At 36.9% G+C, this 108,392-nt stretch carries 88 protein-coding genes and 2 pseudogenes; 73 read left to right on the top strand and 17 right to left on the bottom strand.

Going from position 1 to position 108,392, the window contains the following annotated elements:
- Positions 1-368: 368 nt before the first annotated feature.
- Genes SAY88_RS11340 through SAY88_RS11330 form a run of 3 tightly spaced genes read right to left on the bottom strand, consistent with a single transcriptional unit; the run spans position 369 to position 2,944 of the window.
- Positions 369-1,154 carry an ABC transporter permease gene (locus tag SAY88_RS11340; protein WP_332631900.1) on the bottom strand — a complete coding sequence of 262 codons (786 nt, stop codon included), beginning with the start codon at positions 1,152-1,154 and terminating at the stop codon, positions 369-371.
- A 3-nt stretch (positions 1,155-1,157) separates the two neighbouring features.
- The gene (locus SAY88_RS11335) at positions 1,158-1,949 is read right to left on the bottom strand and encodes an ABC transporter permease (protein WP_332631898.1); all 792 of its coding nucleotides are present in this window, start codon (positions 1,947-1,949) and stop codon (positions 1,158-1,160) included.
- The gene (locus SAY88_RS11330) at positions 1,946-2,944 is read right to left on the bottom strand and encodes an ABC transporter ATP-binding protein (protein WP_332631896.1); all 999 of its coding nucleotides are present in this window, start codon (positions 2,942-2,944) and stop codon (positions 1,946-1,948) included. Before SAY88_RS11330 ends, SAY88_RS11335 begins: the two co-directional genes overlap by 4 nt.
- Before the next feature lie 295 nt (positions 2,945-3,239).
- On the opposite strand from SAY88_RS11330, the gene SAY88_RS11325 reads away from it, so the two are divergent.
- The 5 genes from SAY88_RS11325 to SAY88_RS11305 all read left to right on the top strand — a co-directional run bounded on the left by SAY88_RS11325 (position 3,240) and on the right by SAY88_RS11305 (position 9,347).
- On the top strand, positions 3,240-4,427 hold the full coding sequence (locus SAY88_RS11325) for a sulfite reductase subunit alpha (RefSeq protein ID WP_332631894.1): 1,188 nt from the start codon (positions 3,240-3,242) through the stop codon (positions 4,425-4,427).
- Between the two features lie 156 nt (positions 4,428-4,583).
- Positions 4,584-4,943 carry a putative zinc-binding protein gene (locus tag SAY88_RS11320; RefSeq protein WP_332631891.1) on the top strand — a complete coding sequence of 120 codons (360 nt, stop codon included), beginning with the start codon at positions 4,584-4,586 and terminating at the stop codon, positions 4,941-4,943.
- 141 nt (positions 4,944-5,084) lie between these two features.
- Positions 5,085-5,939 carry an HAD family hydrolase gene (locus SAY88_RS11315; RefSeq protein WP_332631889.1) on the top strand — a complete coding sequence of 285 codons (855 nt, stop codon included), beginning with the start codon at positions 5,085-5,087 and terminating at the stop codon, positions 5,937-5,939.
- An 80-nt stretch (positions 5,940-6,019) separates the two neighbouring features.
- Positions 6,020-7,183 (top strand): iron-containing alcohol dehydrogenase, encoded by a 1,164-nt coding sequence (locus SAY88_RS11310; RefSeq protein WP_332631887.1) that lies wholly within the window; start codon positions 6,020-6,022, stop codon positions 7,181-7,183.
- Positions 7,184-7,640: 457 nt separating this feature from the next.
- Complete coding sequence (locus SAY88_RS11305) at positions 7,641-9,347, top strand: SulP family inorganic anion transporter (RefSeq protein WP_332631885.1); 1,707 nt, start codon at positions 7,641-7,643, stop codon at positions 9,345-9,347.
- Between the two features lie 119 nt (positions 9,348-9,466).
- Here the strand turns inward: SAY88_RS11305 and SAY88_RS11300 are convergent, their stop codons facing one another.
- The 4 genes from SAY88_RS11300 to SAY88_RS11285 all read right to left on the bottom strand — a co-directional run bounded on the left by SAY88_RS11300 (position 9,467) and on the right by SAY88_RS11285 (position 12,289).
- A complete protein-coding gene (locus SAY88_RS11300) occupies positions 9,467-10,678 on the bottom strand; it encodes an MFS transporter (RefSeq protein WP_332631883.1) in 1,212 nt (403 codons plus the stop codon).
- The gene (locus tag SAY88_RS11295) at positions 10,665-11,096 is read right to left on the bottom strand and encodes a MarR family winged helix-turn-helix transcriptional regulator (protein WP_332631881.1); all 432 of its coding nucleotides are present in this window, start codon (positions 11,094-11,096) and stop codon (positions 10,665-10,667) included. Before SAY88_RS11295 ends, SAY88_RS11300 begins: the two co-directional genes overlap by 14 nt.
- A 124-nt stretch (positions 11,097-11,220) precedes the next feature.
- Positions 11,221-11,661 (bottom strand): hypothetical protein, encoded by a 441-nt coding sequence (locus tag SAY88_RS11290; RefSeq protein WP_332631880.1) that lies wholly within the window; start codon positions 11,659-11,661, stop codon positions 11,221-11,223.
- Between the two features lie 157 nt (positions 11,662-11,818).
- Positions 11,819-12,289 (bottom strand): hypothetical protein, encoded by a 471-nt coding sequence (locus SAY88_RS11285; protein WP_332631879.1) that lies wholly within the window; start codon positions 12,287-12,289, stop codon positions 11,819-11,821.
- 649 nt (positions 12,290-12,938) lie between these two features.
- Here SAY88_RS11285 and SAY88_RS11280 point away from each other — a divergent pair.
- The 5 genes from SAY88_RS11280 to SAY88_RS11260 all read left to right on the top strand — a co-directional run bounded on the left by SAY88_RS11280 (position 12,939) and on the right by SAY88_RS11260 (position 19,997).
- Positions 12,939-14,747 (top strand): bacterial Ig-like domain-containing protein, encoded by a 1,809-nt coding sequence (locus SAY88_RS11280; protein ID WP_332631878.1) that lies wholly within the window; start codon positions 12,939-12,941, stop codon positions 14,745-14,747.
- Positions 14,672-17,155 carry a right-handed parallel beta-helix repeat-containing protein gene (locus tag SAY88_RS11275; RefSeq protein ID WP_332631877.1) on the top strand — a complete coding sequence of 828 codons (2,484 nt, stop codon included), beginning with the start codon at positions 14,672-14,674 and terminating at the stop codon, positions 17,153-17,155. The genes SAY88_RS11280 and SAY88_RS11275 overlap by 76 nt, the downstream gene beginning before the upstream one ends.
- 99 nt (positions 17,156-17,254) lie before the next feature.
- Complete coding sequence (locus SAY88_RS11270) at positions 17,255-17,623, top strand: hypothetical protein (RefSeq protein WP_332631875.1); 369 nt, start codon at positions 17,255-17,257, stop codon at positions 17,621-17,623.
- Between the two features lie 159 nt (positions 17,624-17,782).
- A complete protein-coding gene (locus tag SAY88_RS11265; protein WP_332631873.1) occupies positions 17,783-19,495 on the top strand; it encodes a DUF2207 domain-containing protein in 1,713 nt (570 codons plus the stop codon).
- Positions 19,496-19,604: 109 nt separating this feature from the next.
- Complete coding sequence (locus tag SAY88_RS11260; RefSeq protein ID WP_332631871.1) at positions 19,605-19,997, top strand: cytochrome-c oxidase; 393 nt, start codon at positions 19,605-19,607, stop codon at positions 19,995-19,997.
- A gap of 74 nt (positions 19,998-20,071) precedes the next feature.
- Here SAY88_RS11260 and phaC read toward each other — a convergent pair whose 3' ends face one another.
- From phaC to SAY88_RS11245, 3 genes are all read right to left on the bottom strand, one after another.
- The gene (gene phaC, locus SAY88_RS11255) at positions 20,072-21,160 is read right to left on the bottom strand and encodes a class III poly(R)-hydroxyalkanoic acid synthase subunit PhaC (RefSeq protein ID WP_332631869.1); all 1,089 of its coding nucleotides are present in this window, start codon (positions 21,158-21,160) and stop codon (positions 20,072-20,074) included.
- A gap of 37 nt (positions 21,161-21,197) precedes the next feature.
- Entirely contained in the window at positions 21,198-21,980 is a 783-nt protein-coding gene (fabG, locus tag SAY88_RS11250) for a 3-oxoacyl-[acyl-carrier-protein] reductase (RefSeq protein WP_332631867.1), read from the bottom strand.
- Positions 21,981-22,041: 61 nt separating this feature from the next.
- Entirely contained in the window at positions 22,042-22,581 is a 540-nt protein-coding gene (locus SAY88_RS11245; RefSeq protein ID WP_332631866.1) for a poly(R)-hydroxyalkanoic acid synthase subunit PhaE, read from the bottom strand.
- A gap of 261 nt (positions 22,582-22,842) precedes the next feature.
- Between SAY88_RS11245 and phaQ the strand changes: the two genes are divergently transcribed.
- The 9 genes from phaQ to SAY88_RS11200 all read left to right on the top strand — a co-directional run bounded on the left by phaQ (position 22,843) and on the right by SAY88_RS11200 (position 33,484).
- Entirely contained in the window at positions 22,843-23,223 is a 381-nt protein-coding gene (gene phaQ, locus SAY88_RS11240; RefSeq protein ID WP_332631864.1) for a poly-beta-hydroxybutyrate-responsive repressor, read from the top strand.
- Between the two features lie 163 nt (positions 23,224-23,386).
- Entirely contained in the window at positions 23,387-23,893 is a 507-nt protein-coding gene (locus SAY88_RS11235; RefSeq protein ID WP_332631863.1) for a hypothetical protein, read from the top strand.
- Positions 23,894-24,093: 200 nt separating this feature from the next.
- Complete coding sequence (gene fabG, locus SAY88_RS11230; RefSeq protein WP_332631862.1) at positions 24,094-24,834, top strand: 3-oxoacyl-[acyl-carrier-protein] reductase; 741 nt, start codon at positions 24,094-24,096, stop codon at positions 24,832-24,834.
- Between the two features lie 188 nt (positions 24,835-25,022).
- Positions 25,023-25,580: an RNA polymerase sigma factor gene (locus SAY88_RS11225; protein ID WP_332631861.1), complete on the top strand. Its 558-nt coding sequence runs from the start codon at positions 25,023-25,025 to the stop codon at positions 25,578-25,580.
- Positions 25,573-26,991 (top strand): hypothetical protein, encoded by a 1,419-nt coding sequence (locus tag SAY88_RS11220; protein WP_332631860.1) that lies wholly within the window; start codon positions 25,573-25,575, stop codon positions 26,989-26,991. Before SAY88_RS11225 ends, SAY88_RS11220 begins: the two co-directional genes overlap by 8 nt.
- A gap of 305 nt (positions 26,992-27,296) precedes the next feature.
- Positions 27,297-29,525, top strand: a complete 2,229-nt coding sequence (locus SAY88_RS11215) for an RNA degradosome polyphosphate kinase (RefSeq protein WP_332631858.1) — start codon at positions 27,297-27,299, stop codon at positions 29,523-29,525.
- Between the two features lie 415 nt (positions 29,526-29,940).
- Positions 29,941-30,900, top strand: coding sequence for an aldolase catalytic domain-containing protein (locus tag SAY88_RS11210; RefSeq protein WP_332631857.1), 960 nt, complete (start codon positions 29,941-29,943; stop codon positions 30,898-30,900).
- A 378-nt stretch (positions 30,901-31,278) separates the two neighbouring features.
- Positions 31,279-32,625, top strand: coding sequence for a branched-chain amino acid transport system II carrier protein (gene brnQ / locus SAY88_RS11205; protein WP_332631856.1), 1,347 nt, complete (start codon positions 31,279-31,281; stop codon positions 32,623-32,625).
- 235 nt (positions 32,626-32,860) lie between these two features.
- Entirely contained in the window at positions 32,861-33,484 is a 624-nt protein-coding gene (locus SAY88_RS11200) for an SGNH/GDSL hydrolase family protein (protein WP_332631854.1), read from the top strand.
- 85 nt (positions 33,485-33,569) lie between these two features.
- Here SAY88_RS11200 and SAY88_RS11195 read toward each other — a convergent pair whose 3' ends face one another.
- A complete protein-coding gene (locus SAY88_RS11195) occupies positions 33,570-34,943 on the bottom strand; it encodes an MATE family efflux transporter (protein WP_332631853.1) in 1,374 nt (457 codons plus the stop codon).
- 351 nt (positions 34,944-35,294) lie between these two features.
- Here SAY88_RS11195 and SAY88_RS11190 point away from each other — a divergent pair, with 351 nt between their 5' ends.
- The 7 genes and pseudogenes from SAY88_RS11190 to SAY88_RS11160 all read left to right on the top strand — a co-directional run bounded on the left by SAY88_RS11190 (position 35,295) and on the right by SAY88_RS11160 (position 40,774).
- Positions 35,295-35,423: a hypothetical protein gene (locus SAY88_RS11190; protein WP_332631852.1), complete on the top strand. Its 129-nt coding sequence runs from the start codon at positions 35,295-35,297 to the stop codon at positions 35,421-35,423.
- 12 nt (positions 35,424-35,435) lie between these two features.
- Positions 35,436-36,131, top strand: a pseudogene (locus tag SAY88_RS11185) (sugar kinase); the annotation flags it as partial.
- Positions 36,119-36,857: pseudogene (locus SAY88_RS11180) on the top strand (SDR family oxidoreductase); the annotation flags it as partial. The pseudogenes SAY88_RS11185 and SAY88_RS11180, both read left to right, overlap by 13 nt.
- 391 nt (positions 36,858-37,248) lie before the next feature.
- Positions 37,249-37,638: a GntR family transcriptional regulator gene (locus tag SAY88_RS11175; RefSeq protein WP_332631850.1), complete on the top strand. Its 390-nt coding sequence runs from the start codon at positions 37,249-37,251 to the stop codon at positions 37,636-37,638.
- A complete protein-coding gene (locus SAY88_RS11170; RefSeq protein WP_332631848.1) occupies positions 37,631-38,530 on the top strand; it encodes an ABC transporter ATP-binding protein in 900 nt (299 codons plus the stop codon). The genes SAY88_RS11175 and SAY88_RS11170 overlap by 8 nt, the downstream gene beginning before the upstream one ends.
- Positions 38,505-40,502 carry a DUF6449 domain-containing protein gene (locus tag SAY88_RS11165; RefSeq protein ID WP_332631847.1) on the top strand — a complete coding sequence of 666 codons (1,998 nt, stop codon included), beginning with the start codon at positions 38,505-38,507 and terminating at the stop codon, positions 40,500-40,502. Before SAY88_RS11170 ends, SAY88_RS11165 begins: the two co-directional genes overlap by 26 nt.
- A gap of 14 nt (positions 40,503-40,516) precedes the next feature.
- Positions 40,517-40,774 (top strand): hypothetical protein, encoded by a 258-nt coding sequence (locus tag SAY88_RS11160; RefSeq protein ID WP_332631845.1) that lies wholly within the window; start codon positions 40,517-40,519, stop codon positions 40,772-40,774.
- A 72-nt stretch (positions 40,775-40,846) separates the two neighbouring features.
- On the opposite strand, the gene SAY88_RS11155 is transcribed toward SAY88_RS11160, so the two are convergent.
- Together SAY88_RS11155 and SAY88_RS11150 are read right to left on the bottom strand one after the other, a co-directional pair.
- Positions 40,847-41,380, bottom strand: coding sequence for a CueP family metal-binding protein (locus SAY88_RS11155; protein ID WP_332631844.1), 534 nt, complete (start codon positions 41,378-41,380; stop codon positions 40,847-40,849).
- 237 nt (positions 41,381-41,617) lie between these two features.
- Complete coding sequence (locus tag SAY88_RS11150; protein ID WP_332631842.1) at positions 41,618-42,781, bottom strand: dicarboxylate/amino acid:cation symporter; 1,164 nt, start codon at positions 42,779-42,781, stop codon at positions 41,618-41,620.
- A 308-nt stretch (positions 42,782-43,089) separates the two neighbouring features.
- On the opposite strand from SAY88_RS11150, the gene SAY88_RS11145 reads away from it, so the two are divergent.
- From SAY88_RS11145 to SAY88_RS11020, 27 genes are all read left to right on the top strand, one after another.
- Positions 43,090-44,091, top strand: coding sequence for a LacI family DNA-binding transcriptional regulator (locus SAY88_RS11145; RefSeq protein ID WP_332631840.1), 1,002 nt, complete (start codon positions 43,090-43,092; stop codon positions 44,089-44,091).
- 181 nt (positions 44,092-44,272) lie between these two features.
- Positions 44,273-45,760 (top strand): glycoside hydrolase family 32 protein, encoded by a 1,488-nt coding sequence (locus SAY88_RS11140; RefSeq protein ID WP_332631838.1) that lies wholly within the window; start codon positions 44,273-44,275, stop codon positions 45,758-45,760.
- 28 nt (positions 45,761-45,788) lie between these two features.
- Complete coding sequence (gene sda, locus SAY88_RS25965; RefSeq protein WP_431308860.1) at positions 45,789-46,052, top strand: sporulation histidine kinase inhibitor Sda; 264 nt, start codon at positions 45,789-45,791, stop codon at positions 46,050-46,052.
- Positions 46,053-46,302: 250 nt separating this feature from the next.
- Complete coding sequence (locus SAY88_RS11135) at positions 46,303-47,298, top strand: ABC transporter permease (protein ID WP_332631836.1); 996 nt, start codon at positions 46,303-46,305, stop codon at positions 47,296-47,298.
- A gap of 15 nt (positions 47,299-47,313) precedes the next feature.
- Positions 47,314-48,210: a carbohydrate ABC transporter permease gene (locus SAY88_RS11130; protein WP_332631835.1), complete on the top strand. Its 897-nt coding sequence runs from the start codon at positions 47,314-47,316 to the stop codon at positions 48,208-48,210.
- A 51-nt stretch (positions 48,211-48,261) separates the two neighbouring features.
- Positions 48,262-48,858 (top strand): YesL family protein, encoded by a 597-nt coding sequence (locus tag SAY88_RS11125; RefSeq protein ID WP_332631833.1) that lies wholly within the window; start codon positions 48,262-48,264, stop codon positions 48,856-48,858.
- A gap of 197 nt (positions 48,859-49,055) precedes the next feature.
- Positions 49,056-50,666, top strand: coding sequence for an ABC transporter substrate-binding protein (locus SAY88_RS11120; RefSeq protein WP_332631832.1), 1,611 nt, complete (start codon positions 49,056-49,058; stop codon positions 50,664-50,666).
- A gap of 77 nt (positions 50,667-50,743) precedes the next feature.
- Positions 50,744-53,008, top strand: a complete 2,265-nt coding sequence (locus tag SAY88_RS11115) for a GH32 C-terminal domain-containing protein (RefSeq protein ID WP_332631830.1) — start codon at positions 50,744-50,746, stop codon at positions 53,006-53,008.
- 173 nt (positions 53,009-53,181) lie between these two features.
- Positions 53,182-59,283, top strand: coding sequence for a GH32 C-terminal domain-containing protein (locus tag SAY88_RS11110; protein ID WP_332631828.1), 6,102 nt, complete (start codon positions 53,182-53,184; stop codon positions 59,281-59,283).
- Positions 59,284-59,618: 335 nt separating this feature from the next.
- Positions 59,619-60,470 carry a patatin-like phospholipase family protein gene (locus SAY88_RS11105; RefSeq protein ID WP_332631826.1) on the top strand — a complete coding sequence of 284 codons (852 nt, stop codon included), beginning with the start codon at positions 59,619-59,621 and terminating at the stop codon, positions 60,468-60,470.
- Positions 60,471-60,872: 402 nt separating this feature from the next.
- Positions 60,873-61,868: a LacI family DNA-binding transcriptional regulator gene (locus SAY88_RS11100; protein WP_332631825.1), complete on the top strand. Its 996-nt coding sequence runs from the start codon at positions 60,873-60,875 to the stop codon at positions 61,866-61,868.
- Positions 61,865-62,794 carry a ribokinase gene (rbsK, locus tag SAY88_RS11095; protein ID WP_332631824.1) on the top strand — a complete coding sequence of 310 codons (930 nt, stop codon included), beginning with the start codon at positions 61,865-61,867 and terminating at the stop codon, positions 62,792-62,794. Before SAY88_RS11100 ends, rbsK begins: the two co-directional genes overlap by 4 nt.
- 18 nt (positions 62,795-62,812) lie before the next feature.
- Positions 62,813-63,832, top strand: coding sequence for a TRAP transporter substrate-binding protein (locus tag SAY88_RS11090; RefSeq protein ID WP_332631822.1), 1,020 nt, complete (start codon positions 62,813-62,815; stop codon positions 63,830-63,832).
- 37 nt (positions 63,833-63,869) lie between these two features.
- A complete protein-coding gene (locus tag SAY88_RS11085; RefSeq protein WP_332631820.1) occupies positions 63,870-64,367 on the top strand; it encodes a TRAP transporter small permease in 498 nt (165 codons plus the stop codon).
- A 35-nt stretch (positions 64,368-64,402) separates the two neighbouring features.
- On the top strand, positions 64,403-65,680 hold the full coding sequence (locus tag SAY88_RS11080) for a TRAP transporter large permease (protein WP_332631818.1): 1,278 nt from the start codon (positions 64,403-64,405) through the stop codon (positions 65,678-65,680).
- A gap of 22 nt (positions 65,681-65,702) precedes the next feature.
- A complete protein-coding gene (rpiB, locus tag SAY88_RS11075) occupies positions 65,703-66,155 on the top strand; it encodes a ribose 5-phosphate isomerase B (protein WP_250094634.1) in 453 nt (150 codons plus the stop codon).
- A gap of 449 nt (positions 66,156-66,604) precedes the next feature.
- Positions 66,605-67,378, top strand: a complete 774-nt coding sequence (locus SAY88_RS11070) for a 3-hydroxybutyrate dehydrogenase (RefSeq protein WP_332631814.1) — start codon at positions 66,605-66,607, stop codon at positions 67,376-67,378.
- Between the two features lie 101 nt (positions 67,379-67,479).
- Positions 67,480-68,763 (top strand): GntP family permease, encoded by a 1,284-nt coding sequence (locus SAY88_RS11065; protein WP_332631908.1) that lies wholly within the window; start codon positions 67,480-67,482, stop codon positions 68,761-68,763.
- Positions 68,764-68,851: 88 nt separating this feature from the next.
- Positions 68,852-70,264, top strand: coding sequence for a sigma-54 interaction domain-containing protein (locus SAY88_RS11060; protein ID WP_332631812.1), 1,413 nt, complete (start codon positions 68,852-68,854; stop codon positions 70,262-70,264).
- A 281-nt stretch (positions 70,265-70,545) separates the two neighbouring features.
- Positions 70,546-72,303 carry a cache domain-containing sensor histidine kinase gene (locus tag SAY88_RS11055; RefSeq protein ID WP_332631810.1) on the top strand — a complete coding sequence of 586 codons (1,758 nt, stop codon included), beginning with the start codon at positions 70,546-70,548 and terminating at the stop codon, positions 72,301-72,303.
- Complete coding sequence (locus SAY88_RS11050; RefSeq protein ID WP_332631808.1) at positions 72,293-73,462, top strand: response regulator transcription factor; 1,170 nt, start codon at positions 72,293-72,295, stop codon at positions 73,460-73,462. The genes SAY88_RS11055 and SAY88_RS11050 overlap by 11 nt, the downstream gene beginning before the upstream one ends.
- A 26-nt stretch (positions 73,463-73,488) precedes the next feature.
- Positions 73,489-74,739 carry an ABC transporter substrate-binding protein gene (locus SAY88_RS11045; protein ID WP_332631806.1) on the top strand — a complete coding sequence of 417 codons (1,251 nt, stop codon included), beginning with the start codon at positions 73,489-73,491 and terminating at the stop codon, positions 74,737-74,739.
- Between the two features lie 279 nt (positions 74,740-75,018).
- A complete protein-coding gene (locus SAY88_RS11040) occupies positions 75,019-76,329 on the top strand; it encodes a sugar ABC transporter substrate-binding protein (protein ID WP_332631805.1) in 1,311 nt (436 codons plus the stop codon).
- Between the two features lie 91 nt (positions 76,330-76,420).
- The gene (locus SAY88_RS11035) at positions 76,421-77,371 is read left to right on the top strand and encodes a carbohydrate ABC transporter permease (protein ID WP_332631803.1); all 951 of its coding nucleotides are present in this window, start codon (positions 76,421-76,423) and stop codon (positions 77,369-77,371) included.
- Positions 77,372-77,388: 17 nt separating this feature from the next.
- Complete coding sequence (locus SAY88_RS11030; protein ID WP_332631801.1) at positions 77,389-78,240, top strand: carbohydrate ABC transporter permease; 852 nt, start codon at positions 77,389-77,391, stop codon at positions 78,238-78,240.
- A 66-nt stretch (positions 78,241-78,306) separates the two neighbouring features.
- A complete protein-coding gene (locus SAY88_RS11025) occupies positions 78,307-79,755 on the top strand; it encodes a glycoside hydrolase family 32 protein (RefSeq protein ID WP_332631800.1) in 1,449 nt (482 codons plus the stop codon).
- Between the two features lie 4 nt (positions 79,756-79,759).
- Entirely contained in the window at positions 79,760-80,395 is a 636-nt protein-coding gene (locus SAY88_RS11020; protein ID WP_332631799.1) for a YesL family protein, read from the top strand.
- A gap of 32 nt (positions 80,396-80,427) precedes the next feature.
- On the opposite strand, the gene guaC is transcribed toward SAY88_RS11020, so the two are convergent.
- Complete coding sequence (gene guaC / locus SAY88_RS11015; protein WP_332631798.1) at positions 80,428-81,411, bottom strand: GMP reductase; 984 nt, start codon at positions 81,409-81,411, stop codon at positions 80,428-80,430.
- 388 nt (positions 81,412-81,799) lie between these two features.
- On the opposite strand from guaC, the gene SAY88_RS11010 reads away from it, so the two are divergent.
- The 5 genes from SAY88_RS11010 to pruA all read left to right on the top strand — a co-directional run bounded on the left by SAY88_RS11010 (position 81,800) and on the right by pruA (position 89,622).
- Entirely contained in the window at positions 81,800-84,871 is a 3,072-nt protein-coding gene (locus SAY88_RS11010) for an efflux RND transporter permease subunit (protein WP_332631796.1), read from the top strand.
- Between the two features lie 176 nt (positions 84,872-85,047).
- The gene (locus SAY88_RS11005; RefSeq protein WP_332631794.1) at positions 85,048-85,296 is read left to right on the top strand and encodes a hypothetical protein; all 249 of its coding nucleotides are present in this window, start codon (positions 85,048-85,050) and stop codon (positions 85,294-85,296) included.
- Between the two features lie 104 nt (positions 85,297-85,400).
- Entirely contained in the window at positions 85,401-85,610 is a 210-nt protein-coding gene (locus SAY88_RS11000) for a glycine betaine ABC transporter substrate-binding protein (protein ID WP_332631906.1), read from the top strand.
- A gap of 418 nt (positions 85,611-86,028) precedes the next feature.
- Positions 86,029-87,597, top strand: a complete 1,569-nt coding sequence (locus SAY88_RS10995; protein WP_332631793.1) for a sigma-54 interaction domain-containing protein — start codon at positions 86,029-86,031, stop codon at positions 87,595-87,597.
- 393 nt (positions 87,598-87,990) lie between these two features.
- Complete coding sequence (gene pruA / locus SAY88_RS10990; RefSeq protein ID WP_332631791.1) at positions 87,991-89,622, top strand: L-glutamate gamma-semialdehyde dehydrogenase; 1,632 nt, start codon at positions 87,991-87,993, stop codon at positions 89,620-89,622.
- Between the two features lie 49 nt (positions 89,623-89,671).
- Here pruA and SAY88_RS25960 read toward each other — a convergent pair whose 3' ends face one another.
- Together SAY88_RS25960 and putP are read right to left on the bottom strand one after the other, a co-directional pair.
- On the bottom strand, positions 89,672-89,752 hold the full coding sequence (locus SAY88_RS25960) for an IS3 family transposase (protein ID WP_431308861.1): 81 nt from the start codon (positions 89,750-89,752) through the stop codon (positions 89,672-89,674).
- Between the two features lie 208 nt (positions 89,753-89,960).
- Positions 89,961-91,487 carry a sodium/proline symporter PutP gene (gene putP / locus SAY88_RS10985; RefSeq protein WP_332631790.1) on the bottom strand — a complete coding sequence of 509 codons (1,527 nt, stop codon included), beginning with the start codon at positions 91,485-91,487 and terminating at the stop codon, positions 89,961-89,963.
- 499 nt (positions 91,488-91,986) lie between these two features.
- On the opposite strand from putP, the gene SAY88_RS10980 reads away from it, so the two are divergent.
- From SAY88_RS10980 to SAY88_RS10915, 14 genes are all read left to right on the top strand, one after another.
- Positions 91,987-92,904 carry a proline dehydrogenase gene (locus SAY88_RS10980; protein ID WP_332631789.1) on the top strand — a complete coding sequence of 306 codons (918 nt, stop codon included), beginning with the start codon at positions 91,987-91,989 and terminating at the stop codon, positions 92,902-92,904.
- A 77-nt stretch (positions 92,905-92,981) separates the two neighbouring features.
- Complete coding sequence (locus SAY88_RS10975) at positions 92,982-93,233, top strand: biotin/lipoyl attachment domain-containing protein (RefSeq protein ID WP_332631788.1); 252 nt, start codon at positions 92,982-92,984, stop codon at positions 93,231-93,233.
- 400 nt (positions 93,234-93,633) lie between these two features.
- A complete protein-coding gene (locus SAY88_RS10970) occupies positions 93,634-94,716 on the top strand; it encodes an acyltransferase family protein (RefSeq protein ID WP_332631787.1) in 1,083 nt (360 codons plus the stop codon).
- Positions 94,717-94,969: 253 nt separating this feature from the next.
- Positions 94,970-95,146, top strand: coding sequence for a hypothetical protein (locus tag SAY88_RS10965; RefSeq protein WP_332631785.1), 177 nt, complete (start codon positions 94,970-94,972; stop codon positions 95,144-95,146).
- A gap of 6 nt (positions 95,147-95,152) precedes the next feature.
- Positions 95,153-96,115 carry an ATP-binding protein gene (locus SAY88_RS10960; RefSeq protein ID WP_332631904.1) on the top strand — a complete coding sequence of 321 codons (963 nt, stop codon included), beginning with the start codon at positions 95,153-95,155 and terminating at the stop codon, positions 96,113-96,115.
- A 430-nt stretch (positions 96,116-96,545) separates the two neighbouring features.
- Entirely contained in the window at positions 96,546-97,637 is a 1,092-nt protein-coding gene (locus SAY88_RS10955; RefSeq protein ID WP_431308859.1) for an MDR/zinc-dependent alcohol dehydrogenase-like family protein, read from the top strand.
- Positions 97,638-97,716: 79 nt separating this feature from the next.
- Positions 97,717-98,985 carry an MFS transporter gene (locus tag SAY88_RS10950; RefSeq protein WP_332631783.1) on the top strand — a complete coding sequence of 423 codons (1,269 nt, stop codon included), beginning with the start codon at positions 97,717-97,719 and terminating at the stop codon, positions 98,983-98,985.
- 214 nt (positions 98,986-99,199) lie between these two features.
- On the top strand, positions 99,200-99,664 hold the full coding sequence (gene rpiB, locus SAY88_RS10945; RefSeq protein WP_332631782.1) for a ribose 5-phosphate isomerase B: 465 nt from the start codon (positions 99,200-99,202) through the stop codon (positions 99,662-99,664).
- 1 nt (position 99,665) lies between these two features.
- Positions 99,666-100,670, top strand: coding sequence for a dihydroxyacetone kinase subunit DhaK (locus SAY88_RS10940; RefSeq protein WP_332631781.1), 1,005 nt, complete (start codon positions 99,666-99,668; stop codon positions 100,668-100,670).
- Between the two features lie 20 nt (positions 100,671-100,690).
- The gene (gene dhaL, locus SAY88_RS10935) at positions 100,691-101,338 is read left to right on the top strand and encodes a dihydroxyacetone kinase subunit DhaL (RefSeq protein ID WP_332631779.1); all 648 of its coding nucleotides are present in this window, start codon (positions 100,691-100,693) and stop codon (positions 101,336-101,338) included.
- 182 nt (positions 101,339-101,520) lie between these two features.
- Complete coding sequence (gene glpX / locus SAY88_RS10930; RefSeq protein ID WP_332631777.1) at positions 101,521-102,489, top strand: class II fructose-bisphosphatase; 969 nt, start codon at positions 101,521-101,523, stop codon at positions 102,487-102,489.
- Between the two features lie 76 nt (positions 102,490-102,565).
- A complete protein-coding gene (tkt, locus tag SAY88_RS10925) occupies positions 102,566-104,569 on the top strand; it encodes a transketolase (RefSeq protein WP_332631776.1) in 2,004 nt (667 codons plus the stop codon).
- Between the two features lie 84 nt (positions 104,570-104,653).
- The gene (locus tag SAY88_RS10920; RefSeq protein ID WP_332631775.1) at positions 104,654-105,430 is read left to right on the top strand and encodes an SDR family NAD(P)-dependent oxidoreductase; all 777 of its coding nucleotides are present in this window, start codon (positions 104,654-104,656) and stop codon (positions 105,428-105,430) included.
- Between the two features lie 155 nt (positions 105,431-105,585).
- Positions 105,586-106,374 carry a DeoR/GlpR family DNA-binding transcription regulator gene (locus SAY88_RS10915; RefSeq protein WP_332631774.1) on the top strand — a complete coding sequence of 263 codons (789 nt, stop codon included), beginning with the start codon at positions 105,586-105,588 and terminating at the stop codon, positions 106,372-106,374.
- A gap of 232 nt (positions 106,375-106,606) precedes the next feature.
- Here the strand turns inward: SAY88_RS10915 and SAY88_RS10910 are convergent, their stop codons facing one another.
- A complete protein-coding gene (locus SAY88_RS10910; RefSeq protein WP_332631772.1) occupies positions 106,607-106,969 on the bottom strand; it encodes a hypothetical protein in 363 nt (120 codons plus the stop codon).
- A gap of 319 nt (positions 106,970-107,288) precedes the next feature.
- Here SAY88_RS10910 and SAY88_RS10905 point away from each other — a divergent pair, with 319 nt between their 5' ends.
- Positions 107,289-108,329 (top strand): ring-opening amidohydrolase, encoded by a 1,041-nt coding sequence (locus tag SAY88_RS10905; protein WP_332631770.1) that lies wholly within the window; start codon positions 107,289-107,291, stop codon positions 108,327-108,329.
- Positions 108,330-108,392 lie beyond the last annotated feature (63 nt).

Here is a 108,392-nt window from a genome sequence, read left to right as displayed (position 1 = left end):
CTTCAGTCTTAAGAAACGACTTTAGTCGTAGACATTTTATGTCCAAATCCACCTGCTTTAGCAGGTGGTCGTTTAAGTTATTATAAGGGTGTACTGTTTAAGAGAGATTGTCCTTACCAGTAAGGGCAAGCTTTTTTAGTTGGATTAGTTTTGTGAAGAAAGTAGAAAAACAAAGGTTGAAGAAGTGCCTTTTTTACAGGCACTTCGTTTGTTTACATAGAGTCCCTAACACCATTCTTAGACGAATGTCATACATTATTAACATGTTAATGGAACGTCTAGTCAAATATCGCAAAGAGAGAATAAAAGTTGATGTAGTGTTAGTCGGCAAGTTACGGCGAGTAAATCTATAAATTCTCATCAGATAATTAGTTCCCAGCACCACGATACTTCTTCACTCCCGCATTCCACAACATAACCGCGATTGCTAAAAATACGATACCCATCACCGGTGTTAAAAATGCATACACATACCATTCTTCTCTTTGAAGGAAATAAGCAGCGGGATATACACCGACAAAAGCAAACGGCAAGATCCATGTTAAAACAAAGCGAATCACGTTATGGTAAATGTCGACTGGGTATCTGCCGTAGTTTCCAATGTTATACATCATCGGCATAATGTCCGTACGACTATCCGACCAGAAGCCAATGCTAGCAAGAGAAATAAAAATGCCAGCATAAATAAAGGCCCCGCCTAAAACCATGGCGATAAAAATGAAGATATCATACCAAGCAAACGTTAATCCTAAGGTTGAGCCTGCATAGTACATAATTGCTAGACCTGTAACAACGCCGAATAATGACTCTAGCTCCATTCGCTCCATTATAATTTGAAATAGGCTATGAATCGGTCTAGTTAAGACACGGTCCATTTCCCCTTTCACGATATAGCGCTCATTAAAATCCCAGATGTTAAAGAAGGATGAAAAGATCGCGTAAGGAATTAGGAAAAACCCATAGATAAAGATAATTTCTTCACGGTTCCATCCGCTAAGCAGTGTCGTATGTCCGAACACTACTAAAATAAAAACTAGATTTACTGCTTGGAATAATAAGTCAGACATAATTTCAACTACCGTATCTACACGATACGTTAATCTTGTTTTTAAATATTGAGAGGCATATTGAAAGAATATAGAGATGTAAAACATTTATTAGCCTCCTTGAACAATCAACTGTTTTTTTGCTAGTGCCCATAACAGTTGAATTGGAATGAAAAGAATAAGTGCCCAAAATACTTGTAACAAAACAGCTGTATAAATCTCACTTCCTATGAATCCTTCTGTGAAAATCATACTAGGAATATAGCTGATCGCTTGAAAAGGCAAATACATCATGACAGATTGCGCCCAAAGCGGGTAAAAAGAGATTGGTAACAATAGGCCTGAAAACAAATCAATGACGACTCGCTTGGCTCGAATTAACCCTGAGTTATTAAATAAGAAAAATGTCATAATTCCTGTAAGTAAGTTAATTTGTGTATTTACAATGAAACTAAAGATTAGTGAGATAAAGAAAAATACCCATGTTGAAAAACTAGCAGAAAAACTAATCGGGAAGACGAGAGCAACGATAACCATACCCGGCACGGAAAAGAACAAGAGTCTAAATAAGCCTTCCCCGAGTCCTTGCATTGTTTTCATACCCAAATAATTATAAGGGCGAATCATCTCAATCGCTACTTTTCCATCTTTAATCTCATTGGCAATTTCCCGGTCAATATTATTAAAGTAGAAGGCTCTAGCCATCCACGCAACAGCGACATACGTTGTCATTTGCAGAACCGATAACCCTTGAATTTCTTCTTGTCCTCCATAAATTGCTGACCATAAAAAGTAATAGGCACCAATGTTAATGCTGTAAATTAATATTCCGCTATAATAGTTCGTTCGATAAGCGAGCATCATTAGAAAACGAACTCGAATCATTTCTAAATATTGACTCATGAGATAGCCATTCCTTCTTCATAAATCTTTCGAATAATCTCTTCTGTTGAGATTTCATTAATGCGAACATTTTTGATCGGGTTGTTTTGCACGACTTTACTAATTAGTTCAGAGACCGTTTGCTCATCTCCATTTACAGTAGCAAGCCAAGTCGTTGCATCTTTTTGTTGCCAATGTACCTGTGGTGAAGAAGGGAGTGTCGCAGAAAGAACCTCTGTTAAAAATTCAAACTCAACTTGTTTTCCTTCTACTGCATTTGTTTGGAGTTGATTCAGTTTTCCATCATAAACGATTTTTCCTTCATCTAATAAGACGACCCGTTCGCAAAGAGCTTCGATATCTGTAATATCGTGTGTTGTAAGGATGATGGTTGTTTTATACTGTTCATTAATCTCTTTTAAGAACTTTCTAATTTTTAATTTTACTAACACATCTAGGCCAATTGTTGGCTCGTCCAAAAAGAGGAGAGGAGGATTATGAATAAGAGCTGCCGCTAATTCACAACGCATACGCTGACCTAATGAAAGCTTTCGTACCGGTTTATCTAATAAAGGGCCGATTTCTAAAGTCTCAATTACGTGGCCCATATGAGTGTTATAATCTTCATCTGACACTCGGTACACTTTCTTTAATAATCTAAATGACTCCTGTACGGCGATGTCCCACCATAGTTGTGATCGTTGCCCGAAAACAACACCAATTGTGCGAACGAATTGTTCACGTTCTTTATGCGGGTTCATCCCATTTACGACAATCGATCCGTCAGTTGGCGTTAAGATCCCTGTTAACATTTTGATTGTCGTCGATTTGCCAGCTCCATTCTCGCCGATGTAGCCGACCATTTCCCCTTGTTTCACCGTCAACGAAATATTATCAACAGCCGCAAGTACTTTATAATTTCTCGTGAACAGGTCACGGAACGCTCCAGATAAACCAGAACGGCTAGAATAAGATTTAAATTCTTTTCGTAAATTTGATACTTCAATCACGTTCATCGTTCTTCATGCCCCCTTTGGCAATAAAATTGTGTCGTACTTTTTAAAAGCAAAATATAGTTTAACTTGTAGACGCCATTCCAGCAAGTATGAGATTTTAAAGAGGGGAAAGATTTTGAGCAAATTACTTGAGGGTTTTGCTTGATTCGCATTACAGTTAGGATGAAAGGCTCTAAAATATTCATGAAAATTAAAAACTGTTTATTATAGAGGAAATATTGTATTTATAAAGAAGTACTTACATAATAAAATGAATTGTAAGAGGTCAAACTACTTACTTAGTGAGGTGTAAATTGTGCAAAACAATAACGTGAAAAGTACAGAACAGCCTAAAGTGCAGAAAGCGGTTACAGTTACATATTCGAGAATGAATCCGTTTCAAGCGGAAATTCTTAAAACGTATAATTTGAATAAACCTGGCTCTAAAAAAGAAACACGGCACATTGAATTATCTTTAAAAGATTCAGGTCTTTCTTATGTTCCTGGGGATTGCCTTGGTGTTTTCCCAGAGAACGACCCTGAATTGGTGAAAACACTACTTACTGAAATGAATTGGGATGCAAAGGAAAGTGTAACGATTAATAAAAAGGGTGAGACACTACCTCTAGGTGAGGCGTTGAGCACTTATTTTGAAATTACATTATTAAACAAGAAGATTGTGCAGCAAGCAGCACAATTCACAGAAAATGAGGACATTCAAAAGTTAATTCTGCCGGAGAATAAAGATCAACTAAAAGAATATATGGATGGACGTGACTTGATCGACCTATTACGTGAATTTGGACCATGGGATGCGTCAGCTCAAGATATTGTTTCCCTTTTAAGAAAAATGCCCCCACGTCTGTATTCAATTGCTAGTAGCTTAACAGCTCATCCAGATGAAGTTCATTTAACAATTGGTGCAGTTCGATACGAAGCTCACGGACGCGAACGAAAAGGAGTTTGTTCTGTCCAGTGTGCAGAACGTGTTGGCGAAGGAGATACACTTCCAGTATTTATTCAGCAAAACAAACATTTCTACTTACCAGAATCAACAGACACAGATATTATTATGGTTGGTCCAGGAACAGGAATTGCCCCATTCCGCTCTTTCATCGAAGAGCGTGCAGTAGCGGGGGGAGACGGTAAGACTTGGTTATTTTTCGGTGACCAACACGAGGCGACTGATTTCCTATACCAAGATGAACTTGAAAAATATAAACAAGATGGAGCACTAACCAAGCTAGATGCCGCGTTCTCCCGTGATACCGATAAGAAGGTGTATGTCCAGCATAAAATGCTTGAAAATAGCAAAGAGTTGTTTGAATGGTTAGAGGCAGGTGCATTCTTTTATGTGTGTGGAGATAAGCAGTACATGGCCAAAGACGTTCATAACGCACTAATTGATATTGTTGAAAAAGAGGGCGGCATGAGCCGTGAAGCAGCGGAAGAATATGTGACTGAGATGCAAAAAGAAAAACGTTATCAGCGTGATGTATATTAATTGAAATTTTGGAGGCAGGAATTTTTCCTGTCTCTTTATTCTTTTTTTATATCCAATGTGACATTACTCATAGATGAAAAAAAGCAAATAAATTAAAGTGAGGGATAACTTATGAAATTTGAATTTTTTGAAAATGGTTGTTAGGAGGAGTCAATAATGAAAAAAACAAATTTACCAATTGTCTACTCATGCTCAGGTTGTTCTTCAGCCGCACAAACAGCAAACATGATTGCGGTAAAAATGGATCGTGAAAAAGTAGCGGAAATGTCTTGCATTGCTGGTGTTGGCGGCGATGTTAAGCCACTTGTAAAAACGGCAAAGTCAGGACGAGAAATAATCGCCATTGATGGATGTCCCCTATCTTGTTGCAAAAGTTCGCTAGCTAGACATGATGTTGCGCCAAAGCGTTATTTTGTATTATCTGACTTTAACGTCCCAAAAAGAAAAGGAGAAGACCCGAATCTGACGCTATTTATGGATACATATGATCAGATTTTAGAGCTTGTTAAAAAGTAGGGTCAAACAGTTTTGGTTTCCTCCCCAAGCCACACACAGGTCTGGGGATTTTTTTTTACTAATGTACATCAATTGAAGCTCCATATATCAAAGTGTATACTTACTCAATAATCTTATTTTTACAAAACTGGGGGGAATATTGTGAATCCAAAACCTAAAGCTATTTTCTTAGACATGGATGGTACTATATTAAATCATTATAATAAGGTAAGTATACATACAAAAGAAATCATTGATCGCATGCGGAGTAAAGGATTTTTCGTTTTTATTGCAACTGGGCGAGCTTTCGATGAAATTGAAGGAGTTGTCCCAGAAGGTTTTGAAGTCGATGGGTACATTACTTCAAATGGGATGGCGGGTTATGTAGGGGAGGAAGCAGTCTTTGAGCATTCCCTTTCACGTGAGCTAGTGGAGAAGATTATTGAAAAAGCTAGAGCAAACAAGGTGTATTATGAACTTTTTCCTTATGGAATGGATCGAATTACATTAAAGCAAGATCAAAAATATGTGGAACATGAAATTAGAGAACCGAAGCCTGAGGATGTGGGTATTAATGAATGGCTCTCGAGGAAGCAAGCCATCAAAGAAGAAATTGTTTGGGCGGATGAAATCAAAGGAGAGAAATTTTCAAAGTTTTATTTCTTTGCTAGAACGAAAGAACATATCAATGAATGGAAGAAAGAGCTAGATCAAGTAAAGGAAGAAATTGATTTTACAACATCAATATCGTCTCTTCACAATGTGGAAGTAATGGTGGCCAATGTAAATAAAGCAACAGGAATAAAGGAAATGTTGGAGCACTTTGAATTAGTTGGTGCTGACATTATGGCGATTGGGGATAGCAATAACGACATACCAATGCTTAAGTTTGTCAATCATGCTGTGGCAATGAAGAACGCACCTGATCAAATTAAAGAAATGGTTGATGACGTAACCGAATTTACTTGTGATGAAGATGGTGTGTATCATTATCTTAAAAAGAAATTTGAACTGTAAACAGGTTTTAAGCACAGCCACACAGAAAATAATTGAGGATCTCTATTAGAAAAAGTAATAGAGAAAATGGAGGGGATCGCATGCAAGACTTTACTTTTCAAAATGGTACGAAGATTATTTTTGGTAAAGATCAAGAGAAAGTAGTTGGACAAGAAACGGTTTTTTACGGTAAAAAAGTACTTTTGCATTATGGTGGCGGTAGTATTAAAGAGAGCGGTTTGTATGATAGAGTTGTTCAATCCTTACAAGAGCAAGGCGTTGAAATTTTTGAGCTAGGTGGTGTCAAGCCAAATCCAAGAGTAAGACTTGTTCGAGAAGGGGTAAATCTTTGTAAGGAGAATCACATCGACTTAATTCTAGCTGTAGGTGGAGGAAGCGTCATTGACTCGGCTAAGGCAATTGCCATTGGCGTGAATTATGACGGAGATGTTTGGGATTTCTTTACGGGTAATGCACCTGTCACTGATTGTTTACCGATTGGAGTGGTGTTGACGATTCCAGCTGCTGGTAGTGAAAGCAGTGCAGGAAGTGTCATCACAAACGAAGAGGGCGCTTATAAACGGGCAGTAGGTCATGAAACAATGAGGCCTAAGTTTGCGATTTTAAATCCCGTTCTTACATATACATTGCCAACCTATCAAACGGCTTGCGGAATTACAGATATGATGGCACATATTTTAGAGAGATATTTCACGAATGAAAAGCATGTAGACTTAACAGACCGCTTATGTGAAGCGACATTAAAAACGATCATTAACAATGCGCATACCGTTCTTGAAGACCCGACGAACTATCATGCGAGAGCAGAAATTATGTGGGCAGGAACATTAGCACATAATGATTTATTAAGTACAGGCAGAATCGGTGATTGGGGAAGTCATGACATTGAACATGAGATCAGTGGGATCTATGATTTAGCGCACGGTGCAGGGCTTGCAATTATCTTCCCAGCATGGATGAAATATGTATATAAACATGATGTGAAACGCTTTGCACAGTTTGCGAATCGTGTGTGGGATGTTGAAATTAATTTAAATGATTTAGAAAAAACAGCTCTAGCAGGGATTAAGAAAACGGAAGAATTTTTTAGCTCGATTGGAATGCCAGTTACACTTAAAGAAGCCAACATCGATGACGAGCATTTTGAGGAGATGGCGAGAAAGGGTACGGAAAGAGGACCACTTGGTAACTTTGTGAAGTTGCAAGAGGCGGATGTTTATAATATTTATCAGTTAGCGAAGTAAGAGATGAGGCCTCGTTTAAAACGAGGTCTTATTTTGAGTTTTTCTCATAACCTGATATTTTCCAATAATAAAGTGAGATCCAATAAACGTGTATAAAAACTATTAAAATACTGATAAAATAAGAAGAAGGAATGTAGCCAGGCTTGAATGATATTATTCTGTTTTAAGGTCATACATTTTTAACTTCTATATTCATCGTGGAAAATAAGAAGCATGTTGTTCGGCTTAAAGAAATCTAATTAGTAGTCAAATGCTTAAAAAAGATTCAATTGATGTTAGGAAATCTCTTTGATGAGCCATGAAACGAAGAAAACCCCGATAATTCAACTGGAAATATTGGTCCTAGATGTGCTGTTGACTTGTAATAGGAAAAGATAAATGAATAGTATATAAAAAGGTCTGTAAGATAGAGGATACTGAGCTTTTTTAAGTGTCGTCTACAAAGGAGGGATGTCTATTGTTTAAGGATAAGTTAGGAAATATGATCCCCCATTATAATCAAAAGCTGTTCATGAGAGACTTATTAGCTGGAATAACACTTTTTGTTATGCTTATTCCTCAAGGGATGGCCTATGCGATGCTAGCTGGGCTTCCACCAGTGATGGGGTTGTATGCGGCTACGGTTCCTTTGTTTATTTACGCACTATTTGCTTCTTCTAAGCATTTATCCATTGGGCCAGTAGCGATCACATCTTTACTTGTTTTTTCAGGAGTCTCTATTTTGGCAGAACCAGGTTCCCAAGAGTATATTTCTCTCGTTTTACTCCTCGCAATTATGGTGGGGGCTATACAGCTTTTATTAGGGATAAGTAAGCTGGGGTTTATTGTGAAATTTATTCCCCACTCGGTGATGAACGGATATACATCTGCAGCTGCGATTGTGATTGGGCTTAGTCAGATCAAACATGTATTAGGAATTGATTTAGGGAATCACTTACAAGTTCACTATATCCTAATTGGTGCATTAGAAAAAATAATGGATATTAACCTGATTACGGTGTTGATCGGAATCACTAGTATTATCCTTCTTATTATGTTGAAAAAAATTGCTCCGAGTCTTCCAGGTGCATTATTGGTCGTTGTTTTATCAATCCTTTTTGTATTTTTATTTAACTTAGAAAAAAGTGGTGTACAAATTGTAGGGAATGTCCCTCAAGGGTTTCCGCAGTTTGTGGTCCCTTCGTTTACACTCGAAACTATTCAGCTCCTCATTCCGATGGCGCTGACAATTGCTCTTCTCGGTTTTATGGAGTCTTTAGCTATAGGAAAAGCGATTGCGAAGAAAGAGAAGTATAAACTGAATCCTGATAAAGAGCTAAAGGCTTTAGGCTTATCTAATATGATTGGTGCTTTCTTTCAATCGTTTCCGGTCAATGGTAGTTTCTCTAGAACAGCGGTTAATCATCAATCAGGCGGTGCCACTCAAATGACATCCGTCATAACAGGTGTGTTTATTATCATTACGTTATTGTTTTTTACTTCTTTCTTTTATTACTTACCAAATGCCGTGCTAGCTTCGATTATTTTAGTTGCGGTTTATAAGCTAATCGATATAAAGGAGATGAAGCACCTTTTTGAAGTGAAGCCGTTTGAAGGATGGGTTTGGGTTATTACGTTTATTGTTACGCTATTTGTAGGTATTCAATGGGGAATTATCATTGGGGCCATCTTTACGTTAGTATTATTGCTAAATCGAAGTTCTAAACCATCAATTGTAGAGATGGGGTATGTAAAGAGAGAGAAGACGTTTCGTAATATTAAACGTTATACAGAAGCAGTGACTTCAGATGAAGCTGTTATTCTAAGAATTGATTCAAATCTCCATTTTGCGAATATCTCATATGTAGAAGAGAAAGTAAAAGAGGTTCTTAAAGCAAGAGAAGGAACGAAATGGTTGATCCTTGATATGTCTGGTGTTAACGATGTTGATACCATTTCAGTTGATACGTTAGAGGAAATGATTGATTTCTATCACGACAGAGGGATTATTACGTTGTTTGCGAGTATGAAAGGTTCGATTCGAGATACGGTCAATAAAGTTAATTGGGATCAGAAGTACAAAGAACAGCAGAATCATTTACCACTAGAGCAGTTATTGAAAGCGAAAGGAATTAGCATGGAGAAAGAAGAATATGTTATTAGTGCACTGGATTATCAGATTTGATGAATAGTGTTGAACGGACGTCAATAGATCTAACCGGTTTTCTAAAAGACAAGTTAAAGTTTAAAGGTTCCTATCCCCTGTGTGTATCACACTTGGTCTAGGAACCTTTTTTTCATCATTTAACCACTCACATTTTTTACATGCACATTTTCAATATTTGAAGCTTTCATACGATTGTTCAAGAAATTGAAACTTACTAGTATGACTAAAACAAAAGTAGCTAGGAAAACAAATAAATTTGAAAACCCAATTAGCGGAACCATAAGTCCTAATATAAACGATCCTGCAGCAACCCCTGAGTCATATAACGTAAAGAACGTTGCGGTTGCATGCCCAGTACGACTAGTTGTTACTGCTCCAGTCGCTAATGACAAGAGAAGTGGCATCAAAGATCCATAGCCAATTCCGATCACTCCAGCAGCAATTAAAAATAGCCAAGCAGACTGTGAAAAAGCAAGAAGAAGAAAACCTATTGAGTACATAACTAAACTAGGAAGAATGACAATCTTAGGACCACGTTGATCAAACAAACGGCCTAAGTATGGTCTGGAAATAAGCATTGTTATAGCAAAAACTAGAAAGAAATAGCCCGAAACTCTCTCAAGCCCTATCTCAATTGCATATACCGAAATAAACGAAAGAATACCTGCGTATGCAAATGCGACAAGAGAGATGATGAATGAAAAAGGCAATGCTTTAAATTCAAAAAAGTCATGAATGGAAAGCTTTCGTTGATTTTGTGAAATGAGAGGTATTGTTGCATTCTTTATATTTACTATCAACGCACAGATGACACTAATGACAACAAAGAAGCTTAGGATAACAAATAATTGGTGAAACGAAATAAATTGAATAAGAGTAAGACCAATAAATGGTCCAATGACGATCGCAATATTCATGAACATCGTAAAATACCCGAGGCCTTCTCCCTTTCGTTCAACTGGCACGGTCTCTGTCGCAATGGTTGATGTCGTAGTTGTTAATATAGCAAAAGAAAAACCATGAATGAAGCGTAAGATCATAAGTGGTATGAATTGATCTACCCAAATATACCCTAATGAAGTGACGGCAAATAAACCTGTGCTAGCTATTAATACATTTCTTTTGCCAAAGCGTTGAAGCAAATTTCCTGAAAACGGTCTAATTAAAATCGCAGATAATAGCATTACGGTAACAACGAGACCAGCTTGTGCTTCTGTACCATTGAGCTCATAAATCACATAGATTGGCAACGTAGTTAATAGCGCATAGAAAGTAATAAACACAATTAAATTCACAAAAGCAACACTAAAAAAGTTCCTCGTCCAAATCGGTTTCTTATTCGTTTTCATCTAAACCATTCCTCTTTTGCCCTAACTTTTCTAGAAGATGCTGAAGTTGTTGTTGTTCCTGTTCAGAAAGCTTTGAAACGTATTGACCTTCGAAGCTATCGAGTTGAGCTTTTACTAATGGAAGTTTTTCTTTGGCAAATTCCGTTAATTCAATACGGCGTTCACGTTTGTCTTTACCTAGTCTTCTTGTAATCCACCCACTAGATTCCATTCTTACAAGTGTTCGAGTTACTGTCGGAGGTTCGACTTTCAGGTATTGCCAAATTTCAGTTTGAGTCATTGTACTTTTTTGGCTAAGTACATAAAGAATTGCCCACTGGGAAGAGTACAGACCAAATTCCTGCAACTCTTCATTTAATTCCTTGGATAAAAGTCTTGCCTTTTGATTTAACGTATGAAGAAGGTTGCTTGTATCCATTAGATGATCCACTCCTATTTTATTTAGCTAGGTAAATAAATGTGATGGTTTTATTATATAGGGGCAGGGAGGGGGATGTAAAGCAAAATAAGAGCAGTCCCTCTTTGGTCTGCTCTAAACTATTCTACCTCTGTATTTTAGTCAAATGTAACGTTGGTTGATGATCATGCGTGATCACTTCCCAATAATGCAGCATGTTATCGTGAACCGTAACATGTTCATTTCGGGAACCGATTATTTCTTCTGATAACACATTTAAATTCTTATCAAAAACACGTTTATGAAGGTACAGGCTATCATTTGAAAATACCTCAATTTCACCTATTTCATTGCTGCTCATATGAACAAGTTCTCCCACTTCAGCTACTTTTTCGTTTTCACTTTCATCATAAAGAGGTTCGCCACTATCTAAGGAAACTTGCAGCAAGCCAGTTGATTTTTTTCCCAAGCCATATAACTTATTGTTAGGAAAATCAATATAGCTAGGTTTTTCAATCCCGCCTTCTGGAAAGTACTTAATTGAGATTGATTGTTTTTCTAATGTATCATCTTCAATTGGAATCACATTATAAGTAATTTCCTTTGTTTCAACGCCACTATTACTGCTATAAATAACGACTTTTCCATGTGAAGATGGAATGATGTCTAAATTATAAACAATGGGTATCGAGGCAAGAACTACTTCTTCACTAAATGTACCATCTCTCGTTAGTTGTCTTATACTAATTTCTCGTTGTGGTTGCGACCAAGACCCCTGTATCTTTCAGCACTAAAAGGTGCGTCCCTTCTAATTTCCAAGATAAATAATCATTGTTATCAAATAAGGCTTTGTTGGTAACCTCCCAATTTTCATTTGTAGCAACAGACCCATGTAACCCAGTCGTACCAAGGAAACCATTTTTTGTCGTCCAAACGACAAATGTGACATCGTCCTCTTCAATGATAGAAAGGTTTGAATTCCGAGCAAAAAAGCCATCGTCATTCAATTGAATTTGTAACTCTGGGTCAAATGTATCTCCACCAAAAGTGGAGACCTCTTCAACAACGTTTGGTGTTGCGATATTCATCGAGCTAACCACTTTAGCTTCGATATTCTCAATCTCGTTCAATTCCTCGAAAGCATCGTGGTTTGGTTCTTGACACCCGAAAACAAAAATGACTAAAAGAATAGAACAGATAACTAGTTTTTTCATGAATAGTGAAACCTCCTTGTCTCATATTTTTAACCATTCTGAGCTAGAAAGGGGAAGATTTTTCATATCGGCTTTTCCAGCCTCAGAGACTTTCCTATTTAGGGGTACTGAGGTGGACAGATTATTTTGGAGTGTGTAATGGATACATACAATTTCATAAAGTACATAATTGCCTTTAACAAGAATGGGAAGTGCTTATAGAATCATAATGGGGAAGTAATCCTATTTATATTTTCCTATAAAGTACTAAATTTCAGTCTTTCTTTTAATTAATCGGTACATTTATGGGGGAAGATTAGGTACTATGGTCCAAGTCTAATAACACGTTGACAGAGTCTTTTTAAGCGTTTGTTATTTCAATAGATTGACAACGTTGTTATTGTTAAGTGGTCACCCCTCTAAATATAACTCTCCCAAGTTGTTTGAATTCAGCAAAAATAACAAGTTGTTATTAGGTGTACCAATCCTTCTAGTGATGCCTTATTCAATTATACCTCAAGCTTTACTTTTACTAATTTACATGAAAGGTTAATCCATTTTATGAAAGCTCAAAAACACTGTAGTTTTCATGATGTTTAAATATGACCTACTTAACAGAAGGGAGGATACATAGGAAAAAGCTATATTTGATAAAGGAGAGGGATTTTAAATGAAAAGAAAATATAAAAGATGGCTAGCGATGTTGATGGCATTCATTCTAGTTTTATCTCCAATGAATCTAGCTGTCTTTGCAGAGTTGGGCGAGGATGAAACAAGTCTTGATATGATTAATGATGATTGGGCGTTCAGTGCCTTTGGAGGAAATACTAGTATATCAAGTAGTCCTGTCCGTAACCCCGACCCAATAATACAAAACGACGGTTCGGTTACACTGCTGGCATCTGGAGGAAAAGTTGCTTCTGGAGATGAAGGACTTTCATTTTACTATAAAGAAGTCCCAGCAAATGCAAACTTCGAAATCCATACAAAAGCAAATGTCAAAAGCTTCAATAATAACAGCAATATTAGTACGCCTAATCAAAAATCCTTTGGTTTAATGCTAAGAGATGAGGTTGGGGAGCATGGAGATTCAAATGTGCAACAGAGTGACTATGTAGCTGTTGGTGCACTTGATGTAGAAATGAAAGGTTTCTATAAGCAAGGGTCCCAGTCCAAACTTGATCCTTTTGCGAATGTGAATATGCCAACAGCAGGGGAAGAGTATGAATTGTCTATTCGAAAGTCGGGAGATACATTTGTTGTGACAACGAATGGGCAAAATGAAACAGTTACAATCGATCAACTATTTAACGATCAAGTATTTGTTGGTTTTTACGTAGCACGAGATGCAGAAGTTACATTCAGTGACTTTGACGTGACGGTCGATTCAAGAGAGGTTAGTAGTTTACAAATCGATAAAACCGACATGAAAACTGAATACCTACGTGGTGAACAGCTTGACCTATCAGGTTTAAAAGTGAAAGCCATATTTGAGGATGACACTGAAGCTGAACTTTCCAGCAGTTACTACATAGTCACTGGTTTTGATAGTAGCGAAGTTGGCACAAATACCATTACAATTCATTACAATGGTGTCACTACTACATTAGACCTTGAAATTAAGGTACCTGGTGTAACTGGCCTCGACATTAAATATTACCCGGCGAAAACGGTCTATTATAAAGGGGATTCTTTTGACCCACAAGGGTTTGTCGTTGTAGTAGAATACGAGAATGGGTTTGACCATAAAGAGCTTACGAGCGGTCAGTATTCGTTTGTGGTTGCTGGGGAAGAACTGTCTGAAGAAGGCTACACGTTTGAAGAGGCAGGAACGGTTGAGATAACAGTTCGCTCTACCGAGACACCTGAAACAACGACGAGTTTTGATGTAGAAGTTAAAGATGCAGAGATCGCTAAACTTGATATAAGACAGCTGCCGGTGAAAACTCTTTACTTCTTAGGGGATGAGTTGGACCTTGCTGGCTTAAGTTTATATGCTGAATATAGCGATAAAAGTGCGGTAAGACTTCTGCCGGGTGAGTATAATGTGTCTGTTCTTGATACAACAACAGTTGGAGAGAAAGAAATTACTCTAGCTTACAAAGGAGTAACAGCCAACTTCCAAGTAGTCGTGAAAGAAAAAGAGTTATCGTCCATTGAAGTAACGAGTTATCCAAAAACAACGTATGTCGTTGGCGAAACTTTTGATTCTACAGGATTAGAAGTATCAAAAGTATATGATAACTTGGACATGGAAGTTTTATCTACTGATGATTATAAGATTGATGACTCAGAGTTTGATAGCTCTGAAGCTGGAACGTACGAAATTAACATCGTTCCGGAAGATAATGATATCAAGGCAATTTCGTTCCAAGTAACCGTTAGAGAACCTGTTGAACCAGCATGGAAAAAAAGAGATTTGGACAATCGTCTTCTGATCAGCGTAACTATGTTGATGACCAAGATGATGGGACTGTGAAGTTAGTGGCGTTAGAAGGCGGTGGGAAAATTACAGGCGATCATGATGGAATCTCGTTTTACTATACGGAGATAGATACGGAAGAAGATAACTTTGAATTGACTACTGATATAAAGGTTATTGAATACGCAAAGACTCCTCATGATGGACAAGAATCTTTTGGAATCATGGCAAGAGATGCAGTTAATTCGGTCCAAGATGCAAGTGTATTTGCATCGAATATTGCTGCTGTCGGTGGATTTAGTGGTGGAACAAGAGATGAGAACGGAACGCAAGGCTTTATTAGAACTGGCGTGTTAGCTTCTGACGGGGAAGGTAGCGAGGGCATTCAAAAACAGATGCTGAAAAATGTTAGACCAACAACAGATAATACGTACCCTGCCCAAGAATATAGACTAACGCTTGCGAAAACAAACAGCGGCTACACAATGAAGCTTAATAATGACGAAGAAGTGATGTTCTATGAACCAGAAATCTTAGATGTTCAAGATTCCAAAATTTACGTCGGCTTCTATACAGCGCGGCTGGCTACAATCGAAGTAAGTAACATTGATTTTACGGTTACTGCTGCTGCAACGGATGCACCAAAGGTTGAACCACCAGCGGAGCCGGTTACACCAAGTTTTACGATTGAATCACTTGATAAAACATCCAATACGGATTGCAACCTGATGGTTCAATCCAATGTAGATGGGATTGTCACGATTAGACAAGGGCAAGAGGTGATCGCTCAGGATGTAGAAGTGAGAGCAGGAGAAATTCGTGAAGTTGCCGCAAAGCTTAATTCAGGGAATACCAATTTTAGTCTTTCATTTTTGCCAGGTGATACACAGTATTTAACATCTTACAATCAAATTGTCCGAAACTTTACAGTTCAATCAAAAATATATGATGGAGATATTTATGTCTCGCCAACGGGGACAAATAGTGGAGACGGTTCAAGAGAGAACCCTCTCGATCTTGATACTGCTATTCATTTTGTAAGTGAAGGACAAAAAATTATTGTCCTTGAAGGTCACTATGTACGTAATTCAAAGCTTGAGATTAGGAAGTATAACGACGGTACTGAGGCTGCAATGAAGTATTTAGTCGCTGATCCTGAAGCAAAAGAACGACCTGTCATTGATTTTGACAGACGCTCAGAAGGTGTCGTTCATAGTGGTGATTACTGGCATGTAAAAGGAATAGACTTTGCTCGTTCGGCTGGAAATACAAAAGGGTATACGATTGGCGGTAGTAATAATATTGTTGAGGATGTTCGTGTGTACGAGCATGGTGATACAGGGTTACAAATTAGTCGTACAGATGGTTCGCCAAATAAGGAAGATTGGCCATCGTACAACCTCATTTTAAATAGCGTTGCCTTTGATAATCGTGATCCGTCTGAAAATAATGCAGATGGGTTTGCAGCTAAGCTAACAGTAGGTGAAGGGAATGTATTTAGAGGGTGTATCTCACATAACAACATTGATGATGGCTGGGATCTATACACAAAAGTGGGAACAGGTGCAATTGGTGCTGTGACAATTGAAAATAGCATTGCCTTTAATAATGGACGCTTAACAAATGGCTATGAAGGGAATGCAGGGAAAAATGGATTTAAGCTTGGTGGAGAAGGAGTACACGTTCCGCATGTGATTAAAAATAGCATTGCATTTGGAAATGGATACTTCGGATTCACAAGTAATAGTAATCCAGGGTTGATTGCTAAAAACAACATCGGCTTTGACAACCATGGGGCAAACTTAAGCTTTACAACATACGCGCACATTCCAACTGACTTTACAATCGACGGTTTTGTGTCATACAGAACAGCGGAGGTAGGAAATGCAAAAGATAGTTACCCTTCAAACGTGGAGTCGGATAATAACTATTTCTTTACCGGATCAGAATCAGTAAATAAATCTGGAGAGACATTGCCAAATGATATCTTAGATAGCCTTGAATCAATTTTTGAATATGATGGTGATGGAAAAATTGTTTCGATTAAACGGGGTGAAGATGGAGAGATTCTCTGGGGAGGTGTATGGGATACATTTAATGAATTAGATAACCCTGAAGCAGAAGCCGAAACCGTAGAAGCAGCGATTGACTTCACTCCACATGTTCTAAATGTTAAAGGTGTTAATAACAGTAATGGTAACAATCAATCTGTTGCGACGGTAAAAATTGAGTTTGCCGATGAGACAACAAATCAAGAGGTTGTATTAGAATCAATTCGATTGAACGGTATAGTTAAGCCTGTTCAGGATGCTGACATTGATGCTCAGAAAGTAACGGTCCAATTTTCTAGACATGACCTTGCAGTGATACTTGAAGAAGGAAATCAAGTTCCAATTGTTATAACGGGTCAACTTCAGTCTGGTGCTTTGTTTGAAGGTACAACACATATTACAGTTCGTAAGTAAGTGAAAGGCGGCTGAGAGTTGATTCTCAGCTGTCTTTTTATGTAGGTGTCACACTCTCCAGCTAGGTGAATATCATGTATTTTGAAAGGAGAGGAAAAAATGAATAATTATTATCAAAGTGAATTCGGTGATACAAGAGCATTACATGATCAATGCAAGCAATATATGCATTATCATGTAACATTAACAATGAGAGATGGCAGTAATGTAGATGGGATCATTCAGAGTGTTGGTACTGATGGGGTTCATGTTTTAGTTGGCGAGGATGTTATGGACCGTAGTGACGAACAAGATGAGCGTTACTTTGCTGGTGGATATGACTATGGATTTCCTAGAAGAAGGTTTAGACGATTTAGACCACAATTTTTCCCGCTTGCTAGTTTAGCTGCTTTAGCTTTATTACCTTATGTCTATCCAGCTCCATATCCGTACCCTTATCCATACCCGTATCCATATCCTTATTACTAATATCGATTGCAAAAGAGCCATTATAAAATATAACGTTACAGTAGAACATCTATATTACAGCGCATTGGATTTCAATGCGCTATTTTATAATGTCTTACATTTTAGCGATGAAACTTTTCCACTTCTATAACGTATATAGTAGTGGAAGGTGGGACGGACATGAAAAATAAAAAAATGATAAGTTTCTTAATCGTAACTCTACTGTTATTTATTCCATCAAAAGTGTTGGCTGTTGAATATGAAATTACAGATGTCGAAATACATGCATACCTACAAGCGAATGGGAATGTCTCTGTCCAGGAAAATCATACGTATGACTTCAGTGGTGAGTTTGGAGGGATAATTCGAGAAATAATTCCGAAAAAGGGAACGGAGATTATTCAACTAGAAGCATTTGAAGATAATCAACCTTTAGTAATTGAATCAAATGAAACCGAGCATCGCATCCATCGATCAGGAGAAGATGAAACGATCAAGATCGATCTCTTTTATGAAATAAAAAATGGTGTTGATGTTTACACGGACGTTGCTGAATTTTATTGGCCGTTCTTTGATCGAAGCAATGATACCACATACGGAAATTTAACGATCAATGTTTATCCGCCAGAATCAACAGCAAATGTCATTGCCTTTGGTTATGATGAGGCCTTTCAAAAAGAGACAGTTTTACAAGATGGGCATGTTCAATACAGCTTTGGGCAAGTACCGGGTAAAAGAAATGGAGATATTCGAGTTGCTTATGATGCAAATCTCTTCGGTGCAGCTACGGTTTCATCCAATCAACTGATGCGAACAGAGATTGAAGAGGCCAAACAACAATTACTTGAAAAAGAAGCTGCAGCATCAGAGAGAACAGAATTACTCTCATCCATTGGTGTGATGATAGTACCTTTATTTAGTTTCGTTTTACTTTTCCTTCTTGCTCGAGCTTTGCTTAAGGCGAAAGGAAAGCGCTCATTGCTCATGCGAGAAGTAACAACTGGGGAACTCATCCCGAAGGAAACACTCTCAATGCCAACAACCATTTTTTATATGAATTATCAACAGATCCACCCAGAGACTGTTGCCGCTGCGCTATTAGATTTAGTACGAAAAGGCCATGTAAAGAAACTTAAAGGTGATCGTATTAGATTAGTTGATCGAAGTGAGTTATTGAAACACGAAACAGTCTTGGTCGAATGGTTATTTGATGAAATAGGAAAAGGTGATGTATTTAACTTTGATGATTTATCATCCTATCTTAAAAATAAGAAGAATCATCAAAAATACCAACGTCAAAAAGTAAAATGGCAGGATGCTGTACGAGCTGAATTAAAGGAAGCTTCTTTGTATGAAAATAAGGTCAAATACCGTGTAACAGTGGGCTTATCAAGTATGATTTTACTTCCGTTTATTTTATTGTTTGCTGTTCATGGGTTAATCTTTTTTGCTGTATCATCTGGCATCCTGTGTATAGCATTGATTCTATTTGCGATTTGTTATAATCCAAAAACCTGGGAAGGTACAAAGATCACTCTTCAGTGGCGTAATTTTAAACAACATTTTCCAATTATGCAGCCTTCAACGTGGCAAGTTTTATCCGAAGATGATAAAATGCGTGCCTTCATTTACGGACTAGGAATGAATGAAAAAAGTATTAGGAAGAAAAATGAAACATTATTGAATGCTTTTAATTCAACAATAAGCGGAAATCCATCAGGTGCTGCACATAGCTTTGACCCAACTTGGCTTATCATTGCAGCAGCTGCCTCCTCGAACTTCAAACGTGCAGATAAGACGACAGGAGTGGTTGATAGTAGTTCTGGAGGCAGCTCTATTAGTGGTGGCGGCTCCGGAGCAGGAGGTGGAGGGGGAGGATCTGGAGCGTTTTAACATTTGTTTTAGTTAATTAATAGGTAATTAAGGAAGTCAAGTTAGACAACTGTAATTACCTTTTTGTAAGGTCAATTAGATACCTATTTGAACGTAATAAAAAAAACATTTGGGAATTAAGTTTATAAAGATTTCAGTTATTTATTTCGTCATAGGTGTAGTACTTGGTTATTATATGTCTGTTGCTCATGCTTATAATCTAACGGGGGTTCATGTCCATATTAATCTATTAGGATGGACTTCTATGACGCTTGCTGGTATTCTTTACACATTATTTCCAAGAGCGGAGTCTAGTATTCTAGGAAAGATCCATTTTTGGCTTCATAACATTGGGCTGCCGCTTATGATGATCGGTTTATTCTTCATGCTTCAAGGAAATAGCTCTCTTCACTTCTTCATTCCAATTGGTGCTACAGTAGTGTTAATAGCTGTTATTTTATTTGCAATTAATATTTTAAAAAATGCAAAAAAGGAGGACGTTCAATCATTATTTCAAAGGTAAATTAACGAATATAAAAAGGATGTGACCCTAGCAATTAAATGCATAGGGATTCACATCCTTTTTTTAATAGATTATTACTTTGAATGATCTGTTAACCATTCATCAATTAATGGATACGTATGTTTTACAGCACTTCTTCCGACAGTTACAGAGACGTGACCAGCAGGAATTAGCTTAAATGTTTTATCTTTACTAGATATCTTATCCATTAAACGTTCCGTCTGTTCAGGGATAGCAATATGATCGCGATCTGCTGCAATGTTTAGAACGTTTGCTTTAATGTTCTTTAGCTCAACTTGCTGTCCACGAATATACAACTCATCCTTAATTAACTTATTCTTCTGATAAAATTCACCGATCCATTGTCTGTACGCTTCACCAGGGAAGGGTACTCCATCACCGACCCATTTTTGCATGAGAGTCCAGTTTTTAACGAATTTGTCGTTATCTGCACGATCAGCTAGTGCAACATATGGGCCAAAGTAGTTGACAAGTGGTTTTAATAATTTGTTACCGAAATCAATTGTTTCAGCTGGGATGTTGCCAAATGTATCAACCATAAGATCTAAATTGAAATATCTTTCATCGACCCAATTCGTAAATAATCCTGCATCTTCAAAGTCGAATGGGCTCGTCAAAAAGATTGTATTACGAATCGGCAAGTTCGGATGTAGTGCTGAGAAAATAGCAGTTAATGTCCCGCCGATACAATAGCCAAGTAAGCTAATTTCTTTCGCTTCAGATGTGCGAAGTACTTTCTTCACTGCGCGTGGGATATAATCTAGCACGTAGTCATCCAATTTCATATGACGGTCTTCATAACCTGGTGTTCCCCAGTCTAACAAATAAACGTCATGTCCCTTATCTGTTAAATACTCAATTAGGCTGCTGCCAGGAGCTAAATCGAGAATATAAGGTTTATTTATTAGCGCATAGATCATTAAGATTGGCACTTTATTTGTCTTTTTCTTAGCTGGCTGATAGCGGTAAAGCTTTGCTTTATTTTTCGTCCATATGACTTCTTTAGGAGTCTGACCTACTTTTGGTTCAGGCTCTTTTGTCAGGACATCCATCACTCGTTTAAAACGTTTTATGTCTTTTTGGCAATCCTCAGGCACTGTTTCCATTAATGTTTCAAGCGATTTGGTACTAGTATAAACCATTAACCATTCTCCTTTTCACATCTAACCTAAATTTTTGTTACATGTATAATCCGCCATTTACATTGATGCACTGACCAGTGATATAACTGTTATTTGCTAAGAATAACACAGCGTCAGCAATTTCAGCAGTTTGACCTAGGCGCTTCATTGGAACTTTCCCTACAATTTGTTCTAATACTTTTTCAGGCATTTCTGCAACCATTTCCGTTTCGATAAATCCAGGGCAAACAGCGTTGACTGTAATTCCTTTACTAGCCGTTTCTAATGCAAGGGATTTTGTGAAACCAATCATTCCTGCTTTAGAAGCAGCATAGTTTGTTTGTCCGAAACCACCAGCTTGACCGATGATAGAGCTAATATTGATAATGCGACCAAATTGTTGCTCAAGCATAGGGTTAATAACCGCTGAAGTAGTATGATAGATACTATTCAAGTTTACGTTAATAACTTCATTCCATTCTTGTTCGCTAAGCTTTTTGAACGTGCGGTCTCTTGTAATTCCTGCATTGTTAACAAGGATGTCTACTTTGCCGTAATAGTCGATCGTATTTTCAACTAAAGCGTGTGCTTGGTCATAGTTAGATACATCTGCTTGGAATGCTACACCGCTTCCACCAAGTTGATCAATTTCAAAAAGCACTCCATCTGCAGCGTCTTTTCTAGCGTTGTAGTTAATGACAACTTTTGCACCTTTGCTAGCAAGATCTTTAGCGATCGCTGCACCAATTCCACGTGAACCCCCTGTTACGATGGCAACTTTTCCTTCTAAACTTAATCCTTCTTGTTGTTTTTGAGCTGATTCATTTTGAATAATTGACATTTTTATTCCTCCAAATATGTTTGTAGTTTAGTTTGTGTAGTAATGAGCTTTTAAGTTTTGTTTACTCTGGCTTTTGTTCTTGATTTTGTTCTTGATTTTGTTCTTGATTTTGTTCTTGATTTTGTTCTTGATCTTGCTTTTGTTCTTGCTGCTCTGGATTTTGCTCTGAAGACGGTGAAGGAGTGTTTTGTGTTGATTGCTCTTCTTCATTCGTCAAGATTTTTAAGATTTGACTCATTTTTTTATCGAGTCTTGTAATACTAGCTTTTAATTTAGTGATTTCTGAGGATACATTTTGATTAAGAAACTCGTCCTCAATTTTCTCGTCAAGATTTTCGACTTTTTCCTCAACATTAATAATTAATGAGGCAACACTTGAGATTTCTTCACGAGTTGGAACATTGATTTGCTTGAGATACGCATCAGTTGCACTTTGAATGAACTGTTGGTATTGGAGGTATCCACTTTGCAAATGCCCTAAATACTCCGCGTATTCTTCCTTTTTCAGAGTTTCGTGGATTGCGTCGCTTAGATTCGACTCTGTTTGTTCATACATGCTTTTCCACAGAGAAAAAGGATCTAGCGTGGTTTGTTTTGTCATGAATCCCACTCCTAACTTTATTTAAAAAGATTGTACAACTTAATAGTAAGGCAAAATGAGTAGATTTTTGGCAAAAACAATTCGTAAAATAGTTTCATTTTTCCTTAAATTTTGACATTTTTCACGCTTACATTTGGATAAAGGTGTCGTTTTTTATCGTAACTTGTCGTTTTATGAAATTCATGGTAAGGGTTGACTTTTTTTACCTATAGGTGTAAATTACATATATAGATAATTAAATATTGGTGAGAAGGTGATAGAATGACACCCAGAAGCAGTAGCATAGATAAAAAGAAAGCAGAAGCAGCAGGAGCTCCGAAAAATTTCATTATTCCTGTATTACTATTGCTATTAAAAGATTGGAATGCACATGGTTATGAATTAATGCAAAAACTAACGCAATTTGGGTTTCACTCTGTTGATCAAGGGAACTTCTATCGAATTCTTCGTCAACTAGAAAAAGATGACCTAGTTACATCCGAATGGGATACAACATCATCTGGTCCAGCAAAAAGAATTTATTCCATTACTTCGGCAGGAGAGCAATACCTTGATATTTGGGCAAGTTCACTAGAGCAATATCAAAAGATGCTTGATCAATTTTTCAACATGTACACAAACTTCTTCACACCACCTAGATAGACAAAAAATGAAGATAAGAAGAATGATTAGTAAAGCTTCATAGTCAGTCACCGAAACTCGTTAGTAACATAAACAAATGTTTTAGCTTTGTTTTATGTTGTTAATACCGGGTCATAATTTGACTTTGGTAAATATATAACTTAATTATGTGGAGGGATTTTAGATGGTGGCAAAAAAGGAGACGAATAATTCAAATAGTGGTTTCGTAAAAGATTGGTGGAGTCAATTTAATTTCATTGAAGAATTTGAAGCAAGAACACTACAAGCGTTTGATAGTCAAAAAGAGTGGATTGAAGGAACGAAAGAACAGTTAAATCAATTTGAAGAGAATTCAAAAAAGATGACAACAGAGTGGAAAACAAGTACACAGTCGTTACTTGAGAATTATAACAGCGCATTTGGAGTTCAAAATTATCAAGAGTGGTTAAATAAACTAGAAGATATCAGTCATAAATCTCAATCAATTGCTACATTACCAAGTAAGGCTTCACTTGAACTACTTTCAAAATCAAATGAACAATTACAAGATGCATTTGCAAATGCAATCGCTCAAAACCAAAAAATGCGTGAAAAATCAACGAATGCATTTGAAGGGGTTTTTGAACAATGGAAGCAAACACAGCCTCAAATGTTCAAATTCTTTGACTTTTATGCAACTAATGCAAAATAATTCATTCTAAAAGGAATCCAAGCTTATTCATAAAACATAACAGCCTCTTAGGAATTAGACTTCTCAAGATGATCCAAGTTAGACTTTATGAATGGCTCGTTTTCCTTTTTTTATGCGCAAACGCTTTCTATACCCTTTATTACTATTGACCTTGTTACTTGGAACTGGAGAGAAACATGAAAAAGTAAGGGGGAATGGAAATGAGATTAAAAGGAAAAGTTGCGATTATCACAGGTGCATCAAGAGGAATTGGCGAAGCAACAGCCAAAAAGTTTGCTTTAGAGGGTGCAAAGCTAGCTTTAGTGGATGTAAATAAAACTGAAGTTGAGCGTACTTCCACTATGATACATGAGCTTGGTGGAGAAAGTATCGCACTTGAAGGAGATGTAACGGATCGTCAAAATGTCGAGAAAATAATGGAAGAAACTGTTGCTCAGTATGGTCGAATTGACATTGTCGTCAATAATGCAGGAATTACAAATGACGCGAAATTAGTAAAGATGACAGAAGCTCAATGGGACAGCGTCATAAATGTGAATCTAAAAGGCGTATTTAATGTTGCTCAAGAGGCAGCAAAAGTAATGATTGAACAAAAGAGTGGGGTTATATTAAATGCTTCATCTGTTGTCGGTCTTTACGGAAATTTTGGCCAAACGAATTATGCTGCCGCTAAATGGGGAGTAAATGGAATGACAAAGTCTTGGGCTAAGGAATTAGGAAAATATGGAATACGTGTAAATGCTATTGCTCCTGGCTTTATTGCGACACCTATGGTAGAAAAAATGCCAGAGAAAATTATAGACATGATGAAGGAAAAATCAGTCTTAAATTGTATGGGAGATCCAGAGGATATAGCGAATGGTTATGCGTTCCTTGCGTCGGATGAAGCGAAATATATTACAGGAACGATCTTAAGCATTGATGGCGGAACCGTTCTTTAGTCTCTTTGAATAGTTTAAAATTGTTGATACAAATATCAACGGCAACAACACTTGTGAGGAACAAGTGTTGTTGCCGTTTTTGTTTTATCGTATTTTCAGGGAATGTAATTCTAGATTTTAAAATTTTAAGCATCTTTTACTCGAGCTTATCGTCTATACTTACGACAAAAGATGTGGGAGGTTGAGAAATGAACGATCACGAACTCATACGTGAGATTCTTACAGGTGATCAACAAGCTATTCAACAATTACATGAACGATATGTGGATCGAATTTTTCAATACATATACATACAAACGAATAGCTATCACGATACAGAGGAACTGCTGCAGAATGTTTTCTTTAAAATGGCACGGCAGCTAGGTCAATTTGAAGGAAAATCTTCATTTAAAACATGGATTTTTAAAATAGCCCGAAATGTCGTGATTGATTATTACCGTAAGCAAAAAAAGGAGCGTCAGTCCATTTCAATGGATAAAGACGTAATCGAACATTTAGGTGGCAAGGATGAATCAGCGGAGGTCACTGTTCTTCGTCATTTACATATGGATGAAATTCTCAAGACTATCGATAAGCTACCTAGTCATTATCAGACTGTTCTCCATTTAAGGTTTATCGAGGGTTTTTCAACCAAAGAAACAGCGGACATTATGGGGAAATCCATTCTTTCGGTGAAATCAACTCAACGAAGGGCAAGATTGGCTTTATCTGAACGAATGAATATGGAGGTGAGTAGCCATGAATAACCGAAACCGTCATGAGGAAGAACTTCGTTATATTATGCAACAACGAGAGAAGGTGAAAGCATCTAAGGATGCACGTGATAAAAGTCTGCTAGCATTCCAAGATGGTTTAAAAGATATTAGTAATCGTTCTAAAAAGGAACTGAAACGAAAGAAGCTTCGTCAACGTGTAATTGGGAGCGTGGCTACAGTTGTTGCAGCAGGAATTGCAGGTCTATTAATAATAAATTTTACTGTCTTGCAAGACGACACACAAGATGATTTGCCAACCCATATCGTTCCAGATGTTGTAGACGATGAGAAGAAAGGGGGAGAATCGATTGATCTGCAGCATACCGAAGAAAACCCAGATCTGTTACTGAAAATACTCGAGAGACCAACCTTTGATTTTGATGATTTAAATGCAATGAATACGACTAGCATATACAACGATACATTTTCTGTGTACCTTCCAAGGGATTGGTTTGTAGAGGAAGAGCAGGAGGAGGAGTTTTATTCCGTTCACGTAAATGGTCCAGCCTCAGAGGAATTGAATCTTCTTCTCTTTGATGTTAATGCGGAAGAAGAACTAATAGAAGAGAAAATTCAAGAGCTAACTGCTGATTTTACTCAAACGGGGGAGACAACTGTACCACTAGATCTGTTAATCAACGAAATGCGAATGAATTTTCAGGTTTCATTTCCTTTCAGGGAGGTCCTTCCTTTTGATCAGGAGAACACAAGGATGTATGCATTTATTGATGATGACACCGGGCGTTTTCTCGAGGTATATGTATCTCAGTTATTTGGACACCCGATGATCTATACGGCAGATTTTCCTCTTGATGATAAGGAAAGCTGGTCTATATCGTGGCTCATATTCTCACAAATGAGAGTAGGAATGCCTTACATTTTTCCAGGATCAGAAGGAGACATTCACCAAGAGTACCAAAGACCTTTGGAACAAACGGTTCTCCTCCAAGTAGGAGCTATTGGGTTCGAGGAAGTTCAATTAGAGCTCTATGTAAATGAAGAAGCGGGAATCACAAGTTACCTTCCAAAAGATACAAAGATTGAACGAATTGAACACGATTATTTTATAGAATGGCGCTTTAGCGATCCGGCAGTTTCAGCTAATAGTTTTTACTCATTCGGTAAACTTAAGGATGGATTTCCTATTGAACAAGGGAAAGAAATTATGTTTGATGCGTTTAACATCGACCTTTCATACCACGAAGACTTAGGCGGAGGGATTCCTCACCACTACGCTTACTATAGTGGAATGGACGAGGAGTTTATCGATGGATACTTTGAGCTGTTTGAACTGTCTGGAGAATGGTTTTACAAGCATAAGCATGCTGACCGAGAGGATTATAATGGAGGTGTGTTTATGCAAAGATTGGATACGTTTATTGGTTCTTTAGAGAAGTATTAAGGGATGTAAGGGTATCTCTAAAGCTAGTACAGAGGAGGCAATGGCTCCTTTCGTTAGCCTGAGGATATCCACTTCTCTCAAGGCTCTTAAAAGATGTAGTAACTTCGTACACGACTTCGAGATTATCCCAAAAGGTTTAAAGCATGCCTTTTTGGATAATCCCCCTTTATTCATGTCTTTCCTTCATCCATATTCATTCGTCTTATCCTCATTTACATAAATTTAACATCCGATTTACGAGTGATTTACATTGTTATGATAATTTAAACATAATGTCGAATATTGAATGAAGGAGTTGAAGGAATGTGAATAAAACTTGTGAAAACTCTGAAGCTATTAACTTAAATCATCCTTCCTTTTATAATAATAGAGAATTAAGTTGGTTAGATTTTAATAATAGAGTGCTAGAAGAAGCAGAAGATGAACGTAATGCTTTATTAGAGAGGTATAAATTTTCAGCTATTTTTAGTTCGAATTTAGATGAATTTTTTATGGTGCGTGTGGCTGGTTTACTCGACCAGGTAAAAGCTGGTTATAATAAGCCGGAAAATAAAGCGGGTTTAACACCTAAACAACAATTAAGTGCCATTTCTCAAAAGGCGCATGCTCTTGTAAAAGAGCAAGACAACGTATTTTTAAATGAATTGTCTCTTTTATTAACAAAAGAGCAGGTTGAGATCTTATCAGTAGAGAGTTTATCTCCTAAATTGCTCCCTTTTTTAGAAAAGATTTTCGATGAGCAAGTTTTTCCTGTTTTAACCCCTATGGCGATTGATGCTTATCGTCCCTTCCCTATGTTATTAAATAAATCACTTAATCTAGCTGTTGTAGTAAAACCGAGAACGACGGAGAAGAAAAAACTATTACCTTTACAAGGAAATTTAGTCATAGTACAAGTACCGTCTGTCATAGATCGATTCATCGAGTTACCTTCAAAGGGGAAAAAGAGAGAGTTTGTCTTACTAGAAGAAGTCATTTCTATATTCATTCATAAGTTGTTTACAGGTTATGATGTGAAATCTGTTACTTTGTTTCGCATTACACGTAATGCGGATTTAACGATCCATGAAGATGGGGCCGAAGATTTATTAAGAGAAATTGAAGAGGAATTAAAAAAACGAAAACGTGGTGCTGCTGTTCGGTTAGAAGTCCAGCATCAGCGTAGCGACAAACTCGTGGTTAACTATTTACTTGAACAATTGGAGATTCATAGTAAAGACGTATATTATGTACAAGCTCCGCTAGACTTAACTTTTCTATTTTCTTTCTGCAAAGTAATTCAAATGACACACGAGCACTTAGCTTCAGAGACATTCATCCCGCAACCACCTCAAGATCTTGAAGGAGAGGGGGACATCTTTGCGAAGATCAAAGAAAAGGATGTGTTGCTTCATCATCCTTATGAATCTTTTGAACCAGTTGTTGATTTCATGTCACAGGCTGCTGATGATAAAGATGTTTTAGCGATAAAACAAACTCTATACCGGGTCAGTGGAGATTCGCCTATTATTAAAAGCCTTAAACGTGCTGCTGAAAATGGAAAACAAGTAACCGTTCTTGTGGAGTTGAAGGCAAGGTTTGACGAAGAAAATAATGTTCAATGGGCAAAAGAGTTAGAAAGAGCAGGGTGTCATGTTATATATGGTATGACTCATTTAAAAACACATAGCAAGATTACCCTTGTTGTCCGACGTGAAAGAGGAAAAATTCAAAGATATGTTCATTTAGGAACTGGGAATTATAATGACGCAACAGCTAGAATATATACGGATATGGGCTTGCTAACAGCTGATGATCAAATAGGCACCGATGCTATCAATTTCTTCAATTACCTAAGTGGTTATATGGAAAAACCAACTTATTATCACCTAGCCGTATCTCCATTTGGTATCAGAGATACATTTATTGAATTAATTAATAGAGAAATTGAGTGTCATAAGCAACATTCAAATGGGCGAATTATAGCTAAAATGAACTCGTTAACAGATAAAAAGTTAATTAAGAAACTTTATGAAGCATCAATGGCAGGAGTAGAGATCAACTTAATTGTGAGAGGTGTTTGTTGCTTACGTCCAGGTGTTCAAGGTGTTAGCGAGAACATTAAGGTGCGAAGTATTGTGGGAGCGTTTTTAGAACATACAAGAATTTTCTATTTTCATCAGAATGGGAAAAATGATCTGTTTTTATCATCGGCTGATTGGATGACTAGAAATATGGAGAATCGTATTGAAATTCTATTCCCAATATTAGATGGCCGCCTAAAAGACCGTATTTATGAATGCTTGATCCTTACGTTAAAAGATAATTATAAGGCACGTGAGCAAGCTAGCAATGGGCAATACCAGTATGTTAAGAGAGCTAATGATGAGGAAGAAATTAACAGCCAAACAGTGTTATGCCAAGAAGCATATCTTACAATAAAACGTAAAGATTCACCGAATATAAAAGTGCCAGATAAATTTAAAAAGAGATTAGTGAAATTGGGTAATTCTTATTTAGTTAAATTAAGGGGAGTCTATAGTTTTCTAAATTAAATATAATTGTAATAAGAGTACTAACAGCCCCGTCAACGCTGTCAGTGTAGCGACCCCACTTGTCGATCTACCCAACATGATTGTACTATTAAATATGGTTAAATCAGTTAAGCCTATGTAAATAACGTTTAAAGTTTTCATAAAGAAAGTAAGGTCAAGCAAGAAGGTGCTAGGGTGATGTAGGTTCTAGCGCTTTTTTGTGTTATTACGAGTAATTTGTGTAATGTGGCGAGTATGGAACGGTTTACGGCTAGTAAAGCTGTTCTTACGAAAGTTCTAAGAGGAAAAATTATTTGAATATTGACAACTATTATCGAATCATGGTACAAACTGCATATGGTTTTTCTACATATTGAGTTGTAAGTGGCACAAAAGAGCATACTGAAAATAAGAATAACAGAAGGAAGGTCTTACGATGGAACAGAGTTGCCAGATTATAGATTGTACCATTCGAGATGGGGGATTAATTAACAACTGGGATTTTAGCGTTGAATTTGTTCAAGACTTGTATGACAGCCTTAGCGCTGCAGGCGTTGAATATATGGAAATCGGTTATAAAAATTCACCAAAGCTTCTCCAAGCGACGGAGCCGAACCCATGGAGATTTCTTGATGATAACTTCTTAAAAGAAATTATCCCTGAGAAAAAGTTCACAAAGCTTTCTGCTTTAGTCGATATTGGGCGTGTAGACCCTGACGATATTTTGCCACGTGAGCAAAGTCCTTTAGATATGATTCGTGTCGCTTGTTATATTCGCGAAGTCGACAAAGGATTAGAACTTGTTCAAATGTTTCATGATCTGGGCTATGAGACATCGCTTAACATCATGGCGTTATCTAGTGTACCTGAAAATCAACTAATTGAAGCATTTAATATGGTGAAAAAGAGTGCTGTTGATGTGGTTTATATTGTTGACTCTTTTGGAAGTTTAGATCCAGCTGACATTCAGCACCAAGTGAACAAGTTTAAAGAAATGATTCCTAACAAGAAGCTAGGCATTCATACACATAACAACATGCAACTAGCTTTTGCGAATACGCTGACTGCAATGAGAAATGGAGTTACCTTCCTTGATTCCTCTGTTTACGGAATGGGCCGAGCTGCAGGAAACTGTAATACAGAACTTCTCGTTACTCATATCCAAAAAGCGAGTTATGAATTAAAACCAGTACTTGATGTTATTGAAAAGCACATGCTCGAAATGCGTCAAAGATGGGAATGGGGATACATTATTCCTTATATGATTTCTGGAACCTTAAATGAACATCCACGTGTTGCTATGGCCTACCGTGCAAGCGAAGATCGTGATAAATTTGTTGATTTTTATGATAAGGTAACATCACCAGAATCTTCTTTGGCGCAAGAGTCGAAGTAGGTTATTGATTCAAAAGAGAAGGGGCTGTCTAAAAACTCCAGAACAGAGGAGGCAATGGCACCGTCGCTAAGCTCCGTGAAAGTGTAACCCAATCCTCTCAAGGCTTTTATTTTAAAAGATGTAGCGACTCCGCACATTGCTTCAGGGGTGTCTCAAAAGGTCAAAAACAGACCTTTTGAGACACCCTATTTTTGATTCAGTTTCTACCCCTCCCTTGCGAAAAATGTCGTATTTTCGGAATAAACATTGCTTTTACTATTTTAGTATGATATATTATCATCCGTTGCCTTTAAAATTATTGTAATTTAAATTTTTTGATAAAAGACAAAATTTCGTAATATAGTTTTTGTTCTGGGAAAAAGTAGGAGGATATTATATATGTCATCAAGAGCTTCATTCACAAATGTTATTGCAGTAGGGTTTATGTTGTTTGCTTTATTTTTTGGAGCTGGGAATTTAATTTTCCCTGCGATGCTTGGTCAAATGGCTGGAGAGAATATACTATCTGCGAATGCTGGTTTTATCGTGACGGGTGTCGGATTACCAATTCTAGCGGTATTAGCTTTGGCCTTTTCGGGTAAAGGCGATTTACAATCACTAGCAAGTCGAGTACATCCGTTATACGGAATAATTTTTACAGTTGCTCTTTATTTAGCTATCGGGCCACTTTTTGCTATACCGAGAACAAACACGGTTTCTTTTGAAATGGGAATTAGGCCATTTTTAAGTAACCATGATAGCTTTTTACCATTGTTTCTTTTTTCAATCGTATTTTTTGGAATTGCACTCTTTTTCTCATTACAATCTAGCAAACTAGTTGATATTATTGGGAAAATTTTAACTCCATTATTATTAATTTTTATCGGAATTCTTATTGTCGTTTCATTCGTTAAGCCGATTGGACAAGTTCAAGCACCAGTAGAATCCTTTATAGATAATAGCTTTTTCAAAGGATTCCAAGAGGGCTATTTAACGATGGATGTTCTTGCTGCTTTTGTCTTTGGTATTGTGATTATTAACATCATGAAGGACAGAGGAATTACGACGAAAAGGGAAATCATGATCTCTACTCTAAAAGTAGCATTAATTGCTGGCGGGCTACTCGCAATCATTTATTCTTCCCTTACGTACATGGGGGCAAAAAGTGTAATCGAGCTTGGCCATTTAGATAATGGAGGAGCCATTTTAGCGAGTGTATCAAATTATTATTTTGGACCATTTGGTAAAGTAGTATTGGGTTTTATTGTGATTGCTGCATGTTTAACGACGAGTATCGGATTAATCACATCCTGTGCATCATATTTCAATAAAATTGTGCCTTCTATTTCTTATAAAAAATGGACAATAATTTTTACGATTTTTAGTGCAGTCATTTCGAATTTTGGTTTATCTACTTTAATCAACATTTCGGTTCCGGTACTATACATGCTTTATCCATTAGCAATGTGTTTAATGGTTCTTACATTTTTACATCCGTTCTTTAAAGGAAAACAGAAAGTTTATCAGATTAGTATTTTGTTTGCCTTTATTGTTAGTTTCTTTGAAGGGTTAAATGCAGCCGGCTTCCAAATTGAGACTGTCCATAATCTATTTACTGGGGTTCTTCCTTTGTACACTGTTGGATTAGGTTGGGTTGTTCCGGCTATAGTAGGTGGAGTCATTGGCTTTTTGGTTAGTCCAGTTGGCAAAGAGACGGTGAATCATACTTTGGTTGAAGAGAAATAGAAAATATAACTATAAAATAAAAGCTATCTAACGACCAATGAGTGTTAGATAGCTTTTTGTTAGAAAGAGAGAGAAGTATATGTCCAATTAAGAGATCATTGAGTTCCGCTAGTTCATTAAGTTTTTAAATGATTTTATATACTTTTTACCCTTGGAAATAGAAATGATCTGAAATATAATAAACCTACTAATTACCAATATATACATATGTCATATTAATAAGGGAGCTTATAGAATGAAGGCGACAAAGATCTTATTTATTGGAGATAGTATAACTGATTGTGGAAGATTAGAAGATCACGACGGTTTGGGATATGGCTATGTAAGACTATTGCATGATTATTTGGTGACAACTTATCCATCTATGACTTTTCAATTTGTGAATGTAGGGATAAATGGTAATCGAATTGTTGATTTGTTTTCAAGGTGGCAAACAGACGTAATAGACCATCAGCCAGACTTTGTTTCCATATCAATTGGAATAAATGATGTATGGAGACAACTAGATCGTCCAGAAATGGAACAAGTAACACCAGAAGACTATAATCGAATTTACATTGAGTTATTAAAAGAAGTTAGAGACAAAACCAATGCCAAAATCTTATTAATGGAACCAACGATTATTGGAGAGGACCCTAACTCAATTGGAAATAAAATGCTAGTAGATTATGTAGAGATCGTAAATAAAGTAGCGAAGCAGTTTAATGGAACAGTTATTCCAACAAATAAAGCGTTTATTAACTATTTGCAATCCAATCCTAATTATAAGCTGACGACAGATAGTGTACATATGAATACAAAAGGAAACATGCTAATGGCCACGACCTGGCTTAGAGCTATAGAAGATCAACTTGTATAAAAAGTAGTTTCTTAGTAGGGCATTGGAAAAGGTGAAAATCGACCTTTTTCAGTGCCCTCTACTCATTGTGTTTGACAGACTTCTTTTACCCGAGCGCTTCATTTTTTTTCTGTTTTTCTTTTTTTACTAACACTTTCTTTTCCCAGACTCTGCTCTTCCAACGTCCAAATAAAACTAACCCTCGCAGCCATTCATCAACAACAAAAGCCAACCAAATCCCAATCAATCCGTAGCCAAGTTGAATACCTAGTAAATAATATAATGGGACACTAAAGCACCAGATGATGATAATGGTCACCATCATTAAGTAGCGTGCATCGCCAGTAGCCTGAATTGCTTGACCGAGAACAATGTTAAAGCAGCGACCAGGTTCTAGAATAATACCCATTAGAAGCAACATACCACCTGTAGAAATAATTAATGGGTTATCAGTAAAAAGACTAAACAATGGTTCTCTAGCTAAAATAAGAATGATAGCAACACCTAGACAGAGTAACATACTCATTCGCAGATTTTTTAGAGCCGTTTTGTACGCTTGTTCAAATTCTCCGGCACCAACTAAGTGCCCTATTATAATTTGAGTTCCTCTTCCTAAAGAAATGGAAATGACAATCGCAAAGAATAAAATATTTAATGTATAAATTCTAGTCGTTAACATCTCCTGTCCAAGTGAAACAATAAAGCCAGTAGTAACAATTTGACTTAATGAATAAGAAAGGTTACCAATTGCACTTGGAACGCCAATACTTAAGATTTGATAGAGTCGTTCCTTATTCCAATCGATCATATCTTTTATATGTAGTCGAACGTCAACTCTCTTAAATAAAATCATAAAATTAATGATAAGCCCTAAAAATTGACTTGCAACTGTGGCAACAGCAACTCCAACTACACCTAATTGGGGAAAGCCAAGAGCTCCAAAAATTAATAAATAATTCCCTATGATGTTTATAATGTTTATTCCTACTGTTACAAACATTGTATCCCTTGTAAAGCCATGGGCTTGAATAATTGCCGAAATAGTGAGCATCATCGCTTGCAGGAATAAAGCTCCCCCTACTATTAATAAGAAGCTTCTTGCTTGATGAAATAATGCTGGTTCTAAGTTGAAGAATCCTAAAAACGTTTTGCTAAATAGAATCATAATGATGCTAATGATTAAACCAAACAAGAAATTAAAGGTAATCGCATTCCATGCAAATTTTCGAACATCATTGTATTTGTTCGCACCAAGATATTGAGCGATAACTACTCCTGCTCCAGTAGCACCAAATTGAAAAAGAAAAAACATAAACATAACTATTTGGTTAGAAACACCGACGGCTGCTACAGCTTCGTCTGATATGAAACTTAACATAAAGGTATCAGCTATTCGAAGGGACATGTGCAAGAATGTTTCGATAAAAATAGGCCAGGTTATTGCAAAAAGAGAGAGTTTTTTTACTTCACTTGTAGCCATTAAAGTCTCCTATTCTAAAAATTTGTTCAACATCCTCTGTAAAACGCTTTCAATAACAAACTTAATCTATTCATTTGTTTATGGATTCATGCCCTAATAGTAATATATATTATTATAAATGCAACGATATTTTTAAAGAGTATAAAGAAAAATAAGAAAAATATTAACTAATTTAATGTTTGTCAAATTAGTTATACTATCGGAATTATTACGAAATCTTAGTTCGGTCGATACACAAACTAAGAATGTAATGATATAATCATAAAAAGTGAAAGCGGTAACAAATATTTTAGGAATAAGACCTTTGTTTTAAGATGGAACTTAACTTATTAAGGGAGGGAGAAAATTTTTATGGTAGATGTAATGACAATAGGAGATGCTATGGTTTCATTGAATCCACAGGCGAAGGGACCTTTGAGGTTCGTATCAACTTTTGAACGCAAAGTAGGTGGAGCCGAGTTAAATGTAGCAATAGGTTGATCCAGATTAGGATTACATACAAAATGGTTTAGTCGACTTGGACAAGACGACTTTGGCAGATATATTTTTAACTTTGTTCGAGGGGAAGGTATTGATGTGTCACATGTCAAGCTTGTTGAGGGATATCCTACCTCTGTCTATTTTAAAGAGATTATGGAGGATGGAAGTGGAAGTACATTTTATTATCGCTCGAACTCTCCAACATCCACATTAACAGAGGAAGAATTAGACGAATTACAGTTTGTAGGTGCAAAACTCCTGCATATAACCGGTGTTTTTCCAGCTATTGATCCTAAAAAGAATATTAATGTTATTAAAAAGGCCATCACTTTAGCAAAAGAACAGAATATGCTTATTTCTTTTGACCCTAACATACGTTTGAAAATATGGTCTAAGGAAGATGCGAAAGCGGCATTAACTGAATTTCTCCCATATGTCGATATTTTGTTAACTGGTTTAGATGAAGCAGAGATATTATTTGGTACAAACGACCCCAAAACGATTATTGCAAAATGCAAGCAATTTGGAATCTCCTATGTTGCGATTAAGCGAGGAGATAAAGGGGCAATCGGGTATTACGGGAACGAATATTTGGAGAGCCCACCAGTTGCACTAAAAAAAGTAGTGGATACAGTTGGTGCAGGTGATGGGTTTGATGCGGGTTTTATCTATAAAGTGTTGAATCAATGGCCTAGGTGGCGATATTAAATCGCCAGCTTGAAAAAGGCAAGGTAGTCGAACAAGAAATACGTGAAAATGGTGGTACGGCTCTTGCTGTTTCTTGATGTCCTAGATGTTGAAAGCGTGAAAGAAGCAGAAGCCCTCATTTCAGAACAGCTCGGTGAATGTGATATTTTAATAAATGGGGCTGGTGGGAATCATCCAGATGGTTCAACTACAAATGAAACGTTAAAACTAGAGGATCTCGAAAATAAGGAGCTAAAGACATTTTTCGATCTCACTACAGAAGGCTTTCAGTTTGTCTTTAATTTAAATTTAATTGGTACGATTATTCCAACTCAAGTATTTTCAAAGAAAATGATGTATAAAAAAGGGGCAACCATTATTAATATGTCTTCGATGAGTGCGCCCTCACCAATGACAAAGGTTCCAGCATATAGTGCGGCAAAGGCAGGGATTGATAATTTTACACAATGGTTAGCGGTACATATGGCTGAAGTTGGGATTAGAGTCAATTCAATTGCACCTGGATTTTTCCTTACACAACAAAATAAAAAATTGTTGACGAATGAAGATGGCTCCTTAACAGAGCGCTCTCACAAAATATTAGCTCATACTCCGATGCAAAGGTTCGGAACACCTGAAGATTTACTTGGCATATTAATTTGGTTGTCAGATGAAAATATGTCAGGATTTATTACAGGGATTACTGTCCCGGTTGATGGAGGATTCTTATCCTATGCAGGAGTGTAAAACAACATCTGAAGCGAGAGTATAGATGAAATACCAAAAAAGCAGTGGTATCTAGGAAGTTGAAAAGGTTTTATTACCTTATTATGCTACTAGGTTTCCGCTGCTTTTTTGATTTTTAGAATGTAACACTGGGAATAAAAACAAGTTATTGTTATCGGCTGAAGGCGATGATTAATTTAGGCAAATACGAGAAGATATCAATACTATTACGTTTTTCCTTTAAGTAAAGTTTGGTGGAATAGTATTAGGCTAGCGCCAGTAATTAAAATGATTTATTTATTGGAAAAGTATTGAAAAACCATCCAATTTATATATAATTAAAACTGTATTATGATAAATAGTACAGTTAGTTCAGTTAGGACGAAGTCGACATCCTAGAAAGGGGGAAGCCATGTTCCAGTTAGATACACGTAGCAGGAAGCCGATTTATGAACAGTTAGTTGAGAAAATGAAAGAGCTGATTATTCACGAAGTTTATCAACCTGATGAGCAGCTACCGTCTGTAAGAGTTCTCTCGCAACAATTAACGATTAATCCAAATACGATTCAAAAAGCATATCGGGAGCTAGAGCATCAAGGTTACATTTATTCGATTCCAGGTAAAGGGAAATTTGTAGCCCCTCAATCAGAAACGACAAATGAGGAAAAGGTGAAAAAAATGAAACAAGAGCTGATTAAACTCTTATCGGAAGCCATGTATTTAGGGATGGACAAGGAAGATATTCTATCTTTACTTGATATTGCAGAGAAATCGGTGAAAGGAGGAGAAGAACATGATTGAAGTGAAGAACATTAAAAAGGGATTTGACGATTTTGAAGCCGTTCAAGGTATTAATCTTCATATTAAAAAAGGTTCGATCTACGGTCTGCTTGGCTCAAACGGTGCAGGGAAAACAACGTTATTAAAAATGATTGCCGGTATTTATAAGCAAGATTCAGGAGAAATTTTGATTAGTGGAGAGCCAATTTTTGAAAATGTTCAATGGAAACAAAAGATTATATTTCTTGCTGATTCGTTATTTTTCTTCCCGAACTCAACCATTAAACAAGCCGCTCAGTTTTATAAAAGTATGTATGTTAATTGGAATGAGGAGCGGTTTCAGAGTTTAAAAGATATTTTCAACATTGATGTCAACAAAAAGGTGCACCGCCTGTCAAAGGGGATGCAAAGACAAGTATCATTTTGGCTTATATTATCAACGATGCCAGACATTTTAATTTTAGACGAACCTTTTGATGGTCTTGATGCCGTAATGCGGCAAAAGGTGAAAAACTTGCTAGTCCAAGATGTTGCTGAGCGTGAAATGACGATCCTAATTTCTTCTCATAACTTACGTGAAGTAGAGGACCTCTGTGATCAGGTTGGGATCTTGCATCATGGTCAACTAAGGATTGAAAAAGATTTAGACGATTTAAAATCGGATGTCCATAAAATACAGGTTGCCTTCAAGCAAGAAGTACCAGCTGTTTTCTTACATGGGTTTGATATTTTGTATAAGGAAGAACGTGGGAGTGTGCGTTTATATATTGTTAGAGGGAAGCAGGATAAGGTAACCTCTCATATCGATACGTTCCACCCTGTTCTATTTGATATTTTACCACTCACTCTTGAAGAGATTTTTATTTATGAAATGAGGGATGTCGGCTATGCTATCGAAAACATTCTCGTTTAATCGGGGAATCATGATTCAAGATTTAAGAAGTGTCGGATGGGTCGGAATTGCCTATTTCCTTTGCCTGCTTTTCGCTTTGCCTTTACAAATTTTAATGGCTTATTCAAGAGATGGGCATTACCATCATATTTTTGTAAAGGACTCGACAAGCTTATTCGCCATTTCAAACGCTTTTCAAGTGTTTTTGTTGTTCTTAATGCCTGTCTTGCTTTCTATTTTTATTTTTCGCTATATGCAAGTTAAGCTTTCTAGTGACTACATGCACAGTCTACCAATAAAAAGAGAAGCTATTTATCATTTGCATGTCATCCTAGGTGTTCTTATTTTGCTTGTGCCTGTTCTCTTAACAGGGTTCGTTCTATTAATATTAGGAAGCGTTATGCCATTGCAAGAACTATTATCTTTTCAAGCGATCGTAGAATGGGTAGCATGGACTTCATTTTTTAATATATTTGTTTTTATTGCTGGTGTGTTTGTTGCGATGCTTACAGGGATGTCTGTGTTGCAAGGTGCTCTTATCTATATAATGTTACTCTTCCCTGCTGGGATATCCATACTCGTTCTCATGAATCTACAATTCTCTTTGTATGGGTTGTCTGCGGATTACTATTTAAACAAAAATGTAGAACGGCTTATCCCTTTTGTACGTGTGAATGAACTGACACATACATCACTAACAGTGCTAGAATTTATCGGCTATCTACTATTTATTATCTTTTTCTATCTTTGCTCATTGTGGATGTATAGGAATAGGAATGTCGAAGCTGCTACTCAAGCGATCGCGTTTCGACCGTTACAACCTATCTTTAAATATGGTGTGACATTCTGTACGATGTTAGTCGGAGGATTATACTTTGGGGCTACTACAAACGATGCGCCTGGTTGGATTGTTTTTGGGTATGTGACAGCTTCTATCATTGGTTATTTCCTTGCCGTGATGATTTTAGAAAAAAGCTGGAGAGTTTTTACGAAATGGAAAGGCTATGCCATTTATACAGTATTCATTATCATCTTTGGTTTCTTCGTCCAAATGGATGTGATCGGATTTGAAAAAAACATCCCAAATGTCGATGATGTGCACCAAGTCTATTTTGCAGATACTGTCCATTTCTTAGATGACAATGAAGAACGCTATGTAGATGACTATGAGAGAGAAATAAGACCTAGTTATTTTTATAAAGATGAAAGTAACATAATAAACATTCACTCTTTCCACGAACAACTTATCGCCGATAAACCTTTTATTCGAGCGAATAACGAAGAGACCCGTCTGGTAGCATTTGGTTATGAGTTGAAAAATGGAGAGAGACTAGTACGACAATATCGTATTCCTGCAGAACAATATGAAAGCTTATATAAACCAATTGTGGAATCACAAGAATACAAACAAAACCAAAATCCAGTTCTTGCTGTTGATGATATTTCGCAATTAGACCGAATTGCCCTCAATGTACCACAAGGCGGAAAAAGGCTAGTTCTTACTGATCCCGATGAAATGAATGAATTTCATCAACTTTTACAATCGGAAATCGAAGAAGAGTCGTATGAAGAAAGCCATGAATATCGCGCTCCGTGGGCAGAGGTTGAATATTTATGGACGAATAACAAACGAATTCGCTCACAATGGAAAAAGTCGTACGTTCAAATTGAAGAGTGGCTTGACCAAAAAGGTCTACTAGATCAAGCAAGAATGACCGCTGATGATATTGCCTATGCGATTGTTATTAAAAACGATGACCATAGCAGTGTTTACGAATATATTCACGAAAACAATCTAGATCATACTCTTGAAAGTCGTGATGACACGTTACGAATTAACGACGCAAAACAACTGGAACAAATGTTACGAACATCAAATTGGAGCAGTCAGGGAACCTACATTGTTGCCTTTTACTATCATCAACATATGTATCCAGACTTCCAAACTTTCCCTGACGATGAAGTCCCAGACTTTATTAAAGAGCAATTTTAGCGAGGAGGGATCACATGAAATTGATTAGTACGAATGGTCTAGAAGAGGATTTGGTAGTAGAATGCGATACCTTATTAACTGGAACCTTCAACGGAAATCTTACTGTATTACCAGGAGCCAAGCTTTGCTTAGATGCTAAATTAAATGGTGATCTTTATCTAAGGAAAAATTCAATCGTATCTATTCAAAATACTATTGTCGGGAATGTGTATAATGAAGGAGGAAAAATTGAGATGATTGGTTTGATTGAAGGGAAGTTAATTGAGGTTTAAATAATTAATGACCGGCGCTCCGGTCGCGTGTCGAAAAGGAAAACAGCACCTAGCCGCTAGGTGCTGTTTTCTCTACATCAATTGCATATCTGTAATACAAGTCTCGTCTCCCTCAAACGTGGAAAGTTCTGACTCAGCTATTTTATCGTCATGTGTAATCGTTACAAGGTACGTTCTTTCTCGTGGCAGCCACAAATCAATAAATCCATTTGCTAGAGATATCATTGTTTCATCTACTAAAACATTTCCATCCATATCTTCAATATATACATTAAATTCTTCGTTCACGATTTCTCCTTGACAACCTGTCAAGTTATGATTGTGTCAAGGGTGGGTTTCATTGACATATGGCGCAATTGATAGGAAGAATTCATCTTCAGGTAAATCATAGCTTACTTGATTCCCCTCACTGTCAGTGACAATCAGTTCATGCGACGTGATCGAAGCGGATTGATTTGTAATGTTGCCTACGCTGTAATCGTGCACCAATTCCTTGATATTATCAACGTCATGATCTGTTGTTGCACTTTCACTGTTTCCTGTAAAAAAGTACACAGCTATAGCAACGAAAACTAATCCAACAATAACAGAAATTTTCCGTTTCATTTTGTGTTTCTCTCCCTGTTCTTTTTCTCATTTTGTTGTTTACTTCTAAGGTTATTTTACCATGGATTTACGAGAGTGCTTGTGAAAGTAAGGGCAAAGATATGAACGTTGCACCTCCATATAATAGATTGAATACTATCACACTATTTAACACATCGATGAAATAAGAAAAGCACCTGGAGGCCAGGTGCTTTTCTTATTTATTAATTTAAAAGTCGGATAGAGTGAAAATAACCCCTAACTCGTCATCTTATTAATCCGATCAACCGAAGCTGAAATAGCTCCATCACCGGTAACATTACAAGCTGTACCAAAGCTATCTTGTGCAAGGTATAGTGCGATCATAAGCGTGATCATGGTTTGGTCGAAACCAAGCATTGTTTCAAGTAAACCTAAAGCAGCCATAACTGCACCACCTGGAACTCCTGGCGCAGCAACCATTGTAATACCTAGCATGAGGATAAATGGTAGAACAGAACCGATTGTAGGTGTGTCTCCCATCAGAAACATTATTGCCATAGAACAGCTGACGAGTGTAATCGTACTACCTGATAAATGAACGGTAGCAAGTAAAGGGACTGTGAAATCTGCTATTCTTTCTCGGACACCTATCTTCTTCGTTTCTCTTAATGTTACTGGTATCGTTGAGGCAGATGATTGTGTTCCAAGTGCCGTAAAGTAGGCAGGAAGCATACCTTTCATCATTGAAAAAGGATTCTTTTTATTTAAGATTCCACTACCAGTATATTGTAATACCAACATAACTAAATGAAGAATAATAACTAAGATAAACACTTTCGCAAAAACAGACATGATCGTTTCTACCTGTCCAGCTTTTGACATATTCGCAAAAATGCCAAGGATGTGGACTGGCAATAATGGAATAATGACAGCAGTAATAACCTTTTCAATAATTCCACGGAACTCAACTAGAACATTTGTTAATGTATCTCCTTTTACGAATGTCACACCTAATCCTAACAAGAATGCTAGGAGTAATGCGGACATTACACCCATGATAGCAGGCATTTCAACTGTGAAAAATGAGGAGAGTAGGCCTTCCTCAGGATTTTCGAAACTTGCTAGAAAACCGTCAACCTGCAAAATATTAGGGTAAATGGCCGAAGTAGCAAAAAAGGCTAGTAACCCAGCTGTAATGGTAGAAAGGTATGCAATTCCAGCTGTGATACCTAGTAGTTTTCCTGCTCCCTTTCCTAATTGAGCAATTCCAGGTGCAATAAATCCAATAATAATTAGAGGAATGATAAAGCCCAAGAAATTCCCGAACAGTCCGTTAAACGTAGCGAGTACTCTTACGGTCCAATCAGGCGCTACTTTACCAATAATAATCCCAATAATGATTGCCAGAATAATACGAGGCAAAAGTCCAAAACGTTTCATACTTTTTCTCCTAATCTATAAAAATTTCATCATTATGGATTATACAATAATTTATTAGAATAGTTAATATATTATTGTAGTTTTTAAAATTTAAATAAGTAAAATTAGTTTGCCTAGAGTGGGCGGGATGTTTTTAAAGTAATAATGTCGTAAGGTTAGGAAGTATACGTAGTAATAATTTCTATCTTTAGAAAATGAGCTTTTGTCTGAAAATTTAATTGACAGGAAGAAACCTTTGTTATAATATTCAGTTAAACGATTACGTGAATTTCAACACCTAAAAGAAAGCGCTTCAAAGGAGAAGGTTTATGGCTAGAATTAAAGATGTAGCTAAAGCTGCTAATGTTTCAACCGCAACCGTATCTCATGTGATCAATGGAACAAGGTATGTTTCAGAATCTACAAAAGTGAAAGTCTATCAAGCAATGAAGCAATTAGATTATAAGCCGAATTTAGTCGCTAAAAGTTTACGAAGTCGAAAATCCATGATTATTGGTCTCATTGTCCCTATGGTCTATACGGACACTTCAAACTTCTTTTTTATGTCAATAGCTAATGGGATAGAAACTATTGTGAAAAAGAAAGGTTATAATCTAATTTTGGGGAATTCTCATGAAGATCTAAAAACGGAAATTGATCAGATTAAACTCTTTAATACACAGTTAATTGATGGCTTAATAATAGCCCCGACAGCTTCTAAGTATAGTGAATATGAGGACGCTTTTACTGGTGATTATCCTGTAGTTTTTATTGATCGTAAACCTGAGGGGTATAATGGTGATATTGTTATGTCTGATGGATACCTTGGTACTTTTGAAGCTGTAAGTACTCTGTTAGAAAAAGGTTACCAAAAAATTGGTTTTATTACTGGTCACTTAGGAATATCAACGAGTAACGACAGGTTAACAGGTTATATGAAAGCGCTTGATGAGTACGGCATTCAAGTGGACCAATCGCTAATTAAAGAAGGATCACCCGGTTTTAGTGAAGGGTATAAGTTAGCAGAAGAGTTAGTGAATGAAGAAGGAGTTACAGCGATATTTGTTTCTAACAATGTTATGACAATGGGGGCGCTTAAATTCCTCAACGAATCTAACATATTAATACCAGGTGATATTGCTATTATAGGCTTTGATGATTATGATTGGATGAAAATTACTACACCTCCATTATCGGTGGTCGAGCAACCATCTTATGAGATGGGTGAAAAAGCAGTAAACATATTATTAAAAAGGATTGAAGAGGGAGAGAAAAAAGGAAAAGAAAATATTTTATTACCTACTAATTTTATCTCACGAGAATCGATATAAAGGAGATTGTCTCCTTTTAAATATTACGTAATCGATTACGTAAGGGAGTGATGTTTATTTTAAAGCCTGAATAAAAGAGTAATAAGGGTAGCGACTAGAATGAAGGGAAGCAATATCAGCTTTGCCTAGTTTAAAACAAGTTCAATCAAGCTTTAAAACATAATTGATAGGAGTGTTAGCCATGTCAGTTTTAAATAAAACTTATAACAATTCTCAATTTTATTCAGAGAAATATCGCCCGCAATTTCATTTTACACCCAAGAAAAATTGGATGAACGACCCAAATGGAATGGTGTATTACGAAGGTGAATATCATTTATTTTACCAATACCATCCTGGTGGACTTCAGTGGGGACCAATGCATTGGGGGCATGCAGTTAGTAAGGATATGCTAACGTGGGAACATTTACCTATCGCACTTGAACCAGATGACTTGGGAACCATTTTTTCGGGAAGTGTTGTTGTAGACTGGAATGATACTTCTGGATTCTTTAATGGAAAAGAAGGATTAGTGGCAATTTTTACTCATTGCAAAGAAGAAGTGCAATCCCAAAGCATTGCTTTTAGTAAGGATAAAGGTAGAACATGGGTGAAATATCATGGTAACCCTGTGATCCCCAATATAGGAATTAAGGATTTTAGAGATCCTAAGGTTTTTTGGCATCATGAAACAAATAAGTGGATTATGGTGCTTGCAGCAGGTCAAAAAGTTATGCTTTATGGATCAACTAATTTAATTGACTGGACTTATTTAAGTGAGTTTGGAAATGATGAGGGGGCACATGGCGGTGTTTGGGAGTGTCCAGACTTATTTCAATTATCCGTAGATGGAGATTCGAGCAACAATAAATGGGTTTTGCAAGTCGATTTAGGCGATGGAGCTATTGCAGGTGGTTCTGGCGGTCAGTACTTTATTGGTGAATTTGATGGGGTCACATTTCAAAATGAAAATAGTCCAAATGAAATTAATTGGTTAGATTATGGGAAAGACTTTTACGCTGCTCAATCCTTTTCAGATATACCTGAAAAAGACGGAAGGAGAATTTGGATGGCATGGATGAGTAATTGGAAGTATGCTAATGAGCTGCCGACGAGTCCTTGGCGTAGTACGATGTCCATTCCCCGTGAAGTTGAACTTAGAAAAATGGAGAACGGTTTGATAAAGCTTTTTCAAAAGCCGATAGCGGAATTGAAATCACTACGACTAGATCAATATGTTATTAGAAATCAATATGTTAATGGAGACGCGAATGTTTTAGCGGGTCAAAAAGAAAATACATTTGAAATAGTAGTAGAAATAGAAAACCTAACTGCAGATGAGTTTGGATTTAAAGTAAGGCAATCTTCAAATAAAGAGGAGACAGCTATTGGTTATAACGTTTTAAATAATGTTTTATTTGTTGATCGTGAAAATGCTGGAGAACATGAATTTAGTAATCAGTTTAAGGGAAGACATTCATTCCAAATGAACAATAGTCAAGAAACTTTTAAATTACACCTTTTCGTTGATAAATCCTCCGTAGAAGTATTTTTTAATGATGGTGAAGCAGTAATCACAGATTTAGTTTTTCCTGAAGATCAAAGTAAAGAAATGGAGTTTTATGTTGTGAATGGTGAAGTGAAAATTGTCTCTTTAGAGTTATATACTCTAAAAAGTACATGGGAATGATGGACTTTTCGAACAAACCTTAGAGAAGATGCAAGTGAATCCTATGTGTTGTAAAGAGTTCCTTTACTATACTTTCATTTGCTTGTTAAGTAACGATTATGAAAAAAGAAACAACTCGGGAATGTACTGGAAAGGGGAAGAAAATTTGAGTCTTCATTTACTTTCTACTGACTTTCTATTAGAAGTGTACACAAACGCTATAGAATTAAATGATAATAAAGACTTTATTTTACTATTAGAAAAAGAGCTAAATAATAGACAGAGTATTAATAGATTGTACAGTACTAGTTAATTCCAAAATTAAAATTTCTTAATAATTCAATTGACTTTTTTCAGAATTTATTGTATTTTTAGTGTATTAATCGTTTACGTAATCGATTTTCTGTGTTGTATGCGGTTACATTTACTTGTAATTTAAATATAGTGTAACTAATGACTATAAATTTATAAGTTAGTTAATCGATTACGTATTTATGTTTTTAATAATTAAATAAACCACTGCCCATGACAATAATTAATATTTTATGAGGGAGGGAGTCAAGATGAAACCTGCGTTGAAAAGAACAGAAATGTCACCTCAGATCGAACAGGTTCCAATAACCCCAGTAACGAAACCTGAACCGTCAAAACCAAGGAAAAACAATCGGTGGAAACAAATTAAACAGAATTGGGAGCTTTACCTATTCCTATTCCCTACATTACTTTACTTTATCATCTTTCATTACATACCAATGTATGGGGTACAGATTGCATTTCGTGATTACTCACCAGGATTAGGGATTACCGGAAGTCCGTGGGTAGGCTTTGACCATTTTATTCGCTTCTTTGATTCTTATCAGTTCTGGAATTTGATTTATAATACATTTTCACTTAGTGTGTTACAACTTCTTTTAACATTTCCCTTACCAATCATTGTCGCTTTAATGTTAAACCAATTAGTTTTCAAACGTTATAAAAAGTTTGTACAAACTGTCATCTATGCACCTCATTTTATATCAGTCGTTGTCTTAGTCGGTATGGTCTATGTATTTTTCTCAAACAATGGGATCGTTAACAATATATTGTTGTTATTTGGAATGGATCCTATTAGATTTTTAGCTGAAGCTTCTTGGTTCAAACCTTTGTATGTTGGTTCAAGCGTTTGGCAGGAAACAGGATGGGCTGCTATTATTTATCTTGCTGCTCTAGCAGCAGTAAGTCCTGAACTTCATGAAGCTGCAGTTATGGATGGAGCGAATAAATTTCAACGAATTATACATGTTGATATACCAGCTATACTTCCAATTGCAATGATACTATTAGTCTTATCTGTAGGAAATATTATGAATATTGGTTTTGAGAAAGCCTATTTACTGCAGACTCCACTTAATCAAAGTTCAGCAGAGATTATTCCAACATATGTGTATAAAGTTGGTCTACAGCAAGCTCAATATAGTTTTGCAGCTGCGGTTGGATTATTCAATGCCATTATTAATCTAGTGTTGTTATGGTATGTAAATAGGGTAGTAAAACGTCTATCAGGTAACGGTTTATGGTAGCAGGGGGTGGATGAAATGAATATCACAAAAATTAGACGTTCAAGAGAAGATAAGATTTTCGATGCAGTGAACATTACACTACTAACGCTAATGTTACTTGCTATTCTTTACCCATTGTATTTTATCGTAATTGCATCTATTAGTAATCCTGATCGTATATTTGCCGGTGATGTTTGGTTATATCCAGTTGAAATTACCTTTGAAGGATATAGTAGAATCTTCTCAGATGGGAAAATATGGACTGGATACAAAAATACAATTATTTATACAGTCTTGGGCACGACCTTAAATGTAGCTCTTACTTTAACTGCTGCCTATGCGTTATCAAGAAAGGATTTCTATGGTCGTAATTTCTTCATGATTATGTTTGTATTTACGATGTTTTTCTCAGGTGGATTAATCCCAACATACCTAGTTGTTCAAAATCTAGGAATGGTCAACACGATGTGGGCGATGATTATTCCAAAAGCTGTTGCGATTTGGAATATTATTGTGGCGAGAACATTCTTTCAAGCTACCATACCTGATGAAATGTTAGAGGCGGCCAAGGTTGACGGATGTTCAAATACAAAGTTTTTTACAAAGATTGTTTTACCACTATCAAAACCTATCATTGCCGTTATGGTGCTGTTCTATGCAGTTGGTCATTGGAATTCATATTTTGATGCCTTAATTTATTTGAACAATGAAAGCTTATATCCGCTTCAACTAATCTTGCGTAATATCTTAATTCAAAATGAAGCAGCAGCTACAATGGTAAGTGATCTTGAGTCTGTAGCTGCACAACAACGAATAGCAGACCTTATTAAATATGGAGTGATTATTGTTGGAAGCTTGCCACTATTAATCGTATATCCATTTATTCAAAAATACTTTGTTCAAGGCGTTATGATTGGTGGGATAAAAGGCTAATTCATGATCGTTTGTTGAAGGAAGAATGAAAGTAGAAGGAGGCTAAGTAGAATGAAAGTTTTAGATTCGAAATTATATCGCATTGTTGAAGTAAGTGTAAATTTCTTTCTATTAAATTTGCTTTGGCTCCTCGCTTGTTTACCTGTTATTACATTCTTTCCTTCAACAATAGCAATGTTTGGAGTGATAAGAGATTGGCACATGAAGAAAGAAGTAGGTGTCATGCAGCCGTTTTTCCAACACTTTCTTAAGAACTTCAAAGTAAGTGTAGGCTTAACGATCATTTGGGCACCTTTGACAGTCATTTTATTTACTAATATCCAATTACTTCAGCCTACAGCTTCAATAGTTGGTTTAGTTATGACAGTAGTTATTGGATTTATTCTTTTGCTATTTGCTTCTACATCGGTTTACCTTATTCCAGTAACGGTTCATTTTGAGTTACCAATGATTCAGCTAATCCAAAATTCATTTTTTATTGCGATTAGTCAAATTAAATATACGATGCTAAGTTTGGCTCTATTATTTATTGCAGGATACCTAATATATCAAATTCCAATTATGATGATTTTCATCACAAGCCTTGTTAGTTATTTCATTTATGTATCTTGTTATGAAGCCTTTAAAAAAGTAGGAGCCGTTTATTAAAATGACTCTAACTTACAATGGCTTCTTCACAACTATTAAAGAAATGAGTTGCATTTACGTAATCGATTATATGAATAGGTCTTTATTAAAATAGCGTATGGATCGACTTAAAAAGCGTTTCCTTTGAGGAGGTGATGTCCATAACTCTTTGACTTATGGTTTTTGAAACGAATAAATGAATACAGGGGGAGTTTTTAATGGTTAAAAGATTAGGTGTATGTATGTTAATCATGACAATAATGCTTATGTTTGTGGCTTGTTCTAATGAAGCAGGAAGCGATGAAGCAAAATCGAATGAAGAAGCGCAACTAACTAGTGAATTTAATAAAGAGGGTCTACCAATCGTAGAAGAAAAAGTGACCTTAAATTTTGTTTCGCCAAAAGCCCCACTTGCACCAGACTATAATGAAATGGAAATCATTCAAACTTTAGAAGAAATGACAAACGTTCATATTAATTGGAACAATATTCCTGGGGAAGGCTATGAAGAAAGAAAGAATCTCATGTTAGCTAGTAATGATCTTCCGGATGCTTTCTATAACGCACAATTCACAGATCACGAACTTGTTAAGTACGGTCAAGCGGGTTCTATTATACCATTGGAAGATTTAATTGAAGAATACGCTCCTAATTTGAAAAAGATATTCGAACAAAGACCTGAGTTAAAGAGTATGGTTACTGCACCAGATGGACATATCTATTCTTTGCCAAGAGCAGAAGAGATGGGCTTAAGCGCGGTTCCAAACTTCACATCAATAAATAAAACGTGGTTGGATAATTTAGGGCTTGATATGCCAACTACGCTTGATGAGTATGGTGATGTATTAAGAGCTTTTAGAGACCAAGATCCTAACGGAACAGGCAAAGATGATGTCATTCCATTAAGTTATATGCATAACTTTTGGACTGGAAACTTTGGTGATATGTTTGCTGCATTTGGAATTCCAGATAACGTCGATCACCGAATTGTTCGTGATGGTAAAGTATTTTTTACAGTTGTTCAACCTGAGTATAAAGAAGCAATCGAATATTTTCATGGTTGGGTTGAAGAAGGATTAATTGATCCAGAATCTTTCACTCAAGATGTGAGTCAATATTTTGCAAAAGGGAAGACAAATCCGGAAACTCTAGGATCGTATATATGGTGGGAGTCAGAAGAAATTGTCGGACCAGAACGTGCTGATGATTATGTACTTTTACCACCATTAGAGGGACCAAATGGACATAAGATGGTTGGCCGTTCCAACTATTCAGAGTACGGAAGAGCCGAATTTGTCATTACATCAGCGAACAAGCATCCAGAGATTACGATGCGTTGGGTAGATCAGTTATATGAGCCAAAAATGTCTGCACAAATTAGTTGGGGGCCAATTGGTACTATTTATGAAGAAGATGAAAATGGCATGTTAGTGAACATGGAGTTAGAAGAAGGCGTATCAATGGGAGAACTTCGTCAAAGGGTTGCTCCGAATGGTCCAGTTGTCGTGTTAGCTGAACACTTTGGAACAGTTGTTGATATGGAACCACGTGCGAAACAACGTTTACAAGATATTGAAGAGGTATATGCTCCATATCTAGTAGAAGAAAATTACCCTCAAATTTTCTTTACGGCTGAAGAACTTGACCGAATCAATCGACTTGAAGTAGAAATTATGGACTTTGTCAATCAGAAACAAGCTGTTTGGTTACTAAATGGTGGAGTTGAAAAAGAATGGGATCAATATCTTGATCAGTTAGAAAAGATGGGACTAAGTGAATTAATGGAAATCTATCAAGAAGGCTTAGATCGATTTAATTCAAACTTGTAAGCAATAATAGTAAAAAAGCCGGAGCCTAAACTTCCGGCTTTTTATGCCTAAATGATATGAGAAATGGAGGGTAACTAGTGAGAGTGAGAGATTATGCTATAAGCAAAGACCTGATCGCACAGTGGTCATTTGAGGAGACAGATGGAAAGACGACATATGAGAAAGTACAAAAAAGAGATGACTCCATCCACTATATTTTTCATGATGCGGCTTTTCAACCAAATAGAAGTATCAAACGGAGAAAAGGGATTCGAGGAAACGCGTTATGGTTCGACGGATACTCAACGTTTATTCAAAGAGAAAAAGAATCCTTTTTGCCACCTACAAAGGGAATGACGCTATCTATGTGGGTTGCTCCTTATTCTTTCGGGGGAATTGAAGGTGAGAGTGTAACAGCATTAATAAACCAGCATGATCGCATGCGGGAGATAGGATTTATTTTGGGGTTCTATAAAACTGGTACACTATCATTTCAACTTGGCTTAACTAGTGGTTGGGTTGATTTGTCTACAGAGGGAGTTACGTTACCTAAAAATGAGTGGACCTATGTTGTTGCAACATTTGATTCAAGTGAAGGAATAATAGCAATTTACGTAAATGGAAAATTAGCATCGAAACAGCAAGTAGAAAAAGATTCACGATTCCTCCCTGCAGATGTTGACTTGCTGATTGGAAAGAACAATCATTCAAAGATGATTGAGAGAACATTTTCACTTGGTATGTTTAGTGGACTTATGGATGAGGTTTGTATCTATGAGAGGGCATTAACATCAGAGGAAATAAGGGAAGAGTTCCGCTCCTATTTAACTGTCAATGGAGGTGAAATTCCTTCGTTAAAACATGAGGATATAGCTATTCATCGTGAGGACTTTTCAAATGATAAACACCGACCACAGTATCATCTGACCCCACCTGGTCATTGGATGAATGAGCCTCATGCCCCGTTATATTATGAAGGGAAATACCATCTGTTCTATCAGCATAACCCTCAAGGACCTTATTGGGGAAATATTCACTGGGGGCATTGGGTGAGTGAGGATTTAATTCATTGGAAGGATATTCCTATTTCTCTCTCTCCTGAAAAAAATCAGGTCGATCCAGACGGAACATGGTCAGGTTGTGCACATTTTGATGAAGAAGGAGTACCTGTTTTATTTTTTACTGCTGGAAACAATCATTATCTTCCGAACCAAATGATAGGGCTGGCAAGAAGCAAGGTCAATAGTGACGGTGACTTAGAGCTCAAACATTGGGAAAAGCACCTAGAGCCGATCCTGTTTCAACCTAAAGACTGTAACTTAGATGATGATGGGTTTCGTGACCCGTTTGTTTGGAAAGAAGGCAAGGTGTGGTATCAGCTAGTTGGTTCGGGGATTAACGGGCAAGGTGGAACAGCCTTGTTATTTGAGTCAGAGAATTTAATCGATTGGTCATACAGAGGTCCACTTTATATAAGTGATAACATAAAATACCCTTATTTAGGAAGGGTTTGGGAGTTGCCAATTCTGCTTCCTCTAGGAAAGGATAGTAAAGGGAATGACAAACATATTTTTATCATTAGTCCGATTGGTGATGAAGCCGATGTTGAGGTTTTCTATTGGATAGGGAAATGGGATTGCGAGAACGGAGTCTTTATCCCAGATGTAGAAGAGCCAAAGCTTATAGATATAGGTGATTTTCACTTTACGGGCCCAAGTGCAATGATTGACCCGAAAACAGGGCGGCTCATTTTATTTACCATTGCTCAAGGAGAGAGACCGATCGAGTATGAATATGCTTCTGGTTGGGCTCATAATGGCGGATTACCTGTTGAACTATTTTTGGGGAAAGATGATCGTTTGAAATGTAAGCCGATTGATGAAGTGAAAACTCTTCGTAAGAGAACACTTTTGGATGTAGAGAAGGTGACAATTGCTGAAGTCAATCAATCGTTAATGGATATTTCAGGAGATATGCTTGAGATTGAAGCGACTTTTCAACAAAGAGAGCAAGGATGCATCGGAATGTATATAAGGCAATCACAGGGTCGTGATGAGGAAACACTACTTTATTATAATCAATCTACAAGTGAATTTTTCGTTGATCGGTCAAAGACTACGCTCGATCCAAAAGAAAAGACGAGAGGGGTTCAAGGGGGAGAAGTAGATCTTAGTAGCGCCGAACCTTTGAAAATACGGGTCTTCTTAGATAAGTCGATGGTAGAAACCTATATTAATGACATGAAAAGTTTAACGACTCGAGTGTATCCAACGCGAGAAGATTCGAAAGGAATATCTCTATTTGGAAATGATGAGGTAATTGTGGAATCTATTAGAGTGTGGGAATTGAGAGGAATACATTAAGGAGTACAGACCCAAAGCAATGAGGCAACCATGCGTCTATATGCTGGGCTGTCTCATCCACCCCCAGAAATGAAAGCGCTTTTATTTTGAGATTTTCTTGAAAGATAAGTGACTGAATTCTCATTACCTTCATTTCTTTGTTCAATATTACCCTATAAAAAGGAGATATTTTAATGAAGAAAGGTCTATTAAAAACATGTTTAATCATGTTTGTAATTTATTTGATGATAGGTCAATCGTCTCTGAGTTTATTTAGTGTAAGTGCTGTTTCAAATGATTTAAAAGAAGGTAGTGATAGTTTGAATAGTTATTATGATGAAGATTATCGCCCCCAATTTCATTTCACTCCTGAGAAAAATTGGATGAATGACCCAAATGGGATGGTGTATTTGGATGGCGAATATCATTTATTTTATCAACATAACCCAACAGAAAAAGTATGGGGGTCGATGTATTGGGGACATGCCATAAGTAAAGATTTAGTCAATTGGGAACATCAACCAATCGCTTTATTCCCCGATGAAAATGGGTTTATCTGGTCTGGAAGTGTTGTTGTTGATTATGACAATACGAGTGGCTTCCAAACGGGAAAAACTCCACCTTTAATAGCAGTCTTTTCCTATGAGTTAGGAAATGAAAATCAGACAGTTGGGATAGCGTATAGTAATGATAAAGGTAGAACATGGGAGAAATATGAAGGGAATCCTATTATAAACATGCCGGAAGAAACAAAAGTGAGCAATGGTGGTGATGGGGTTTTTAGAGATCCGAAAGTATTCTGGTATGAGGAAGAGGAAAAATGGATCTTTGTGATTGCAACAGGAAAGCAAGTAGATTTCTATTCATCGAAGAATTTAAAAGAATGGAAAAAGGAAGGTAGATTTGAGACCCCAGAAGTTAATGGTGATCTTGGAATATGGGAGTGTACGGACCTTATTAATCTACCAGTTGATACGACGGGTGATGGATTACATGATTCAACAAAATGGGTTCTCATTACGAGTGTAGCGAATGGACCAACAGGTGGCCAATCAATGGGGTATTTTATTGGTGATTTTGATGGAACCGAATTTATTCCCGATAAGGAAAACATTAAATGGTTAAATTATGGTGCCGATATGTATGCAGGTGTTACTTGGAGTAATACACCAAACAATCGACCAATTTTATTAAGTTGGATGAGTACACCTCAATATGCTGGAGACACTCCAACAGATCCTTGGAGAAGTGCTATGACGATTCCGCGAGAGTTGAAATTAAAACAGAGCAATAATGAGATGATGTTAACTCAAACTCCAGTTGAGGAATTAGAAGACCTTCGTGATAAAAATCAAAGTTGGTCCAACGAACTTACTTCCAGCTCCAATGAGCTTCTTTCAAGTGTTGAAGGAGATAGTTTGGAAATCATTGCAGAAATTGATATGACCCAAACAACGGCAGATGAAATTGGCTTTAAAGTAAGAAAAGGAGATGGAGAGTATACATCTATTGGTGTGAACCGAAAGAAGGAAATCAGTTTTGTGGATCGAACCAATTCAGGAATAGTTGATTTCCATTCAGATTTTGCAGCAAAGCATACAGCACCTTACAACTTTGAAGATGAAATCATAAAGTTACACATTCTGATTGACCGATCGTCGGTTGAAGTGTTTTTAAACGATGGTGAGATTGTATTTACGGAACAAATTTTCCCTAATCGCAATAGCAAAGGCGTGGAGTTATTCGGAGACGAAGGAGATATCTATATAACCAATTTAGAAATCTTTCAACTAAATAGTGCTACCTTTACACCAAGTTATGAAATGGAGTTTAAACGAAGCTTTGGATTTACTCCAAGTGAGATAGATGTAGATAAACTTCCAGAGGATATTGAAAATCCAAATTTTGAAACAGGAGACTTAACAGGATGGTTTCCTTATGGTAGTGCGTTTGAAGGTGTTGTTACAGATCAAGCAGAGTTCTGGGGAGGACCATTTAAGCATGAGGGAACTTACCATCTATGGGGGTTTGCAGGAGCAAAGTCTGAGGAACGTTCGGATGTAAGAGCAGGAATCATGACATCTAGTTTATTCCGTTTAGGTGGAGATGGGACTATTGATTTTCTCATCGCCGGTGGAGATGATATTGAACGACTTTATGTTTCTTTAGTAAGAGCTTCTGATGGGAAAGAATTGTTTAGGGAAACTGGTAGAGACTCTGAACAATACGAAAGAGTAACATGGGATGCATCTAATTATTTAGGAGAAGCAATGTATCTTAAAGTTGTTGATATGCACTCTGGTCGATTTGGACATATCAACTTAGATGATATTCGTGTTAATAATTCTAGTAAAAAAGAAGGACCACATGATATTGAAAATCCTAGTTTTGAAACAGGTGACTTAACAGGATGGACAGTTGTTAGAGGGAATGCGTTTAGCGATGCCTCAATTACAGATGAAACTGATTTTTGGAACAAGCAGCCTTTTAATCAAAATAACCTATGGCATATATGGGGAGGAGGAGGAGATAATTCAAAAGTTGGTGTCATGAGATCTCAAACATTTACCTTAGGTGGTGACGGGCAGATTGATTTTCTTATTGGGGGAGATCATGATATCGATAATTTATATGTAGCTCTCATTCGGGAATCCGATGGAGAAATCGTACTTAAAGAAACAGGCCACGGGAATGATACGTACCGAAGAGTTCATTGGGATGCATCGGCTTATGTAGGAGATGTGTATTATATCGAAATCGTAGACAAATCTACTGAGGGGCATTTAAATTTAGATGACGTTAATGTTCCACCAACTCCTTCTTTGCATAAAAACATAGAGCCTGCCATTTATAACAGTGATTTCGAGTATACACGTCTTCATCCTGATGATATTTGGGGTTGGGAGGTTATAAGTGGTGATGCATATGGTCCTGATAGCTTAGTAAATGAGAAGTATTGGAGCGAAGGTGGGACCTTTGATCAAGAAGGTAAGTACCATTTGTGGGGGTATAAAGCAGCTGGTGATGAAGCTACAGGAGAATTACATTCTGACCCATTTATTCTAAGTGGAAATGGAGGAATTGATTTTTTAATAGGGGGCGGGGATGATATTGATCGTTTATATGTGGCTCTTGTCCGCGTGTCAGATGGAGAAGTTCTCTTTAAAGCAACAGGTAGAAATTCTGAAACGTTCCAACGTGTATTTTGGGATGCCTCTAACTATTTAGGTGAGGAAGTCTTTATTAAAATTGTTGATGATGCAACAGGTCCTTGGGGGCATATAAATGTTGATGATTTTAATGTGTATAATTCGAAATTTTCAAGAGAATTACTTGGGCATTGGGCATTTGACGAGAAACAAGGAACAACTGTAAAGGAAAAAGTAACAGATTCCTCTAATTCTGTACATTATTTTCTTAATAAAGGTGTATATCAACCGGCACGTGATCCAATGTGGAGAGACGACGGCATTGAAAATGGAGCATTGCTGTTTGATGGCTATTCAACTTGGATAGAAAGTCTACCTAATCAAACGCCAGTTTTGGAGGATGAGATTACGCTTGAAGCATGGGTTGCTCCAAGGAACTTTGAACATGGAGATGAAGGGCGACTTTCCGCTATTATTAACCAGCATAATAGAGAAGAAAAAGAAGGATTCATTCTAGGTCACTTTCGCCATGGCACATGGGGCCTGCAATTTGGAACGGGTGATGACTGGTTTGAAGTCATGTCTGATACGTTGCTGCCACGAGAGGAATGGTCATATGTGACTGCAACCTATGTAAGTTCAACTGGTGAAGCTGTTTTATATTTAAACGGTGAAAAAGTTGCGTCAGCAGACTTGCCTCAAGGCGCCAAAATCAAACCAAGTTCTAACCCATTAAAAATAGGAAAGAACAATGATGGAATGTGGTTGTACGGGTTTACGTTAAATATGTTTAGCGGCATTATGGACGAAGTGAAATTAAGAGGGCGCGCACTTTCAGCGGAGGAAGTGAGAGGTGAATATGATCGTTATATAATGCAAGTAAACGGGAACTTGCCTACTCCAAATCTTCGTATTGATCGAAGCATCCTAGAGAATGACCCGCACAGACCACAGTATCATGCAGCACCACCAGTACATTGGCAAAATGAGCCAGGTGGTCCGTTCTACTTTAATGGCCAGTACCATGTCTTTTATCAAAGCAATCCGCGGGGACCATATTGGAATCATATTCGCTGGGGCCATTTAGTTAGTGATGATATGATTCACTGGAGAGATGTAGAAGATGCCATTGTTCCAGGTCGACATGACGTTGATCCCGATGGTGCATGGGCAGGAGATGCAGTTGTAGATGATTTCGGAAATCCTGTAATTTTTTACACAGCTGGTGATGACCGTAAGACGCCAAATCAACGGATAAACATAGCTAGAAGTACGTTTGGAGAAGATGGTGATCCGGATTTAAATCGATGGGTAAAACATCCAGAAGTGATTCTAGACCAAAAGCCAGGCCAAGGAATAATGGGAGAATTTCGTGATCCATATGTTTTTAAAGATGGAGATACGTGGTTTATGTTCATTACTTCAGGGGTAGAAAATGAAAGTGGAGATCCTGTAGGAGGAACAGCTCTCGTTTATTCTACACAAGATTCAAGTTTTGAAAATTGGGATTATCGAGGAGAATTACTTGTTGGGGATTATGAAAAGTATCCTTTTACAGGACGTGTTTGGGAGTTGCCGATATTTTTACCTTTAGGAGATAGCGGAAAACATATCTTGCTTATCAATCCTGCTAAAATGGAAAGGGAGCAATATCAATCTCGGTACACATGGTATTGGATAGGGACATGGGATAAGGAAGAGGCGCGATTTATACCGGATGATGAAGAACCAAAATTAATTGATTATGGAGATTATTTCACTGGGCCAGCAGGCTTTGTAACACCTGATGGGAGAACGGTAATTTACAGCATTACACAAGGAAGACGAACAGCGTTAATCGATTATGATTCTGGTTATGCTCATAACTTTGGCTTGCCGCTTCATGTATATCTTCGTGATGATGATCGACTTGGAATCGCTCCAATTGAAGAAGTTGAATCGCTTCGAGGCAAACAACTTGTTAATATTACGGAAGAGACATCATTCGATCAGGCAAATGAAATCCTTTCAAACGTACAAGGGGATATGCTTGAGGTTCAACTTGAATTAGATCAAGGGTTAGCGAACGAAGCTGGAATAACGGTAAGGAGAACTCCGGATGGAGAAGAAGGTACGACTCTTTATTATAAAAAGAGCAACGAAGAGTTCTGGGTTGACCGAACAAAGTCCAGTTTAAATCGAGATTTAGAAGCTTGGTATCAAGGAGGAAACGTCGAACTTCATGATGAAAATGTAAAACTAAGAGTATTTATTGATCGTTCGATGGTTGAAGCATACTTGAATGGACTGCAAAATATAACAACGAGAGCTTATCCTACAAGAACGGATGCAACAGGGCTTCAGTTATGGGCGAATGAAAATAGTGAAACCGTTGTTGTAAAGTCATTGAAAGTATGGGAGATGAACTCCGCGTACAAACAGGTTCCAGCAACTGGAGTTAGTCTCAATCAAGAAAAGCAAGAAATGATGACTGGAACAAATCAATATGTAACACCAATTGTTTCGCCGCAAAATGCTACGAACAAGGATGTAATCTGGACATCTAGTAATCCTACTATTGCTACAGTTACAAATGGCAGAGTTACTGCACATGCTCCTGGCTCGGTAGAAATTATAGCGGAAACAAGGGATGGTGACCATAAGGCAACTACAAAAATTGTCGTCATCGCCCCTCCTCCAGCTCGTAACATCACAAATCCAAGTTTTGAAGATGGACTAGAAGGGTGGACTATTCTTTCTGGTGATGCATTTAGTCCTAGTGATGTTACGGATAAAAATGATTGGGGATGGGGTGGACCATTTAATCACGTCGGTAACTATCATTTCTGGAGTGTCAATACAGGTGATGATTCTCTCACAGGATCCATGCGCTCGGAGACATTTACCCTAGGAGGAAACGGTCAAATAAACTTCTTAGTTTCAGGGGGAGATAACATTTATGATTTATATGTAGCTCTTGTCAGAGAGTCTGATGGGAAGATTTTAATGAAAGCAACGGGTGGCAATAGAGAAGCATACAGCAGAGTATACTGGGATGCATATGATTACATCGGAACAGATTGTTATATTCTATTAGTGGATAATGATACGGGTGGATGGGGACACATTAATGTTGATGATTTCCATGTGCCAGTTGAAGTGAAATAATAAAAATGGTTATGATTCCCCTTTTTAAGTAGCCATCTACTTGAAAAGGGGTTTTCTTTTCACTATTTAAGTATATGTTAAACACTCCCAATAATAAAAGAGCATTCAATATTAAAAGCTAGCTTACTAGTGTTCCTATATATATTTTTCTACTCTACCATAGGTATTCGGGTGCTATTGTTTACTAAGAGTGGCTAGAAATAGCTCTGAAAAATCTGATTTGAGTGCTTGTCTTTGATTATCTCCTAGTGTCTTCTTTTGGGTCTACAAATGTTGATAACAATATAATATACTATTAAATTAGTATCAAAAGTTTAAGAAAAGGACTATCATACATGCAAAACTGCGGACTTGTTTTAGAAGGTGGAGGAATGAAAGGACTCTATACGGCTGGGGTTCTAGAATACTTCCTTGAGAAGGATTTGTTTTTTTCTTATGTGATTGGAGTTTCAGCCGGTGCTTGTATGGGGGCATCTTATGTATCGAAACAAATGGGAAGAAATAAGAATGTCAATGTTGGACTTGTGAATGATCCACGTTATTTATCATTTCGTAACCTCATTTTTAAAAGAGAGATGTTTGGAATGGATTTCTTGTTTGATGAAGTACCTAGACGGATTGTTCCATTTGATTTTGAAACCTTTGCAATGACAAAACAACAATTTTTAATAGGGACGATGGATTGTCATACGGGTGAAGCAATTTACTATAATAAACAGCAGCACAAAGACGATATACTGAAAATCATTAGAGCTTCTAGCTCTATTCCTTTTATAGCTCGTCCTGTCGAATATGATGGGCGGCTGCTCCTTGATGGTGGATTAGTTGACCCAATTCCTTTAGAAAAAGCGAAAAAAGACGGAAATCAGAAAAACATTGTCATTATGACAAAATCAACTAATGAAAGATTAAAAGCTAGTAGAGCATCTTCCATATTGAAGAGACTCTACCGAAAGTTCCCGGCGGTCGCTGATTCATTTGAGAAGCGGTTGGTTACATATAATGATACATTATCCTTTATTGAATCTGAACAGGAAGAAAAGAAAGTCTTTCTTATTCAGCCGAGTATAGACCTATCTATAAGTGGCTTTGAACGAAATCAAAAGAGGCTGTTAGAATTGTATGAACTGGGCTATCATGATGCAAAAATGCAGTTTGAACGGTTGAAGAAGTGGTTAGAGGATTGAGTAGAGTAGAAGTTAGGGTTTGAATAAATGGTTCCTGCGTGCTGTAACGCAACGGTATGCAGGAACCATTTTTAATGATATCTCCTAAATTCTAAGAATTTAAAAAAATGAGTTAGCTAGTGGAGAACACAATTAAATAAATATACTTCAAAACAATAATGATTACGTAAAATTATATGCGTAATTTATTGTATCGAGGAGGTATGACAATGAAGACTAATTAGAATTTTCGCTTTTTTCTAAATTGTATTGACATTTTTGTAGGTGAAGGTGTAATATTCACTTATAACATTGTAACCGGTTACACAAGGTGCATCATTTTTTAAAAATTAAAAAGTAACCGGTTACATAAGAACTATTTTTTTATGACGAAAAGTAACCGGTTACATTGAAGGTGAGAGTATGGCAACGATTAGAGAAGTAGCGAAAAAAGCTGGAGTTTCCGTCGCCACTGTGTCGCGAGTAATTAATGGAACAGGGCGAGTCAAGAAAGCAACAGAAGAAAAAGTACTGGATATTGTAAAACAGTTAAATTATACCCCGAGTTCTATCGCAGTTAGTCTGAATAATAAAAAGTCAAAAACTATTGGATTACTCTTACCTGATATCACCAACCCTTTCTTTGCTGAATTAGCTAAGGGGGTTGAAGAAGTAGCTAAGAAAAAAGGATACACAGTCATTTTGTGTAATTCAAATGGTGACCTGCAAAGTGAGTTAGACCATTTGCAAGTATTAGAACAGAAATACGTAGATGGAATCATTTTATCTTCACACACGCTAACGTATTCACATATTGAGGAATGTAAAATTCCAATTGTGTCTATTGATCGAACTTTAGATGGAAAGCTGTCATCCGTTACATCTAAAAATTATGAAGGGGCTATGCTAGCAACTCGGCATTTACTGAAAAAGGGATGTGAAAGAATTGCGCATATTGCTGGTCCGCAAAACATTGTAACAGCAAGAAAAAGGCTCGAAGGTTATATGGCTGTTGTAAAAGATAAATCCTGGTACTCAGATGAGTTGTTGGTATATGGTGATTATGAAATTCAGACAGGATATGAAGCAACCTTAAAGCTATTAAACTCTACTCAAAAAATTGATGGGATATTTGCGGGTAATGATTTAATGGCCGTAGGGAGTCTAAAAGCTATATATTCGTTAGGATTGAGAGTACCTGAAGATGTAGCGGTAATCGGTTTTGATGGAATTAACTTTTCTAAAATTACAATTCCAGAGTTGAGCACTATTGCCCAACCGATTTTTGAAATGGGATTATTAGCAACAGATACTATTTTAGATGAAATTGTAAATAACAAAAAAAATCAATCGTTCCATGAACTTAGTGTCAGTTTAATTGAAAGAGATTCTACTAAAAAAAGTAGGTGTGACTATTGAATAGAAAACCTAGAATAACCGTAATTGGTAGTTCAAATGTTGACTATGTTGTACGTTCAGCAACGTATCCTCAAGTAGGAGAAACAATTATAGGAACAAGTTTCCAGGAGTTTATGGGAGGAAAAGGAGCCAATCAAGCTGTAGCGGCAGCTAGGCTAGGTGGTGAAGTCTCCTTTATCTCATCTGTAGGAGCAGACAGTCAAGGTGTTCAGATCAAGGGAAATCTATCAAATGAGTGTGTTAATATTGACGGAATTTATACTTCTCCTAATAATTCAAGTGGAATCGCATTTATTAATGTTTCTAATGATACAAATAAGATTACAGTCATTCCTGGGGCAAATTACGACTTACTGCCAGCACACATCGATCAACAAGAAAGGCTAATAGCATCTTCAGATATTATCTTAGTTCAATTAGAAATACCGCTAGAAACGGTTACAAGGGCAATGGAACTCGCAACATTACACTCCATTCCTATAATACTAAACCCGGCCCCAGCACAACCATTACCTGCTGAATTAATTGAAAAAACAACTTATTTAACACCAAACTTCAGTGAGATGCAAGCTATGACGGGTTTAGATTTGAAGAATCAGCAAGATCTTGAGATAGGTTTTTCTCAACTCTTTAAACAAAGAGTGAAAAATATAATCCTAACTAGGGGGGAAGATGGTGTACTATTCAGCAGTCATTCGAGTCAAACTCTACAAGAAGTAAAAAGTGTGAAGGTTGTTCCAGTTGATACCACTGGTGCAGGGGATACGTTTAATGGTGCTCTCGCTTATTCATTAGCAAGTGGTAATGATTTAGAAGCTGCTATTCGATTTTCCAACTTAGCAGCAGCTCTTTCTGTTACAAAAAACGGAGCTCAACTCGGTATGCCAACGAATGAAGAAATGCATGGATATGCCTCAAAACTATGAAAAAAAGGGGAGAAAAAAATGAAAAAATTATTATCAATACTTTCACTAACTATGATGGTGGGCTTCTTAGGTGCATGTGGTTCAACTACTGAGGATTCAACTACATCAGATTCATCTTCTTCAACTGGAGAAACAGTAGCAGAAGAAAAGACGATCACCTTTTCACTCGATCAGCCTTCGTCTCATATTTGGGTAAAAGCAACAAATAAATTTGCAGAATTAGTAGAGGAAAAAACGGAAGGCACTATTAAGGTCGAAGTTCATGATTCTGCATCACTTGGAACTCAACGTGAAGCTTTAGAAGGTATGAAAATTGGAACGGTGGGTGGAACCGTTAGTTTGGAGCCGGTATCTGCTTGGGTTGAGGAAATCGGTATTTTTGGAGTTCCGTACTTGTTCGAAGATAGTGATCATCTAAACAACTTTTTAACAAGTGAATCTGGTGAAGAATTAAATGAATTAATGATCGAAGAAGGGTTTAAACCACTTACGTATTTCATGAGAGCTCCAAGACAAATTTCAAGTAACAAAAAAATCGAATCTATTGATGATTTAAGAGGTTTAAACATTCGTGTACCTGAATCACCGACTGCACCTCCAGCATTTGAAGCAATGGGAGCGAGAGTGGTCACACTTCCTATTTCTGAAGTGTATTCAGCTTTACAACAAAATGTTATAGATGCGCAAGAGAATCCAATTACGCAAATTTATTCAGATAAATTCTATGAAGTTCAAGATTACATTACTCTTTCAAATCATCAATACCAAGCTGCTTACCTTCTAATTAGTAATGATATTTTTGAAAGCTTAACAGATGAGCAAAAACAAGCAATTGAAGAAGCGGCTCAAGAAACAAAAGAGTTTGAGCATAATCTACATGTTGAAGAATTAGAAGCTGCATTTGCTGGGCTAGAGGAAGCTGGTGTAGAAATAGTTGAAGTTGATTCTTCAGAATTTGCTGAAGCTGCTTCACAAGCATACTCTAGCTATGATGCCCTTATGCAAACCTGGATTGAGAGGGTTAACGAGAGTAAATAACAGAGAGGGGCCTTCCCCCTCTTAAGGTGGGATTAAGATGTTGCGGAGATTTAAACTGATCAATTTCCTAGAATTCACTGCTTTTCTATTGGTAATCTCACTTGTATTAATCATGTTTGTACAAGTTTTTGCACGTCAGTTTTTTGATAAGATACCTATTTGGAGCGGAGAAGAGGTAGCTACACTTTTATTAATTTGGTTAGTTAATATTGGTGCTGCAGTAGCTGCTGGCCGTAATACACACATTAGTATGGATTATATTGTTGAGAAATTCCCAGAACAATGGAGAAATAGAATCGAAATTGTGGTGTATACAGTTATTTGCTTGTTTTTACTTACGATCGGAGTCATCCTTTTTCAACTAGCATGGAGTGGTCGTGGAGCAACTACTGCACGCTTAAATATTTCAATGTTTTGGATTCAAATTAGTATGTTTGTCGGCATGATTATTATGTCTTATTACTATGTCAAACTTCTCATAAAATCAATTTGCAATCTAAGAGGGAAAAGTAAGAATAACATTACAAAAAATTGATTGATTTAAGTAGTAACAAGAAAGGAGAAGTTGATATGGCATTAGTAGTCATGCTTATATTGTTCATTTTATTATTAGTTTTACGCTTTCCTATATTTATTGTTATTGGCTTGTCGTCATTAGCTTATATCATTATAAGTGACATTCCTCCATTATTAATAGGGCAAAGAATTACGACTCAACTGACCTCCTTTTCATTATTGGCGATTCCATTTTACTTATTATTGGCAGCCATATTGAATTCCGGAATGGCTACTAAAAGGCTTATCAGGTTTGTTGTTTCGATAGTAGGATATATAAGAGGTGGGTTAGGGATTGCCAATGTTGGTATAAGTATGTTGTTCTCAGGTATTTCTGGTACAGCAGTGGCTGATACGGCTGGATTAGGGAAGACATTAATACCCGCAATGAAGAAAGAAGGATATCCATCTGCTTATGCTGCAGCTATAACAGGTGCATCTTCAACAGTAGGACCTATTATTCCTCCAAGTATCAATATTATTATTGCTGGGGTTACAGCAGGATTATCAATTTATGAACTATTTTTAGCGGGAATTATTCCGGGTATATTAATGGGGATCGCAATGATGGTTACAGCTTATATAATTGCTGTTAAAAGAAAGTTCCCTAAATCAAATGAATTCCAAGTAGCGGAAATCTGGGCAAGCTTTAAAGGATGTATTTGGGAGCTCGGATTAATTGTTTTTATTCTTTACGGAGTATTAGGTGGTTTATTTACACCAACAGAGGCCGGAGCAATGGGGGTATTTGCAGCTCTTGTGCTAGGATTTATTATCCGTAGAGATGTAAGTTTGAAAGATTTGTACAGATCATGTGTGGAGACAGCTCAATTTACAGGAACAGTCTTAATTATTGTTGGATTCGCTGCTACCTATGGTTGGATTATTGCATCAGAGAGAATCCCGCAAACTATTTCCGAATCAATCTTACTAATTACAGTTGTTCCAATTTTGGCAATATTACTAGTTAATTTAGTATTGTTTGTAGTCGGATCTGTTATGGAAACGATCGCTTCTCTAGTAATTGTGTTACCAACATTATTAGTACTTGGCACTTCATTAGGTATTGATCCAATTCATATGACAATGATTGTCGTAATTAACCTTACTCTAGGTCTTTTAACACCACCGATTGGAGTTGTTCTGTATATAGTGACCTCAATTAGCGGGGATAAGATTGGATCAGTCATAAAAGAAGTAATGCCGTTTTTTGTTGCTAATGTTGTTGTATTATTACTAGTGATCCTATTCCCGAGCTTAACACTTTGGTTACCTGAATTAGTAAATAGATAAAAGTTGAAAGGTGGAACAGACTATGAAAATAGCAATTGGTTCTGATCATGCAGGATTTCCATTAAAAGGATCGGTTTTAGAATTTCTGAGAAAAGAAGGGCATGAAATCATTGATTTTGGTTCTCATAATACAGATCCTGTAGATTTTCCAGTTATCACAAAGCAAGTATGTCAAGCAGTTCTAGATAACGAAGCAGAACGAGGTATAATGATCTGTGGTACAGGTGTTGGGGCCAGTATAGCGGCAAATAAAGTACCAGGTATAAGGGCTTCGGTGTGTCATGATATTTATACTGCACATCAATGTGTTGAACATGATGATGTTAACGTTATGGCAATTGGAGCCCAAATTATTGGTCATACAGTAGCAAATGAGCTAATTGAAAGATTTCTATCTGCAACATTTAGCACATCAGAAGAGTTTAGAAGACGAGTAGAAATGTTACATGAGATGGATAATAGTAATCAAAAGTAATAAAAAGGTTCCTGTACCGTGCTATAACGCACGGTGAACAGGAACTTTTTTATTTATTGGTTATTCCGAAATTACGGAAAACGCACATAAAAACATTCCTGTAAAACGGAATTTTCCGCATTTACGGAAATGGTAAAGTATAAGATAGCATAGATAAACAAATCCACAAAATATAATTTTGTTTTCCAAAAATGCAAGCGAATTCTTAAATAGTGAGAGATTTTATAGTTAATTTTTACATTTATTAAAGATAATTAGAAAGTTGGCACAAAACTTGCTTTATAGATTATTGAGTGTGCAGTAGCAGCCTTCGATTTGTTGAAAGCGCTGTCTTCAAGGCGGTTGGAATCTGTGTGAGCCCCCTAATTATACACGCCTCACAACAAAACTTAGAATGGTTACCGAAGCCCTCATTCACAGATAAGTTTATTAACTAGGAGGAAAGAAGAATGAAAAAAAAAGTAACGTTTATTACAGGTGCAGCAAGCGGAATCGGATATCAAATTGGCGAAGCATTTCTTAAGGATGGTTATAGAGTAGTTTTTACAGATATTAATGAAGAAAAAGTTAACGAGGTAACAAAAAACCTAAGAAAACAAGGATATGATTGTTTAGGATTAAAAGTGGATGTAACAAAAGAAGAAGATATAAAAGCCGCAATTGATGCGACAGTTGAAAAGTACGGTAGGCTTGATGTTCTTTTTAATAATGCAGGGTTGCAGCATGTTTCACCTATTGAAGAGTTTCCAACTGAAAAGTTTGAATTCATGATTAAAGTGATGCAAATCGCCCCATTTATTGCGACAAAGCATGTATTGCCAATTATGAAAAAGCAAGGTTATGGACGAATTATTAATATGGCTTCAATTAATGGGGTGATTGGCTTTGCTGGGAAGGCTGCATACAACAGTGCAAAACACGGAGTAATTGGATTAACAAAGGTTGCTGCACTTGAAACAGCAGAGCATAATATTACGGTGAATGCTCTTTGTCCAGGTTATGTGGATACGCCGCTCGTTCGTGGACAATTTGAAGATTTAGCAAAAACTCGTAATGTTCCTGTTGAAAAAGTAAAAGAAGAGGTGCTTTATCCATTAGTACCACAAAAACGGCTATTAGCAGTACAAGAAATTGCTGATTATGCTCTATTTTTAAGTAGTGAAAAAGCAAAAGGAGTTACTGGGCAAGCGGTGTTGTTAGACGGGGGATATACGGCACAGTAATAATAGTCCGTCTTACTAGCGCGGGTATATATACACCCTGACATTCTAAGTAGTAGGGTAGGTAAAGATGCAGATAATCTATTAGATAATGGGGTGGAATGATGATTGGTATTATACTAGGTTTAATTGTTTTGTTGACGCTTGCATTTATGGGGTGGTCGATCATTTGGGTTGCACCAATTGCGGCCGGTGTTGTAGCACTTACTGGTGGGTTAGATCTGTTAGATGCATACACAAATACGTATATGAGTGGGTTTGTGAACTTTGCAAAACAATGGTTCCCAGTATTCATGTTAAGTGCGATTTTTGGTAAATTAATGGAAGATGCAGGGATGGCAAAATCAATTGCTGTTGTTTTATCGAAATTAATGGGAACAAAACGAGCCATTTTAGGAGTTATTTTATCTTGTGCTGTTTTAACATATGGAGGAATTAGTTTATTCGTTGTAGTGTTTGCGGTTTACCCTCTTGCATTATCTTTATTCAGAGAAGCGAATATTAGTAGAAGAATCATGCCAGCTACGATTGCATTAGGTGCGTTTACCTTTACAATGACAGCGCTGCCAGGAACGCCGCAAATTCAAAACCTGATTCCAATGCCATATTTTCAAACAAATGCAATGGCAGCTCCAGTTATGGGAATTGTTTCTGCTTTAATTATGGCAATCGGAGGCTATTTTTATTTAATTTGGCGTCAAAAACAGCTTACGGAAAAAGGGGAAGGGTTTACAGAGCCAAAAGATACGAGCATGTTAAAAATAGAAGGGAATTCCCCGAACGTGTTCTTATCTTTATTACCACTACTAACCGTACTCTTAACATTAAACTTACTTGAATGGCATATTGTTGTGGCATTACTTTCTGGTATTCTATTAATCTTATTATTAAATATTACGAAAATGAAAGGCTTTGTAAAATCCATCAATAGTGGTGCGACAGGTTCGATCATAGCAATTATTAACACGAGTGCAGCAGTAGGGTTCGGGACCGTTGTTCAAGCAGTACCAGGCTTTAAAAAGCTTACTGAAATGTTAATGAATGTTCCAGGAAACCCACTTATCTCTGAAGCAATCGCTGTTAATCTATTAGCAGGTGCAACAGGTTCGGCTTCAGGTGGGATGGGAATCGCCCTAGAAGCATTGGGAGATCAATATTATCAAATCGCCCTGAGTACTGGAATTAGCCCTGAGGCATTTCACAGAATTGCTTCTTTATCTTCAGGGGGATTAGATGTCCTACCTCATAATGGTGCTGTATTAACGTTGCTAACCATAACGGGATTATCACATAAAGAAAGTTATAAAGATATTGCTGTTGTTGCAATCATTATTCCTATTATTGCAACGGTTGCAGCAATCGCGTTAGCTGCAATGGGGATCTATTAAGATTTAGGTTAAGAAGCTGTTCAATTGAGGGCAGCTTTTTCCTTTTTTCTACTATGTTATAATTGTTCTATTGATTGGAGGAGTATTCATGAAGCTAGATATGATAGGGCTTTCAATTGACTGGTTAATTGAGATCATTCACATAGGGATTGAACGAATTGTCATAGTGGATCGAGATGGAATCATTGTTTATATAGATGAGGCATATTGTGAGTTTATTGGTACGACTTTTGATGATGCAATTGGCCGATCAGTCCAAGAAATCATTGAAAATACACGAATGCATATTGTCGCAAAAACTGGCGAAAAAGAAATTGAAAATCTTCAACCTATTAATGGCAGTGTGATGATTGCCAATCGCTACCCTATTTTCATAGAGGGAAAATTAGTAGGGGCATTTGGGACGGTTATTTTTCCTGACCCAGATAACTTACGACATTTTAAAAATAAGATGAATAACCTTTTGGAAGAGCTAAACTTCTATAAAAATAAAGCAGTCAATGAATTAACAAGTAAATATTCATTCGATGATTTAATAGGAAACAGTGATACATTTAAAGCCGCAAAAGCATTGGGAGAAAAGGTTGCTGGGAGTGATTCATCTGTTTTAATTACGGGTGAGTCTGGTACCGGAAAAGAGTTATTTGCTCATGCGATTCATCATAGTAGTGCACGTAGTAGTTTTCCGTTTGTAGCTATTAACTGTGCTTCCATTCCGGAAGTGTTGTTTGAATCAGAGCTATTTGGTTATGAGGACGGAGCATTTACAGGAGCGAAAAAGGGAGGAAAAGAAGGCCTTTTTACAGTGGCAAATAAGGGGACGGTTTTTCTAGATGAGATTGGAGACATGCCGCTCTCTATGCAAAGTAAATTGTTACGAGCTCTACAAGAAAAAGAGGTACAACCTGTTGGGGGACAAAAGACCATTCCAATTGATTTACGAATTATTGCAGCCACGAATCGAGATTTAACGAAGATGGTAGAAGAAGGAACATTCCGTCAAGATTTATTTTACCGACTGAATGTGATTAACATAGAAATTCCTCCTCTTAGAAAGCGTAAGGAAGATATTGAAGCGATCTCTAATAATTTATTACAAAAGCTCGAGAGAAAATTTTATCGAAAAGGTACCAACTTATCTCCAGAAGTTGTTGCAAAACTAGAAAACCATAAGTGGCCAGGTAATGTTCGGGAACTAGAGAATGTACTAGAGAGAGCCATAAATGTTTTAGATGGTACGGTCATCAAATCCGAGCATCTGCCTTTATATATTAGGGATCAAGTAGATAAATCGGAAATAGAAACTCCTGTTATCGAAGCGTCTGGTAGTCTAATTTTATCAAATGTTCAACCCCTAAAAGAGACGATAGCTAAAGCAGAAAAGAAAGCTATTATACATGCACTTGAGGTAACAAGTGGAGATAAATTAGCAGCAGCCAAATTACTCGGAATAGGTAAGACAAGCTTTTATGATAAGTGTAAGGTTTATGATATTAGATAAAGTTACAGTTACAGAGTTAAAAGTCCTTTCATGATATTGAAAGGGCTTTTTACGGTTGAATGTACCTATTTTTTGTCTTACATAATAAAAATTTAAACACAAATAAAAAAAATACCCCACTTTGATAGCGCTTTAATGAAATTATAATGAAAAGATACACAATAAATCAAAGGGTCATAAACTGCCACATCATTGATTCCTTTTATTCCCAAGTATACGTAGTTCTTTACGTGTGCTACTATTTCAATAACACAAATCATTCAGAAAAATGGGTGTTTTTTATGAAGTTTCAAAATAAAATTCTTATCGCATTTTTGGTTTTTATTCTATTACCGATTTTTATTTTAGGTTTTGTTTCCTACCATGTCACTTCTTCAACGTTAAAAAACAAGGTTGGGGATGAAACGTTACATACGTTAGAAGCAATTGATCTAAATTTACAAATGATCTTGTCTGAGGTTGACAATTTATCAAATTACATTATTTCTTCTAGGGAAGTTCAAGACTTTATTAAATTTAATGACGAGCAATCATTATTGGATTTTTATAATCGAGGCCAAGCCATTGCTGGACTTATGTATGGTCAATCGAAACTTGATGATTTAGTTCTTTATAGTGCTAATGGTCATGTTTATAGTTTTAAAAAGCCAAGTATTCCTTCATTCGAACAGTTTCAAGAATCAGAGTATTTTAATCTTATGGTGGAGGGGGAAGGACGGCCAGTCTGGTTATCAACTGCTGAAAGTGACAAGTTTGTTGAAGGGGAGAAACCAATCTTCTCCCAAGGGCGTGTTATCAAGGACATTCATACTCTTCATGATATTGGATATCTCATAATTGACGTGAAGTTGGATCGCTTTGATGAAGTATTTAAAGGACTTCAACAGAAGGATTCTCAGGAAATGATTGTGAACCAAGAAGGAGAGATTGTTTATAACCGTAACCATGAATTGGTTGGTGAAACGATCGAGCTCCCAAAAGAAATGGTGACAAATCAAACTGGAACATTAATTAGTGATTGGGAAAAAGAAAAAAGTTTAATTACGTACATCCCGATTAGCTTTAATGAGAACGAAGATTCCGAGTTTTTCCTTGTATCCATCAAACCATGGAGCTTCATTACAGATGAAACGAGATTTATACGACAAGTGACAATTTTTTTAGTTATTTTTGTGACGGTGTTCGCTGTCTGTTTTAAGCAAATCTTTTTAAATAGGATTATCCAGTTTATAACAGAGTTTCAATATAATATGAAAAAAGTTGAAGAAGGACAATTATCCACTAGGATGAAAGCGTTTTCCTCCGTTGAGTTGAACCAGTTAGCGAAAGGGTTTAATCGAATGGTTGAGGAAATATCAACATTGTTAAAGAGAGTCAAAAATGAACAGGAACGAAAAAGAAGAGCTGAATTTAAAGTATTACAAAATCAAATTAATCCGCATTTCTTATATAACACGTTAGAGTCTATTAATTCATTGGCTGTATTACATGGAAGTAGAGATATTAGCAAGATGACAATCAATCTTGGAAAGCTTCTACGCCTTAGTATTAATTCAGATAACAAAGTAACGGTTAGAGATGAAGTACGTCATGTTATTAGTTATATGGAAATTCAGAAGGTTCGATTTGATGAAAGGTTTACGTTCGAAATTAATGTAGATAAACAATTAGAAACTTATGCTATCTTAAAACTCGTTCTACAACCATTAGTAGAAAATATATTAATTCATGCTTTTAATCGTAATAAAACAGATGGTGTCATAAAGATCCGTGGAAGAATGTCTGACAAAGAAGGATTCTTTTTTATTGAAGATAATGGCGTTGGAATGACAAATGAGGTCCTTTCCACTTTTAATAAATATAAACAAGGTTGCAAAGAATCGAAACGAAAGTTAGGTTGTGGAGTAATGAATGTTCAAGAACGCTTGGAACTTTATTATGGAGAACGTTACGGCTTGATGATCTGCTCTAAGGAGAGCAAAGGAACAATCATCAAGCTGACGTTTCCTTTAACTCAGGGGGAACAACATGACTTATAATGTGTTGCTAGTTGACGACGAATCGCTCATTCTTAGAAGTCTGCAGAAAATTATTGACTGGAAAGCTTTAGGTTGTGAGATTGCTGGAACAGCTAATGATGGCCAGGATGCAGCTCTTCTTGTTCAAGACATTCAGCCAGATATTGTAATAACTGATATTTGTATGCCCGAAATGAATGGGCTTGATTTATTAAAAAGGATTCAAACAATGCCGGTAAAACCAGAAGTGATTCTGTTAAGTGGCTACAATGAATTTGAGTATGCTAGAGAAGGCTTACAAAATAATGCATTTGATTATATTTTAAAGCCGATCGATCATGAAGAATTAGAAGAATGTATAAATAGAGTCATTACAAAATTTGAAGAATCAAGGAAGAAAGAAGATGAGCATCGGAAACACCTCATTTATGAAGCGATCACACTTGGAGAAACAAAGTTCAGTCTTGAAAATGATGATCGAACGTATGTGATTTCGGCATTAGAGTTTAATAAAGGATCAGCAAATGATGAACAACAGCTTAGGGACTGGGTCAAATTTGTGAGTGGAGAGCAATTCTCAGAAGTATTCTTATATAAATTTGAAAGTACACGCTATATCCTTGTTTGTTCTCACCTAAAGAAGAATAAAGGTTTAGCTGCTAAGGTTAAATTAGCAATGAAGGAGTTTGGTAATAAAATAGATGGGTTGGTGAAAATAGCTGTAGGTAAGGATGTAGTTGGAATGAATAACCTTTCCCAATCCTATCAGCAAACATGGAAATTATTAGACTCTGCTTCGTTTTTAAAAATGAATCTGATCTCTGAAGATCACATTAAAAGTGAATATCAATCAAAGTATTCTCCAGATGCAGCAATCAAAAAAGCAAAAAAATACTTACAGGAAAACTTTACAAAGGAAATTGGTATTGACTCTGTAGCTGAAGAAGTTGATTTAAGTGTCAGTTATTTTAGTGTTTTATTTAAGCAAAAAACGGGCGTAACATTTTTAGAATATGTTACAAACTTAAGAATTGAGCATGCCTGTGTACTGTTAAAAACGACGGATCTAAAAACCTATGAAATTGCCAACATGGTCGGTTACAATGACCAACGGTACTTCAGCCAAGTGTTTAAAAAACGGCAAAAAGTCACACCGAGTCAATATAGAAAAAGTGACTAGAATTGCTTTTAAAAGGGAGGCTCAAAATGAAAACAAATAACATTATTGGTCGTTCGCTTGTAATTGCGAGTTTATTTTTGAGCGCTTGTTCCACTACAGGAGGAGAAGTTCAGCATGAAACGGAGAAAAAACGGATTGAATTCTTCCAACCAAAACCAGAAGCTGTTGAATTTTTCAATGAGATGATTGACCAGTTTGAAATGCTTCATCCTAATATTGAAATTGAACAAGTAAACGTTCCCGACGGCATGGCTGTTTTAAAAACAAGGATTGCACGCGGCAACGTACCTGATATTTTTATCACTTATCCAATAGAGCAAGATTATGTTGTACGTGCGGAAAAAGGATATTTGTTAGATCTTACGAATGAAAATTTCATTCAACAAGTTGATCCTGAGATTCAAAATAGGTATTTAATTAATGAGAAAATGTATGGAGTAGCCTTATCACAAAATGCGGTTGGAGTCATTTATAATACCCATATATTTGAGGAATTACAGCTTGATATTCCGCAGACATGGGATGAATTTCTGCTCACACTAGAGAAACTAGAAATGGCAGGGAAACAGCCGATATTAATAGGCAATAAAGAACTTGAGAGCATAAGTGTTTTTAATTTAAACTTAATAGCTAACGAGTTTGATAGTGATTATTGGAATAAATTGAATCAAGGTGAAGTGACGATTACAAACGACCCGAGATGGATAGAAGCTTCAGAAAAAATGCTACAAGTACTAGATTACGTTCAAGACAACTCATTTAGTTATGATTCTGATGCGGTTATTCATGCATTTATTGAAGGCGAGGCAGCTATGTTTATTGATGGGGTGTGGATGCTTCCTCGAATAGAAAAGTTAGATCCTCAATTAACCTATGGGATATTTCCTTTTCCTGTTACAAATGATGTGGAAAGTAATAACGTTTTAGGGGGGGTTGATGGAGGGTTTGCGATTTCGGCCGATACGAACTACCCTGATGAAGCAAAGCTTTTTTTAGAGTTTCTTCTCACAAAAGAAAATGCGCAAAAATTCTCCGATTATGAAGGGAATATTAGTGCTGTAAAAGGAGTGAATATGAACAAGCCAGAAGTAAACCGTCTAGCCGAGCATGTTACTATGGGGAAGACAGTAAATTGGCCGAACCATCATTGGGCTGGAGGTACAGCTGCTGAAGCAGAGTTTAGAAGAATTTCACAGCAATTTTTTTTAGAACGTGATATTGATTCTTTTCTAGAGAATTTAGAAATAATGTTTCAGAATTATAGACAACAACAATAGGGTTAAAACGAGTCTTTCCCTTAAACAACATAAAAGGTGAACGAAAAAATCTTCCATTATAAGTGGAGGATTTTTTTGTTGAAAGTCTTTTTTAAAAGTACTAATAAAAAGAATTTCAACAAAAATCAAAGATATACCTCATTTTGAAAGCGCTTTATTAATTATACAATGAGCTTATAGAAGTCGAACAAAAACGGAGGTGTAGCCGAGGAATCTAGTGAATAGGTCACGTGGCAAGTTATGAAAGCGAAAACATTAAAGATTATAGGGGGAAATGAAATGAAACGTTGGGGATTGGGATTCCTTTCAATTGTAATGGCAGCAGGTATTGCTACAGGATGTTCTTCAAATGATGATGTTGTAAGTAATGAGGCAAGTAATAACAATCAGTCGGGAAGTAGCGGAGATGTAGTTAATCTCACCGTTTGGCATCCTGAATCAAGTAGAGAGATGACAGCAGCTTATAGTGAAATATTTGAGGAGTTTAACGAGATGCACAAAGGAGAGATTGAGGTAAGTTATGAGTTTATCCCACGAGGAAACCAATATGCTTACGAAGACCAAGTCTCCGCTGCTGCATCAAGTAGTTCATTACCTGATCTACTATCATTAGATGGACCTAACGTTGCTAATTATGCAGACTCAGGAATCATCCAACCAATTGATGGTTTAGTAGATAATATTGATGACTTTGTTGACTCAGTAATTGTTCAAGGAACATTTGGCGATGAGCTTTATGCTATAGGACCAACAGAATCTACGGTTGCGCTTTTTTATAACGTTGAAATGCTAGAAGAAGCAGGGATTACACCTCCTACAAGTTTAGAGGATGCATGGACTTGGGATGAATTTTACGAAGCAGCTAAGACACTAACAGACAGAGAAAACGGAATTTACGGTGTGAACTGGACACTTGATTACGGTGAATGGATCATTTATTTCTCAGGACCGACTGTTTGGAGTAACAGTGGAGGATTTATCGCAGAAGATGGCTCAACAACGGAAGGAATCATGAACAGCCCTGAAACAATTGAAGCACTTGAATTCTTACAAAAGTTTGCGGAGGAAGGACTTGTCAATCTTCAGCCTACACCAACAGAATTCGAGGATGGCAATGCAGCTATGATGCTAATGGGATCTTGGCAATGGGAAAACTTAAAAGAATACCCAGATACGGAGTGGGGAATCACATACTACCCAAGAAGTCCAAAAGGCGAACAAGTATCTCCATCGGGTGACTGGACGTGGGGAATGTCAACAAACACTGAGCATCAAGAGGAAGCAGCTCTCCTGTTAAACTTCTTAACAAATGAAGAGAATGGATTAAAGCTTGCACTAGCATCTGGAAAGCCAGCTGCACGAAAGTCTGCATTTGACAACATGACAGAGTGGAATGAATTGCCTCTTCGTGTGCTGAAGGATCAAGTTATTGAAACATCACACCCAAGACCTCGTACAACGTCTTACCCGGTATTATCTGCACGATACGGAGAAGCTGTACAAAATATATTCCTTGGTGCAGATGTTAAAGAAGAGCTTGATCGAGTGGCAAGTGAAGTCGAAAGAGACATCGAAAGACAAAGTAGATAACCCGATGTTTATATTCCAAGGGGGGGCACCTCCCTTGGAACATAATAGAGTGATTTTAAAGTTTTAGTAAAAGAAAAGGTGGTGTGACTTGATGGAGGCTGCAAAAAAAGAACGATTTGAACCACAAAGTCCAAACCCAATCAAAATGGTAAAAAGAAATAATCCGAATCGAATGACGTATAAAAGACAGAAGAAAGTTCTTGGAATCCTCTTTTCATTACCGGCACTCGTATTGCTTTTTACGTTTTTGATTCTCCCGGTCATTCTCGCATTTATTTATAGTTTTATGGACTATGCGATGTTACGCCCAGGTGAAAAAACATTTATCGGACTTGATAATTATCAGAGACTATTAACGGATGGGAACTTTCTTAACGCATTAAAAAATACCATGTATTTTACAGCTGTCGTTGTGCCGCTACAATCATTAGTTGCCCTTGGGCTAGCGTTGCTGGTTAATAAAAAAGTAAAACTAGCTTCTCTAGGTCGGGTGTTCTTCTTTAGTCCAGTTGTCACTTCCATGGTCGTTGTTGCGATCCTTTGGACGTTTTTATATAACGTTGAAAATGGACTAATTAATAGTGTTTTAAATTTATTTGGAATCCCTAATCAGCCTTTTCTACTAAGTCCAAATCAAGCCATGAATTCTATTATCTTTATGTCAATTTGGCAGGCTGCAGGGTTTCAAATGATTATATTCTTAGCAGGTCTAAAAGAAGTCCCCGAAGAATTATATGAAGCCGCCGAAATTGATGGGGCAAATGCATGGAGAAAATTTTTAAATGTAACACTGCCAGCACTGAAACATGTGACGGCCTTTGTACTAATTATTACGACGATTCAAGCGTTCCGGTTATTTGTGCAACCATTTGTAATGACAAATGGAGGTCCAAGTGGGTCGACAAAAACGCTCGTCTATATGTTGTATGAGGAAGGGTTTCAGTTCCGAGATGTTGGCTACTCTTCGGCCATATCAGTTGTGTTCTTTATAATCGTTTTAAGTGTTTCATTAATTATGAAAAAGATCCTTGTGAAAGAGTAGAGAGGGGAGGGAATGGGATGAACTACAAAACAAAAAAACGTCTGGCAAAAGTGGGTGTTAATCTAACCATCATTGTTGTCGGGTTACTTTTCATAGCGCCTCTTTTATGGATGATTATCTCGTCTTTGAAGCCAGAAACGAAAATATTCACGCAAATGGGTCTTGAAGCTTTTATTCCAGAAAGTCTTACTTTTGAAAATTACTATAATATTTTATTTAACAAAGAAACGGGCACCAACTTCTTTTTGTATATGTGGAATAGCTTATATACAGTTGGAATGATTGTCATATTAGGTCTAATTGTAAACTCTCTTTGTGCCTATGCTCTTGTTAAGTTGAAATTCCCTGGGGCCGGGCTAATCCTTATGATCATTATCGCTCTATATATTGTTCCATTTGAAAGTGTATTGATTCCACTTTATTTAATTGTAAATGCGTTTGGGTGGGTAAATGAATATCCAGCATTGTATGTCCCATTTATCGCTAACTGTTTTAACATCTTTTTGTTCCGTCAATTCTTTTTAAATATACCAAAGGAATTAGAAGAAGCTGCCCATATAGATGGGGCATCTCCATGGACGACATTCTGGCGCATTATCGTTCCAAATGCAAAGCCGGTATTTGCAACATCAGCGATATTAACCTTTGTTACTCATTGGAGCGATTTTATGTGGCCATTAATTGTGACAACCGGTGCATCCAAGAGAACGGTGCAAGTAGGGATTCAGTATCTATTTACGGATAACAACATACAGTACGGAGAAATCATGGCTGCCCTATCATTAACAACGATCCCTGTCATTCTAATCTTCTTATTTTTCCAACGCTATTATGTTCAAGGGATTACATCGAGTGGAGTAAAAGGATAAAAGTTACTTTAAAGGCGGTAGGAACGTGGTTTACCGCCTTTTTTAGAAAAAGGAGAGATATCTGACATGTACAACGAACGTTATAGACCGCAATTTCATTTTTCGCCGAAGGAAAATTGGATGAATGATCCGAATGGCTTAGTTTATTTTGAAGGAGAATATCATTTATTCTATCAGTATCATCCAGATGGCACAAAGTGGGGGCCCATGCATTGGGGTCATGCAGTCAGTAAAGATTTGATTCATTGGGATCACTTGCCAATTGCTTTGTTTCCTGATGAGCTTGGGACGATATTTTCCGGGTGTGCGGTTGTTGACTATGGCAATACGAGTGGCTTAAAAGACGGTGATGAGGATGTTATGGTTGCGATTTTTACACAACATGAGGAGGGGAACCAAAAGCAGAGTATTGCTTACTCTCATGATAGGGGACGGACATGGATGAAGTACCAAAATAATCCAGTGATTGCTAATCCAGGGTTAAAGGATATCCGTGATCCAAAGGTGTTTTGGCACAAAGATGCAAAGAAATGGATCATGTCACTAGCTTGTGGGGATCATATCCGTTTTTATGGATCTTCAAATTTACTAGAATGGGAGCATATGTCCTCATTTGGAGAAGGGTATGGTGCACACGGAGGAGTTTGGGAATGTCAAGACCTAATTGAAGTACCCGTTAAAGGAAGCGAAGAAAAGAAGTGGGTTTTAATTGTAAGCATTAATCCAGGTGCTCCAAATGGGGGTTCTGGGATGCAATATTTTGTTGGAGAATTTGATGGGGAAACTTTTCATTCTGATGAAAGTCCTGAAACGACGCGTTGGGTAGATTATGGTCGGGACTTTTATGCTGCGGTCTCATGGCTTGATACACCAACGAGAGAACGGATCTGGATTGGTTGGATGAGCAACTGGCAATACGCTAATGAAGTCCCGACACATCCGTGGAGAAGTGCGATGTCAATTCCACGTGTCCTCACATTAACGAAAACGGACAGTGTGTACAATTTAGTTCAAACGCCTGTTAAAGATATAGAACAATTAAGAACCCGCGAAACGATAGAAGAACATGATGTAATCATCCATAAAGAAAAACCATTAAAGTTATCAGGTGTTGGCCCTCTATTAGAAATGGATATAGAAGTGAAAGAGGCCCAAACTGATTCTTGGGGGATTCATGTTCGACACGGAGAGTCTCAAACCACCATTGCTTTTCATTTGAAGGAAGGTCAGTGGTTTATTGATAGAACACAAAGTGGAGAGGTTGACTTCTCAAGGGAGTTCCCAAGTAAAGACATCGCTCCATTCGAAAAAGAAGTAAAAAAGGTCCAATTTTACCTAGATACCTCTTCGCTAGAAGTATTTTTGAATGATGGAGAAAGTGTGATGACGGAGCTCATTTTCCCATCACAAGAAGATGTAGAAATGGAATTGTTTGCTACAAATGGAGAAGTAGTATTTGAAAATGTTAAAGTAACCAATTTAAAAGGAATCTGGGAAAAAGAAAGAGAGTTGTAATGAAATGAATGTATGGGATGGAAAGACAGCAAAGACATTAAATAAGCTAACCAATATAGTTATTTTAAATCTGCTTTGGATTTTGTTTTCTATTCCAATCGTTACCATTGTACCCGCTACGGTGGCAATGGTTGGTGTTGTGAAAAAGTGGCACCTTGAGAAAGAAGAGCGAGTCTTAAAGCCTTTTTTACAAATTTTCCGAATGAAGTTGAGACAAAGTCTATTAATCGGTGTTCCGTGGCTCATGATTGGTGCGTTGTTATTATTCGATTTGACTGTCTTTTTCAATATCCCAAACGGGTTCGTTCGAATGGCACTTATTGTTATAACTAGTTTTGTCATTTTGTTATACCTTTTTACAAGTGTTTATCTAGTCCCAGTTATGCTTAATGAAAATAACCTGAAAATAAAACCAATGATAAAACGAGCATTTGCACTGTCTTTTTATGATTTGTCCGTTTCATTTTCGGTAGTAGTCATTACGGTATCAGCTATTTTTGTTGTCTCATTATTTCCGGTAACGATCATCTTCATAGGTGCTTTAACAGCCATGATTAACTATCGCTTTTGTCATAAGACGTTTCAAAAGGTTGAATCGCATAACATGACTAAAGCACACGTAAAGAAACACTGTTTTTAATAAACAGTGTTTCTTTAGTATATTTCTAATACTTAGTACGTTTTGTCACCATTAAAAATAGAGTTTTTAACAATAACATAGTCTACGTGGCGGATTGAGTCTAATTTCGTTCCACCTGCATAAGAGATAGAAGATTGTAGGTCTTGCTCCATTTCAGTCAATGTATCTTGTAGAGCCCCTTTATGCTCAACAACGATTTTTTTTCCTTCTACATTCTTCTTCTCACCTTTTTGGAACTCAGAAGCTGAACCAAAGTATTCTTTATAAAGCTTTCCATCTTTTTCGATTGTTTCTCCTGGTGATTCTTCATGTCCAGCAAATAGGGAACCGATCATCACCATCGTTGCACCGAAGCGAACGGATTTAGCGATGTCGCCATGAGTGCGGATTCCGCCGTCTGCAATAATTGGCTTACTTGCTGCCTTTGCACACCAGCGAAGAGCTGCTAATTGCCAGCCTCCCGTACCAAAACCAGTTTTAATCTTCGTAATACATACTTTTCCTGGTCCAATTCCAACTTTTGTTGCATCTGCACCGGCATTTTCCAACTCTCTTACTGCTTCTGGTGTTCCAACATTACCTGCAATGACAAAGCTTTCAGGTAAAAGTTTCTTAATATGTTGAATCATTTCGATTACTGCATTGGAATGACCATGTGCGATATCGATCGTAATGTATTCTGGTGTAAGCTTTTCATCTGCAAGTTGTTGAACAAAGCTATATTCTTCGTCCTTGACTCCGACACTAATAGAAGCAAATAGACCACGTGCATGCATATCTTTTATAAAATCAAGGCGCTTTTCTGGCTCAAAACGGTGCATCACGTAGAAGTAACCATTTTCAGCTAAGTAAAGAGCGATCTTCTCATCTATAATTGTTTGCATATTTGCAGGTACAACAGGTAATTTGAAAGAACGTCCACCTAATGTTGTTGTTGTATCACATTCTGAACGGCTATTAACAATACATTTTGCTGGGATTAATTGAATATCTTCGTAATCAAATACATTTTCCATAGGTATCCACCTCTAAATACGAATATTGTGGTTTGTGTCAAACGGAAATGTTCGACCCTTAGGTACTTTACAATAGTTTGGTTTCGATGTCAATGAATTAATGAAAATAGGGCTTATTAAATAGAAAAGGCTTTCATTCAGGAGTAAATTAGGATTTGGTAATTCGACCTTATCCTCTTCATCGTAAACAGGAAATTTTATAAAAATAATATTGATTTTCTTTATACAAAGACAGGTCATCCTGTCTTTTTTTCATTGTAGTTAACTATAGTCCTATGCGTTTTGTAAATTATTTCTAAAAAGTCCTTTAATTATGAAAAAAGTAATATATTTTCTGAGAAAGGGTCTTATAATAAAAAGGTATGTTAATAGATGAGGAGTGAAAGCTATGTCCTTTATTAAATTCCTTTTGGACAGAAAAATTGTGGTTGGGCTCATGGTCGTCTTTATATTTTTCATTGGTTTATTCTCAGTAACAAAATTAGATCAAGAACTGTTTCCTCCGATTTCCTTTGATATGGCTTTGATTCAAGTGGATGCAGGAGAACTTGCAACAATGGATGTTGAACAACAAGTCACCCACCCTATAGAACAAATAGTAAGCAGCATAGACGGTGTTGAGTCGTATGAATCTTCTTCCTATATAGGGCAAAGTGCCATAACGGTATATATAGAAGAGGGTAGAGGTGATGAAGTTTTTAAGGATATAGAAGCTCAAATGTTATCACTCCAATCACAGGTGCCAGCTATCAACCAACTAGAAACATTTCAGTTTTCCACGGAACAGCCATTTGATTTCTTTATGTCAATTTCAAATGGATCGATGGAAGAAATGACGGAATTCGCAAAAAATGTAGTGAAGCCACGGCTGGAGGAATTGTCAGAAGTTCGTGAGGTAAGGTTTGATGGGCTAGAAAACTACGAAGTTTCCATACAATTTAATCAAGATACAATGGAAGAACTGAATATAGATGTAAACCAAGTCATTCCAATGATTCAACAGTCTAATCTCATTACTTCATTAGGAACATTTACGGAAGAAGAGAATGAGCCAACCATAAGGTGGGACACGACTTATGAAGAGATTGAGCACATTGAAAATTTGTTGATTCATACGGCCGATGGCGTAAAGAATTTATCTGAAATAGCAGACGTTTCACTAGTAAGAAGTGATGTAAGTTCAGCAGTTTGGAAGGATGGCAGCAAAGATTTTATCTTTACACAAGTTGGACGTGTATCGAATGTGACACAAATTGAAATGGCAGAAGCGGTACGAAGTGAAGTCGAAAAAATTAAAGAAGAAGGTCTAGTAAGTGGTTTCGACTTTGAGTACATTGTGTCACAAGCCGACTATATAGAAGATGCCATTGATGGGGTAACTTATAATATTTTGCTTGGTGGATTACTCTCTATCCTAACACTCATCTTATTTCTAAGGAACATAAGAGCGACATTCATCATTGGAATTTCTATACCCGCTTCGATTTTACTAACCTTTTCAAGTATGTGGATTCTTGGATATAGCTTTAATATCATCTCATTAATTGCGTTAGGATTAGGAATTGGGATGATGGTCGATGCTTCCATTGTCATTATGGAATCTATCTATAGAAAGAAAGAACAAGGGTTAGGTAATAGGGAGGCTGTCCTGAAAGGAATCAAAGAAGTAGCGACCGCAGTATTAGCTTCGATGCTTACGACAGTTGTAGTCTTTTTACCTATTGGGCTGCTAGGTGGAGAGACCGGTAAGTTTATGATGATCTTATCTGTCGTTGTTATTGTTACGTTAGTAAGTTCAGTCATTGTTTCTTTTACTCTGATTCCTTCGTTATCGGAAACCTTTTTAAAAGTTCGTACCAAACAAAATAAAAAAAGGGAAAACCGAACAATTCGTGCGTATGGATCGATTCTTTCTTGGATGACGGAAAAGAAACGAAGACGATATGGAGTCATAAGTTTGTTTGTGGCCATGTTTATCGGTTCCCTTTTTTTAACAACAAAGATACCAATGACGATCATGCCTGATGTATTTAACCGTTATTCTGAGATCATGGTTACTCTTGAAAATGGGGTAACCCCAGCTGAAAAAGAGGAAATTGTTAGCGAAATGAACAATAGGCTGGAAACCATTACGGATGTAAAAGAGAATTTTGTCTTAGATCACGTCGAATATCTCTACGTTTTAATTAATATGACAACAGGTGATGACGTGACCGTTGAACAAAAAGAAATCAATGAGAAAATTTTTAACGAACTAAGGCAGTTAGAAGAGTCTCATCCGATTCTAAGTGTGAACTCCGCGTTAGATGAAGGAGGCGGTGGATTCCCAGTACAAATAGAGATTACAGGGGAAAACATAGACAAATTATCAGAACTAGCTGAAGATGTAAAAGCCGAGATTAATCAAATCGATGGAATTGTTGGAGCGAAACGAACATTGGATAAGCAAGTTGAAGAGCAGCTCATTGTTTTAAACGAAGATCAAATGAAAGAAGACGGCGTAACAGCTATGCAACTTTTTCATGAGATCCATGCTAATCAAGCCAAACAACCAATTGGTCACCTATCTAATTCTGATGCATCCCCTATTTATGTTGAAACAGATAATACAATCGTGAAAAAGTCAGATTTACTGGCTCTTGAAATAAACACCCTACAAGGTCAGAAGCCTTTATCTGACTATATGGAGTTAGAGACGATTATGGCTCCGACGCAAATTGATCGAAAAGATGGGGAGCGTGTTGTAAAAGTTTTAGCAGATATCTCTGGGCGTGATTTAGGTTCCATTAATCGTGATGTTCAAGCGCTTATACAGCAGTTTGAAACCGCAGAGGGTTACACGATTTCCATTAGTGGGGATTTAGAGGCGCAGCAGGAAGCCATTCAAGAGATACTTCTTATTTTAGGAATTGCTATTTTCTTAGTATATGTTGTCATGGCTGTTCAATTTAATCATCTCGTTCACCCAATCATTGTCATGACGATCATTCCTATGACAATAACTGGTGTCATTCTTGGGCTGTTTATTACGCAAAGAGAGTTAAGCATCATGTCAGCCATGGGGGTAATCATGTTAATCGGAATTGTTCTAAACAATGCTATTCTTCTTATTGACCGAACGAAGCAATTGCGTTTTGAAGATAAGTCTGTTCATGAAGCGGTTATAGAAGCAGGGAAGAATCGAATTCGCCCAATTTTCTTAACAACATTAACGACGGTTGCCGGAATGTTTCCATTGGCTGTTTCTACAGGGGTTGCAAGTAATTATCAAGCACCGCTTGCAACGGTGGTTATTACTGGACTATTGTTTGCTACTTTGATCACGTTATTGCTGATTCCAGCTGTTTATATGTTATTTGATGATGTGGCAGTTGGTGTTAGAAGGATTTTTCATAGAGGTAGGAAAGGAACGAAAGAGGAATTGGTAGAGACAAATACTAAAACAGATATTTCTGATTGATTTTAGAATTTAGAGGAATAGCCAAGAGATTACTGGCTATTCCTTATTAAATTTCCTAGATATTGGACTTAGAGGAAGAACTTGAGAAAAAGCTAGTATTGAATATATGCTATTTTAGTAATATGATAAATTTAACTTTTTGATTGTGTATTTCCTTATATAAGCGGGGGCACTAGATGAAGACAAGATTGAAAGCGCTTTATAATAATGCAACTGAATCTATTTACAATAGTATCACTAAAAAATACGTCATCATTTTTGCTCTTACTTTTATCATTCCTACGTTCCTTATTTATCAATTAATAATTGGATATCCGGAAAGGATGGTTGAAAGAGATATCATTATAATGTGGAGTCATAACTATGCTGTTTCGAATTTAATTATCGTGGCAAAGAAGCAGTCTCAGTCGCCATTTCTTTGCTGAGTGAAAATCAACAGTTCCATGGAGTCTTAGTAGGTGAACTTAGTACAGAATTTCTATCTGATATATTAAAAAGTTTCAGTGGAATGATTTAATGGTTCTTGAAGATGATCAAGGAGCTTCCGCCATACCATGCTTCACCTGTTGTTCGAAAGGACCTTATAGATAAACATCCAAGTGTCCCATTGCTGTTAGAAGAACTTGCCTCAAAGATCACACATGAAGATATTATTCAATTAAATTATCAGGTAGATGTCCTGCATATTGATGTAGCAAAGGTTGTGAAAGAGTTTTTGAGAGAGAAAGACCTGTTATAAAATATTTTTAAATTAATACCTAAAAGCATATGTTCTTATAAGGATGTATGCTTTGTTCCTCAATCATATGAATTTGTAATTTTAAAAAAATTAAGCGGCGGAGGTAGGATTACAATCACTAGGTGAAGAAAGTAAAGAAACCAATAGCATAGTAAAGCAAGAGAATTGAAAAAACAAGGAATGTCTAAAACCAACAGATTTTGATTATTACTATTCAGCATTGATCAAATTAGATCACCTGTAATATTGGGGCAATCAGTTCTGTGAAGCTTCAAATGGAGTGGTACAAACCGAGAGACTTGATTAAGGAAGTAGAATTATATGTTTAAAGACTTGTAAACAATTTTAATGAGTTTAGGTATATTATATGTAAGTTACCTTATACAAAATCTTTTGTTTTATCAAGGAGGTCTTCAATTTGCAAAGTCATATGACTCTTAAAGCACTAGCGCAACAATGGAAATACGATTTAGATTGTGAAAAAATGGATGTATATAGCCATACGACTCTCTTATCAGAAATTGATATTAACGATGAAGGTAGAGATATTGCTTTAAAAGGGGAAAATGGTGACTTTTGTGGATGGATTCCCTATTCAATATTAATGAAAGAAGTTTGGAAACAATGGAAGTTAACAAAAGCCTATTATGAAACGTTTCTTAACTCGGTTGAGTCTGCTGTTACAACTGTTGATTCTAATGGAGATATCGTGCACTTGAATCCTATTTCTGAAGCAATGTACGGGATATCCTTAAACGAGGTGTATGGCCAGTCTATTACAAATTACTTCGAAAAAGAGGCTATTGTGCTAATGTCGACGATGAAAGAACGACAAGGTGTTATGGGTAAATACAACCAGCCACACCCTAATGTCCACGTACTTATTACTACATCTCCTGTCTATGTTGATGAAGAAGTCGTAGGGGGAATATCAATAGAAAGAGATATTACTGAGATGGTTAAACTCAATGATAAATTGTCTTCAACAACTGAATATTTGCATAATCTAGAAAGTGCGACTCAAAACCAACAGAACCTTTCGCCATTTAACAAAATTAAAGGCAGAAGTCCTGTTTTAAAAGATGCTATTAATCTAGCTAATAAAGTGGCTAAAACAGATGCCGCTGTGTTAATTACTGGGGAAAGTGGAGTTGGAAAAGAGTTGTTTGCTGAAGGTATACATAAAGCTGGAAATCGATCTAATAAGCCCTTTGTAGCTATTAACTGTGGTGCCATCCCCAATGCTTTATTTGAAAGTGAACTTTTTGGGTACGAACAAGGGGCGTTTACCGGGGCGATTAAAGGAGGGAAGAAAGGAAAATTTGATGCCGCAAAAGGAGGTACGATCTTCCTTGATGAAGTTGGTGAAATGCCACTTGAATTACAAGTTAAACTATTACGTGTATTACAAGAAAAGCATTATTACCGTGTTAGTGGAAATGAAGCAATTCCAACGGATGTCCGGATCATCGCTGCTACAAATCGAGATTTAGAGAAGATGATTGATGAAGGAAGTTTTCGGGAGGATTTGTATTACCGTTTAAATGTTATTTCAATATCTATACCACCATTACGCGATCGGATTGAAGATGTTCCTGAATTGATTCAATTATTCTTGACTGAATTCTCTCTCAAATACGCTATGCCGATTCCTGAAGTTAGCCCTGAAGTAATGTATAGTTTTCTACAACACCCATGGCAGGGAAATATACGGCAACTTCGTAATATTATCGAACGTGTTATTATCTTGGCTAACGACAATGAGGTGATTAAACCCCATCATCTACCTAAAAATTTCATGAAGGAAAATAAACCTCCTACTTTACAGAGGCAATTTGAGAACACAGAGAAAATAAACGGGCAAGGTGAAGAAGAGATTCAATACGCATTACAAAAAACATATGGAAATAAAGCTGCTGCAGCGAAGTTATTGGGGATTTCACGTGCCACTTTATATAACAAACTTAAGAAGTATGAATTACAGTAAGGAAAGTGAGAACCGCTGGGTCTCACTTTTTTTGTATGTACCAAGCTTCTTGTAAGCAAGCAAGGTTGTTTCTATTCAGATCCTATAACACTGCCATAAATATATAGGATAGTGGTGAAGGGATTAAACGTAAGGCTCTGTCAGTACATATCGTCACGACCTCTTTGAATGGGGCAAACGGAGGAACCCGATCTCTTAATCTTTTATACACAAGTGTAAAACGTTTACACTTATGTATATGAACTGTATAGATTTCCCCGGTGATTTTGAGTGAATAATGTGCTTGAAAAGCCACTTTAGAGAAATTAAACTCTTTTTTTACCTTTTGGCACAGATATTGCATTGTTTATAGGTGTATACAAGATAAACCACTCAGGAAGGAATGTGAAATGAATGAGTAACGGAATTTTCAAAATCCCAACACCTAAAAACGAGCCTGGCAATACATATGCTCCAGGTACAAAAGAAAGGGAAACATTAAAGACAGAATTGAAACGCCAATCTGAGATCGTAGTCGATATCCCTGTGATTATCAATGGAGAAAATATAAAAACAGATACAGTGAAGCAAGTGGTTATGCCGCATGATCATCAACATGTTTTGGCAAACTTTTCACAAGCTGGAGAAAAAGAGTTGCGAGATGCTGTAGAAGCGGCAATGGCTGCAAAAGAATCATGGGCAAATATGCCATGGGAACACCGTGCATCCATTTTCTTAAAAGCTGCTGATTTAATCTCTGGACCATACCGTGACGTAATGAATGCTGCTACGATGTTAGGACAATCCAAAACAGCTTTTCAAACTGAAATTGATGCTGCACAAGAATTAGCAGATTTCTTACGTTTTGGCGTTGATTATGCTAATCAAATTTATCAAATTCAACCAGAAAGTGTGAAGAATATATGGAACCGTTTAGAATACCGCCCATTAGATGGTTTTGTATTGGCAATTTCTCCATTTAACTTCACAGCAATTGGCGGAAACTTACCATCAGCTCCTGCAATGATGGGGAACGTAGTCGTTTGGAAACCAGCAACAACTGCTTTATTATCAAACTACTACTTTATGCGTATATTAGAAGAAGCGGGATTGCCAAAAGGCGTAATTAACTTCGTACCTTCCAGTGGTTCACTAGTATCGGAAGTAGTATTAACAGACCCTCGTATGTCTGGATTCCATTTTACAGGATCAACTAGTACGTTCCAAACAATTTGGAAAACTGTAGGCGAAAACATTACAAATTATAAATCATATCCTCGTTTGGTTGGGGAAACTGGTGGAAAAGACTTTGTATTTGCTCACGAAACTGCACAAGCAGACAAAGTAGTAGCTGGCCTTGTTCGTGGTGCGTTTGAATACCAAGGTCAAAAATGTTCAGCAGCTTCTCGTGCTTACATCCCTGCAAACATGTGGGAGGAAGTGAAAGGTGGTTTAGTGGAAGAAACTGCTAAGCTTAAAGTAGGAGATATCCGAGACTTTACAAACTTCATGGGTGCGGTAATTGATAAAGCAGCTTTTGATTCAATCACAAGCTACATCGACTATGCTGCAGATTCTGAAGAAGCAGAGATTATTGCTGGTGGTACTTATGATGATTCTGAAGGATATTTCGTTCAACCGACAATCATTGTGACAACAAATCCAAACTTCAAAACAATGGTAGAAGAAATTTTTGGACCAGTATTAACGATTTATGTATATGAAAATGATAAATTAGAAGAAACATTGACTGCAGTAGATACAGCGTCTATGTATGCATTAACAGGCGCGATCTTTGCACAAGATCGTCAAGCAATTATGCACTTAGAACGACGCTTATCTGGTGCAGCTGGAAACTTCTATATTAATGATAAACCAACTGGTGCGGTGATTAATCAACAACCATTTGGCGGGTCTCGAGGTTCTGGTACAAACGATAAAGCAGGTTCTGTATTTAACATGATTCGTTGGACGAGTCCGCGTATTATCAAAGAAAACTTTGCTCCAACTACAGAAATTGCATATCCATTTATGGATGCAGAATAAATTAAAATGAACTGTCGCCGGAAGTAGCCTGGGGAAATAATAAAATAACTTAGGCGGCCTTAGCTCTATATTCCATAGGGCTGAGGCCGTTTATTCGTTGTTGATATCTATCATTATTATAAAAATGGATATCTCCTCTATCGCATCTGACAGGTCCTCAAATGTCTTATATCTCCCTTTTGATGATTTCCAGCACTTCACACTTAAACAGACTAGTATAAATTTATTGGAAAGAAAAAAACTCCCCCTAAAGTAAGACAACCTGTCTACCTTAAGGAGAGAAGTTCACTGTGAGGAATATCACGAGCAGTTTACCAATTTATCTTGCATAGAAAGCATTATACAGATTTATTATGTTCATGTTGCTGCTCACCAGGCTGATTAACTGCCCGGTTAAATTCCTCTTTAATTTCAAAAGACGGGGCTTTATCAATAAGACTAACAATGACAATAGCAATCCATGCTAGGATGAACCCGGGAACAAGTTCATATAAGCCAATGTTATTTAATATTTCAATATTTCCCCATAGTATAATCGTTAAAGCACCAGTTAACATACCGGCAAGAGCTCCATTTTTTGTCATTCGTCTCCAGAAAAGAGAGAGGATAATAACAGGACCAAATGCTGCTCCAAAACCTGCCCAAGCATAAGAGACAAGCTCTAATACATTTCCTCCGCTTTTAGCTAATATAACAGCAACAATAGAAATAAAAATGACAGACCCACGACTGACCCAAACAAGCTCTTTTTCACTAGCATTCTTTCTAAAAATCTGCTTGTAAAAATCTTCAGCAACGGCACTTGAGGAAACTAACAATTGTGAGTCAATCGTACTCATAATAGCTGCTAAAATTGCAGCGAGTAAGATACCGGCTATCCAAGGATTAAACAAATTTTGGACGAGAAGTATGAATACGCTTTCAGGATTATCTATTGGCACATCAAATTGTGTGATTGCGACGATTCCTACTAATCCTGCGCCAACAAGGGAAAGAACAACCCATACTACAGCAATAAGCCTTGCTTTTGGAATTTCAGCAGCGCTTCTAATACTCATGAAACGAGTCAAAATATGAGGTTGTCCGAAGTATCCAACTCCCCATGCAAGTAATGAAACGGTTCCAATTATACTAAAGGAAGTAGCGTTTGTTATCCATGAGCTCTCTTCAATGCCAACTGATTTCATAATATCGAGCAGGTCAACATTAACTTGTCCGACATTATTCCATAGTCCTGGCAGACCTCCGAGTGAAACAATAATTAGCGCTGGTACAAATAATAAAGCACATAACATTAAAATTCCTTGAACGAAATCTGTTAAACTAACTGCAAGGAACCCACCGAGAAAGGTATAGGATACAATGACGATAGCTCCTATAAATAATGCCATGTTATAGTCAATACCAAATGCTTGCTCAAACAAGACAGCTCCTGCAACCATCCCTGAGGATGCGTAGAATAAAAAGAAGACTATAATTGTCACAGCAGAAATGATACGTAACATCTTTGTAGAATCTTTAAATCTGTTTTCAAAATAATCTGGTATGGTAATTGAATTTACAACCTCGGTGTATTTGCGTAATCGTTTAGCTACGAACTGCCAATTGAGATATGTACCTACCGCTAATCCTATTGCGATCCACATTCCATTTAACCCTGATACATAAATAACACCAGGAAGACCTAAAAGTAACCAACCACTCATATCAGAAGCTTGTGCACTCATGGCTGCTACCCAACTATTTAAACTTCTTCCTCCTAAGAAATAATCGGAAATGGTATTTGTTCTCTTGTAAGTCCATAAACCAATACCTAACATTCCTATTAAATATACAGTAAATGTAATAATAGTGGCTGTATTCATTCAGTTCCTCACTCCTTTTCAAAAATTAAGGTTAAAATAGATAGACCGATAATTCCGATAAAAGGAATACAGACCCAAAGCCATGTCACAGATGAAAGACTATAATCCATTGGTACTCACTCCTTTCCTTTGAAAACCATTATTTAATGACTTTACTTTTTATATGCAATAACTATGCCAAAACTAATAATTGGTGTTTTATCATGTTTAACTATAGAATGCCTAATCTGTTTAGATGGTTGAAAAAACGATAGAAGGTGAGAACAACTAGTTCTCACCTTCTATCGTTTTTTCAAAGTCATTTACAAGGTTCTTAGGTAAAGTGTAATGACAGCGTTTACACATATGTATAAATTAGACAGGTATTAAACAGATGTGTGTGGATAGATGGTGGTAATTTAACGAAATTCCTGAATAATCCTGTTGAATTAATTGGCATGGGTTTTGCATAAGGGAAGGTAGCAAGCAAAAATTGTAATCGAATACTGGAGGGATCAAAATGATTTTACAACAACCAATGAAACTTTTCTTTATGTTTCTTTCACAAAATAAAGCACTGAATGTTGCTGCAAAAAGGTGGGGATTAAAAGTAGGGGCATCTCAAGTAGTGGCGGGGAAAAATATCGAAAGTGCAATAGCAAAAGTGAAAGAATTAAATAAACAAGGATTAACGTGTACACTTGACCATTTGGGCGAGTTTGTAGACAGTAAGGAAGAAGCCACAGCAGCAACAGAATACTGTCTAAAGACACTAGATGCCATGGCATCTACAGGTGTTGACTGCAATCTATCGCTTAAAATGACACAGCTTGGTTTAGATATAAGTGAAGAGTTTTGTTTGGAAAATATGAGGCGAATTGTCGGAACGGCCAAACAGTATAACAACTTTGTAAGGATTGATATGGAGGACCACTCACATTGCCAGCAGACTTTAGATATTTTAAAAGAGTTAAGGAAAGATTATGACAATGTTGGAACGGTTATTCAAGCTTATCTAATTAGAGCTGAAGAAGATATTAGAGACTTAAAAGGTATTTCATTAAGGTTAGTAAAAGGCGCATATAAAGAATCACCAGAAGTAGCCTTTCAAGATAAAGCGAAAATCGATGAAAATTACTTTAATATTATTAAAGACCATTTACTAAGTGGAAGTTATACCGCTATAGCAACACACGATCATCATATAATTGAAAAAGTGATAGACTTTACGAAAGAGAACGAAATCAAAAACACTCAATTCGAATTTCAGATGCTTTACGGGTTTCGGACAGATTTACAATTAGAGTTAGTGAAAAAAGGCTACACGATGCGTGTCTATGTACCGTTTGGACAGGATTGGTTTGGATATTTTATGAGACGTATGGCCGAACGTCCTCAAAATGTAGCATTCGCATTAAGAGGTTTATTTTCAAAATAAAAAGTCAAAAAATTGTTGAGTAGAGAGGAATTTCTAGTAATCTTTCGAGGATGGATTTAAGAAGGAGGAAGTTACTTGTGAATACTTACCGTACAGTTGTTAGTGTTTGTAATGGAACGATTGATGAGATATATGTAAATGAAGGGGCCTATGTACATGAATGGGAGCCTTTATTTTTACTTAAGACGAACGAGGGTGTATTGAGAAAAATAGAAATAGGGGTAGGTGGGAACATTTCTTCTTTGAATGTGAAACCGGGTGATAAAGTCATACACGATATGACTCTAGCTATACTAAAAGAAGATGATTTTCCTAGTGGTTGTGATTAATAATTACTAAGGTTAAAGAATGAATTCACATAGACAGAATGAAATGAAACCGAGTAATGGACACTTTTTTAAAGCTGTCCATTCCAGTATTCTTCTAATCCTCGTATTGAAGAATTAGTTAACTAATTATCTTGATGCTTTTTCAAGACGTAAAAAATGAAGCAAGCACATCAGCTGAACGTACGACATATAATGTGGTTCTCTTTTTCGAAAGTGATCTTTAACCTGAAGTGAAGCTCTTTGCATGTGCAGGAGGGCTTCACTTCAATGTTTTTTTTGAACATAACTTAGATCATTTATCTATTATTTTACATATCAGGATGTTTTTTAAAATTGAGAAAAAGGTAGAAATCAAAGAAAATAGGTAGAGTTCATTAATTTGCAAAGGAGCGTGAATGATGTGAGCGCAAAACAGATGAACGAAGTGTATTGGCTACGGATCATTGCTTGTTTAAGTGTTGTCCTCATTCACGCTGTGAGCAAAGTTCTCGCAGATTTTTCTGTGACTGGGGATGAGCGGGTTGTTTACCGTACACTTCAAATGATCTTAATGTATGGGACACCGATGTTTGTATTGATATCGACCATGGTTATGACGCATGCTTATAAAGATAACGTTCCGAAAGGTTTTTTGATAAAGAGAATCAAGTATATTCTCATCCCATATCTTGTTATGGCGGCGTTTTATGCTGGTGATAAATATTATCGATTTAACTGGGCATTCAATGACTTTGCTAGAGAGGTCGGTTATAACTTTATTGGGCAATGGCATGGGTATTTTATTTTAATCATTTTTCAATTTTATTTCATACATTTGCTTTTTGTAAAATATATAAATAGGTTTAAACCAGCACTTGTGTTGACGGTAAGTTTTTTTGTTAGTGTGGGGTATTGGGTAAGTTTATATTATTATTTTATAGATTATGTCAACCATTCGAGTTATTTAACTTTATTCTTTTCACGAGTTTTGTTTGTAGGGTGGTTTTTCTATTATGTGGTTGCCTATTATTGTGGACGAAACTATGAACGTTTTATTGAAATGGTGAATGAAAATTGGAAGCTTATTGCTTTTGGTGTAATTGCTTCACTAGGACTTGTTCAATATATATATCATACAGGAGTTTTGATGCGAGTGACGTCGGCTCGATTTGATCTGATTCCATATACGGTTTTGTTGTTTTTTCTCTTAGTCTTATTCATATCAAAAGTGAAACAAATTCCGTCGTGGGTAGTTTCATTTAGTGGGTATTCGTTTGGAATCTATTTGCTTCATCCATTTGTTCAAACAGTTATAAGCAGGAGATTTCCATTAGCAGAAACAACAGAATTCAATTATTTAATGATTCAATTTGTTGCTGGTATAGTGATTCCAATATATCTAATCTACATCATCTCGAAATTGCCTTTCGGGGAGTTTGTGGTGGGAAAAACTTCAGTAAGAAAAAAGGTCTTCAAAGAAACAAAAATGTCAAATGCTGCATAAATTATAGTAATTGATTTACATGTTCATGCCTGTCGCTCGTGAGATTTTTCGAGTGACAGGCATCTTTTTTAGACTAGGGTCTTTCATAACATAACTTTAATTGAGAATTCCAAAAAAAGGTTTCCTAATTGGTAGAATTAGCTCTTGATATAATCTGATTTTTAATGCTAATTTGTATATGGGCATAGACTGTTTATGCTTTATTCTGTTACATAGGAAAAAAGAGAAGTTTTTTAGTAAGGGGGGATTATGGATGAACCGGTACGAGCAGGCATTAGAGGATATGCTATGGTTTGCAAGCCAATCAATTGGGACAAGAACTCATTTTGTGAGTCATATAGAAGAGACGTTTAAAGTCATTAAGGTTTTTAACCAAAATGGTTGTTCCTTGGAAGAAGGAGTAGAATTGCCGAAAGACCATGCTATATGAAGTCTTATTCCTTGTGATGGTCGGGAACCATTAATTATAAATGATACAAAAAAAGATGACAGAGCAAGTGTATTTGATGCGATTTATGAAGCGAGAATAGGTTCGTATTTAGGGATGCCTGTTTACCTTTCAAATGGGAAGTTGTTTGGTACCGTTTGTGCGATCGACCCTGAACCTTATGCTTTTACAGAGCAGGAGATCGAAACGATTAAGCGTTTATCATCTGTCGTTTCAGTTATTATAGAAAACGCAGGGAAATCAAGCTATGATGAATTCGATGATAAATTAATGAGACTTGAAAAATTATCATTGCTTGGACAATTGTCTGCGGGCTTGGCACATGAATTACGCAATCCGATGCAATCGGTGAGAGGATTTGTTCAGTTTTTATTTGAAGACCAAAAACATAATCATTTTAGAGATATTGTATTAAGCGAAATGGACCGGATGAATCAACTAATTAATGATTTTCTTATGGCAACTCAACCGACAGCTCCAAAGAGAAATTACTACAATGTAAATGATCTTGTTAGTGAGACTGTTGATTTTATGAAAAATGAAGCAACGCTACATAACGTAGATGTTACACTAACATTTGAAGTTGAAAAAGCGACTGTACATGTTGATAAATCACAGATAAAACAAGTTTTAATCAATTTAATGAAAAATGCGATTGAAGCTGCTGGAGCTGAAGGTGGAAAAGTAAAAGTTGCCATAAACGTCCAGAAACAACAAGAGGTCTTTATTGAAATTGTCGATAATGGGCCAGGTATACCCGTTTCAATAATTGGGAGAATCGGTGAACCGTTCTTTTCAACGAAAGATGAAGGAACGGGGTTAGGGTTATCAATTTCTCAACGAATCATCCAAGAGCATAACGGAGCAATTCGGTTTGAGAATTTGTTCGATGGAACAAAGGTATTGGTGATACTGCCGTTGGTTGGTGAAGAAGAAGGATTTAAATATTAGGAGAGGTGCCTGTCAATGACAGGCATTTTTCTGTAGTGGCATCCTTCCAATCTAATTATTTCCAATAATCCAATAATAACCGACTGCTCATCTTGATAAACACTTAACATTTCTAGGTCAGAGGTTAATGGCTGGCTTACTTTATATTGGAAAAGAAAATCACTTAAAAACTCAACTTTTCCATTTTGTTTATTATCGATTATTTTCGAACGAAAAAAATAAATAAAAAAATGAAAAAATAAATTGACTAATCGAAAGTATGTATACTATAATTTAAAAAACGAAAGGTACTTTCAAAAAAGAACGAAAGACATCCTGCATTTGCAAATTTTTGAATGAAGGATTGTTGATATCTTTTTTGATTAAAGTGTGAAAGCGTTTTAATCTATTTGTTTTTATATCTAAATTAATAATGAAAAGGGAGAGATGTATGATGTGTTCATCTGAGTTTATTCCAAAGAAAATGAAAGCGGTTGTAGCTTATTCACCTGGGGACTATCGGTTTGAAACAGTAGATGTTCCTTCGATAGGGGAAGGGGAAATGTTAGTAAAAGTCGAGGCTTGTGGAATTTGTGCAGGTGATTTAAAGGCGTATGATGGTGCTCCGAGTTTTTGGGGGGATGAAACACAGCCAGCTTATATTAAAGCTCCTATGATTCCTGGTCATGAGTTTATTGGTAGAGTAGTAGCTTTAGGTGAAGGTATCGAAGGTTTTGAAGTAGGGGACCGTGTAATCTCTGAGCAAATCGTCCCTTGCTGGAAGTGTCGCTTCTGTAAGCGAGGTCAATATTGGATGTGTGAAAAACATGACCTTTATGGATTCCAAAACAATGTAAATGGTGCAATGGCCGAATATATGAAGTTTACGAAAGAAGCAATTAATTATAAAGTACCAGAAGATTTGCCAATTGAAAAAGCTATTTTAATAGAGCCATATGCTTGTTCAATGCACGCTGTCCAACGTGCCAAAATTCAGCTTGGTGATGTAGTTGTTCTTGCTGGTGCTGGAACACTAGGGCTTGGAATGATTGGGGCAATTAAAAAATCAGGTGCAGGTAAATTAATTGTATTAGATTTGTTTGAAGACCGTTTAGAACTTGCTAAGCAATTTGGTGCTGATATGGTAATCAACCCTGCTAAAGAAGATGCTATTTCCATAGTAAAAGATCTTACAGAGGGGTATGGTTGCGATATTTACATAGAAGCAACTGGTGCTCAAAAATCGGTTGAACAAGGGTTGTCGATGATTCGCAAGTTAGGAACATTTGTTGAGTTCAGTGTTTTTAAAGATCCCGTGACGGTTGATTGGAGCATTATTAGTGACCGTAAAGAACTAGATGTATTAGGTTCGCATTTAGGTCCATATTGTTATGAGCCTGTTATTAATGGGATTGAAAATGGTGATTTACCAACTGAAGGTGTTGTTACCCACCAATTACCACTAGAGGAATTTGAAAAAGGATTTGAGCTTGTTAAGAACGGTAGAGAATCTCTTAAAGTCATTTTGAACCCTAGTCTCTAAAGCAGTCATTTTTGAGAAGTGGGTTATAAAATGATGTTATAACCCACTTCCTATTAAATAAAAAGGTGGGAATAGAATAATGAACCAAGGATTGTTAGGAAAAGCCGGTATGGATCCGAAGATGGCCTTAGGTTATCTAGGTGTTATGATTTTTATGATTGGGGAAGGTCTTGAACTCGGTTGGCTATCTTCTTATTTGATTGATAGTGGGTTAACTGTTCAGCAATCAGCGCTTTTGTTTTCTGTTTATGGTTTTGCTGTTGCAGTTGCGGCTTGGCTTTCAGGAGTTCTTGCTGAAATTTTAGGGGCAAGAAGAGCTATGATTTGGGGCGTAGCGTTGTTTACAGCTGGAACATTGGTCTTCTTAACAGCGGGGATCCCAACTATGAATTTAGGAATTATGATCCCAACTTATGCCCTTCGTGGACTCGGTTATCCACTATTTGCATATTCGTTTCTAGTTTGGCTCACGTATTATGCACCTCAAGAAAAACTTGGAACAGCTGTTGGGTGGTTCTGGGTTTCATTTGCGGCTGGCTTAAATGTGTTAGGAGCCTATTATTCTAGCTTTGCCTTACCTTACCTTGGGGAAATCAGAACATTGTGGAGTGCGCTAATATTCACGGTATTAGGTGCTACAGTTGGAATTTTCTTAAACAAAGAAGACAAAAGTAGTAATAGCAAAAAGAGGTTTGAGACAAAAGCAGATGCGTTAAAATATATTGCAAAAGGGATTACAATTGCTTTTGAAAAGCCAAAAGTCGGAATTGGTGGGATTGTAAGAACCATCAATACTGCCGGAGCTTACGGAATCGTTGTTTTTATGCCAGTTTATATGATGGAAATTGGTTTTACAAGAACGGAATGGTTACAAATTTATGGAGCATTATGGACGAGTAACGTAATTTTTAACTTAATATTTGGGATTGTCGGCGATAAATTAGGTTGGCGGAACACAGTTATGTGGTTTGGTGGGGTAGGTTGCGGTATTACGTTTGCTGGCTTGTATTATGTACCGTATTTTATGGGAGCGAACTATTGGGCGACCACTGCCATAGCCATTGCTTTTGGTGCTTGTTTAGCAGCGTATGTTCCTTTATCGGCATTAATTCCTTCGTTAGCACCTGGTAACAGAGGAGCGGCTATGTCTATCTTAAATCTTGGTGCTGGACTAAGTACGTTTATTGGGCCTGTAATTGTAGGCGCTTTCATAGGGACGGTTGGTGTTGTCGGAATTATTTGGATTTTCACCGGTCTTCATATAGTTAGTGCACTATTGATGAAGTTTGTAACATTACCTAAAGATGCGCTTGAAATTGAAGTCAAGACTTATAAAGCTGCGCAATAAATCTGTTGTAATTAGTGATTACTAAAGAGATAACGTCCAATATTATTTTGTAATGGAGGGCGTTATTTTTTTACTCAAAAAACCAAAACGAAAATAAACGAAAGTAAACGAAAAAAAGTTATTGACTTTTTTTGTGGGAAATGAAAAAATGAAGATGTAAACGAAAGTGGAGTTTGAAAAGTTAAATGAAGTGAAATGAAAAGGAGAGATAAGAATGAAAATAGGGATTGGTTCAGATCATAATGCATTTGATATGAAAGAAAGTTTAAGAGAATATATGATAGAATTAGGGTATGAAGTGCAAGATTATGGGTGTCAAGACTCCTGTAGTGAAGTTGATTACCCGCAAGTTGCATTTGATGTAGCTGACGATATTATGGGAGGGAAAATTGATAGAGGGATTTTAGTTTGTGGGACCGGTATCGGCGTTGCAATCGCTGCTGGAAAAGTACCAGGAATTAGAGCTGCGTTATGTCATGATACATATTCAGCTGAGCGTGCTCAAAAAAGCAATAATGCGCAAATTTTAACAATGGGAGCGAAAGTCATAGGAATTGAACTTGCGAAACAAATTGTAAAGGTTTACTTAGAATCAGAATTTCCAGGTGGAAACTCAGCAAGAAAAGTACAACAAATAAGTGACAAAGAGAACGAGTATTTGAAAGGAGTGCGTATATAAAATGAAAAAGTTAATCAATAATCCTACTAATGTTGTAGATGAAATGATAGAAGGTTATATAAAAGCGTTTCCAACTCATGTTAAACAGTTATCTGAAAATAAGCGGTCAATTGTTACAGCTAAGGAAACAAAAGATGGTAAGGTTGGTGTCTTAATAGGTGGCGGTTCTGGTCATGAGCCAGCTTTTATGGGTTATGTGGGGAATGGAATGGCTGATGGTGTTGCAGTAGGGAATATCTTTGCTTCTCCTCCTCCAGACCCTATTATTGAAGCAACTAGAGTAATTGATAAAGGAGCAGGCGTTCTTTATATATATGGAAACTATGCAGGAGATGTAATGAATTTTGGGATGGCCGCGGAACTAGCTGATTTGGAGTTTGGCATCCAAGTAGGCACGGTCTTAGTAACTGATGACGTGGCATCAGCTCCGAAAGAAGAAAAAGAAAAGCGTAGAGGAATTGCTGGAGAATTTTTTGTTACAAAAGTAGCAGGCGCGGCTTCTGATAAAGGATATAACCTTGAGGATCTTGTTCGTGTAGCAAAAAAAGCGAACGACTACACTCGTTCAATGGGCGTTGGATTAACACCATGTTCCCTCCCTCAAACAGGTCAACCAAGCTTCGAGCTGGGCGAAAATGAAATGGAAATTGGACTTGGACATCATGGGGAGCCTGGGGTAGAAAAAGGTGATTTACAAACAGCTGATAATGTGGCAGACCGACTAGTCCAAGATATTCTTACTGATATGCCAATTGAATCAGGGGAAAGTGTTTCAGTCTTAGTAAACGGATTAGGATCAACGACTCGTATGGAATTATATATTATGTTTAGAAGAGTAGAGCAAATCTTAACGGAAAAAGGAATTTCAATCCATAGATCTTACGTTGGAGACTATAGCACTTCGTTAGAAATGGGTGGTTGTTCGGTCTCGATTATGAAATTAGATGATGAATTGAAGGAATTAATTGACTATTCTGCTGATTGTCCAATGTATGTACAAAAGTAAAGTATAGGGGGATGAAGAATATGAAATTTCACTCACAAGACGTTTTAAAATATTTAAAAAATGTTGTTGATGTAATGGAGGAAAATAAAGACTATTTGTGTGAGCTAGATCGAAAGTTAGGCGACGGAGATCATGGTGTTACGATGTCCATTGGTTGGCAGGCGGTTAATGAGAAGTTACAAGATGAGTTGAAAGATGAAGAAGATTGCGGTCGCATTTTCATTACAACTGGACGTACATTTTTAAGTGCAGTTGGGTCATCAGTTGGCCCACTATATGCAACTGGTTTTCTAAGAGGGGCAAAAGTTGTTCAACAAAAGTCTGAATTAACTGCTAATGACATTGTTGACTTCTGGATCGCTTTTATTGAAGGCATTAAAGAACGCGGTCAAGCAGAAGTAGGAGACAAAACAATGGTGGATACACTTCAACCTGCACTTGATAGTTTAAAAGCTTATGATCCATCGGAAGCTTTTATTTCTAACTTTACAAAAACGGTTGCCGAAGCGAAAAAAGGAATGGAATCTACAAGAGACTTACTTTCAAAAAGAGGAAGATCTAGTCGTCTAGGAGAACGGTCGTTAGGGAATCAAGATCCGGGTGCAACTTCAGCTTACTTGATCTTGGATGCGTTTTTAAAAACAGTGAATTCTAGTCAAGCCGTATAATCTTTTATAAAGGTGCATAGATTCTACGTATTAACTGTAGAATCTATGCCTAGAAAAATACATGCTGTCCTATTCGTTTTCAAAAGGTATGTAAGGATTTCTAATAACATTAATTGTATAAAAATAAAAATTTATTTATTTTTATACAATAGGATTTGGTTTAATCGAGAGGAGGATACACCATGAACGCAGAGATTGCAATGAACCAAATAGATGTAAAAGCATTAGCCATGGACTTTTTGACCGTTTCACAACAAGCGGCCATCGCATCATATCCGTGGATTGGAAAAGGAAAGAAGAATGAAGCTGACGGTGCTGGGACAGAGGCAATGAGAAATCAAATGAATGCGATTGATATGTTAGGTGTTATCGTGATTGGTGAAGGGGAAATGGATGAAGCGCCAATGCTGTATATCGGTGAAGAGCTTGGTACTAAAAAAGGACCTCAATTAGATATTGCCGTAGATCCGGTGGAAGGAACAACGTTAATGTCGAAAGGGCAAGAGAATGCTTTAACGGTGATAGCTGGTGCAGCTAGTGGCAGCTTGCTTCATGCTCCGGATATGTATATGAAAAAAATTGCAGTTGGTCCGAAAGCGAAAGGCTGTATAAATATTAATGCCTCCTTATCGGAAAACATGAAATCGGTAGCCAGTTCCCTTGGAAAGGAAGTCCATGAATTAACAATCATGATACAAGACAGGGAGCGGCATCAAAAGTTAATTGACGAAGTTTTAGAGTTAGGAGCGAGAATTAAATTATTTCCTGATGTAGATATTCCAGGAGCGATAGCCACTTGCATAGATGAAATGAACATTGACATGTTAGTTGGAATAGGAGGAGCTCCTGAGGGGGTCATCGCTGCAACGGCTATTAAGTGTTTAGGTGGAGATTTTCAAGGACAGCTTATTCCGCATGATAAAGAAGAATTTTCAAGATGTCTGGAAATGGGAATTAAGAACCCTGAGAAGGCATTAACGGTTGATGAAATTGTAAAAACAGATCAATGTTTCTTTGTTGCGACAGGCATAACAGATGGGTTATTAGTGAAGGGTGTCCAAAAGAAAGAGGGAAATTTCACAGTTTCTCATTCTTTTGTGGCCATTGGTGGCGATGTTAAAAGTTATCAATTTATTGAAGCTCGTCATTAAGACAGGGAAGAACTGGTGAAAGTGTTGGGTAACAGGTAATGCAGGATAACAGACGATGGATAGTAGGAGGAACAGAATGAATGAACTAAAAGTAAATGTTGACCAACTTTCTATTAATACGATTAGAACACTTGCAATCGATGCAATAGAGAGTGTTGGTTCAGGACACCCTGGAATGCCAATGGGGGCAGCTCCGATGGCATATACGTTATGGTCTAATTTTATGAATTATAACCCGCGTAATCCGGAATGGTTTAACCGTGATCGTTTCGTATTATCAGCGGGGCATGGATCTATGCTACTCTACAGCTTATTACACTTAACCGGCCATGATTTGTCTTTAGAAGATTTAAAGCAGTTTAGGCAGTGGGGCAGCAAAACACCTGGCCACCCAGAATTCGGACATACACCTGGAGTGGACGCAACAACAGGACCGCTTGGCCAAGGGATTGCGATGGCTGTAGGAATGGCAATGGCTGAACGCCATTTAGCTGCAACTTATAACCGAGAAGCATTTCCAATTGTTGATCATTACACATACAGCATTTGTGGAGATGGAGATTTAATGGAAGGTGTCTCTGCAGAAGCAGCGTCTCTAGCAGGACATTTGAAATTAGGTCGATTAATTGTCTTGTATGACTCAAATGATATTTCTTTAGATGGTGATCTTCATCTTTCTTTTAGTGAAAGTGTAGAAGGACGTTTTAAAGCATATAATTGGCAAGTGATACGGGTAGAAGATGGAAATGATGTAGAAGCTTTGGCTCAAGCATTAAAAGATGCGAAACTGAATACGGAACAGCCAACTTTAATTGAAGTCAAGACAGTGATTGGCTACGGCTCTCCTAATAAAGGAGGTAAATCGGCTTCTCATGGGGCGCCCCTAGGTAAAGAGGAAATCAAGCTTGTAAAAGAATCTTATAATTGGCACTACGAAGAAGAGTTCTATGTTCCTGAGGAAGTGAAAACACATTTCCAAAAATTACAACAAAGTGGAGAAGAGAAAGAGCAAAAGTGGAATGAGTTATTTTCTCGTTATGAAGCAGTTTATCCTGAACTTGCCACACAATTAAAGACAGCTATAGCTGGAACCCTTGTAGATGGATGGGACGAGAATGTTCCGGTTTATCAGGTTGGAGAGGATAAACTAGCAAGTCGTTCATCAGGTGAAGAAGCGCTAAATGCTATTGCTAAACATGTCCCTCAGCTCATTGGAGGATCTGCTGACTTAGCTTCTTCGAATAAAACGTTGCTAAAAGGAGCAGCGAACTTTCATCCATCGGATTACAGCGGCCGCAATCTATGGTTTGGAGTACGTGAATTTGCTATGGGGGCTGCAGCTAATGGAATGGCACTACATGGTGGGGTGAAAACCTATGCAGCTACTTTCTTTGTCTTTTCCGATTATCTTAGACCAGCGATTCGATTATCTGCCTTAATGCAATTACCTGTAACGTATGTTTTCACACATGATAGTGTCGCAGTTGGGGAAGATGGCCCTACTCATGAACCAATCGAACAGTTGGCGGCTTTACGAGCAATGCCAGGGATTTCAACTATTCGACCTGCAGATGGAAATGAGACAGTTGCTGCTTGGAAGGTGGCAGTAGAAAGCACTAAGCAACCGACGGCACTTATTTTATCTCGACAAAATTTGCCTACATTAATTGATAGTAAGAAGGCATTTGAAGGGGTAAAAAAGGGTGCATATATCATTTCTTCGGCCAAAGGGAAATCTTGCGGTTTGTTATTAGCTTCTGGTTCAGAAGTCTCTTTAGCTGTTGCTGCTCAAGAGGAACTCGAAAAAGAAGGAATCTATGTATCTGTCGTTAGTATGCCTAGCTGGGATCGATTTGAAAAACAATCGAAGGCATATAAAGAAAAAATTTTGCCGACAGATAATAAGATTCGTTTAGGTATTGAAATGGGATCATCATTAGGATGGCATAAATATATAGGTGATAACGGAAAGCTTTTAGCTATTGATCAGTTTGGAGCATCAGCGCCAGGAACTAAAATTATGGATGAGTACGGATTTACCGTACAGAATGTCGTTTCCCAATTCAAGAAAATGCTCTAAATTTGATTGGGGGTAGCATCACTTACTTGTGTTAGTGAAGCTGCTCCTTATTTACTTCAAAATAAAGGTTAGGGGGAAGTTAAAATGGTACAATATAATGATCTTTTTAATTTACAAGGAAAGGTATCAATCATAACAGGAGGTACAAAAGGGTTAGGGAGAGAGATGGCCACTGCATTAGCGCAATCTGGCTCTAATATTGTTATAGCTGACTTAGATGAAAAGACAGCAAAAGCAACAGCAGAAGAAATCAAACAACAGAATGAAGTTGAAGCTCTAGGCATTCAAGTTGATGTAACGCAAGAGGATCAAGTGCAAGCGCTTATTCAATCGACAGTCGAGCATTTTGGAAAAATTGATGTTGTGATTAACAATGCTGGGATCTGTCAAAAAATCAAAGCTGAACAAATGAGTTTACAAGATTGGAATAAAACAATGGAAGTCAATGTAAATGGTGTGTTCTTAGTTTCCAAGCTTGCGGGAAAAGAGATGATAGAAACTGGTGGTGGCTCTATTATAAATATTGCATCAATGTCTTCGTTTATAGCTAATACAGAGGCACAATGTGCATATAATTCTTCTAAAGCTGCTGTTGTGATGATGACAAAATGTTTAGCTAACGAGTGGGTCTCTCATAACATCCGAGTAAATTCAATTGCTCCAGGCTATATGGAAACCGATATGGCAAAACCACTTTTTGCAGAGAATGGTGAGCTAAGACATGTGCTTGATTATATACCTATGAAACGTCTAGGGAAACCGTATGAATTAGGTGGATTAGCTATTTTCCTTGCTTCAGATGCATCGTCTTATTCAACTGGGTCTACTTTTGTTATCGACGGTGGTTATACGATTCAATAAGCAAGTAGTAAGATTACTTTTTCATGTAATAGCCTCATGAACAATCTTTCAATTTTTTTATTTTTTTTCGTTTTAGGTTATTTTTTTTCGCTTTAGTTGAACTAATTACAATAATGAAATATTATGATAGTAGGATTATGTAAAATGGAAGGTTGATGGTAGTGGGGAAAATGTTAATGCATGAAAGAAGGAATGCAATATTAGAATATTTGGACAAGGATCAAAGAATTGTAGTGAGTGATTTGTCACAGCGGTTAAATGTCTCTGAGGCAACGTTAAGGAATGATCTAAATAATATGGAAAAAGAAGGTCTTCTAAAACGTACTCATGGAGGGGCTGTGTTAGTGGACCAAGATCCCGAAGACAATAAATTTTTTAATTTCTCGACTCGAGAAAAGAAAAATAAAGAAGAAAAATACCTAATTAGTACAAAAGCGCAAAAGTTAATTACAAACAATCAATGTATTTTATTAGATGCTAGTTCAACAGCATTGGAGTTGGCAAAACGATTAAAAGATGATCCAGATCGAAAACGTCTTACTATTGTTACAAACGGCATATATACTGCATTAGAATTACGAGACGTTGCTGAATTTACAGTCATATTAATTGGGGGTGTTATTCGAGCTGGATCAAGTGCTTTAGAAAGTACAATTGATGCAGGGGTTTTAAAGAAAATCAATGTTGACATTATGTTTACATCTGCCAGTGGATTTGATTTTGAAAACGGTTTAACTGACTTTAATGTTTATGAAGTTGAGTTGAAAAAGGAAATGGTGGAAGCATCGAATCGTGTAGTCGCCCTATTAGACCACACTAAATTTGGAAAAAAATCAATCGTTTCGTTTGCATCGATTGACCAGATAGATACACTTATTATTGACAACCAAATATCAGATGAAGATAAACGTTTATTAAAAGAGCGTGAAATAAATGTTTTATAGTTTTGATGATTATTGGTAGCCTGTTCCTAATCCCAGTACTAATGGTATTGAGATTAGGAACTTTTTTGTCTGATGCAGGGAATAATTTTGGCTCCTTTGGATTAGGAAGCAAAATTGGTGAGGTAAGCTCCTATCACAATTCAAAAAGTCCCCCTTTGTCTTCAGTTCTCAATCTAGATATATTGAGAAGAATGAGAAAACGAAGGGAGCAGTATTATTAATATGTAATCAATTACTCATCATTCATGACGTCGTATTCATCTTCTAAATCAAAGCCAAAGCCTTCATACAAATAATTCAGTACATCGATCAGACTGTTCCAAGAAGTATCACATGTGATGATTTTTTTGTTTCTATAGCAAACGACTCGAAAAGGTTCATCCTCGAATTCTTGGTATGTATAGATAAAGTAAATATGTTGGTATTTTAATCCGAGTTCCTTCACTTTGATTTTCGAGATCGGTTTCTCAACCATGGCAATCAAGTACTCATCGTCATTTCTTCTTAACACTTGAATACCATCTAATTCCTCTTCGACAGTTATATTATATTCAACCCCTTGCCAAACCACGTTTAAATTGTCTTTATTCAACATTGCTTTCACTCCTAAAAATACTTACACTTTTTTCTTTCTTTACCCGAAATATCAAAGTTTAAAACGTTAAATAAATAAAGTTTTTTTAGTAAGTCAATGAGTGCGGTTGAATGAAACAGTATACTTAAAAGTAGCCGGTGTAAGAAAATCTTCAATGTTGTTGTCGTTTTTTAACAAGAGGCAATAAAAATAGTGAAAATTCATAATACATAATAATAAATATTATGAATTTCACACAATTACTCTTTTTTTCGTAAATGCTACCATTAAATCATGCTAAGAAAGTGCATTACGAATTCGAAAAAAGAGGTGTGTAAATATGAACTTTCAATTAATTCGTTGTGATATGGATCATCCTGGAGATGTTTCTGCATTAAAGGAACTACTCGAAAAAGAAGAAGTGAAAGCCGAATCGATTAAGGCTATCATTGCTCAAACAGAAGGTGATGGGTATGCAAGAGGGTATTCGACATTAGCTTTTCAAGTGCTTTTATCTGAATACCTTGATATGAATCATCAAGAAGTTTTTGATACGATTCCGATGATGATGATCGGAAAGACGGGTGGGCTTATGACGCCGCACTATACATTATTCATTAAAGAAGAGTCGAGCGAAGGAATGCCATTTAATGAGAAGCGATTTGCATTTGGTGTTTCATCGACCCCAGTATTAGAAAAAGAACAAATTGGAACGCTAGCACAAGTAGATTTAGTTGCAGATGCAGTTGCTAAAGCAATGGAAGAGGCAGGAATTGAATCGTTAGATGATGTGAAATGCGTAGAAGTAAAATGTCCGTGGGGTGAAGGTGGAGCTCTTGCAAAAGCTTCTTCGGCTCTTGGGGTGGCGGTTGCTCTAAAAGAAGTGAACCGAGAAGAGGTTCATGAAGGAAGTATCAACAACGATCATTCTCTTTACTCAACAAAAGCATCTGTCTCAGCTGGTCAAGAACAAGTGGCAGCTAGAGTTATCGTAATGGGTAACTCAAACAAATCCTCTAGTAACCTATATATTGGAGCTGGAGTAATGGAGGATGCACTTGATCTTCAAGGGTTGAAGAGTGCTTTCCTTGACGCGGGAATTGAAGCGGAAGCCTTTTTAACGGAAGATCAGCAGCAACAAATTGTGAATGTCTTTGTTAATGCAGGTGCAGATGCGATCGGTAAAGTAAGAGGCAGGAGGCATACAATGCATACAGATGCGCTTTCAATGCATTCTGGAATTCTAGCAAAGGCGGTAGCAAATGCAGTAGTGGGAAGTTATGTAGGTGAAACGAGAATCTTATGTTCGGCAGGATCTGAGCATCAAGGACCACAAGGATCTAATTTAGTTGCGCCAGTCGTTCGTATAGCACAGCGGTAATATGTCAACACCCTAAAACTAGAAAATTGGAAATTGATTTAACTACAATCAAAAAAATCCCTA

Origin of the sequence: Halalkalibacter flavus, from assembly GCF_036663575.1 — a bacterium.
GTDB lineage: Bacteria > Bacillota > Bacilli > Bacillales > Bacillaceae_D > Halalkalibacter > Halalkalibacter flavus.
The sequence above is the reverse complement of the archived record's forward strand: the minus strand, read 5'-3'. Positions and strand labels throughout refer to the sequence as shown.

Excerpts from the sequence above, each read along its gene's own strand:
- SAY88_RS11000 (WP_332631906.1), top strand. The coding sequence starts at position 85,401 with ATGATCAAGGAGCTTCCGCCATACCATGCTTCACCTGTTGTTCGAAAG.
- rpiB (WP_250094634.1), top strand. The coding sequence starts at position 65,703 with ATGAAAATAGCAATTGGTTCTGATCATGCAGGATTTCCATTAAAAGGA.
- SAY88_RS11030 (WP_332631801.1), top strand. The coding sequence starts at position 77,389 with ATGAACTACAAAACAAAAAAACGTCTGGCAAAAGTGGGTGTTAATCTA.
- guaC (WP_332631798.1), bottom strand. The coding sequence starts at position 81,411 with ATGGAAAATGTATTTGATTACGAAGATATTCAATTAATCCCAGCAAAA.
- SAY88_RS10980 (WP_332631789.1), top strand. The coding sequence starts at position 91,987 with ATGATTTTACAACAACCAATGAAACTTTTCTTTATGTTTCTTTCACAA.
- SAY88_RS10915 (WP_332631774.1), top strand. The coding sequence starts at position 105,586 with ATGGTAGTGGGGAAAATGTTAATGCATGAAAGAAGGAATGCAATATTA.
- SAY88_RS11040 (WP_332631805.1), top strand. The coding sequence starts at position 75,019 with ATGAAACGTTGGGGATTGGGATTCCTTTCAATTGTAATGGCAGCAGGT.
- SAY88_RS11245 (WP_332631866.1), bottom strand. The coding sequence starts at position 22,581 with ATGACAAAACAAACCACGCTAGATCCTTTTTCTCTGTGGAAAAGCATG.
- tkt (WP_332631776.1), top strand. The coding sequence starts at position 102,566 with ATGAATGAACTAAAAGTAAATGTTGACCAACTTTCTATTAATACGATT.
- dhaL (WP_332631779.1), top strand. The coding sequence starts at position 100,691 with ATGAAATTTCACTCACAAGACGTTTTAAAATATTTAAAAAATGTTGTT.
- SAY88_RS11020 (WP_332631799.1), top strand. The coding sequence starts at position 79,760 with ATGAATGTATGGGATGGAAAGACAGCAAAGACATTAAATAAGCTAACC.
- glpX (WP_332631777.1), top strand. The coding sequence starts at position 101,521 with ATGAACGCAGAGATTGCAATGAACCAAATAGATGTAAAAGCATTAGCC.
- SAY88_RS11165 (WP_332631847.1), top strand. The coding sequence starts at position 38,505 with ATGCTATCGAAAACATTCTCGTTTAATCGGGGAATCATGATTCAAGAT.
- SAY88_RS11025 (WP_332631800.1), top strand. The coding sequence starts at position 78,307 with ATGTACAACGAACGTTATAGACCGCAATTTCATTTTTCGCCGAAGGAA.
- SAY88_RS11005 (WP_332631794.1), top strand. The coding sequence starts at position 85,048 with ATGAAGACAAGATTGAAAGCGCTTTATAATAATGCAACTGAATCTATT.
- SAY88_RS11280 (WP_332631878.1), top strand. The coding sequence starts at position 12,939 with ATGAAAAGAAAATATAAAAGATGGCTAGCGATGTTGATGGCATTCATT.
- brnQ (WP_332631856.1), top strand. The coding sequence starts at position 31,279 with ATGTCATCAAGAGCTTCATTCACAAATGTTATTGCAGTAGGGTTTATG.
- SAY88_RS11275 (WP_332631877.1), top strand. The coding sequence starts at position 14,672 with ATGGAAAAAAAGAGATTTGGACAATCGTCTTCTGATCAGCGTAACTAT.
- SAY88_RS11295 (WP_332631881.1), bottom strand. The coding sequence starts at position 11,096 with ATGGATACAAGCAACCTTCTTCATACGTTAAATCAAAAGGCAAGACTT.
- SAY88_RS11055 (WP_332631810.1), top strand. The coding sequence starts at position 70,546 with ATGAAGTTTCAAAATAAAATTCTTATCGCATTTTTGGTTTTTATTCTA.
- fabG (WP_332631862.1), top strand. The coding sequence starts at position 24,094 with ATGAGATTAAAAGGAAAAGTTGCGATTATCACAGGTGCATCAAGAGGA.
- SAY88_RS11120 (WP_332631832.1), top strand. The coding sequence starts at position 49,056 with ATGGTTAAAAGATTAGGTGTATGTATGTTAATCATGACAATAATGCTT.
- pruA (WP_332631791.1), top strand. The coding sequence starts at position 87,991 with ATGAGTAACGGAATTTTCAAAATCCCAACACCTAAAAACGAGCCTGGC.
- SAY88_RS11035 (WP_332631803.1), top strand. The coding sequence starts at position 76,421 with ATGGAGGCTGCAAAAAAAGAACGATTTGAACCACAAAGTCCAAACCCA.
- fabG (WP_332631867.1), bottom strand. The coding sequence starts at position 21,980 with ATGTCAATTATTCAAAATGAATCAGCTCAAAAACAACAAGAAGGATTA.
- SAY88_RS11270 (WP_332631875.1), top strand. The coding sequence starts at position 17,255 with ATGAATAATTATTATCAAAGTGAATTCGGTGATACAAGAGCATTACAT.
- SAY88_RS10910 (WP_332631772.1), bottom strand. The coding sequence starts at position 106,969 with ATGTTGAATAAAGACAATTTAAACGTGGTTTGGCAAGGGGTTGAATAT.
- SAY88_RS11090 (WP_332631822.1), top strand. The coding sequence starts at position 62,813 with ATGAAAAAATTATTATCAATACTTTCACTAACTATGATGGTGGGCTTC.
- SAY88_RS11160 (WP_332631845.1), top strand. The coding sequence starts at position 40,517 with ATGAAATTGATTAGTACGAATGGTCTAGAAGAGGATTTGGTAGTAGAA.
- SAY88_RS11070 (WP_332631814.1), top strand. The coding sequence starts at position 66,605 with ATGAAAAAAAAAGTAACGTTTATTACAGGTGCAGCAAGCGGAATCGGA.
- SAY88_RS11170 (WP_332631848.1), top strand. The coding sequence starts at position 37,631 with ATGATTGAAGTGAAGAACATTAAAAAGGGATTTGACGATTTTGAAGCC.
- SAY88_RS11220 (WP_332631860.1), top strand. The coding sequence starts at position 25,573 with ATGAATAACCGAAACCGTCATGAGGAAGAACTTCGTTATATTATGCAA.
- SAY88_RS11310 (WP_332631887.1), top strand. The coding sequence starts at position 6,020 with ATGCAAGACTTTACTTTTCAAAATGGTACGAAGATTATTTTTGGTAAA.
- phaQ (WP_332631864.1), top strand. The coding sequence starts at position 22,843 with ATGACACCCAGAAGCAGTAGCATAGATAAAAAGAAAGCAGAAGCAGCA.
- SAY88_RS11010 (WP_332631796.1), top strand. The coding sequence starts at position 81,800 with ATGTCCTTTATTAAATTCCTTTTGGACAGAAAAATTGTGGTTGGGCTC.
- SAY88_RS11190 (WP_332631852.1), top strand. The coding sequence starts at position 35,295 with ATGGTAGATGTAATGACAATAGGAGATGCTATGGTTTCATTGAATCCA.
- SAY88_RS11335 (WP_332631898.1), bottom strand. The coding sequence starts at position 1,949 with ATGAGTCAATATTTAGAAATGATTCGAGTTCGTTTTCTAATGATGCTC.
- SAY88_RS11150 (WP_332631842.1), bottom strand. The coding sequence starts at position 42,781 with ATGAAACGTTTTGGACTTTTGCCTCGTATTATTCTGGCAATCATTATT.
- SAY88_RS11300 (WP_332631883.1), bottom strand. The coding sequence starts at position 10,678 with ATGAAAACGAATAAGAAACCGATTTGGACGAGGAACTTTTTTAGTGTT.
- SAY88_RS11140 (WP_332631838.1), top strand. The coding sequence starts at position 44,273 with ATGTCAGTTTTAAATAAAACTTATAACAATTCTCAATTTTATTCAGAG.
- SAY88_RS11175 (WP_332631850.1), top strand. The coding sequence starts at position 37,249 with ATGTTCCAGTTAGATACACGTAGCAGGAAGCCGATTTATGAACAGTTA.
- SAY88_RS11045 (WP_332631806.1), top strand. The coding sequence starts at position 73,489 with ATGAAAACAAATAACATTATTGGTCGTTCGCTTGTAATTGCGAGTTTA.
- sda (WP_431308860.1), top strand. The coding sequence starts at position 45,789 with ATGCAAGTGAATCCTATGTGTTGTAAAGAGTTCCTTTACTATACTTTC.
- SAY88_RS11340 (WP_332631900.1), bottom strand. The coding sequence starts at position 1,154 with ATGTTTTACATCTCTATATTCTTTCAATATGCCTCTCAATATTTAAAA.
- SAY88_RS11105 (WP_332631826.1), top strand. The coding sequence starts at position 59,619 with ATGCAAAACTGCGGACTTGTTTTAGAAGGTGGAGGAATGAAAGGACTC.
- SAY88_RS11065 (WP_332631908.1), top strand. The coding sequence starts at position 67,480 with ATGATTGGTATTATACTAGGTTTAATTGTTTTGTTGACGCTTGCATTT.
- SAY88_RS11050 (WP_332631808.1), top strand. The coding sequence starts at position 72,293 with ATGACTTATAATGTGTTGCTAGTTGACGACGAATCGCTCATTCTTAGA.
- SAY88_RS11285 (WP_332631879.1), bottom strand. The coding sequence starts at position 12,289 with ATGAAAAAACTAGTTATCTGTTCTATTCTTTTAGTCATTTTTGTTTTC.
- SAY88_RS11195 (WP_332631853.1), bottom strand. The coding sequence starts at position 34,943 with ATGGCTACAAGTGAAGTAAAAAAACTCTCTCTTTTTGCAATAACCTGG.
- rpiB (WP_332631782.1), top strand. The coding sequence starts at position 99,200 with ATGAAAATAGGGATTGGTTCAGATCATAATGCATTTGATATGAAAGAA.
- SAY88_RS10950 (WP_332631783.1), top strand. The coding sequence starts at position 97,717 with ATGAACCAAGGATTGTTAGGAAAAGCCGGTATGGATCCGAAGATGGCC.
- SAY88_RS11130 (WP_332631835.1), top strand. The coding sequence starts at position 47,314 with ATGAATATCACAAAAATTAGACGTTCAAGAGAAGATAAGATTTTCGAT.
- SAY88_RS11110 (WP_332631828.1), top strand. The coding sequence starts at position 53,182 with ATGAAGAAAGGTCTATTAAAAACATGTTTAATCATGTTTGTAATTTAT.
- SAY88_RS11135 (WP_332631836.1), top strand. The coding sequence starts at position 46,303 with ATGAAACCTGCGTTGAAAAGAACAGAAATGTCACCTCAGATCGAACAG.
- putP (WP_332631790.1), bottom strand. The coding sequence starts at position 91,487 with ATGAATACAGCCACTATTATTACATTTACTGTATATTTAATAGGAATG.
- SAY88_RS10905 (WP_332631770.1), top strand. The coding sequence starts at position 107,289 with ATGAACTTTCAATTAATTCGTTGTGATATGGATCATCCTGGAGATGTT.
- SAY88_RS10965 (WP_332631785.1), top strand. The coding sequence starts at position 94,970 with ATGAACCGGTACGAGCAGGCATTAGAGGATATGCTATGGTTTGCAAGC.
- SAY88_RS11210 (WP_332631857.1), top strand. The coding sequence starts at position 29,941 with ATGGAACAGAGTTGCCAGATTATAGATTGTACCATTCGAGATGGGGGA.
- SAY88_RS11330 (WP_332631896.1), bottom strand. The coding sequence starts at position 2,944 with ATGAACGTGATTGAAGTATCAAATTTACGAAAAGAATTTAAATCTTAT.
- SAY88_RS11100 (WP_332631825.1), top strand. The coding sequence starts at position 60,873 with ATGGCAACGATTAGAGAAGTAGCGAAAAAAGCTGGAGTTTCCGTCGCC.
- SAY88_RS11145 (WP_332631840.1), top strand. The coding sequence starts at position 43,090 with ATGGCTAGAATTAAAGATGTAGCTAAAGCTGCTAATGTTTCAACCGCA.
- phaC (WP_332631869.1), bottom strand. The coding sequence starts at position 21,160 with ATGGTTTATACTAGTACCAAATCGCTTGAAACATTAATGGAAACAGTG.
- SAY88_RS11200 (WP_332631854.1), top strand. The coding sequence starts at position 32,861 with ATGAAGGCGACAAAGATCTTATTTATTGGAGATAGTATAACTGATTGT.
- SAY88_RS11080 (WP_332631818.1), top strand. The coding sequence starts at position 64,403 with ATGGCATTAGTAGTCATGCTTATATTGTTCATTTTATTATTAGTTTTA.
- SAY88_RS11085 (WP_332631820.1), top strand. The coding sequence starts at position 63,870 with ATGTTGCGGAGATTTAAACTGATCAATTTCCTAGAATTCACTGCTTTT.
- SAY88_RS11225 (WP_332631861.1), top strand. The coding sequence starts at position 25,023 with ATGAACGATCACGAACTCATACGTGAGATTCTTACAGGTGATCAACAA.
- SAY88_RS11235 (WP_332631863.1), top strand. The coding sequence starts at position 23,387 with ATGGTGGCAAAAAAGGAGACGAATAATTCAAATAGTGGTTTCGTAAAA.
- SAY88_RS11320 (WP_332631891.1), top strand. The coding sequence starts at position 4,584 with ATGAAAAAAACAAATTTACCAATTGTCTACTCATGCTCAGGTTGTTCT.
- SAY88_RS11125 (WP_332631833.1), top strand. The coding sequence starts at position 48,262 with ATGAAAGTTTTAGATTCGAAATTATATCGCATTGTTGAAGTAAGTGTA.
- SAY88_RS11265 (WP_332631873.1), top strand. The coding sequence starts at position 17,783 with ATGAAAAATAAAAAAATGATAAGTTTCTTAATCGTAACTCTACTGTTA.
- SAY88_RS10920 (WP_332631775.1), top strand. The coding sequence starts at position 104,654 with ATGGTACAATATAATGATCTTTTTAATTTACAAGGAAAGGTATCAATC.
- SAY88_RS10940 (WP_332631781.1), top strand. The coding sequence starts at position 99,666 with ATGAAAAAGTTAATCAATAATCCTACTAATGTTGTAGATGAAATGATA.
- SAY88_RS11060 (WP_332631812.1), top strand. The coding sequence starts at position 68,852 with ATGAAGCTAGATATGATAGGGCTTTCAATTGACTGGTTAATTGAGATC.
- SAY88_RS10955 (WP_431308859.1), top strand. The coding sequence starts at position 96,546 with ATGATGTGTTCATCTGAGTTTATTCCAAAGAAAATGAAAGCGGTTGTA.